The 114904-nt window shown below is 56.2% G+C and carries 103 protein-coding genes, 1 tRNA gene and 1 pseudogene (2 of these 105 running past the window's edge); 59 read left to right on the plus strand and 46 right to left on the minus strand.

Annotation, left to right across the window (positions count from 1 at the left end; genetic code table 11):
* On the minus strand, positions 1-483 hold the 5' portion of the coding sequence (ytfE, locus tag C1N69_RS02195; protein WP_155030593.1) for an iron-sulfur cluster repair protein YtfE. 180 nt of this gene lie to the left of the window's left edge; the window shows 483 of its 663 coding nt (coding positions 1-483); its start codon is at positions 481-483; its stop codon lies beyond the left edge, outside the window.
* Positions 484-727: 244 nt separating this feature from the next.
* Here ytfE and C1N69_RS02200 point away from each other — a divergent pair, with 244 nt between their 5' ends.
* On the plus strand, positions 728-2377 hold the full coding sequence (locus C1N69_RS02200) for a methyl-accepting chemotaxis protein (protein WP_155030594.1): 1650 nt from the start codon (positions 728-730) through the stop codon (positions 2375-2377).
* Positions 2378-2416: 39 nt separating this feature from the next.
* Here the strand turns inward: C1N69_RS02200 and C1N69_RS02205 are convergent, their stop codons facing one another.
* The 3 genes from C1N69_RS02205 to C1N69_RS02215 form a co-directional block, all read right to left on the minus strand.
* On the minus strand, positions 2417-3382 hold the full coding sequence (locus C1N69_RS02205) for a DMT family transporter (protein ID WP_155030595.1): 966 nt from the start codon (positions 3380-3382) through the stop codon (positions 2417-2419).
* A 75-nt stretch (positions 3383-3457) separates the two neighbouring features.
* Complete coding sequence (locus C1N69_RS02210) at positions 3458-4282, minus strand: AraC family transcriptional regulator (RefSeq protein ID WP_155030596.1); 825 nt, start codon at positions 4280-4282, stop codon at positions 3458-3460.
* An 81-nt stretch (positions 4283-4363) separates the two neighbouring features.
* Positions 4364-5212, minus strand: a complete 849-nt coding sequence (locus C1N69_RS02215) for an SDR family oxidoreductase (RefSeq protein ID WP_155030597.1) — start codon at positions 5210-5212, stop codon at positions 4364-4366.
* Positions 5213-5296: 84 nt separating this feature from the next.
* Here C1N69_RS02215 and C1N69_RS02220 point away from each other — a divergent pair, with 84 nt between their 5' ends.
* On the plus strand, positions 5297-5683 hold the full coding sequence (locus C1N69_RS02220; protein ID WP_025758293.1) for a winged helix-turn-helix transcriptional regulator: 387 nt from the start codon (positions 5297-5299) through the stop codon (positions 5681-5683).
* A gap of 68 nt (positions 5684-5751) precedes the next feature.
* Here the strand turns inward: C1N69_RS02220 and C1N69_RS02225 are convergent, their stop codons facing one another.
* The gene (locus tag C1N69_RS02225) at positions 5752-7695 is read right to left on the minus strand and encodes a bifunctional 2',3'-cyclic-nucleotide 2'-phosphodiesterase/3'-nucleotidase (RefSeq protein WP_155030598.1); all 1944 of its coding nucleotides are present in this window, start codon (positions 7693-7695) and stop codon (positions 5752-5754) included.
* Positions 7696-7885: 190 nt separating this feature from the next.
* Here C1N69_RS02225 and cysQ point away from each other — a divergent pair, with 190 nt between their 5' ends.
* Positions 7886-8626 (plus strand): 3'(2'),5'-bisphosphate nucleotidase CysQ, encoded by a 741-nt coding sequence (gene cysQ / locus C1N69_RS02230; RefSeq protein WP_025758296.1) that lies wholly within the window; start codon positions 7886-7888, stop codon positions 8624-8626.
* Here the strand turns inward: cysQ and C1N69_RS02235 are convergent.
* Positions 8620-9177 carry a YtfJ family protein gene (locus C1N69_RS02235; protein WP_155030599.1) on the minus strand — a complete coding sequence of 186 codons (558 nt, stop codon included), beginning with the start codon at positions 9175-9177 and terminating at the stop codon, positions 8620-8622. The genes cysQ and C1N69_RS02235 overlap by 7 nt on opposite strands.
* 324 nt (positions 9178-9501) lie before the next feature.
* Between C1N69_RS02235 and C1N69_RS02240 the strand changes: the two genes are divergently transcribed.
* Positions 9502-9708, plus strand: a complete 207-nt coding sequence (locus C1N69_RS02240; RefSeq protein ID WP_008501430.1) for a DUF1107 domain-containing protein — start codon at positions 9502-9504, stop codon at positions 9706-9708.
* Positions 9709-9779: 71 nt separating this feature from the next.
* Here the strand turns inward: C1N69_RS02240 and paeA are convergent, their stop codons facing one another.
* Complete coding sequence (gene paeA / locus C1N69_RS02245) at positions 9780-11117, minus strand: polyamine export protein PaeA (RefSeq protein WP_025758299.1); 1338 nt, start codon at positions 11115-11117, stop codon at positions 9780-9782.
* A 747-nt stretch (positions 11118-11864) separates the two neighbouring features.
* On the opposite strand from paeA, the gene C1N69_RS02250 reads away from it, so the two are divergent.
* From C1N69_RS02250 to C1N69_RS22875, 3 genes are read left to right on the plus strand one after another with little or no spacing between them, the layout of a single operon-like run.
* A complete protein-coding gene (locus C1N69_RS02250; RefSeq protein ID WP_155030600.1) occupies positions 11865-12575 on the plus strand; it encodes a hypothetical protein in 711 nt (236 codons plus the stop codon).
* 10 nt (positions 12576-12585) lie between these two features.
* Positions 12586-13989, plus strand: a complete 1404-nt coding sequence (locus tag C1N69_RS02255; protein ID WP_155030601.1) for a PAAR domain-containing protein — start codon at positions 12586-12588, stop codon at positions 13987-13989.
* Positions 13986-14378 carry a hypothetical protein gene (locus C1N69_RS22875; protein WP_238380446.1) on the plus strand — a complete coding sequence of 131 codons (393 nt, stop codon included), beginning with the start codon at positions 13986-13988 and terminating at the stop codon, positions 14376-14378. The genes C1N69_RS02255 and C1N69_RS22875 overlap by 4 nt, the downstream gene beginning before the upstream one ends.
* 466 nt (positions 14379-14844) lie before the next feature.
* Here the strand turns inward: C1N69_RS22875 and C1N69_RS02270 are convergent, their stop codons facing one another.
* The 5 genes from C1N69_RS02270 to C1N69_RS02290 all read right to left on the minus strand — a co-directional run bounded on the left by C1N69_RS02270 (position 14845) and on the right by C1N69_RS02290 (position 20922).
* A complete protein-coding gene (locus C1N69_RS02270) occupies positions 14845-16392 on the minus strand; it encodes an MFS transporter (RefSeq protein ID WP_155030602.1) in 1548 nt (515 codons plus the stop codon).
* 78 nt (positions 16393-16470) lie between these two features.
* A complete protein-coding gene (locus C1N69_RS02275) occupies positions 16471-17493 on the minus strand; it encodes a Gfo/Idh/MocA family protein (protein WP_047957614.1) in 1023 nt (340 codons plus the stop codon).
* Positions 17494-17505: 12 nt separating this feature from the next.
* Entirely contained in the window at positions 17506-18573 is a 1068-nt protein-coding gene (locus tag C1N69_RS02280) for a Gfo/Idh/MocA family protein (RefSeq protein WP_155030603.1), read from the minus strand.
* Between the two features lie 2 nt (positions 18574-18575).
* Entirely contained in the window at positions 18576-19754 is a 1179-nt protein-coding gene (locus tag C1N69_RS02285; protein WP_155030604.1) for a Gfo/Idh/MocA family protein, read from the minus strand.
* 16 nt (positions 19755-19770) lie between these two features.
* On the minus strand, positions 19771-20922 hold the full coding sequence (locus C1N69_RS02290; RefSeq protein ID WP_155030605.1) for a Gfo/Idh/MocA family protein: 1152 nt from the start codon (positions 20920-20922) through the stop codon (positions 19771-19773).
* Positions 20923-21114: 192 nt separating this feature from the next.
* On the opposite strand from C1N69_RS02290, the gene C1N69_RS02295 reads away from it, so the two are divergent.
* The gene (locus C1N69_RS02295) at positions 21115-22173 is read left to right on the plus strand and encodes a LacI family DNA-binding transcriptional regulator (protein ID WP_155030606.1); all 1059 of its coding nucleotides are present in this window, start codon (positions 21115-21117) and stop codon (positions 22171-22173) included.
* On the opposite strand, the gene msrA is transcribed toward C1N69_RS02295, so the two are convergent.
* Positions 22174-22815, minus strand: coding sequence for a peptide-methionine (S)-S-oxide reductase MsrA (msrA, locus tag C1N69_RS02300; RefSeq protein ID WP_025759060.1), 642 nt, complete (start codon positions 22813-22815; stop codon positions 22174-22176).
* 224 nt (positions 22816-23039) lie between these two features.
* On the opposite strand from msrA, the gene tamA reads away from it, so the two are divergent.
* From tamA to C1N69_RS02315, 3 genes are read left to right on the plus strand one after another with little or no spacing between them, the layout of a single operon-like run.
* On the plus strand, positions 23040-24773 hold the full coding sequence (gene tamA / locus C1N69_RS02305) for an autotransporter assembly complex protein TamA (protein WP_155030607.1): 1734 nt from the start codon (positions 23040-23042) through the stop codon (positions 24771-24773).
* On the plus strand, positions 24770-28546 hold the full coding sequence (gene tamB / locus C1N69_RS02310) for an autotransporter assembly complex protein TamB (protein ID WP_155030608.1): 3777 nt from the start codon (positions 24770-24772) through the stop codon (positions 28544-28546). Before tamA ends, tamB begins: the two co-directional genes overlap by 4 nt.
* Positions 28547-28548: 2 nt before the next feature.
* Positions 28549-28893, plus strand: a complete 345-nt coding sequence (locus C1N69_RS02315; RefSeq protein ID WP_025759063.1) for a gamma-glutamylcyclotransferase family protein — start codon at positions 28549-28551, stop codon at positions 28891-28893.
* A 468-nt stretch (positions 28894-29361) separates the two neighbouring features.
* On the opposite strand, the gene ppa is transcribed toward C1N69_RS02315, so the two are convergent.
* The gene (gene ppa / locus C1N69_RS02325; RefSeq protein WP_008501423.1) at positions 29362-29892 is read right to left on the minus strand and encodes an inorganic diphosphatase; all 531 of its coding nucleotides are present in this window, start codon (positions 29890-29892) and stop codon (positions 29362-29364) included.
* A 309-nt stretch (positions 29893-30201) separates the two neighbouring features.
* Between ppa and ytfQ the strand changes: the two genes are divergently transcribed.
* The 5 genes from ytfQ (at position 30202) to C1N69_RS02350 (ending at position 36483) form a co-directional block, all read left to right on the plus strand.
* Positions 30202-31158 carry a galactofuranose ABC transporter substrate-binding protein YtfQ gene (gene ytfQ / locus C1N69_RS02330; RefSeq protein ID WP_014882271.1) on the plus strand — a complete coding sequence of 319 codons (957 nt, stop codon included), beginning with the start codon at positions 30202-30204 and terminating at the stop codon, positions 31156-31158.
* Between the two features lie 133 nt (positions 31159-31291).
* Positions 31292-32794 (plus strand): galactofuranose ABC transporter, ATP-binding protein YtfR, encoded by a 1503-nt coding sequence (gene ytfR, locus C1N69_RS02335; RefSeq protein WP_045284441.1) that lies wholly within the window; start codon positions 31292-31294, stop codon positions 32792-32794.
* A 10-nt stretch (positions 32795-32804) separates the two neighbouring features.
* Positions 32805-33830 (plus strand): galactofuranose ABC transporter, ATP-binding protein YtfT, encoded by a 1026-nt coding sequence (gene ytfT / locus C1N69_RS02340; protein WP_167514955.1) that lies wholly within the window; start codon positions 32805-32807, stop codon positions 33828-33830.
* A complete protein-coding gene (gene yjfF, locus C1N69_RS02345; protein ID WP_021240694.1) occupies positions 33817-34818 on the plus strand; it encodes a galactofuranose ABC transporter, permease protein YjfF in 1002 nt (333 codons plus the stop codon). Before ytfT ends, yjfF begins: the two co-directional genes overlap by 14 nt.
* A 93-nt stretch (positions 34819-34911) precedes the next feature.
* Complete coding sequence (locus C1N69_RS02350) at positions 34912-36483, plus strand: methyl-accepting chemotaxis protein (RefSeq protein ID WP_045284442.1); 1572 nt, start codon at positions 34912-34914, stop codon at positions 36481-36483.
* On the opposite strand, the gene C1N69_RS02355 is transcribed toward C1N69_RS02350, so the two are convergent.
* Together C1N69_RS02355 and fbp are read right to left on the minus strand one after the other, a co-directional pair.
* Entirely contained in the window at positions 36455-36811 is a 357-nt protein-coding gene (locus tag C1N69_RS02355; RefSeq protein WP_059385672.1) for a helix-turn-helix domain-containing protein, read from the minus strand. The genes C1N69_RS02350 and C1N69_RS02355 overlap by 29 nt on opposite strands.
* A gap of 150 nt (positions 36812-36961) precedes the next feature.
* Positions 36962-37960 (minus strand): class 1 fructose-bisphosphatase, encoded by a 999-nt coding sequence (gene fbp, locus C1N69_RS02360; protein WP_025759072.1) that lies wholly within the window; start codon positions 37958-37960, stop codon positions 36962-36964.
* Between the two features lie 197 nt (positions 37961-38157).
* On the opposite strand from fbp, the gene mpl reads away from it, so the two are divergent.
* Complete coding sequence (gene mpl, locus C1N69_RS02365; protein ID WP_045284444.1) at positions 38158-39537, plus strand: UDP-N-acetylmuramate:L-alanyl-gamma-D-glutamyl-meso-diaminopimelate ligase; 1380 nt, start codon at positions 38158-38160, stop codon at positions 39535-39537.
* A 101-nt stretch (positions 39538-39638) separates the two neighbouring features.
* Here the strand turns inward: mpl and yjgA are convergent, their stop codons facing one another.
* Complete coding sequence (gene yjgA, locus C1N69_RS02370; protein ID WP_008501414.1) at positions 39639-40190, minus strand: ribosome biogenesis factor YjgA; 552 nt, start codon at positions 40188-40190, stop codon at positions 39639-39641.
* 95 nt (positions 40191-40285) lie between these two features.
* Here yjgA and pmbA point away from each other — a divergent pair, with 95 nt between their 5' ends.
* Both pmbA and cybC read left to right on the plus strand, forming a co-directional pair.
* Complete coding sequence (pmbA, locus tag C1N69_RS02375; RefSeq protein WP_032672597.1) at positions 40286-41638, plus strand: metalloprotease PmbA; 1353 nt, start codon at positions 40286-40288, stop codon at positions 41636-41638.
* A gap of 37 nt (positions 41639-41675) precedes the next feature.
* Entirely contained in the window at positions 41676-42062 is a 387-nt protein-coding gene (cybC, locus tag C1N69_RS02380; RefSeq protein WP_104556456.1) for a cytochrome b562, read from the plus strand.
* Positions 42063-42132: 70 nt separating this feature from the next.
* Here cybC and C1N69_RS02385 read toward each other — a convergent pair whose 3' ends face one another.
* Positions 42133-42288: a Hok/Gef family protein gene (locus C1N69_RS02385; RefSeq protein WP_094917717.1), complete on the minus strand. Its 156-nt coding sequence runs from the start codon at positions 42286-42288 to the stop codon at positions 42133-42135.
* Between the two features lie 417 nt (positions 42289-42705).
* On the opposite strand from C1N69_RS02385, the gene C1N69_RS02390 reads away from it, so the two are divergent.
* From C1N69_RS02390 to C1N69_RS02445, 12 genes are all read left to right on the plus strand, one after another.
* Positions 42706-43044, plus strand: coding sequence for a glycine dehydrogenase (locus tag C1N69_RS02390; RefSeq protein WP_025759077.1), 339 nt, complete (start codon positions 42706-42708; stop codon positions 43042-43044).
* A 10-nt stretch (positions 43045-43054) separates the two neighbouring features.
* Positions 43055-43417: an SFCGS family glycine-rich protein gene (locus tag C1N69_RS02395; protein WP_006810339.1), complete on the plus strand. Its 363-nt coding sequence runs from the start codon at positions 43055-43057 to the stop codon at positions 43415-43417.
* Positions 43418-43419: 2 nt separating this feature from the next.
* Positions 43420-43719, plus strand: coding sequence for a DUF4312 family protein (locus C1N69_RS02400; RefSeq protein ID WP_006810338.1), 300 nt, complete (start codon positions 43420-43422; stop codon positions 43717-43719).
* A 22-nt stretch (positions 43720-43741) separates the two neighbouring features.
* Entirely contained in the window at positions 43742-44518 is a 777-nt protein-coding gene (locus C1N69_RS02405; RefSeq protein ID WP_025759080.1) for a DUF4311 domain-containing protein, read from the plus strand.
* Positions 44519-44530: 12 nt separating this feature from the next.
* Positions 44531-45172, plus strand: coding sequence for a DUF4310 family protein (locus C1N69_RS02410; RefSeq protein ID WP_008501407.1), 642 nt, complete (start codon positions 44531-44533; stop codon positions 45170-45172).
* A gap of 42 nt (positions 45173-45214) precedes the next feature.
* Positions 45215-46348, plus strand: a complete 1134-nt coding sequence (locus tag C1N69_RS02415) for an amidohydrolase/deacetylase family metallohydrolase (protein ID WP_155030609.1) — start codon at positions 45215-45217, stop codon at positions 46346-46348.
* A complete protein-coding gene (locus tag C1N69_RS02420; protein WP_095450375.1) occupies positions 46332-47450 on the plus strand; it encodes a DgaE family pyridoxal phosphate-dependent ammonia lyase in 1119 nt (372 codons plus the stop codon). The genes C1N69_RS02415 and C1N69_RS02420 overlap by 17 nt, the downstream gene beginning before the upstream one ends.
* Entirely contained in the window at positions 47447-48187 is a 741-nt protein-coding gene (gene dagF / locus C1N69_RS02425) for a 2-dehydro-3-deoxy-phosphogluconate aldolase (protein ID WP_155030610.1), read from the plus strand. The genes C1N69_RS02420 and dagF overlap by 4 nt, the downstream gene beginning before the upstream one ends.
* 20 nt (positions 48188-48207) lie before the next feature.
* A complete protein-coding gene (locus C1N69_RS02430; RefSeq protein WP_155030611.1) occupies positions 48208-49344 on the plus strand; it encodes a lactonase family protein in 1137 nt (378 codons plus the stop codon).
* A 19-nt stretch (positions 49345-49363) separates the two neighbouring features.
* Positions 49364-51274, plus strand: coding sequence for a BglG family transcription antiterminator (locus C1N69_RS02435; protein WP_155030612.1), 1911 nt, complete (start codon positions 49364-49366; stop codon positions 51272-51274).
* Between the two features lie 77 nt (positions 51275-51351).
* Positions 51352-51594, plus strand: coding sequence for a type II toxin-antitoxin system RelB/DinJ family antitoxin (locus C1N69_RS02440; RefSeq protein WP_025759087.1), 243 nt, complete (start codon positions 51352-51354; stop codon positions 51592-51594).
* Positions 51584-51868 (plus strand): type II toxin-antitoxin system RelE family toxin, encoded by a 285-nt coding sequence (locus tag C1N69_RS02445; RefSeq protein ID WP_025759089.1) that lies wholly within the window; start codon positions 51584-51586, stop codon positions 51866-51868. The genes C1N69_RS02440 and C1N69_RS02445 overlap by 11 nt, the downstream gene beginning before the upstream one ends.
* A 3-nt stretch (positions 51869-51871) precedes the next feature.
* Here the strand turns inward: C1N69_RS02445 and nrdG are convergent, their stop codons facing one another.
* From nrdG to treR, 5 genes are all read right to left on the minus strand, one after another.
* Complete coding sequence (gene nrdG / locus C1N69_RS02450; RefSeq protein WP_155030613.1) at positions 51872-52336, minus strand: anaerobic ribonucleoside-triphosphate reductase-activating protein; 465 nt, start codon at positions 52334-52336, stop codon at positions 51872-51874.
* Between the two features lie 141 nt (positions 52337-52477).
* A complete protein-coding gene (gene nrdD / locus C1N69_RS02455; protein WP_025759092.1) occupies positions 52478-54616 on the minus strand; it encodes an anaerobic ribonucleoside-triphosphate reductase in 2139 nt (712 codons plus the stop codon).
* A gap of 376 nt (positions 54617-54992) precedes the next feature.
* On the minus strand, positions 54993-56636 hold the full coding sequence (treC, locus tag C1N69_RS02460; protein WP_025759094.1) for an alpha,alpha-phosphotrehalase: 1644 nt from the start codon (positions 56634-56636) through the stop codon (positions 54993-54995).
* Between the two features lie 51 nt (positions 56637-56687).
* Positions 56688-58106: a PTS trehalose transporter subunit IIBC gene (gene treB / locus C1N69_RS02465; RefSeq protein WP_025759096.1), complete on the minus strand. Its 1419-nt coding sequence runs from the start codon at positions 58104-58106 to the stop codon at positions 56688-56690.
* Between the two features lie 127 nt (positions 58107-58233).
* On the minus strand, positions 58234-59181 hold the full coding sequence (gene treR / locus C1N69_RS02470) for a trehalose operon repressor TreR (RefSeq protein ID WP_025759097.1): 948 nt from the start codon (positions 59179-59181) through the stop codon (positions 58234-58236).
* A gap of 391 nt (positions 59182-59572) precedes the next feature.
* On the opposite strand from treR, the gene mgtA reads away from it, so the two are divergent.
* Entirely contained in the window at positions 59573-62281 is a 2709-nt protein-coding gene (gene mgtA / locus C1N69_RS02475; protein ID WP_155030614.1) for a magnesium-translocating P-type ATPase, read from the plus strand.
* A 199-nt stretch (positions 62282-62480) separates the two neighbouring features.
* Complete coding sequence (locus C1N69_RS02480) at positions 62481-64865, plus strand: beta-N-acetylhexosaminidase (RefSeq protein ID WP_155030615.1); 2385 nt, start codon at positions 62481-62483, stop codon at positions 64863-64865.
* 52 nt (positions 64866-64917) lie between these two features.
* Here C1N69_RS02480 and ridA read toward each other — a convergent pair whose 3' ends face one another.
* The 4 genes from ridA to C1N69_RS02500 all read right to left on the minus strand — a co-directional run bounded on the left by ridA (position 64918) and on the right by C1N69_RS02500 (position 66923).
* Positions 64918-65304 carry a 2-iminobutanoate/2-iminopropanoate deaminase gene (gene ridA / locus C1N69_RS02485; protein ID WP_008501391.1) on the minus strand — a complete coding sequence of 129 codons (387 nt, stop codon included), beginning with the start codon at positions 65302-65304 and terminating at the stop codon, positions 64918-64920.
* Between the two features lie 73 nt (positions 65305-65377).
* A complete protein-coding gene (pyrI, locus tag C1N69_RS02490; RefSeq protein WP_025759901.1) occupies positions 65378-65839 on the minus strand; it encodes an aspartate carbamoyltransferase regulatory subunit in 462 nt (153 codons plus the stop codon).
* 12 nt (positions 65840-65851) lie between these two features.
* A complete protein-coding gene (pyrB, locus tag C1N69_RS02495) occupies positions 65852-66784 on the minus strand; it encodes an aspartate carbamoyltransferase (protein WP_025759900.1) in 933 nt (310 codons plus the stop codon).
* A 34-nt stretch (positions 66785-66818) separates the two neighbouring features.
* On the minus strand, positions 66819-66923 hold the full coding sequence (locus C1N69_RS02500) for a pyrBI operon leader peptide (protein ID WP_022646880.1): 105 nt from the start codon (positions 66921-66923) through the stop codon (positions 66819-66821).
* Between C1N69_RS02500 and C1N69_RS23120 the strand changes: the two are divergent.
* Positions 66903-67020 (plus strand): annotated as a pseudogene (locus tag C1N69_RS23120) (hypothetical protein). The gene C1N69_RS02500 and the pseudogene C1N69_RS23120 sit on opposite strands and share 21 nt — an antisense overlap.
* A gap of 3 nt (positions 67021-67023) precedes the next feature.
* Here C1N69_RS23120 and C1N69_RS02505 read toward each other — a convergent pair.
* The 5 genes from C1N69_RS02505 to arcA form a co-directional block, all read right to left on the minus strand.
* Positions 67024-67503: an arginine repressor gene (locus C1N69_RS02505; protein WP_025759899.1), complete on the minus strand. Its 480-nt coding sequence runs from the start codon at positions 67501-67503 to the stop codon at positions 67024-67026.
* A gap of 75 nt (positions 67504-67578) precedes the next feature.
* Positions 67579-68982 (minus strand): YfcC family protein, encoded by a 1404-nt coding sequence (locus C1N69_RS02510; RefSeq protein ID WP_155030616.1) that lies wholly within the window; start codon positions 68980-68982, stop codon positions 67579-67581.
* A 47-nt stretch (positions 68983-69029) separates the two neighbouring features.
* Positions 69030-70034, minus strand: a complete 1005-nt coding sequence (gene argF / locus C1N69_RS02515; RefSeq protein ID WP_095441804.1) for an ornithine carbamoyltransferase — start codon at positions 70032-70034, stop codon at positions 69030-69032.
* A 26-nt stretch (positions 70035-70060) separates the two neighbouring features.
* The gene (arcC, locus tag C1N69_RS02520; protein ID WP_155030617.1) at positions 70061-70972 is read right to left on the minus strand and encodes a carbamate kinase; all 912 of its coding nucleotides are present in this window, start codon (positions 70970-70972) and stop codon (positions 70061-70063) included.
* 9 nt (positions 70973-70981) lie between these two features.
* Positions 70982-72202: an arginine deiminase gene (gene arcA, locus C1N69_RS02525; RefSeq protein ID WP_155030618.1), complete on the minus strand. Its 1221-nt coding sequence runs from the start codon at positions 72200-72202 to the stop codon at positions 70982-70984.
* 735 nt (positions 72203-72937) lie between these two features.
* On the opposite strand from arcA, the gene yagE reads away from it, so the two are divergent.
* The 4 genes from yagE (at position 72938) to C1N69_RS02545 (ending at position 79058) form a co-directional block, all read left to right on the plus strand.
* A complete protein-coding gene (yagE, locus tag C1N69_RS02530) occupies positions 72938-73846 on the plus strand; it encodes a 2-keto-3-deoxygluconate aldolase (RefSeq protein WP_155030619.1) in 909 nt (302 codons plus the stop codon).
* A 14-nt stretch (positions 73847-73860) separates the two neighbouring features.
* Positions 73861-75828, plus strand: coding sequence for a xylonate dehydratase YagF (gene yagF / locus C1N69_RS02535; protein WP_155030620.1), 1968 nt, complete (start codon positions 73861-73863; stop codon positions 75826-75828).
* A gap of 225 nt (positions 75829-76053) precedes the next feature.
* Complete coding sequence (locus C1N69_RS02540) at positions 76054-77436, plus strand: MFS transporter (protein ID WP_155030621.1); 1383 nt, start codon at positions 76054-76056, stop codon at positions 77434-77436.
* An 11-nt stretch (positions 77437-77447) separates the two neighbouring features.
* The gene (locus C1N69_RS02545; protein ID WP_155030622.1) at positions 77448-79058 is read left to right on the plus strand and encodes a glycoside hydrolase family 43 protein; all 1611 of its coding nucleotides are present in this window, start codon (positions 77448-77450) and stop codon (positions 79056-79058) included.
* 4 nt (positions 79059-79062) lie between these two features.
* On the opposite strand, the gene xynR is transcribed toward C1N69_RS02545, so the two are convergent.
* The 3 genes from xynR to argL form a co-directional block, all read right to left on the minus strand.
* The gene (gene xynR / locus C1N69_RS02550) at positions 79063-79821 is read right to left on the minus strand and encodes a DNA-binding transcriptional repressor XynR (RefSeq protein WP_155030623.1); all 759 of its coding nucleotides are present in this window, start codon (positions 79819-79821) and stop codon (positions 79063-79065) included.
* A 191-nt stretch (positions 79822-80012) separates the two neighbouring features.
* The gene (gene argF, locus C1N69_RS02555; protein ID WP_155030624.1) at positions 80013-81017 is read right to left on the minus strand and encodes an ornithine carbamoyltransferase; all 1005 of its coding nucleotides are present in this window, start codon (positions 81015-81017) and stop codon (positions 80013-80015) included.
* Positions 80987-81082, minus strand: coding sequence for a putative translational regulatory protein ArgL (gene argL / locus C1N69_RS22835; protein ID WP_213014347.1), 96 nt, complete (start codon positions 81080-81082; stop codon positions 80987-80989). The genes argF (C1N69_RS02555) and argL overlap by 31 nt, the downstream gene beginning before the upstream one ends.
* Before the next feature lie 99 nt (positions 81083-81181).
* Here argL and rraB point away from each other — a divergent pair, with 99 nt between their 5' ends.
* The 6 genes from rraB (at position 81182) to C1N69_RS02585 (ending at position 85625) form a co-directional block, all read left to right on the plus strand.
* A complete protein-coding gene (gene rraB / locus C1N69_RS02560) occupies positions 81182-81607 on the plus strand; it encodes a ribonuclease E inhibitor RraB (RefSeq protein WP_025759886.1) in 426 nt (141 codons plus the stop codon).
* Between the two features lie 46 nt (positions 81608-81653).
* A complete protein-coding gene (gene miaE / locus C1N69_RS02565) occupies positions 81654-82412 on the plus strand; it encodes a tRNA isopentenyl-2-thiomethyl-A-37 hydroxylase MiaE (RefSeq protein ID WP_155030625.1) in 759 nt (252 codons plus the stop codon).
* Between the two features lie 30 nt (positions 82413-82442).
* A complete protein-coding gene (locus C1N69_RS02570; RefSeq protein WP_155030626.1) occupies positions 82443-83174 on the plus strand; it encodes a topoisomerase II in 732 nt (243 codons plus the stop codon).
* A 105-nt stretch (positions 83175-83279) separates the two neighbouring features.
* A tRNA-Leu gene (locus tag C1N69_RS02575) sits at positions 83280-83364 on the plus strand.
* A gap of 120 nt (positions 83365-83484) precedes the next feature.
* Positions 83485-85173 (plus strand): ATP-binding protein, encoded by a 1689-nt coding sequence (locus C1N69_RS02580; RefSeq protein WP_155030627.1) that lies wholly within the window; start codon positions 83485-83487, stop codon positions 85171-85173.
* A gap of 2 nt (positions 85174-85175) precedes the next feature.
* A complete protein-coding gene (locus C1N69_RS02585) occupies positions 85176-85625 on the plus strand; it encodes a hypothetical protein (protein WP_155030628.1) in 450 nt (149 codons plus the stop codon).
* A 33-nt stretch (positions 85626-85658) separates the two neighbouring features.
* Here the strand turns inward: C1N69_RS02585 and dndE are convergent, their stop codons facing one another.
* Genes dndE through dndC form a run of 3 tightly spaced genes read right to left on the minus strand, consistent with a single transcriptional unit; the run spans position 85659 to position 89648 of the window.
* A complete protein-coding gene (gene dndE / locus C1N69_RS02590) occupies positions 85659-86015 on the minus strand; it encodes a DNA sulfur modification protein DndE (RefSeq protein ID WP_155030629.1) in 357 nt (118 codons plus the stop codon).
* On the minus strand, positions 86015-87991 hold the full coding sequence (dndD, locus tag C1N69_RS02595) for a DNA sulfur modification protein DndD (RefSeq protein WP_155030630.1): 1977 nt from the start codon (positions 87989-87991) through the stop codon (positions 86015-86017). The genes dndE and dndD overlap by 1 nt, the downstream gene beginning before the upstream one ends.
* Position 87992: 1 nt before the next feature.
* On the minus strand, positions 87993-89648 hold the full coding sequence (dndC, locus tag C1N69_RS02600) for a DNA phosphorothioation system sulfurtransferase DndC (protein ID WP_155030631.1): 1656 nt from the start codon (positions 89646-89648) through the stop codon (positions 87993-87995).
* 388 nt (positions 89649-90036) lie between these two features.
* Between dndC and dndA the strand changes: the two genes are divergently transcribed.
* The 5 genes from dndA (at position 90037) to C1N69_RS02625 (ending at position 93835) form a co-directional block, all read left to right on the plus strand.
* A complete protein-coding gene (gene dndA, locus C1N69_RS02605) occupies positions 90037-91161 on the plus strand; it encodes a cysteine desulfurase DndA (protein ID WP_155030632.1) in 1125 nt (374 codons plus the stop codon).
* Positions 91161-91970, plus strand: a complete 810-nt coding sequence (locus C1N69_RS02610; RefSeq protein ID WP_155030633.1) for a restriction endonuclease — start codon at positions 91161-91163, stop codon at positions 91968-91970. The genes dndA and C1N69_RS02610 overlap by 1 nt, the downstream gene beginning before the upstream one ends.
* A gap of 468 nt (positions 91971-92438) precedes the next feature.
* The gene (locus C1N69_RS02615) at positions 92439-92906 is read left to right on the plus strand and encodes a SymE family type I addiction module toxin (RefSeq protein WP_155030634.1); all 468 of its coding nucleotides are present in this window, start codon (positions 92439-92441) and stop codon (positions 92904-92906) included.
* Between the two features lie 160 nt (positions 92907-93066).
* The gene (locus C1N69_RS02620) at positions 93067-93597 is read left to right on the plus strand and encodes a DUF2778 domain-containing protein (RefSeq protein ID WP_155030635.1); all 531 of its coding nucleotides are present in this window, start codon (positions 93067-93069) and stop codon (positions 93595-93597) included.
* Positions 93572-93835 (plus strand): hypothetical protein, encoded by a 264-nt coding sequence (locus tag C1N69_RS02625; protein ID WP_032649983.1) that lies wholly within the window; start codon positions 93572-93574, stop codon positions 93833-93835. The genes C1N69_RS02620 and C1N69_RS02625 overlap by 26 nt, the downstream gene beginning before the upstream one ends.
* 86 nt (positions 93836-93921) lie before the next feature.
* Here C1N69_RS02625 and trpS read toward each other — a convergent pair whose 3' ends face one another.
* On the minus strand, positions 93922-94923 hold the full coding sequence (trpS, locus tag C1N69_RS02630) for a tryptophan--tRNA ligase (protein ID WP_155030636.1): 1002 nt from the start codon (positions 94921-94923) through the stop codon (positions 93922-93924).
* A 199-nt stretch (positions 94924-95122) separates the two neighbouring features.
* Between trpS and fosA the strand changes: the two genes are divergently transcribed.
* Positions 95123-95548 carry a FosA/FosA2 family fosfomycin resistance glutathione transferase gene (gene fosA, locus C1N69_RS02635; RefSeq protein WP_155030637.1) on the plus strand — a complete coding sequence of 142 codons (426 nt, stop codon included), beginning with the start codon at positions 95123-95125 and terminating at the stop codon, positions 95546-95548.
* On the opposite strand, the gene C1N69_RS02640 is transcribed toward fosA, so the two are convergent.
* Complete coding sequence (locus C1N69_RS02640) at positions 95534-96541, minus strand: LacI family DNA-binding transcriptional regulator (RefSeq protein ID WP_155030638.1); 1008 nt, start codon at positions 96539-96541, stop codon at positions 95534-95536. The genes fosA and C1N69_RS02640 overlap by 15 nt on opposite strands.
* A gap of 185 nt (positions 96542-96726) precedes the next feature.
* Here C1N69_RS02640 and C1N69_RS02645 point away from each other — a divergent pair, with 185 nt between their 5' ends.
* Positions 96727-97815: a cellulase family glycosylhydrolase gene (locus C1N69_RS02645; RefSeq protein ID WP_155030639.1), complete on the plus strand. Its 1089-nt coding sequence runs from the start codon at positions 96727-96729 to the stop codon at positions 97813-97815.
* 50 nt (positions 97816-97865) lie between these two features.
* The gene (locus C1N69_RS02650; RefSeq protein WP_155030640.1) at positions 97866-99287 is read left to right on the plus strand and encodes an MFS transporter; all 1422 of its coding nucleotides are present in this window, start codon (positions 97866-97868) and stop codon (positions 99285-99287) included.
* Here the strand turns inward: C1N69_RS02650 and C1N69_RS02655 are convergent.
* From C1N69_RS02655 to C1N69_RS02670, 4 genes are read right to left on the minus strand one after another with little or no spacing between them, the layout of a single operon-like run.
* Entirely contained in the window at positions 99250-100071 is an 822-nt protein-coding gene (locus C1N69_RS02655) for an alpha/beta fold hydrolase (protein ID WP_155030641.1), read from the minus strand. The two genes, C1N69_RS02650 and C1N69_RS02655, sit on opposite strands and share 38 nt — an antisense overlap.
* Positions 100072-100101: 30 nt before the next feature.
* On the minus strand, positions 100102-101721 hold the full coding sequence (locus C1N69_RS02660) for an MFS transporter (RefSeq protein ID WP_155030642.1): 1620 nt from the start codon (positions 101719-101721) through the stop codon (positions 100102-100104).
* Positions 101718-102125 (minus strand): DoxX family protein, encoded by a 408-nt coding sequence (locus C1N69_RS02665; protein ID WP_155030643.1) that lies wholly within the window; start codon positions 102123-102125, stop codon positions 101718-101720. Before C1N69_RS02665 ends, C1N69_RS02660 begins: the two co-directional genes overlap by 4 nt.
* Positions 102125-103996, minus strand: coding sequence for an amidohydrolase (locus C1N69_RS02670; RefSeq protein ID WP_155030644.1), 1872 nt, complete (start codon positions 103994-103996; stop codon positions 102125-102127). Before C1N69_RS02670 ends, C1N69_RS02665 begins: the two co-directional genes overlap by 1 nt.
* Before the next feature lie 217 nt (positions 103997-104213).
* Between C1N69_RS02670 and C1N69_RS02675 the strand changes: the two genes are divergently transcribed.
* The 5 genes from C1N69_RS02675 to C1N69_RS02695 all read left to right on the plus strand — a co-directional run bounded on the left by C1N69_RS02675 (position 104214) and on the right by C1N69_RS02695 (position 111436).
* Positions 104214-104900, plus strand: coding sequence for a hydrolase (locus C1N69_RS02675; protein ID WP_023331928.1), 687 nt, complete (start codon positions 104214-104216; stop codon positions 104898-104900).
* Between the two features lie 61 nt (positions 104901-104961).
* Positions 104962-105183: a DUF1427 family protein gene (locus C1N69_RS02680; RefSeq protein ID WP_047957674.1), complete on the plus strand. Its 222-nt coding sequence runs from the start codon at positions 104962-104964 to the stop codon at positions 105181-105183.
* Complete coding sequence (locus tag C1N69_RS02685; protein WP_010427264.1) at positions 105180-105440, plus strand: XapX domain-containing protein; 261 nt, start codon at positions 105180-105182, stop codon at positions 105438-105440. Before C1N69_RS02680 ends, C1N69_RS02685 begins: the two co-directional genes overlap by 4 nt.
* Positions 105441-105463: 23 nt before the next feature.
* Positions 105464-105844, plus strand: coding sequence for a response regulator transcription factor (locus C1N69_RS02690; protein WP_047957675.1), 381 nt, complete (start codon positions 105464-105466; stop codon positions 105842-105844).
* 9 nt (positions 105845-105853) lie between these two features.
* Positions 105854-111436, plus strand: a complete 5583-nt coding sequence (locus C1N69_RS02695; RefSeq protein WP_155030645.1) for a trifunctional serine/threonine-protein kinase/ATP-binding protein/sensor histidine kinase — start codon at positions 105854-105856, stop codon at positions 111434-111436.
* A gap of 3 nt (positions 111437-111439) precedes the next feature.
* Here the strand turns inward: C1N69_RS02695 and C1N69_RS02700 are convergent, their stop codons facing one another.
* Positions 111440-112057 (minus strand): response regulator transcription factor, encoded by a 618-nt coding sequence (locus C1N69_RS02700; RefSeq protein ID WP_095441773.1) that lies wholly within the window; start codon positions 112055-112057, stop codon positions 111440-111442.
* Between the two features lie 284 nt (positions 112058-112341).
* Between C1N69_RS02700 and C1N69_RS02705 the strand changes: the two genes are divergently transcribed.
* Positions 112342-112944, plus strand: a complete 603-nt coding sequence (locus tag C1N69_RS02705) for an ATP-dependent Clp protease proteolytic subunit (protein ID WP_008501342.1) — start codon at positions 112342-112344, stop codon at positions 112942-112944.
* A gap of 135 nt (positions 112945-113079) precedes the next feature.
* The gene (locus C1N69_RS02710; protein WP_155030646.1) at positions 113080-114201 is read left to right on the plus strand and encodes a ribosomal protein uL16 3-hydroxylase; all 1122 of its coding nucleotides are present in this window, start codon (positions 113080-113082) and stop codon (positions 114199-114201) included.
* 100 nt (positions 114202-114301) lie between these two features.
* Here the strand turns inward: C1N69_RS02710 and C1N69_RS02715 are convergent, their stop codons facing one another.
* Positions 114302-114904, minus strand: the end of a protein-coding gene (locus C1N69_RS02715; RefSeq protein WP_155030647.1) for an aminotransferase-like domain-containing protein. It continues 816 nt past the right edge of the window; the window shows 603 of its 1419 coding nt (coding positions 817-1419); its start codon lies off the right edge, out of view; it ends in the stop codon at positions 114302-114304.

The following is a 114904-nucleotide window of genomic DNA, read 5'->3' on the forward strand; positions in this document are numbered from 1 at the left end:
ATCATGTTCGCTTTCCATTACGCTGATGGGCCCCATCGCCTGACTGCCCATTCCCTGTTTTATCATCGGGAAGAGGATCTGCTCCTCTTTCATCATGTGGCTGGAGAGCTCTTCGTGCAGCAGGGTCAGGTATTTCGCCAGGCCGCGGGGTACGGAAAGTTTGTCGGCATGAACGCGTTCCACTTTGGTCGCCTGCAGGATCAGTTCCGGCAGTTGTTCGCGATGACGGTCATGGTAACGTTTGATGATATGGTCAATGATTTCCGCAAGCGGGGCGGCTCGCCAGTCCTTGTCGACAGGCTGCTCGGCCAGACGTGCCAGCTCTGCTTCAATCACCTCAACGTCCAGCGCCTTGCGCGAAGCCGCACGTGCCAGGGTTTGCTTACCGCCGCAGCAGTAATCCATATCGTATTTACGGAACAGCGCAGAAGCGCGAGGAATGGAGAGCGCCAGCTCGCCAAGGGGTTGGTCGCGAAAGGCCATAGCAGTTACCTCGTCATCAATAATATAAATTGCATGTTAAATGCATCTTTATGGTGATGCTATAACCCTTAGGAGGGAAGGGTATAAATGCGATGCAGATCACAAAAAAATAGCTCTTTTAACTCCCTGAATGGGCTCGGGAAAATCCTTTAGAAACTTTTTAAAAGTGGAGAAACAGTAAACAACCCGCCGCCCCTGCCGATAGATCCACGTCAGACAAACCTGCATATAACAAAGGCAACGCATGTTTAAACGTATAAAAGTCATTACCCTTCTCATTTCGGTGCTGCTTGTGCTCGGCATCATGCAAGTGATTTCTGCCGGTATCTTTATCAACGCGCTGAATAACGATAAAGACAACTTCACCGTGTCGCAGCTTTCCAGCAAAAATGTGGCGGAGTTTACCGACGCGTGGATCAGCCTGAACCAGGCGCGCGTCACCCTGAACCGCGGGATGCTGCGCCTGCAAAGCAGCATGGCCTCGCAGATTAACGGCGGGCAGTTAAATGAGCTGGTGAACACGGCGAAAAACCTGCTGGCGGAAGCGCAGGTCCATTACGATAAATATTATGCCTTGCCGAATACCCCGGGGCTGGATGAAAACCTGGCGAACCGGCTTGAAGAGCAGTACCGCATATACTCCGCGACGCTGACGCAAATGAACGTTCTGCTGAGCCAGGGCAATCTGGAAGATATGTTTAAGCAGAATGCGGAGCAAAAACAAAACGCGATGCAGACGGTTTATCGTGAATGGCGTGAAGCGCAGGCTGCGCTGACAGATAAAGGCATTCAGGATAATGAAAGTGATTACAAGCGCATCCTGTGGATCCTCTCTGCGGTGATGTTGCTGGTGATTGTGGTGATTATTTCCAGCTGGGTAGCCATGCGCCGCGTGCTGCTGCTGCCGCTGGAAGAGGTCATCAACCATATCCGTGCCATTGCGGCAGGGGATTTGACCCAGCCGATTCAGGCAGACGGTAACAATGAAATGGCGATTCTGGCGCGCAACGTGCAGGAGATGCAAACCTCACTGGCGAACACCGTGGGCGTGGTGCGAGAAGGGGCCGATACCATTTACACTGGTGCCGGTGAAATTTCTGCCGGCAGTAACGATCTCTCTTCCCGTACCGAACAGCAGGCTGCTTCCCTGGAAGAGACGGCAGCCAGCATGGAACAGCTGACGGCAACCGTGAAGCAGAACGCCGATAACGCGCGTCAGGCTTCCCGTCTGGCGCTGGATGCCTCTTCAACAGCGAAGAAGGGCGGAAACGTGGTCGAAGGCGTTGTGCGTACGATGGAAGAGATCGCCACCAGCTCCAGCAAAATCGCGCAAATTACCAACGTGATCGACGGTATTGCCTTCCAGACTAATATCCTGGCGCTGAACGCGGCGGTGGAAGCGGCACGCGCAGGTGAGCAGGGGCGTGGCTTTGCGGTGGTGGCCGGTGAAGTGCGTACCCTGGCCCAGCGCAGCGCCCAGGCGGCGAAAGAGATCAAAGCGCTGATCGATGATTCCGGCGAGCGCGTAAACGCCGGCTCGCAGCTGGTTAACGAAGCCGGAGCCACGATGGCTGAGATCGTTAATGCGGTCACCCGCGTGACCGACATCATGGGCGAAATTGCCTCGGCTTCTGACGAGCAGAGCCGCGGTATCGACCAGGTGGGCCAGGCGGTAGCCGAGATGGACCGCGTGACCCAGCAGAACGCCTCGCTGGTGGAAGAGTCTGCAGCCGCGGCCGCCGCGCTGGAAGACCAGGCTGCTCGTCTGAACGACGCGGTGGCGGTGTTTAAAATCATCCGCAACCAGGCGGTCAAAACGGCACCGGTAAAAACCTATGTGCCTAAAGCGCAGCCCGTCGCGGCTACGTCTGAAGCGAACTGGGAAACGTTTTAATATCATGCCGGGTAAGGCGTAGCCGCCACCCGGCAAAAATCACATCTCCGACGCCGGAACGACCCTCGGTTTTTCCGGCTTCGCTCTCACCGCCATCACCACCCCCACTACCAGCAACGCGATCCCGCAGGCCGTTAACAGCGGCGGTACGCTCTGGCGCATCAGGAAGGTATACAGCAACCCGGCCAGGGTTTCGAAGACAATCAGCGGCCCTAAGATCACCGTCGGCAGCTTCTGGCTGGCAATGTTCCAGCACAGCGCGCCCACCCAGGAGCAGAGCACGGCAATGGCGATCATCAGCCCGACAAAGACCCACGGTCGCGGTCCGAAGGGCTGGGTGAAGTCCGGCTGTTGATGGCTTAACCAGATACACGCCCCAACATATCCTACCAGTGAGACCGGCAGCGTCACCAGCGCCTGCGCTGTTGCCCACATCATTGGATGTTTATCCGGGTTCTCCCGCAGCCAGCGCGCATTGCGCAGGGCATACCAGGCCCAGCATGCGACAGAAATAAACGCCAGGCCGATCCCCGAGCCGTAACGCCAGAGGCTGAAGTCCACCCGCCCATGACGCAGTTCGGCAATATTGACGCATACCAGACCCACGGCGGTGCAGATCAGCGCTGGCGCCATTTTTGACCACGCCAGTTTGCCATCTCGCTGGCTGTAAAGCAGGTTCGCAAAGACGGGGATGACGACCGGCAGCGTGCCGATAATCATGGTCGACACCGGCGCGCCGGTACGCTGAATGGCGCTGGCGAGGCACACGTAATAGATAAGATTACCCATCATGGTCAGCGCCAGCGCGGTGCCCCAGTCCTGACGGCTAAGCTGACGCAAGCGTGCGCGTCCCAGCCACGCCAGGGGGAGGGCAATCAGCCCCAGCGCCAGATAACGTCCTGTCGACTGCAGCAGTGCCGGGTATTCGGGCACGATCAGCGGACCGACAAAAATCAGCCCCCACATCATCCCGGCCAGCAGGGCATACAACACACCACTAATCATTTTTCCATCCACATTGATTCACGTTGCGATCAGTGTAGGCGGGGCAAAGGGGGGCGTATTGTATGAGATTGCGCATTAGCGCCGGGCGACCTGCTTCTGATAGCGCACGGGGGTAATGCCGTAGCGGCGGGTAAACGCGCGGGTTAAATGCGACTGGTCGGTCAGCCCGGTTGCGGCGGCGACTTCTGCTGCGGGCATGCCGTGCGTGAGGAACGCCTTGGCGCGCCACAGGCGGATGGCCATCAGCATCTGATGCGGCGTCACATGAAAATGGGCTTTGAACTGGCGCTGGAAATGGTACGGGCTCAGCGAGACGACGCTGGCCAGCTCGTCCAGCGTCAGGGCGTGCATATAGTTATCGTGCAGATACTCACGCACCCGTTCGAACCGATGTGCCCCTTCGTGAATAACCGGCGCGTGGTGGGCTAACGGCTGGAAGGTCTCAATCAGATCCAGCAGCATCCCTTTTTGCGCCAGCGGGTCGTCCGTGTGCCACAAACCATAAATGAGTCTGCCGATTTGCTGCGAGCGCAGCGGGTCATAACGGGTCACATCGCTAAACCACCAGTGCCGGAGGCCGGTAACCTCTTCCAGCAGATCGGGTTCGATGTACACCATCCGGTAGCGCCAGCCGTCTTCGGTGGCGGATTCACCGGTATGGATCTCGTCCGGGTTCATGGTCACAACGGATTTTTCAGGGGCGAGATGCTGGGTGCCGCGATAGCGAAAACGCTCGGCACCGGTTTCAATGGTGCCGATTCCGAAGGCTTCATGGGTATGAGGCTCAAAGGCATAGCGGGAAATATGCGCGTGATAGAGTTCGATGCCCGGCACCTGCGCCAGATGGCGAAAGCGCGCGTGGTCTCTCTCATCAATGAACTGTTCCGGTACGCCTTGCACGGGGAGCCTCCTCATGGGTCATCTCTCCATTATCAAAGATGACCCGAAGGGATGCCACAAAAAATAACCAGTTCTTAACAATTACAGGATGGCTTTGACGCTCTCCGCCAGCGGCGTGGTCGGGCGGCCGATCAGTTTGCTCAGGGTGCGGCTGTCGTCGTACAGGCCGCCTTTCGACGCGCCCACATCGGAGTCCGCCAGCATATCCGCCAGCCCTGCCGGCAGACCAACCCCCTTCAGCGCGGCGGCAAAATCCGCCTCACTGAGGTTCTGATAGGTGACCGGCTTCCCGCTCTGTTTGCTGAGCTCAGCCGCCAGTTCGCTCAGCGTCCAGCCGTGGTCGCCCGCCAGTTCGTAGACCTTGCCCACATGGCCCTCTTCAGCAATCACTTTGGCCGCCGCTGCGGCATAGTCTGCACGGGTGGCAGAGGCAATCTTGCCGTCACCGGCTGCACCAATAAAGACGCCATGTTCCAGTGCAGGCGGCGCGCTTGCCAGATAGTTTTCGGTATACCAGCCGTTGCGCAGCAGGGCATAAGGAATGCCGGACGCCGCCAGCGCGTTTTCCGTGGCAACGTGCTCAACGTGCAGACCCAGCGGAGAGGTGTCCGCATGCAGCAGGCTGGTGTAGGCGATAAATTTCACGCCAGCGGCTTTGGCGGCGTTAATCACGTTCTGGTGCTGTGTCGCGCGCTGGCCGACTTCGCTGGACGAGATCAGCAGCAGTTTATCCACGCCATTCAGCGCAGCGGTGAAGGCGGCTTCGTCGGTGTAGTCAGCCTGACGCACCACAATCCCCTGCTGGCTCAAGGCTTGCGCTTTCGCCGGGTTACGTACGATGGCTACAATCTGGCCGGCCGGGACGGTTTTTAGCAGCTGTTCGATAACAAGATGGCCAAGCTGGCCGGTAGCGCCGGTAATCGCGATCATGATGAATCTCCTTCGTGTTTGTCTGGTGTTGTGGCACACTAGCACCATAGCTAACTTTTAGTAAGTACGTACAAAAAGGTAAGTATGAAAACAACGATCCCGACGCTTAGCGAACAAATGCGCGATGGCAATCTCTTCGCGGAACAGTGTCCTTCGCGGGAGGTACTCAAACACGTGACCAGCCGCTGGGGGGTACTGATTCTGCTGGCCCTGCGTGAGGGAACGCACCGCTTTAGCGATCTGCGCCGTAAAATGGGCGGCGTAAGTGAAAAGATGCTGTCCCAGTCACTCCAGGCGCTGGAGATGGACGGGTTTGTCGATCGCGTGTCGTATCCGGTTGTGCCGCCGCACGTAGAGTATAGCCTGACGCCGCTTGGCGTAGAGGTGAGCGAGAAAGTCGCCGCGCTGGCGGACTGGATCGAGGTGAATACGCCGAAGGTGATGGCGAATCGGGACGAGCGGGCGGCGTAAAAGGCGGGAATGGGCGGCCTGATGCCCTCACCCTAACCCTCTCCCACAGGGAGAGGGAAGTTTTTCTTTTACTTGCTCAGGTCAAGCTGATAAATGGCGAACCCAATATCATCTGTCGCCACCTGTTTCATCGGATACTGCGCTTTATCCTTAATAAACGCGGCTGCCTTATCGGACGGTGAGGTTTCAACGCGGATGTCCAGCGGCGTCGCGCTGTGGATCGGCGCCAGACGCCAGTTGTTATCCACCGCCGGGTGAATTTCTCCACGCTTTTTCGACTCCGCGCCGATCCAGGCGGCCAGCACCGCGCGGTTTTCGTCCGGCGAGGCAAAGGCGATGTGGCTATCCCCCGTACCGGCAAACTTGCCGCCGTAGGCGCGATAGTTATTGGTCACCACCAGGAAGGTGGCTTTGGGATCAATCGCTTTGCCGTTGAAGGTCAGGTTTTTGATGCGCTCTGCCTGCGGGTTAATCGCCTGACACTCGCCGTCATATTTTGCCGGCTGGGTCACGTCAATCTGGTAGTTCACGCCGTCGATCACGTCAAAGTTGTAGGTGCGGAAACCGTCCCAGTTAATCAGCGACTGCGGCTTACTGCTGTGCGGATCAATCTGGTTAAACTGCCCGGCGGAGCACTCCAGCCACTCTTTTACCTCCTGACCGGTCGCTTTTACCACCACCAGGGTGTTCGGGTAGAGATAGAGATCGGCGGCGTTACGGAAGGTCAACTGGCCCTTTTCAACCTCCACATAGCTTGCCGGATCGTTCTTACGCCCGCCCACTTTGAACGGTGCCGCGGCGGAGAGGAGCGGCAGTTTTGCCAGATCCGGATCGCCCTGAATAAAGTGTTCGGCATAGGCTTTCTGAGCCATGTTGACCACCTGGACGGTCGGGTCATCCTGCACCAGCGCCAGGAAGCTGTACATATTGTCTGCGGATTTGCCGATCGGTTTGCTGACGAATTCACGGGTGGCGTCGTGATCGTGCTTCAGCACGTCGACCAGCTTTTTATCTTCCGCCGCCAGTGACTTTTTCGCTGCCGCGTCGTAAATCGGGCGCGCTTCAGCTTTTGAGTGCGTGACCTTCCAGCTGCCGCCGTCGTTATTCAGCACCAGATCCACCACGCCGAGATGGTCGCCCCACATGCCTGGCATCACCGATGGCACGCCGTTGAGCGTCCCTTTCTCGATGTCCGCTCCTTTAATGCTGGCAAAATCGTTGCCCGGGAAGACCGCGTGAGCGTGACCGAAGAGGATCGCGTCGACGCCCGGAACTTCACTCAGGTAGTACACGGAGTTTTCTGCCATGGCCTGGTACGGATCGGCCGAGAGGCCGGAATGGGCGACCACGACAACCAAATCCGCCCCTTTCTCGCGCATCTCCGGCACGTATTTACGCGCGGTCTCGGTAATGTCGTTAACGGTGACTTTGCCGCTGAGGTTTGCCTTATCCCACGTCATGATTTGCGGCGGCACAAAACCGATGTAGCCGATTTTCAGCGTCTGCTTGTTACCGTCCTGGTCGACCACCTCTGTCTCTTTAATCAGGTAAGGGGTAAAGAGCGGCTTTTGGGTCTTAACGTCAATGATATTGGCGTTAACGTACGGGAATTTGGCCCCTGCCAGCGCATCATGCAGGTATTTCAGGCCGTAGTTGAATTCGTGGTTGCCGAGGTTGCCGACGGTGTAGTCCAGCGTGTTCATCGCTTTATACACAGGGTGGATCTCGCCTTTTTTCAGTCCCTTCGCCGCCATGTAATCGCCGAGCGGGCTGCCCTGAATGAGATCGCCGTTGTCGACCAGCACGCTGTTTTTCACTTCACCGCGCGCGGCGTTGATCAAACTTGCCGTACGTACCAGACCGAATTTTTCCGTCGGGGTATCTTTGTAGTAATCGAAGTCCATCATGTTGCTGTGCAGGTCGGTTGTTTCCAGAATACGCAGATCAACCGTCGCCGCCTGCACGCTCGCTGCAATCAGCGTCGCCAGGAGCGTTGCGCTAAACTTAATCATCAGAGGAGTCCTTTTTTCGATCCAGGCCACAAAAGAGTATGTATCTATAACGTGTTGCTTACAGAAATGTGAATCCTGACAGAAAAAAGTAACCTGAAACCGGAATTGCTTCACAGATAGCGGAATTGTTCACATTACGATATAACTAAAACAAAGAGTTAACCTCACTGCGTTAACAAAGAGGTGGAAAATGCTAGATAAGATTTGTCAGCTCGCACGGGATGCGGGGGAAGCCATCATGCAGGTGTATGACGGTAGTAAACCCATGGAGGTTGTCAGCAAAGCAGATGACTCTCCGGTCACGGCAGCGGATATCGCGGCGCATAAGGTGATCCTGCAGGGTTTACAGGCCTTAACGCCGGACATCCCTGTGCTCTCTGAAGAAGCGCCGCAAAGCTGGGAAGAGCGCCAGCACTGGCAGCGTTACTGGCTGGTAGACCCACTGGACGGGACGAAAGAGTTCATCAAGCGCAACGGTGAGTTCACCGTAAACATTGCCCTAATTGAGAAAGGCAAAGCGGTGCTGGGCGTGGTCTACGCGCCGGTGTTGAAAGTGATGTACAGCGCCGCAGACGGGAAGGCCTGGAAGGAAGAGTGCGGCGTACGTAAGCAGATCCAGGTGCGCGATGCGCGTCCACCGCTGGTGGTGATTAGCCGCTCGCACAGCGACAGCGAGCTGCAGGAGTATCTGCAACAGCTGGGTGAACACCAGACCACCTCGATTGGCTCATCGCTGAAATTCTGCCTGGTGGCGGAGGGGCATGCGCAGCTGTACCCACGCTTTGGGCCAACCAACATCTGGGATACCGCGGCCGGGCATGCCGTGGCCGCGGCTGCCGGGGCGCATGTTCATGACTGGCAGGGCAAACCGCTGGACTATACCCCACGCGAATCGTTCCTCAACCCCGGCTTCCGCGTCTCTATTTATTGAGCCAGCAGCTTATGCAGCAGGCCGACAACCTGCTGCACCTCTTCCTGAGTCAATGCCCCGTCTTTTACCCACTCTACGCGGCCCTCTTTATCCAGCACGATAATCGCAGAGCTCTCTTCCTCAAGCTGCCATGCCTTACGCGTCACGCCGTTGCTGTCGACGATAAACTGCGACCACGGGTAGAGCTTTTTATTGCTCTCAAGGCTTGAGCGCACAAACATCCCGGAGCCTGGAATGGCGTCATCGGTATTCACAATGGTGGTGGTCTGGTAGCGGTCATGAGGGAATTTTGCGGCTTTGATCGCTTCCACGAGGTTGGCATTTTTCTCTTTTGCAGATGTACGACCGGCAATATGTTGTACAACTCTCACTTTGCCCGCGAGCTGCGCGCTATTCCAGGGTTTATAGCTAAACTTATCATTGTCGAGAATCAATTCTCCCCGGTCAGCAATGCCGACTGGCGGTACACGTTGTCCTTTTTCAATGTTGTGAGCGCAAGCCCACAGAGGCAGCAGCAGGCAAGCTGCTGCAAGGATAGTACGTAGGGTCATGGCGTTTCCTTATTGTTTGCAGGTGATCCGACCACTTGGTCATGCGCTTTTAATGATAAGTGCGATCAATGTGGTTTTCCCGCAATCGCGATGCCAGTTTGCGGGTCAACGCACATATCCACGAAAAAACGACGGCTTATACTGCCCTCAGTGGCGGTTTGCAAAGATTATTCTGAATAATTGTAATCAAACGGTAAATAAACTTATGCACACTGGGTAACAACGTAGTTCTGGTCTATAGTCATTGGGCATTAAAATTTGCGCTCAGGACAGTCGGGCCGATTGTGGCACCGCAAGAGCGTATGATTCGCAGGAGATACAAGAATGAAAATTTTCCAACGCTACAACCCGCTTCAGGTGGCGAAGTACGTGAAGATCCTGTTCCGTGGACGGTTGTATATCAAGGATGTTGGCGCTTTTGAGTTTGATAAGGGCAAGATCCTTGTCCCAAAAGTGAAGGACAAACAGCACCTGTCTGTGATGTCCGAAGTCAACCGTCAGGTTATGCGTCTGCAAACTGAGATGGCTTAACCAACGTGCTATGCAGTAGTTAAACAAACGGCTCCCGATGGGAGCCGTTGATGTTTGTGGGGGCAGGAACCTTACGCCGACACCTTCTCTTCCGCATCTGGCAACTTCGGTACCAGCACGGTCGGTTTGTTATCGATACGCGTCACCAGCAACTGGTCGATGCGGTAGTTATCAATATCCACCACCTCAAACTTGTAGCCGGAGAACTTCACCGAGTCGGTACGTTTTGGGATTTTACGCAGCATAAACATCATAAAGCCGCCGATGGTCTCGTAATTTCCGGACTGCGGGAACTCGTCGATATCCAGCACGCGCATCACGTCTTCAATCGGTGTGCCGCCATCAATCAGCCATGAGTTATCGTCACGCTGAACAATCTGCTCTTCCAGCCCCTGACCAACCAGGTCGCCCATCAGGGTGGTCATGACGTCATTGAGGGTAATGATACCCACCACCAGAGCGTATTCGTTCATGATCACCGCGAAGTCTTCCCCGGCGGTTTTAAAGCTTTCCAGCGCTTCTGAAAGCGTCAGGGTGTCCGGCACAATCAGGGTATTGCGGATCTGCACGCCGCTGTTGAGCGCCAGGCTCTGGTTCGCCAGCACGCGGTTCAGCAGATCTTTCGAGTCGACGTAACCGATGATGTGGTCGATATCTTCATTACAGACCAGGAACTTAGAGTGCGGATGCTGCGCCACTTTGTTCTTCAGGCTCTGCTCATCTTCATGTAAATCGAACCAGATAATGCTTTCACGGCCCGTCATGGAAGAGGGAACGGTACGGGATTCCAGTTCGAATACGTTCTCAATCAGCTCGTGTTCCTGCTTACGCAGCACCCCGGCCAGCGCACCGGCTTCCACGACCGCATAAATGTCGTCAGAGGTGATGTCGTCTTTACGCACCATCGGCAGTTTAAAGATGCGGAAAATCACGTTCGCCAGGCCGTTGAAGAACCACACCAGCGGACGAAACACGTACAGACAGAAGCGCATCGGGTTGATGATACGCAAAGCTACAGCTTCTGGCGCAATCATACCGATGCGTTTCGGGGTCAGGTCAGCGAAGAGGATGAACAGCCCGGTCACCAGCGAGAAGGAGAGAATAAAGCTCAGCTGCTCGGCCAGTTCGGCGGACATGTACTGCACAAAGAGGCTATAAAATGCCGGGGAAAACGCCGCATCGCCCACGATACCGCCCAGGATGGCGACCGCGTTCAGGCCAATTTGCACCACGGTGAAGAACGTACCGGGGTTCTCCTGCATTTTGAGAATGCGGGAGGCGTTGATATTGCCTTCGTCAGCAAGCAGCTTCAGTTTGATTTTACGGGACGCGGCAAGCGAGATCTCCGATATCGAGAAAAATGCACTGACGGCAATAAGACAAAGTATTACTAAAATACTGTTTAACATAGTTTATCCGGCTTCTCGCCAGATCCTCAGAAGGGGAGTTGATACCATTTGTGTGGAAACACATTGAACGTCAGCTCGTAGCGTTGAGCCGATTATTTCAGCGGGTAGTATAGCGTAAAGAGATGTAAATCTGCCAGAGGTCACATTTTGGCGCTTGAGTACCGCTTGATGTTGTGTTTGGAAAGTTATGATAACTATTCTCATTTAAAAAGAGTTTTCATGCAATCTTTACCGGATCTTTATCCAATCTTTATACAGCGAAATGTTCGTTTCTTAGACAGAACCGCTTACTCTGAATGCTCTTTTATGTGGCAACGTCGATTAACTGGGAAACTTCTCGGATCAGTCTACGGACTCATGACAAAACTGTTGCTCAGTATCGCACCATAAAGCTCAATTAGGTCTTTATAAGTCTCTTCCAGCTAATGGCGAATACGAAAAATGTTCCTAAAGGCCAGGGATGGGTAAGCAATAGATCGTTAATGTCGATCACTAAGATCAACCGCGTGAAATCAGGGTTGCATGTGCCAGCCAGCGTATAGGTTGCTCGATCAATCTCAATAACTGTTTGTACTGGCACAAGGTAGCGAAAGCAATCGTTTTTAATGGCAATTAGATGATATGTAAATACATTCTGTTTTATGTATTTGTGGCAAAAGCATGAGGTTAATAGTTCAATCTCTGTACAAAACCGTAATGTTCATGTGAGAATTAGAGTCTAAAAAAACAACACGAGAACAGGACGTTATGACCAAAAAGATTCATTTTTATGCACCTGGTACAAACGATTACATCAGCCCAACTTTACTTTTCTCAGTTGCCCGGATGACGGTAAATGATGACGGGATTCAGTGGTTAGAGACTCAGTGGGTTGGCGGTGGCAATTTTCAGGGGATGGCTCTTTACACTTCGATTCTTGATGCGGCAATTGCTGCTGAAGTACTGAATCAGGCAGAAACCCTGTCGGAATGGAAGGTTTACCCATTCTCTGATCTGAACATTACAGAAATGATGATTAACACGAAAGCCCATAAATCACATTACGACATGATGCTTGTGTTTGGGTTCTCAATCGACGATTTCAGAAACCTTATACTGCAATCTGATCTATACCGAACTCTGCAATTCCCTGAATCATTCCCAATCGGTGACGGCTTAGATCCCATCACAAACAAGGTAATCCTGAAATTCGATGAATCTCTGTTCGAGGGGATGAATGGTTACTGGCATGAAGAGTTTACCAGCTACTGTGAATCAATGGAGATCCTGAACTCTCAACCTCTCAACTTCATAAAAGAACATGCCCAGAATGCTGTATCAACGGCACTTGTCACCGCAACACCGATGATCAGCCCGGCAACGCAATACTGTGTATCCACCTATTCCATCGAAAAGCAAATGTGGATCGTATCTTCTCTGGCAGTGAATGGTTCTAAACCTGCTAGCAAACTTCATTAAGGATGATTCTATGGCTACTGGTCATTTTCTGAGGATTGGCGACAAAACAACGTGCGGCGGTAGTATTCTTTCAGGTTCCCCAAATCACAGCTTTGAAGGGATTGCGACCGCGAGAAATGGCGATTCTGTCTCTTGTGGTAAAGATGGCAAGGTATACCATATCGCAGGTGGTATCCCCACTTACTCGATTCATGGAGTTGCCGCAGCAGGTACTTTGCATAGCCGCAGTACATGCCCCTGTAACGCAAGTTTCATTTCGTCATTCCCAAATGCTTCCTATTGGGTCGAGGAGAAGAAAGCTGTTAAGGCTGTCCCTGTAGTTACTGCCGCCCCTTTAGCTGCTCCTGTACCAACAAAAGCGCAAGAACCCGTACAGCACGCCCAGACAGCTAAAAAACCACATAAGGAAGAAACTAAACGTGAACCAGTAGATGCTGGCTTCTGTGTGCTTCCTTACGGTGCTGAAACTGGTGCTTATGAGCGATACTTATTCGAAGGTAGTTCACCAGCAGGAACAAAGGAGCTTTACCGTTCACTAAATGGGGAAGGTAAGGAATATAAAGCAGGTTCTATTATGCTTCTTGTTGATCCTGAAAAGCAGGATGATGAACAGATAGCACATATGCAGTCTGCTAAACAGCGTATTGATACAGCATTAGAACCGCTTACACATCAAGAAGCTAACTTCTTACACAATCACTATGGCACAATTGCTAACTTTAGTAATATAGCTGATAAAGGCATAGGCCTTGCTGCCGATCCTGTCGGAAAGTACTTCGAGAATATAGAAAAGATCCTGAAAGAAATTCAGGAGACATATAAGAATACATACATGACAAGAGGGGCTTTGATTGGTGAACAGTTCTATGTAAGACGTGCACAATTGTTTAAAGAACTTGAAAGAGAATTAAAAGTAGGCTTCCTAAACAAGGCTATGAAATTTGGCGAGTACACCAAAATAAAAAATGCTCTTGGCTTGTCAACAAGTTCAATTACTCATAAATGGAATGAGACAGGAATAAGTGATATTGAAGGTTATGCTACGCATATAGAACGAGCAGCAAAATATGTAGCAGCTATGCGATATGTTGGCTATGTAGGGATCGGCTTTAGTGCCCTGCATTCAATCAATGAAATAAATGAGGCTTGTTCTGTTGGTCGTGAAGACGAATGTACTAAAAAGAAATATACTGAAATAGGGAGTTTTGCCGGTAGCACTGGTGGCGGTATTCTTGCAGGCGGTATGGCTGTTCCACTTTGTATAGCCATTGGCGTTGGTACTGCTGGTACAGGTGGGTTAGTTTGTGCTGTTATCGCTGGAGGGACTTTAGGTTATGTTGGTGGGGAAGCTGGCGGCTGGGGGGGAGAAAAGGTAGGAAACACCCTTTATAATGTTATAGAAGGTTCAAAATGAATTCATTGGATCTGATCATAATATGTTTGGCTGCAATATTTGTAGCTTCACTGATATTTTATCTTATCTATGGGAAGTTTACAGAACTCAAATTCGATCTTATTGCAGCTAAGTTTAAACAGCAATTTGGATATACACCATTCTCCATGACTGTTGGTAAAGGTGGTGGCGTTTTCTTCTGGGGATATAAAGAATCTTATCTTATGAGTGCTCTTATATTTCCTAAATTTCCAGCGACAAAAAAGACACTGACAGAAGAAGAAATTTTATTCTTTAAAAATCTAAAAACCAGTGAAATATCTTGGTTTTATATCAAGTATATTGCATTGGTTATCGGATTGTTAAGTTTCATCTGTCTGTTGATTGTGCTTAAACTAAAACCAGATTAATGTACTGTCAGATAGAGCCTAGCCCTTTGTAGTATAACTGATAACTGGCTGATTTATCATGTAAAAACATACGTTTTTTAGTTTTCTGAGAACAGCCGCGAAAGCGGCTTTTCTTGTATGTGAATACGAAATCCGCTTAGGTACTGGCCTTAAGAACACAAAATAATCAAATCCCTGGCATCCCGATTTTTGACAGAAAATCTAAAGGGATCGTTTACTGAGGTATAAGTACAGTCAGTTTTTTCCGCCTGATTTAAAATCTCGTTCGCCTAATCAGGTTCAACCTCGTCGACAAAATGCCGTGTACTCAGATCTCAGTGCCGAACTTTTCATTAACTCGGTATCGCCTAAAATCTGAACGATTGAAAATCTCTTTTGGGTAGAGCGTAAAGAGATGTAAATCTGCCAGAGGTCACATTTTTGGCATAAAACAGACCGGACAGCGGGCGCTGTCCGGTACATCGCGTTATTTCACGGTAGACAGGCGGACATTGCCCACCGCCCGGCGTGTCGCATCGCCGCCCCAGACCTGATCATACTCATAGCCGGTGAGCTGTTTGATCACCACGCGCGTCCTGGCGTCGCAGTCGCGGTAATCTCCGCCGAGCTTACGGCGCGCAATCTCTTTGAGGAGCAGCTTATGCGTCTCGCGGGTGAGCTTAAACTTGTAGGTGGTGAAGAAGCTGACCGCTAGCAGGGCTGACGTCGCGAAAATCATCAGACCAATAATCGCCCCCAGCGCGCTTTCAGGCTGCGCGCCGCTGCCTTTCACAAAACCGGCCTCCTGCAGCACCAGGCCAATAATCATGATGGCCATCGCCACGGTGCTTTTGCGGGTCAGGACCATGACGCCGGCAAAAATGCCTTCGCGGCGCTGCTGCGTCACTATCTCGTCGATATCCGGAATGAAGCTGTAGATGTTCCACGGAATGTAATAGAGGCCTGAGCGGGCGGCACCGAGCAGGATAAAGACCGCCGAGAACAGCAGCGTCGGCACCTGGGTTTTGGTCAGGTAGATCGCAAACAGGAAAGCCAGCACCAGGAAAATGCAGCTGTAGGAGAGGCGCAACGCGGCGGAAGGGGTGATATTCAGCCTGTTCAGCAACAACATAAATCCATACGTGCCGGGTACCGAGGCGAATGCCGCAATGCTCAGCCAGCCCGACACCGCCGCCGCATCCTGGCTCAGGCAATAAACGACATAATAGGTAAAGACCGACCCGAACACGTCCATCGCCGTAAAGGAAAAGATATAAATAATAATGTGCAGGCGAAACGCGCGGATCCGGAAAGAGGAAAAGAGATCCAGCACCAGATATTTCAGGTGATTGAGTATCCCGCTGCTGCGATGATTCTCCACTTTAAACGTGGATTCCTGTTGCACATCTTTCGCTTCCCAGGTGATGTACCAGGTAATAAATACCGCGATGCAGAACACACAGGAGAAGATCAGCCCGGTGAGGGTATAGGTAAATGGATTATCTTTTCCTGTGAACTGCATAATCACGCCGGGAACGGAAACCGCAAGAAAACCACCCAGCTGGGAGCAGATCATCCGCACGCCGGAGAGGCGGCTACGCTCCTCATACCGGTTTGTCATCTCTGCCGCCAGGGTTTCCCAGGGCACCAGCACCATCGCCGACAGCAGCTCAATCGAAAGATATGTGCCCAGGTAATACCAGTAACCCATATCCGTTAACCACAGCAGAGCATATAAAAACATTAACGGTGAACTGAGTAATAAAAAGAAGCGGCGACGACCAAATTTACGCCCGAGCCAGGTGTCGCCGAAATTATCGGTGATATACCCCATAATCGGACTTAATAACGCATCGATAACGCGGGCAATCGCGAATATAGACCCCGCTTCAATCACCGAGAGGCCGCAATAGGTGGTGTAAAAAAATAACAGCCAGGTGCCGATAATGGCGAAAGCGCCGCCGCCAAAAAGATCGGTTATGCCGTAGCCGAGCGCCACGCCATAACCCACTCTACGTTCAGTTGGTTTGACCATAATAATATCCAGTGTAGGGTAGCTATAAACCCATATTTGGGTCGTTTTTTTATTTACTGCTGGAATACAAATTACGTTCTAGTTGTTGATATCTATCCATTGCCTTAATTGAGATGAGCGGTAAATAGCCTCCACAAGGGTGAGTGATTTTCCGGCCTCACGGATGTCGGTGTAGTCCGCATAGCCCGGGTGGGTAATCGCATGATAAAAACGGCGGATCGCCTGCTGATGCCCGAGCCCCCAGTAACTTTTGACCGAGCCATCCGGGGAGTCGTCGCTCGCGAGGGTAACACGCTCCCCCGACGTCACGCGCCAGAGCGTGTTGTCGTTCAGCAGCAGCGAGCCCCGCTCACAGTGGATCTCCATCAGGAGCGGGGAATCGGTGGTATTGCAGTTGCTGGCGTAAAACAGGCCGCGCGCGCCGTTGGCAAAGTGCAGGGTGGCCATCGCGCTGTCTTCGCCTTCGGTTACCGCCGCCAGCTCACCGCTATCCACCACGCCTTTCACACGCGTTACCCCGCCGGCGAACCACTGCATCAGGTCGAGGGTATGAATGGCCTGGTTGATCAGCAGGCTGCCACCTTCCGTTGCCAGCCGCCCGCGCCAGGGACTTTCGGTGTAATACGTTCCCGAGCGTGACCACGTCAGCACCGCTTTGATGCTGAGCATTTTCCCCAGTTCGCTATCGTCCAGCGCCTGGCGAATGCGCAGGCTGGTGGGGTTGTAGCGGTTCTGATAACACACGCCGAGCAGACCCGATGCCTGTTCAGCGGCGCGGGTGATATCCACCAGTTCGCTGCGGTTCATGCCTACCGGTTTTTCGCAGAACACATGCTTCCCGGCGGCGAGCGCCGCCAGGATCATGGGCTTATGCTCGACATGCGGCGTGCAGATATGCACCACGTCGATGGCGTCATCCAGCAGCATTTCCCGGTAATCCTGATAAAAGCGGCACTGATAGCCCATTGCCAGCTTCAGCCCTTTCACGCTTTCGGTATCGACCAGCGCGCGCAGCGCGACCCCGGGGATCTGGCGCAATGCATTGATATGGCAAATGTGGATCGCCCCGGCACCGATCACCGCCGTGTTCAGGATCGTCATCGTCGCCTCCCGTTATTCCGTCGCGTTGGCCAGCATCTGTGCCTTCACGCAAAGCTCCGCTGCCTTGAAGGCGTGGGCCTGGGTCATGGCGTTTTCAGTACGATGCAAACAGTCGAGGATCAGTTCGCCAAAGAAAGGGAAGCCGACCTGGCCGGCGACCGGATAGCGGAACTCTCCCTCTTTATTGACGAGGTACACCACGTCCTGCTCGCCGCGGGTGAGATCGACATATTTGCGGATCTCGATATACCCGTCGGTGCCGAGCAGCGTCAGGCGGCCATCGCCCCACGTAGAAAGCCCGTCAGGGGTAAACCAGTCGCAGCGGAAATAGCCGCTGGCGCCGTTTTCCCCTTTCAACATGGCATCACCAAAATCTTCGAAGTCGGGATACTGTGGGTGTTTGACGTTGCGGACCTGGCTTGCCACCACGGAGGCGTCGCGGTTGCCGGTGTAAAAAAGGAACTGTTCAATCTGATGGCTGCCGATATCGCACAGAATCCCGCCGAAATAACGACGATCGTAGAACCAGTCCGGGCGCACGGTGCCTTCCCGGTGCGGGCCTGTCCCCAGCGTTTGTACGACACGGCCAATGGCCCCTTGCTGCACCAGCTGTCCGGCAAAGACCGCGCTCTCCACATGCAGGCGTTCGCTGTAATACACCGCGTATTTGCGGCCCGTTTTTTCCACCATGGCTTTGGCGTCTTCCAGTTGCTCAAGGGTGGTGAGCGGCGCTTTATCCGTGAAGTAGTCCTTGCCGGCGGCCATCGTTTTCAGCCCCAGCGCGCAGCGCTCGGAGGGAATGGCGGCGCCCGCAACCAGGCGCACCTCATCGTCGGCGAGGATCTGCTCCAGTGACGCGGCAACGCGTGCCTGCGGATACTGCTGGATGAATTTATCCACTTTTGCCGGGTCAGGATCGTACACCCACTTCAGCGTGGCCCCGGCTTCAATCAGCCCGTTACTCATGCCGTAGATATGGCCGTGGTCGAGCGCGGCGGCGGCAAAGACAAATTCGCCTTCCTTCACCACCGGCTGTGGCTTACCGACCGGCGCGTAGTTCATTCCGTCATTTTTGTTCATGGTTAGAGTCCTCGATCCAGATCTTTGCCCAGAGGGATGGCGCCGACCTCACTGAAGTTGGCGACGCTTGCGGATTTTTCATAAAAACGGGGGGCGAGGCTGTTCGTCCCTCCGGTGCGGTAAAACGGGTCGTCGCGCTGAATCGGCAGCGAGACCACGCTGCGGGTAATGGCGGATTTATAAATCGCGGTAATCAGCTCCAGGGAGCGTTTGCCCTGCAGACCATCGACTAACGGCGCCGTGCCGTGCCCGATGGCGTCAAGCAGATCGTTAATCTGCCCGGTGTGCAGCGTCCAGTCGAGCTTCGGCGTCTCCTGAAACACGACGTCGAGCTGCGCTTCTCGCTGCTGGTCGTGGGTTTCCTGCGGGAAACCGTTGTCCGCACTGACGCTGGCAAAGGCCTGCCATGGCGCGGAGATGCGCGCCTTTTCACCCTGGATAATGATTTTCTGATCTTCCCCGTGGTGCACGACGGAGGCGGTCAGCTGGGTGAGCGCGCCGCTGGGGTATTTAAATATCGCGGCGCTGAGGTCCTCCACTTCGGCATTGTCGTGCGCCACGTTGGTCATCATCGCCACCACCTCGGACGGGAAGCCAAGCATCCACTGAATGGCGTCGATGTGGTGAACCGCGTGGTTAAGGGTGCAGCCGCCCCCCTCTTTTTCCCAGGTACCGCGCCACCAAAGGTCGTAGTAGCAGTGTCCGCGCCACCAGAACGAATCCACCTGGGCATGACAGATCTTGCCGGCAAGACCGGAATCCAGCGCCGCTTTCAGACGCCAGAAGGCGTCGGTAAAGCGATTCTGGGCAATGATGGAGAGGATTTTGCCACTGGCCTTTTGTGCGGCGATCATCGCGTCGCACTCCTCCAGCGAGGCGGCCATCGGTTTTTCGCACAGCACATGGCAACCGGCATTGAGGGCATCAATGCTGATCTCTGCATGGACGTAGGGCGGGGTGCAGACATCCACGATGTCGATCTCCGGCTCTGACGCCAGCATCTGCTGGTGGCTTTCATACACGCGGGCGTCCGTCAGGCCGTAGCGCGTTTTTTTCTCGTGGGCTTTTTCCGGGTAGATATCCACCAGCGCGACGATCCGACAGCGCTGGCCAAACTGCAAATAGCCCTGAATATGGTTATGCGAGATATTCCCTGTTCCCACGATAGCGACATTTAACATCGTTTCTTCTCCGGAGTTACCAGGTGCCGGAAGCATCCAGCGTGACGCTGGCTGTCTCTTTAGCCACTGAGGTGCTGATACGTTGCTGCAGCAGGCGCAGATACTGTTTCTCGTTGAGCGGCAGGTCGACCCAGTCGTCGGTCCAGGTGGAGAGGTGCATGGCGTTGGAGAGCGTCAGCCCGCGGATCCCTTCCAGGCCCGGTGCAATAAGCGGCTCGCCGCGCAGGATGGCGGCACAGAAATTGGCGGTAATGACATGGTGTTCGCTGCACTCCGGGGCGACGGGAAGAGTGACCTCCCAGCATTCGGGTTCGCCAAAGCCGTTTTGCCAGCGGGCGTTGAAGGCGGTTTCGGATTCACGCAGTCGCCAGTAGCGCAGCTTGCCTTCTTCGACGACTACCTTGCCGCGATCGCCTGTGATTTCCAGCCGGTTGGTCCCCGGCGTTTCCGCGACGGTGGTAATAAACACGCCGGTCGCGCCGTTGGCATACTCGGCATAAGCGGTGACCTCATCTTCCACTTCAATATCGCGATGTTTGCCGAACTGGCAAAACGCGCGCAGACGAACAGGCATGCCGACCAGCCACTGCCAGAGATCGAGCTGATGTGGGTCCTGATTGAGCAGTACGCCGCCGCCTTCGCCTTTCCATGTGGCGCGCCAGCCGCCGGAATTGTAGTAGCTCTGCGAGCGATACCAGTTGGTGATGATCCAGTTCGACCGGTGGATCTCACCCAGCTCGCCGCTGTCGATCAGATCCTTCACCTTCTGGTAGAGCGGGTTCGGGCGCTGGTTGTACATGATGCCAAACACCACATCGCACTCCTGAGCGCAGGCGTTCATCTCCTGAACCTGGGCGGTATACACGCCCGCCGGTTTTTCACACAAGGTATGGATGCCGTGGCGCATCGCCAGCATCGACAGGCGAGGATGGTCATAATGGGGCGTCGCGACAATCACCGCGTCGATAAGCCCGCTCTGGAGCATCTCCTGCGCGTCGCTGAAGAGAGGGATGGAGCCGACCAGCTGACGAATGGCCGGGTGCTTTTCCGGCGCATTATCGCAAACCGCCGTCAGGCAGGCGTCACTGACCGTACCCGCCAGTAAATAACGCGCGTGGACCGTACCGATATTACCTATTCCAATAATGCCAAAACGTACCTTCTCCATGTCACACCTTAATTTCAGTTGAAATGAGTGATGACCGGAAAATAGGAAAGGGGAGCCACAGCGACAATGTGTTTTTGTGAGAATACTCGCAAGGTGATTAAGTAATCTCCAGGCTTTCTGAAATTTGGTTTTAAAATCAACGTGCTGTTTCTGCAAATATTTGCAAAAACTGATTGAGAGCGAGGTCACACTATGCCGGGCAGGTTAAAAATGGAGGAGATCGCGTCCCTGACGGGCTATTCCGTTAGCACGGTTTCGCGGGTATTAAGCGGCAAGTCTTATACCAGCGATAAAGCCAGGGACGCGATCGTTCGCACCGCGCGAGAATTAGGTGTTCTGGAGTCAATGGCGAGCGGCCGGCTGTTAATTAACGGCATCGCGGTTTTTGCACCGGAAAGAACGTTTCAGGGACGCGGTGATATTTTTTATCTGGAAGTGACCAAAGGCATTGCCGAAGCCTGCTCGCGACACAATGTGTGGGTCAGCTGTTGTGCATTAGAAGAGCAACACGCGGATGTGAAATTATTTATGGAAAAGGCCAGCCATAAAAATATCAATGCGATAATTATCATCGGCACGGATGATGCCACCATATTTAAACTGGCCAGCACGCTCAATAAACCCTGCGTTTTAATCAACTCTGTTGACCGGGAGCGGGTCCTGGATTCCGTGTCACCCGACCATCGGGCGATCGGCTTTACCGCCATGCAATATCTCTTTGAGCAGGGGCACCGCCGCGTGCTTACGCTCACCTGTCTGCGACGGGATACGCTGTATGCGCGTCTGGACGGCATTAAAGAGGCATACCGCCATTTTCACGTTGCCTTTGATCCCCAGCGCGATTTGTTAGTTACGGAATGGTTTACGGCAGGCGAGGCCGAGCAGGCGCTCGATGCGTGGCTGTTAAGCCATGACCGATCCCAGTGGCCGGAGGTCATTTTCCCCAACAGTACCAGCATGACCGAAGGGGTGGTCAGGGCGTTAACGCGCCACGGGCTGCGTATCCCGGAAGATATTTCGCTCATTACCACCGATTTTGCCTGGAATCTGGCGCACCGTCTGGAAAGGCCGGTCACGGGCGTCACGGTGCCCTGCCGGGAATTGGGGATTGAGGCTGTGCACCTGCTGCAGACGCGGCTGAACCGACCGCAGGCGCCGGTCTTTAACCTGCTGCTGCAGGGCAAAGTGATGGATTACGGTTCGGTCAGCAATGCTACGCGCCACGCGGCTCGCGTGGCGCTGGATCAGTAATCAGGCCAGCTGTGGCGGCAGGCAGACGCCGATGCCCCCGATACCGCAGTAGCCATAGGGGTTTTTATGCAGATACTGCTGGTGATCGTCCTCGGCATAGTAAAACGGTTTTGCCGTCGCGATTTCCGTGGTCACCTCGCGCGTATCGCCCGCTTCACGCATGGCCTGCTGGAAGCGTTCAAGGCTGGCGCGCGCCGCGGCGTCCTGCTCCGGGGTGAGCGGATAAATGGCCGAGCGGTACTGGGTGCCGTGGTCATTGCCCTGACGCATGCCCTGCGCCGGGTCGTGGTTTTCCCAGAAGACCTGCAGGAGCTGCTCGTAGCTAATCACCGCGGGGTCATACACCACGCGCACCGCTTCCGCATGGCCGGTTTCGCCGGAGCAGACTTCGCGGTAGGTTGGGTTTGGCGTGTAACCGCCCGTATAGCCGGCTGCCGTACTGTAAACGCCAGGCAGTTGCCAGAAGAGGCGTTCAACGCCCCAGAAGCAGCCCATGGCAAACAGGGCGATTTCCATACCTTCAGGAACATTGGTCATGGAATGGCCATTGACGGCGTGTAAGGTCGCCACAGGCATAGGGGTGTTGCGTCCCGGTAATGCATCAGCTTGTGAAACCAGATGCTTTTTGTCGAATAAACTCACGATGGGGCCTCCCGGGGTGCGATGTTTCGGTTAAGGTTGTCACGAAGCGTTTAATTGAACACAATAAATGCGCTGAATGAGTCTAGATTTAATCATAAGAAATATTTGGGTGTTATACCCATTTTCAACCCGTGATGTGGGTTTTTGGCCAACAGGCCGTATTTTGCCGCGGAGCGGCACTTCATTTGCTTCCAGGGTGGAAACAGGGATATTCAGGAGAGAACGTGACAAAAATCCGCCAGTTATGTTTGGTCAGTATGTTGCTGACAAGCGGGATTGCCAGCGCGGCGAATGTCCGTTTGCAGGTTGAGGGGTTATCCGGGGCGCTACAAAAAAACGTGCGTGCGCAGTTATCGACCATCCAGAGTGATGAGGTGACGCCGGACCGGCGTTTTCGCGCGCGCGTGGATGATGCCATCCGTGAAGGGCTGAAAGCGCTGGGGTATTACGAGCCCACCATTGATTTTGACCTCCGTCCGCCGCCAAAGAAGGGGCGGCAGGTGCTTATTGCCCGCGTTTCGCCGGGTGAGCCCGTATTGATTGGCGGCACCAACGTTATCCTGCGCGGCGGGGCGCGTACCGACCGGGACTATCTGGATCTGCTCAGCACGCGGCCGAAAATCGGCACCGTGCTCAACCACGGTGACTACGACCATTTCAAAAAAGAGCTGACGAGCGTGTCCCTGCGTAAGGGCTACTTTGACAGCCAGTTCAACAAAAGCCAGCTCGGTATTGCGCTGGCGCGACGTCAGGCCTTCTGGGATATCGACTACGACAGCGGGGAACGTTATCGCTTTGGCGATGTGACGTTCGAAGGTTCGCAAATTCGTGAAGAGTACCTGCAAAACCTCGTGCCTTTCAAAAAAGGGGATTACTACCAGTCGAGCGATCTGGGAGAGCTGAACCGACGCCTCTCTGCCACCGGCTGGTTTAACTCCGTGATTGTCGCGCCGGAATTTGATAAGTCTCGCAAAACCAAGGTGTTGCCGCTGCATGGCGTTGTCTCGCCGCGCACCGAGAACACCATTGAAACCGGTGTGGGCTATTCGACGGACGTCGGCCCGCGCGTGAAGGCCACCTGGAAAAAGCCGTGGATGAACTCCTGGGGCCACAGCCTGACCACCAGCGCCAGTATCTCTGCCCCGGAACAGCAGCTCGATTTCAGCTACAAAATGCCGTTGCTGAAAAACCCGCTCGAGCAGTACTACCTGGTTCAGGGGGGCTTTAAGCGAACCGACCTGAACGATACCGAGTCAGATTCCACCACGCTTGCCGTGTCACGTTACTGGGATCTCTCCAGCGGCTGGCAGCGCGCCATTAACCTGCGCTGGAGTCTGGACCACTTTACTCAGGCCAACGTCACCAACACCACCATGCTGCTTTATCCTGGGGTGATGATCAGCCGTACCCGCTCGCGCGGCGGCCTGATGCCCACCTGGGGCGATTCCCAGCGCTACTCTATCGATTACTCCAACACCATGTGGGGTTCCGATGTGGATTTCTCGGTAATTCAGGCGCAAAACGTCTGGATCCGCACGCTGTATGATAAACACCGCTTTGTGATGCGCGGTAACCTCGGCTGGATCGAAACCGGCGACTTCGAGAAAGTCCCGCCGGACCTGCGCTTCTTCGCCGGGGGTGACCGCAGTATCCGCGGCTACAAATACAAGTCTATCGCGCCAAAAGATGATGACGGCAAGCTGATCGGTGCTTCCAGGCTGGCCACCGGCTCGCTGGAGTATCAATACAACGTCAGCGGAAAATGGTGGGGGGCGATGTTCGTCGACGGCGGCGAAGCGGTGAGCGATATTCGCCGCAGCGATTTTAAAACCGGCGCGGGCGTAGGCGTGCGCTGGCAGTCACCCGTCGGGCCCATCAAGCTCGATTTCGCCGTTCCGGTGGGCGACAAAGAAGAACACGGATTACAGTTTTACATCGGTCTGGGGCCTGAATTATGAGTTTATGGAAGAAGATAAGCCTCGGGGTACTGATTTTTATCGTGCTGCTGCTCGGTACGGTGGCATTTCTGGTGGGCACGACGAGCGGGCTGCATCTGCTGTTTAACGCCGCGAACCGCTGGGTGCCCGGGCTGGAAATTGGCCAGGTGACGGGCGGCTGGCGCGACCTGCGTCTGAAAAACATCCGCTATGAACAGCCGGGCGTGGCGGTGAACGCCGGTGAATTCCACCTCGCAGTGAAGCTGGGCTGTCTGCGCGACAGCAAGCTCTGCGTCAACGATCTGTCGCTAAAAGATGTCAACGTGGCGATAGATACGAAAAAAATGCCGAAGTCTGCGCCGGTGGAAGAAGAGGAGAGCGGTCCGCTGAATCTCTCCACGCCGTACCCGATTGCGCTTTATCGGGTGGCGCTGGATAACGTCAATATCAAAATCGACGACACCACCGTGTCGGTGATGGATTTCACCTCCGGCCTGCGCTGGCAGGAGAAAAACCTGACCCTGACGCCCACCTCCCTGCAGGGTTTACTGATCGCGCTGCCGAAAGTGGCAGACGTGGCGCAGGAAGAGATCGTCGAGCCGAAGATCCAGAACCCGCAGCCGGAAGAGAAGCCGCTGGGCGAAACGCTGAAAGATCTGTTCTCTAAGCCAGTCCTGCCGGAGATGACCGACGTTCATCTGCCGCTGAACCTCAACATTGAAGAGTTCAAAGGCGAGCAGCTGCGTCTGACCGGCGATACCGACCTGACGGTCTTTAACATGCTGCTGAAGGTCAGCAGCATTGACGGCAACATGAAACTCGACGCGCTGGATATCGACACCAACCAGGGCTCGGTGAACGCGTCAGGGAATGCCCTACTGCGCGACAACTGGCCGGTGGATATCACGCTGAACAGCTCGCTCAATATCGATCCGCTGAAAGGCGAAAAGGTGAAGGTCAAAGTGGGCGGGGCGCTGCGCGACAAGCTGGACGTCGGCGTGAATCTCTCCGGCCCGGTGGACATGGTTCTGCGTGCGCAAACCCAGCTGGCGGAAGCCGGGCTGCCGCTGAATCTTGAGGTCGTCAGCAAGCAGCTTTCCTGGCCGTTCACCGGCGAAAAGCAGTTCCAGGCCGATGACCTGAAGCTGAAGCTGAGCGGCAAGATGACCGATTATACGTTGTCGTTCCGTACCGCGGTGAAGGGGCAGGGTGTGCCGCCTGCAAACATCACGCTGGATGCGAAGGGCAACGAACAGCAGGTCAATCTCGATAAGCTGACCGTCGCGGCGCTGGAAGGCAAAACCGAGCTGACCGCGCTGCTCGACTGGCAGCAGGCGATCAGCTGGCGCGGTGAGCTGAAGCTGACGGGCATTAACACCGCCAAAGAGGTGCCGGACTGGCCGTCGAAACTGGATGGTCTGATTAAAACCCGCGGCAGCCTGTACGGTGGGACGTGGCAGATGGACGTGCCGGAGATTAAGCTCACCGGTAACGTGAAGCAGAACAAGGTTAACGTTGAGGGCTCGGTCAAAGGCAACAGTTATCTGCAGTGGATTATCCCGGGTCTGCACGTGGCGCTGGGTCGCAACACGGCGGATATCAAAGGCGAGTTGGGGGTGAAAGATCTCAATCTGGATGCCACCATCGACGCGCCGAATCTGGATAACGCGCTGCCGGGCCTTGGCGGTACGGCAAAAGGGCTAGTGAAAGTGCGCGGCACGGTCGACGCGCCGCAGCTGCTGGCGGATATCACCGCCAGTAACCTGCGCTGGCAGGAACTGAGCGTCGCCCGCGTCCGCGTGGAAGGGGATGTGAAATCCACCGATCAGATCGGCGGTAACCTGAACCTGCGCGTGGAGCGCATTTCTCAGCCGGACGTCAACATTAACCTTGTCACCCTGGACGCCAAAGGGAACGAGAAGCAGCACGACCTCCAGCTGCGGGTGCAGGGCGAGCCGGTCTCCGGTCAGCTTCACCTGACCGGCAGCTTCGACCGCAAGGAAGAGCGCTGGAAAGGGACGCTGGACAACACCCGCTTCAACACCCCGGTAGGGCCGCTGGCGCTGTCGCGCGCCATCGCGCTGGACTACCGCAACGCCGAGCAGAAGATCAGCATCGGGCCACACTGCTGGACCAACCCGAATGCGGAACTGTGCGTACCGCAGACCATCGATGCGGGGGCGGAAGGTCGCGCACAGATCAACCTCAATCGCTTCGATCTGGCGATGCTGAAACCGTTTATGCCGGATACCACCCAGGCGAGCGGCGTCTTCAGCGGGAAAGCCGATGTCGCCTGGGACACCACCAAAGAGGGGCTGCCACAGGGCAGCGTCACGCTTTCCGGACGTAACGTGAAGGTGACGCAGGAGGTCAACGATGCGCCGCTGCCGGTGGCTTTCGACACCCTGAACCTGAGCGCGGACCTGCATAACAACCGTGCGGAGCTGGGGTGGCTGATTCGTCTTACCAACAACGGTCAGTTTGACGGGAAAATTGAAATCACCGACCCACAGGGACGGCGCAATCTGGGCGGCAACGTCACTATTCGCAACTTCAACCTGGCGATGGTGAACCCGATTTTCGCCCGCGGGGAAAAAGCAGAAGGGATGCTCAATGCCAACCTGCGTCTGGCCGGCAACGCCCAAAGCCCGCAGCTGTTCGGCCAGATGCGGCTCAGCGGGGTGGATATCGACGGTAACTTTATGCCGTTTGACATGCAGCCCAGCCAGCTCGCGATGAACTTCAACGGCATGAGCTCGACGCTGAGCGGCTCGGTGTTAACCCAGCAGGGGCAAATCAACCTCAGCGGCGACGCGGACTGGAGCCAGCTCGATAACTGGCGGGCCCGTATTGCGGCGAAAGGCAGCAAGGTGCGCATCACCGTACCGCCTATGGTGCGACTGGACGTCTCGCCTGATGTGGTCTTTGAAGCCACGCCAAGCCTCTTCACGCTTGACGGACGCGTCGACGTGCCGTGGGCACGCATCGTGGTCCACGACGTGCCGGAAAGCGCGGTCGGCGTCTCAAGTGATGAAGTGATGCTTGATGACAATCTGAAACCTGTCGAACAGAAGAGCGCGGGCATACCCATCAACAGTAACCTTATCGTGCACGTGGGGAATAACGTGCGGCTGGATGCGTTTGGGCTGAAGGCGCGACTGACGGGCGACCTGAAAGTGGCGCAGGATAAACAAGGGCTTGGCCTGAACGGACAAATCAATATTCCTGAAGGACGTTTCCATGCCTATGGCCAGGATCTGATTGTCCGCAAAGGTGAGCTGCTGTTCTCCGGTCCACCGGATCAGCCTCTGCTTAACATCGAAGCGATTCGTAACCCGGAAGCAACGGAAAACGACGTTATTGCAGGCGTGCGCGTTACGGGTTCCGCTGACGAACCGAAGGCGGAGATCTTCTCTGACCCGGCGATGTCGCAGCAGGAAGCTCTCTCATACCTGCTGCGTGGACAAGGTCTGGACAGCGGTCAGAGCGACAGTGCGGCGATGACCTCGATGTTAGTGGGCCTGGGGGTTGCACAAAGTGGGCAGGTTGTGGGTAAAATCGGTGAGACGTTCGGCGTAAGCAATCTGGCGCTGGACACCCAGGGCGTGGGTGACTCCTCGCAGGTGGTTGTCAGCGGCTATGTACTGCCGGGTCTGCAGGTAAAATATGGTGTGGGGATCTTTGACTCACTGGCAACACTCACGCTACGCTATCGCCTGATGCCTAAGCTATATCTGGAAGCAGTGTCCGGCGTAGACCAGGCACTTGATCTGCTCTATCAGTTTGAGTTTTAGCAATGCGAATATTTGTCTACGGCAGTTTAAGAACCAGGCAAGGCAACAGTCACTGGATGACCAATGCCCAGCTACTGGGGAATTACAATATCGAGAACTACCAGTTGTACAGCCTGGGCCACTATCCAGGCGCGGTTCCCGGGGAGGGAACGGTACAGGGTGAGGTTTATCGTATTGATAACGCGACACTTGCCGAACTTGATGCCTTGCGCACCAGGGGCGGTGAATACGCGCGCCAGTTGATCCAGACGCCGTACGGAAGCGCGTGGATGTACGTCTACCAGCGTCCGGTCGAAGGGTTAACGCGGATTGTAAGCGGTAACTGGTTAGACAGAGACCAGTACTGAAAAACGACAACGCCACCGTGAGGTGGCGTTGTTTTTTTTTTACTCTTTCAATTCTCTTCTGTATCCCGGCGCCGGGTTAAAAACAGAGGAACGAACAGCATGATGTAGGGGGCAATGAGCCATAACAAACACAAAGCGCGTGAACGGCCATAGTAGTTTATGCACCGTGTATTACTTGAAATGACGGGCAGGAAAAACAGTAAAAACAGCAGAATCGCATAATCGCTTCGATAAGGGATCCATAAGTAAAACAAAAACCAGGCAAGCTGGAATGTCATGATGCAGAGATACTGCCATTTGCTGTCTTTGCCGTAACAGTCAAACGCCTTTATGTAGCCCATTTTTATGCTTTGAAGAAAGAAACTTAGCATGTATAGCGCTCACGATCGCGACGGTCAGGAGTGTTCTTGTTATTCAATGGCAAAAAAAAGCCCCGACCAGCGGGGCTTTATCGGCAGGCCGTAAGAATTACTTCTTCGCCGCGCGTTCGAAAGAGGCGATGATTTCTGCTTTCGCCGCTTCTGCGTTGTCCCAGCCGTCAACTTTAACCCACTTGCCTTTTTCGAGGTCTTTGTAGTGCTCGAAGAAGTGAGTGATCTGCGCTTTCAGCAGCTCTGGCAGGTCGTTCACATCTTTGATGTGATCGTACTCTTTGCTCAGTTTGGTGTGTGGTACCGCAACCAGCTTCGCATCTTCACCGGATTCGTCGGTCATTTTCAGCACGCCCACTGGACGGCAGCGAATGACGGCGCCTGGCTGCAGCGGATATGGCGTTGGGACCAGCACGTCAACCGGGTCACCGTCCAGAGACAGGGTGTGGTTGATGTAACCGTAGTTGCACGGATAGAACATCGCGGTAGACATGAAACGGTCTACGAACAGGGCGCCGCTCTCTTTGTCCACTTCGTATTTGATAGGATCTGCGTTAGCCGGGATTTCGATAACTACGTAGATGTCTTCTGGCAGTTCTTTACCCGCAGGGACGTTGAGTAAGCTCATGTCGGTGTCCTTTAAAATGGATGGTAAACAAGTGGCAGGTATTATAGCCAACTCGCACTGAATGTCTCTGCCTGTTTTCGCCTTCTCTCCCTCTCCTTCTCACTTTTCAGACCGATTCCATGACAGAAAAATCCATAAACTCAGCCGCATTTTTCATGGTGAAATGAAAGCGATTACAAACTTGTGATTAACGTTTTATTCACTTTTCTGAAGTGTGATGTAACGCAATTCGTTACATATTTCATTGGCTATAGTCATTTCGCAGAACATCTTTTAACCAACAATAACTCACCCTACGAGGACGCTCATATGTGGAAGCGCTTACTTCTTGTCACAGCAGTTTCGGCAGCCATGTCGTCTATGGCGATGGCCGCACCCTTAACCGTAGGATTTTCGCAGGTCGGCTCTGAATCGGGCTGGCGTGCAGCAGAAACCAACGTGGCGAAAAGCGAGGCCCAGAAACGCGGCATTACGCTGAAAATCGCCGATGGTCAGCAAAAGCAGGAGAACCAGATTAAAGCCGTGCGTTCATTCATCGCTCAGGGCGTGGATGCCATCTTCATTGCGCCTGTGGTGGCAACCGGCTGGGAACCTGTCCTGAAAGAAGCGAAAGACGCTGAAATTCCGGTCTTCCTGCTCGATCGTTCCATCGATGTAAAAGACAAATCTCTCTATATGACCACCGTGACCGCCAACAACGTGCTTGAAGGGCAATTAATTGGCGACTGGCTGGTGAAGCAGGTGGATGGCAAGCCGTGTAACGTCGTGGAGCTGCAGGGCACGGTCGGCGCGAGCGTGGCCATTGACCGTAAGAAAGGCTTTGCTGAGGCGATTGCCAAAGCGCCAAACATCAAGATTATCCGTTCCCAGTCCGGCGACTTTACCCGCAGTAAAGGGAAAGAGGTCATGGAGAGCTTCATTAAGGCCGAAAACAACGGCAAGAACATCTGCATGGTTTATGCCCATAACGATGACATGGTGATCGGGGCGATTCAGGCCATTAAAGAAGCGGGCCTGAAGCCGGGCAAAGATATCCTCACCGGTTCGATCGACGGCGTGCCGGACATCTATAAAGCGATGATCGACGGTGAAGCCAACGCCAGCGTGGAACTCACGCCAAACATGGCCGGCCCGGCATTCGATGCGCTGGAGAAATTCAAGAAGGACGGCACGATGCCTGAGAAGGTGACGGTCACCAAATCCACGCTCTACCTGCCGGACACGGCGAAAGAAGAGTTAGAGAAGAAGAAAAATATGGGCTACTAAGCTCTTGCCCCCTCACCCTAGCCCTCTCCCCGGAGGGGAGAGGGAAAAGGGCGGGTTGGGCAGAAAATTAAAGACGGGCACGACATAGTCCCCTCTCCCCTCCGGGGAGAGGGTCAGGGTGAGGGGGAAAACCATGACCACTGAACAACACCAGGCAATCCTCCGCACAGAGGGCTTGAGTAAATTTTTTCCCGGCGTAAAAGCGCTGGATAACGTTGATTTCAGCCTGCGGCGCGGTGAAATCATGGCGCTGCTGGGGGAAAACGGGGCGGGAAAATCAACGCTGATTAAAGCCCTGACCGGCGTTTACCACGCCGATCGCGGCACCATCTGGCTGGAAGGTCACGCCATTTCACCGAAAAACACCGCTCATGCCCAACAGCTGGGGATCGGGACGGTGTACCAGGAGGTGAACCTGCTGCCGAATATGTCGGTGGCGGACAACCTGTTTATTGGCCGGGAGCCACGACGCTTTGGCCTGCTGCGCCGCAAAGAGATGGAGGCGCGTGCCACGAAGCTGATGGAATCATACGGCTTCTCCCTCGACGTTCGCGAGCCGCTAAACCGTTTTTCCGTGGCGATGCAGCAGATAGTCGCCATCTGTCGCGCCATCGATCTCTCCGCAAAAGTGCTGATCCTTGATGAACCCACCGCCAGCCTTGACACCCAGGAAGTGGAGATGCTCTTTACCCTGATGCGCCAGCTGCGCGATCAGGGGGTCAGCCTGATCTTCGTCACCCACTTCCTCGATCAGGTGTACGAGGTGAGCGATCGCATTACGGTACTGCGTAACGGTAGCTTTGTCGGCTGCCGTGAAACCCGCGAGCTGCCGCAGATCGAACTGGTCAAAATGATGCTGGGGCGTGAACTTGAAACCAACGCCCTTCAGCGTGCAGGCCGCACGCTGCTGAGCGAAAAACCGGTCGCCGCCTTCAGCGATTATGGCAAAAAAGGGGTGATCTCGCCGTTTAACCTGGAAGTCCGCCCGGGCGAAATTGTCGGCCTGGCGGGCTTGCTGGGCTCCGGACGCACCGAAACCGCCGAAGTGATCTTCGGGATCAAACCTGCGGACAGCGGCACTGCGCTGATCAAGGGTAAACCGCAAACCCTGCGATCGCCGCATCAGGCCTCCTGTCTTGGCGTCGGTTTCTGCCCGGAAGACCGGAAAACGGATGGCATCATTGCCGCGGCCTCGGTGCGTGAAAATATCATTCTGGCCCTGCAGGCGCAGCGCGGCTGGCTGCGGCCAATCCCCCGCAAAGAGCAGAATGCGATTGCGGAGCGCTTTATCCGCCAGCTCGGCATCCGCACCCCGAGCGCGGAACAGCCCATTGAGTTTCTCTCCGGCGGCAACCAGCAAAAAGTATTGCTGTCACGCTGGCTGCTGACCAAACCGCAGTTCCTGATCCTCGATGAACCGACCCGCGGCATTGACGTGGGGGCGCACGCCGAAATTATCCGCCTTATTGAAACGTTGTGTGCGGACGGCCTGGCGCTGCTGGTCATTTCGTCTGAGCTGGAAGAGCTGGTGGGCTATGCCGATCGCGTGATTATCATGCGCGATCGCAAACAGGTGGCAGAGATCCCGCTGGATAAGCTGTCCGTTCCGGCGATCATGAATGCCATTGCGGCATAAGGAGTGAATCGTGATGTCCCGTTCGCTTTCGCAAACTGGCGCAACAAAGCGCCGCTTCAACTGGCCAACCGGCACGCCACAAATCGCGGCGCTGCTGGTGGTACTGCTGGTTGATAGCCTTGTCGCACCGCATTTCTTCCAGATTATTGTTCAGGATGGTCGCCTGTTTGGCAGCCCGATAGACATCCTGAACCGGGCTGCGCCCGTGGCGCTGCTGGCCATCGGGATGACGCTGGTCATTGCCACCGGCGGGATCGATCTCTCCGTCGGCGCGGTGATGGCCATCGCCGGGGCCACGGCAGCCTCGATGACCGTGGCCGGGCACAGCCTGCCGGTCGTCCTGTTGGCGGCATTAGGCACCGGCGTGCTGGCAGGATTATGGAACGGCATTCTGGTGGCGGTGCTGAAAATTCAGCCCTTTGTCGCCACGCTCATTTTGATGGTCGCCGGGCGCGGTGTGGCTCAGCTCATTACTTCCGGGCAGATTGTCACCTTCAACTCGCCGAACCTGGCGTGGCTCGGCAGCGGCAAGCTGCTGTTCTTCCCCACGCCGGTGATCATTGCTCTGGTCACGCTGGTGGTGTTCTGGCTCTTCACCCGTAAAACGGCGCTGGGGATGTTCATTGAAGCCGTCGGGATCAATATTCGCGCGGCACGCAACGCCGGGGTCAATACGCGGCTGATGGTGATGCTGACCTACGTGCTTAGCGGTGTGTGCGCCGCCATCGCCGGGGTCATCGTCGCGGCAGATATTCGTGGAGCCGATGCCAACAACGCCGGACTCTGGCTGGAGTTGGATGCGATCCTGGCAGTGGTGATCGGCGGCGGATCGCTGATGGGCGGGCGCTTTAACCTGCTGCTCTCGGTGATTGGCGCGCTGATCATTCAGGGGATGAACACCGGGATCCTGCTTTCCGGTTTCCAGCCGGAACTCAACCAGGTGGTAAAAGCGGTGGTCGTGCTCTGCGTGCTGATCGTCCAGTCACCGCGCTTTGTCAGCATCATTAAGGGGATCCGTGGCCATGATAAAACGTAATTTACCGTTAATGATCACCCTGGGCGTGTTTGTGCTGGGGTATCTCTACTGCCTGACCCAGTTCCCGGGGTTTGCCTCGACGCGTGTGATTTGCAACATCCTGACCGATAACGCCTTTTTAGGGATTATCGCCGTCGGCATGACGTTTGTGATCCTCTCCGGTGGGATCGATCTCTCCGTCGGCTCGGTGATCGCCTTCACCGGCGTGTTCCTCGCGAAGGCGATCGGTTTCTGGGGGATCTCTCCTCTGGTGGCCTTCCCGCTGGTGCTGGTGATGGGCTGCGCGTTTGGTGCCTTTATGGGGCTGTTGATCGACGCGTTAAAGATCCCGGCCTTTATCATTACCCTCGCGGGCATGTTCTTCCTGCGCGGGGTGAGCTATCTGGTGTCGGAAGAGTCAATTCCGATTAACCATCCGGTGTACGACACGCTCTCCAGCCTGGCGTGGAAAATCCCCGGCGGCGGTCGTCTGAGCGCGATGGGGCTTCTGATGCTGGGCGTGGTGGTCATTGGCATCTTCCTTGCCCACCGTACCCGGTTTGGCAACCAGGTTTACGCCATTGGCGGCAACGCCACCTCGGCAAACCTGATGGGGATCTCCACCCGCAGCACCACCATTCGCATCTATATGCTCTCGACCGGGCTGGCGACGCTGGCGGGTATAGTCTTCTCGGTTTATACCCAGGCGGGCTACGCGCTGGCAGGGGTGGGCGTCGAGCTGGATGCCATTGCCTCGGTGGTCATCGGCGGCACGCTGCTCAGCGGTGGAGTGGGAACGGTGCTGGGAACGCTGTTCGGCGTGGCCATCCAGGGGCTGATCCAGACCTATATCAACTTTGACGGTACGCTCAGCTCCTGGTGGACGAAGATCGCCATCGGCATATTGCTGTTTATCTTTATTGCCCTGCAGCGCGGTCTGACGGTGCTCTGGGAGAACCGCCAAAGCTCACCTGTTACCCGCGTAAACACGTCGGTAACAGAGCGATAACATGCTGAATTTGCTTAAAGTCTAAACATTTTCCGGTAGCGGCCGATACTCTTTTTTTATGCCCAGAAATATCTCGCTACCGGAAATAATATCATGCTTAAAACGCTATCGATTCGTACCGGCTTGCTCTCTTTACTGGCCGTTATGACCCTTCTGCTGCTGATTGTCAGCGGCATTGGCATTTATGCCCTCACACAGAGTTCTTCTTCACTGCAGCGTATCAACCACCTTCAGGGTGAGCAGATGGTGCAGCTTAATTCTGGCTATACGCTGATCCTGCGTGCGCGCAATGAAGCGGGCCAGGCCGTCCGGATGATGGAAATCGGTATGCTGGACGATGCCTCCAGAGCGGTAAAAAATATCAATCAGGAAGTCGCCCTGGCCCAGAAAACGCTGAAAGGCGTGATCGACGGCGGCGTGGCTGACGAGCAGGGACAACAGCTTCTCAATAACGTGGCGACCACGCTGGCGGCGTATAACCAGCAGGGGATCAACCCGATGCTGAAAGCCCTGAATGACCAGAGCGCTGACAATTACTACGATCTGCTGGAAAACGCCCTGATCCCGGTGGCGAAGCAGTTTGATAACGCTATGCAGGCGTTTCAGAAATGGAGTGAAGCGCGAGGCCAGGCAGAAGTCAGTGCCGTGCAGGCGAGTAAAACCCGCGTACTGATCCTGATTATCGTCGCAGCGCTGCTGACGGCAGGCATTATCGTGCTGGCCTGGCTGGTGTTGCGCCATATGCTGCTCAAGCCGCTCTCGGCGTCAATCGCTCAGCTGGAGAACGTGGCGGCGGGTGATTTAACCCATACGCTAAATGCGCCCGCGAGCCAGGAATTTAACCGTCTCAATGCCGCCATAGAGGAGATGCGTCAGTCGCTGATGAACTCGGTGCTACGGGTACGTGATGCCAGCGCGCAAATTGACACCGGCAGCCGCGAACTGACGGCGGGGAACCGGGATTTGGCCGAGCGCACTGAATCCACCGCCACGTCGCTGGAACAGACGGCCGCCAGCATGGAAGAGATCACCGCCACGGTGAAACTCAACGCCGATAACGCCGAGCAGGCGCACCAGCTGGCGAAATCGGTGTCTGATACTGCGGATCATGGCAGCGAAATGGTCTGCTATGTGATTGAGAAAATGCGGGATATCTCCGGCAGCTCGGCGCGTATCGCCGACATTCTGAGCGTGATTGACGGCATTGCCTTCCAGACCAATATTCTGGCGCTTAACGCCTCCGTGGAAGCGGCGCGCGCGGGCGAGCAGGGGCGCGGGTTTGCCGTCGTCGCGGGCGAAGTGCGAAACCTTGCCAGCCGTAGCGCCGACGCGGCGAAAGAGATCCGCTCACTTATCAGTGATTCGCAGACCCACGTTAACGAGGGCAGCGAGCTGGCTCAGCAGGCAGGCGAGACAATGGATGAGATCGCAACCGAAGTGCTGCGCATGACGAAACTGATGCGCGAAATTGCCACCGCGTCCCAGGAGCAGAGCCGCGGCATTGAGCAGGTGAATATTGCGGTGAATCAGATGGACGAAACCGCGCAGCAGAATGCGGCGCTGGTGCAGCAATCCTCCGCCGCGACCCGCTCCCTTGAGGAGCAGTCGCGTCAGCTGATGGACGCCATGTCCTCATTCAAAGTGACGACTCAGAACGCGGCATAATATTGCCCAGCCCCGGTACGTTTTGTGTCGGGGTTTTATTTCTCGCAGAATTGACTGCAGCGATATTATCGTGAATATCGCCCATTAATATTTCCAGCGAACTGGTTAGGGCTAATGCTTTTTCCGTCGGCTCGAGATATAAACCTTTGCGGAAAAATAGCGGCTCATCAAACAGTTGATTAAAACGTTTCAGTGCCAGACTCACCGCGGGGCGGGACATGTCGAGACGCACCGCCGCCTTTGCCATGCTGCCGCAGCGGACGATCTCAATAAAAACAGGGATAAGATTTAAATCAATACCGGTATTAGCACGAGAATAATTTTTCATTGCGATTCTGCTCCACGAAATATCTGTCAAACTGTTATGGAAATAATGCAGGAGCAGTGCTCAGGATTAAAGCATGTTTTTTATAAACACTTATACGGTAAAATATATAAATGAGCAGGGGAGCCAGACGGGCTCCCCTGAAGAAAGGTATTACGCGTCCGGATACTCACGGATAAAACGTTCAACGTCTTCAACCATGTGGTTGTTGCCGACGAAGAATGAACGACGCTGGTGCAGGCTTTCCGGCACGATATCCAGAATACGCTCTTTACCGTCGCTCGCCTTGCCGCCCGCCTGTTCGGCCAGGAACGCCATCGGGTTGCATTCATACAGCAGGCGCAGTTTCCCGTCCGGGTGGCTTGCGGTGCTTGGATAGAGGTAGATACCGCCTTTCAGCAGGTTACGGTGGAAGTCCGCAACCAGAGAGCCAATATAGCGGGATGTGTACGGGCGCTGCGTCGCTTTATCTTCTTCCTGGCAGAATTTGATGTACTTCTTCACACCGTTCGGGAACTTGATGTAGTTTCCTTCGTTGATGGAGTAGGTACTGCCCTTTTCCGGGAAGCGCATACGTTCCTGACACAGGCAGAAGACGCCCAGGGAAGGATCGTACGTAAAGGCGTGAACCCCGCACCCGGTGGTATACACCAGCATGGTGGAGGATCCATACACGACGTAACCGGCAGCAACCTGCTTATTGCCCGGCTGCAGGAAATCTTCTTCGGTCACCGGCGTGCCAACAGGCGTGACGCGGCGGTAGATGGAGAAAATGGTACCGACAGAAACGTTAACATCGATGTTGGAGGAGCCGTCGAGCGGATCCATCAGAACAACGTATTTCGCGTGTTCACACCCTTCGAAAACAACAATTTCATCTTCTTCTTCGGAGGCGATACCCGCAACGATGTCGCGCGCGCGCAGTGCAGCTTTCAGTTTTTCATTTGCGAACAGATCGAGTTTCTGCTGAACCTCGCCCTGAACGTTCTCGGCACCGCTGGCACCCAGGATATCGACCAGACCGGCCTTGTTGATATCACGGTGGATGATCTTAGCGCCCAGCTTTATTGCCGACAGCAAAGCAGTGAGTTCACCGGTAGCATGAGAGAACTCGTGCTGCTTTTCGACAATAAATTCACCTAACGTTTTCATAACACTTTCCCTGCATCTTTGTGAGTAAAGCGATTGTATGTTCACTAAAACGACTAAAGCCCAACAATCTTAACAAAGATTCAAATAGTAGCGCAGAGGTGAATCGCGCCAGCAGGATACGGATTTTCCTGAAATGCGTTTCACAGCCGCTAACATGTGAGTAAAATGTGCGCCACATTGAAGAAGGATAGTGACGTATGCGCATTCATATATTGGGGATTTGTGGCACTTTCATGGGCGGACTGGCAATGCTGGCGCGCTCGCTGGGCCATGAAGTGACAGGTTCGGACGCCAATGTGTATCCGCCAATGAGCACGCTTCTGGAGAAACAGGGCATCGCGTTGATTCAGGGCTACGATGCCAGCCAGCTGGATCCCGAGCCGGATCTGGTCATCATTGGCAACGCGATGACCCGCGGCAATCCGTGCGTTGAGGCGGTACTGGAACGCAATATTCCGTTCATGTCCGGCCCGCAGTGGCTGCATGATTTCGTGCTGCGTGACCGCTGGGTGGTTGCCGTTGCCGGGACCCACGGCAAAACCACCACCGCCGGGATGGCGACGTGGATCCTTGAAGCCTGTGGCTATAAACCGGGCTTCGTGATTGGCGGCGTACCGGGTAATTTCGACGTCTCTGCGCGCCTGGGTGACAGCCCGTTCTTTGTTATCGAAGCCGACGAGTATGACTGCGCCTTCTTCGACAAACGTTCCAAATTCGTCCATTACTGCCCGCGGACGCTGATCCTCAATAATCTTGAGTTCGACCATGCGGATATCTTTGACGATCTGAAAGCCATTCAGAAGCAGTTCCACCATCTGGTGCGCATCGTGCCGGGCCAGGGCCGCATCATCCTGCCGGAAAACGACATCAACCTGAAACAGACCCTGGCAATGGGCTGCTGGAGCGAGCAGGAGCTGGTGGGCGAGCAGGGCCACTGGCAGGCGAAGAAACTCAACGCGGATGCCTCGGAGTGGGAAGTGCTGCTCGACGGTGAAAAAGTGGGTGAGGTGAAGTGGGGCCTGGTGGGTGAACACAACATGCACAACGGCCTGATGGCGATCGCGGCCGCACGCCATGTGGGCGTTCAGCCTGCGGATGCGGCGAACGCACTGGGCTCGTTTATCAATGCCCGTCGCCGTCTGGAGCTGCGCGGTGAAGCCCACGGCGTCACGGTGTATGACGATTTCGCACACCATCCAACGGCGATTCTGGCGACGCTTGCGGCCCTGCGCGGCAAAGTCGGCGGTACCGCGCGCATTCTGGCGGTGCTGGAACCGCGTTCGAACACCATGAAGATGGGGATCTGCAAAGACGATCTCGCGCCCTCTTTAGGGCGTGCCGATGAGGTCTTCCTGCTGCAGCCGCAGCATATTCCGTGGCAGGTGGCGGAAGTGGCCGATGCCTGCATCCAGCCGGCGCACTGGAGCGCGGATGTGGATACGCTGGCGGAGATGGTGGTGAAAGCGGCCCAGCCGGGCGACCATATTCTGGTGATGAGTAACGGCGGTTTTGGTGGGATCCATCAGAAGCTGCTGGACGGTCTGGCGAAAAAAGCGGAAGTGGCCGCCGACGTGTAAAAAAAAGCCCGGTGGCGCTTGCGCTTACCGGGCCTGGATTTTGCACGACCTTGTTGGCCGGATAAGGCGTTTACGCCGCCATCCGGCGCAAAACGCATGGATTACTCTTCGTTCTCAGACAGCTCACGCAGATACTGGAAAATCAGGCGCGCAGACTTCGGCGGCTTATTCCCTTCTTTCTCTTTCTTCGCGTTACGGATCAATGAACGCAGCTGCTGGCGGTCGGCATCCGGCCACAGGTTCAGGACTTCCGGTACGGCGTCATCACCCTGTTCAATCAGACGATCGCGGATCTGCTCCAGCTTATGGAACAGCGCAACCTGCTGGTTATGGCGGTTTTTCAGCTTGTCCAGCGCCTGGCGGATCGGATCAACGTCGCGCTGACGCAGCATTTTACCGATAAGCTGAAGCTGGCGACGACGGCCTTCTTTTTTGATTTTCTGTGCCAGTTCAATGGCATCACGCAGATCCTGGTCGAGCGGGATCTTGTCCAGCGCGTTTTTACCCAGTTCCACCATTTCTGCGCCAAGCTGTTTTAACTCTTCGGCGTCGCGTTTAATTTCACTTTTACTGACCCAGATGATCTCATCATCTTCGTCTTCGATGTCATCACCGGGAACGTCGTCGAGCCAGTCTTCGGGCTGCTTAGTCATGTCAGGCTCCTTAAAAAAAGAGGCTAATGTTACCAGTTAAGACGCGCACTGAAAAACGGTTCTCTGTTAGACTTCAGTTAACTCTCTCTTACAGTATGGCATTTGCGATGAAAGTAACCTCACAAGTTGAAGCGCAGCGTAAGATTCTGGAAGAAGCCGTCTCCACCGCGCTGACGCTCGCTTCAGGTAAATCAGATGGCGCCGAAGTGGCGGTCAGCAAAACCACCGGTATTAGCGTGAGTACCCGCTATGGCGAAGTGGAAAATGTAGAATTCAACAGCGATGGCGCGCTTGGGATCACGGTGTATCACCAGAATCGCAAAGGCAGTGCCTCCTCGACCGACCTCAGCCCGGATGCCATTGCCCGTACGGTGCAGGCGGCGCTGGATATCGCCCGTTATACCTCGCCAGACCCTTACGCTGGCGTGGCGGATAAAGAGCTGCTGGCCTTTGATGCCCCGGATCTCGACCTTTTCCACCCGGCGGACGTCACCCCGGACGAAGCCATTGAACTGGCAGCCCGCGCTGAGCAGGCTTCCCTGCAGGCCGATAAACGTATTACCAATACCGAAGGCGGCAGCTTCAACAGCCATTACGGCATCAAAGTGTTCGGCAACAGCCACGGCATGCTGCAGGGCTACTGCTCCACCCGTCATTCGCTCTCCAGCTGCGTGATCGCCGAAGAGAACGGCGACATGGAGCGCGACTACGCCTACACCATTGGCCGCGCGCTGGGGGATTTACAATCTCCGGAGTGGGTCGGTAAAGAGTGCGCCGAACGCACGCTGTCGCGCCTGTCACCGCGTAAACTCTCCACCATGAAGGCCCCGGTCATTTTTGCCAATGAAGTGGCGACCGGACTGTTTGGTCATCTGGTGGGCGCTATCGCGGGCGGCTCCGTGTACCGTAAATCGACCTTCCTGCTCGACTCGCTGGGCAAGCAGATCCTGCCGGACTGGCTGACCATCGAAGAGCATCCGCACCTGCTGAAAGGACTCGCCTCCACACCGTTCGACAGCGAAGGGGTGCGTACCGAACGTCGTGATATCGTCAAAGACGGCGTGCTGACCCAGTGGCTGCTGACCAACTACTCCGCGCGCAAGCTGGGGCTGAAAAGCACCGGGCACGCAGGCGGTATCCATAACTGGCGCATCGCCGGACAGGGCCTGAGCTTCGAGCAGATGCTGAAAGAGATGGGCACCGGGCTGGTCGTCACAGAGCTGATGGGCCAGGGCGTGAGCGGCATCACCGGGGATTACTCTCGTGGTGCGGCGGGCTTCTGGGTTGAAAATGGAGAAATCCAGTATCCGGTGAGCGAAATTACCATTGCCGGCAACCTGAAGGACATGTGGCGCAACATCGTTACGGTCGGTAACGATATTGAAACACGTAGCAATATACAGTGTGGTTCAGTTCTTCTGCCCGAAATGAAAATTGCGGGTCAATAAAGATAGCGTTTTGTTAATAATAAAAAGGAAGTGAGCAATGCGTAAACATCTGTTAGCGATCGTCGCGGCTTCAACGCTGGTTCTTGGCTCTTCTGCGTTTGCTGCCGATCTTGAAGACGACATGGGCATCCTCGGGCAAAACCTGAAGGTGGTGCAGAAAGCGGACAATGCGGCGGAAATGAAAGACGCGCTGACCAAAATGCGTGAAGCGGCGCTGGATGCCCAGAAAGCAACACCGCCTAAGCTTGAAAACAAAGCGGCAGACAGTGCCGAGATGAAAGACTACCGTCACGGCTTTGACGTGCTGGTAGGGCAAATCGACGGTGCGCTGAAACTCGCCAACGAAGGCAAAGTGAAAGAAGCCCAGGCGGCGGCCGAGCAGTTTGTGACGACGCGCAACACGTATCATAAAAAGTACCGTTAATTGGGTGCCTGAGCTGTACGTCCTTTCCCTGTATGTGGAGGCGCACTGCGCGCCTCCACAAATTTGCTCCCTACTTGCCGGAGCGACAATCCATCCGCGCTATCACTTCAAGCGAGCCGTTTCGAAAACGGATCTCGCACAGTGTTTTCCTCGTCACCAGCGTTAAGATGATTATTGTCAAAGCAACAATCATCAAAACCCGGATAATTGGGGATTGGCGTTTCATGGATGCCTCCTTGCTTTAAAGCGGGCGAGGTAGCGAACTCCACGGTCGTGACGTGTTGTTTCGAGCCCCCGCCCTGATTTTTTATCAGGCGGGGCTTTCCACTTTCCGTCCCTTGCCTGAGACGGTCAGTCTCAAGCACCCGTCGCCACTCTAGCGAATCCCCATAAGAAAACCTTATCTACATCACATTTCTACGAGCCGACTCGTAATCTTTTCCACTTCGCTGACCTGTTCCTTGCCGCGTAATAGCGTGATATTCATCACGTAAATACAGCGGTTTATCCAGATTCAGCGCATTTATGTGGCACAGATCACTGCTGCGGCCCGCCTTTCCACTTCGAAGTGGAAAACAACTCGCTACAAACCCTTTCCCCCCGCCGTTAGTTTACTTACAGAGCCATTAACGGGGTAAGACCAGTGAGTAACGGAGCGGTAATGAACGACGTTGGGGAACAGGCAGTGCAAACAGAGCAGCTTGCGAACACGATGCTGCAGCAGGTTTATGCCCTGCTGGCCCGGCACAACATCATCCCCAATGCGGTACAGGAGCAGATGCTCACCTCCCACGTTCGTGCGATGGCGCACCGGTCCGTGACCGGCGAGCCGCTGCCGGAGGTTGAAGCGGAGCTGTTCGACGAAATTTCACCGGATTCAATGCGGCTGGCACGTGAAGTGGTGGCGCAGTTTGGCAACCTTCCTGATGAAGAGGCCTGGCTGCTCTCCGTTCACTTTGAAGTCGCGAAAGACAACCTTTAAGGAGCAACACATGGAACAGATTACAGTCGTGATTGGCGATCGCCTGGGTAAAGGTCAGAAAGTGGCCGCTGGTGTGGAAAAAGCGGGTGGACGCGCGGTGGTTGTGCCGGGCATGGCCGCGGATATGAAGCTGGGCGACGTGATGAAAGCGGAAAACGCCACCTTCGGTATCTCCTTCTGCGGTAGCGGCGGCGCGGGCGCCATCACCGCCCAGACCAAATATGGCTACAAAGCCAAATACGGTATGCGTTCCGTGGATGAAGGTGTGACTGCCATCAACGAAGGCTGCAACGTGCTGGGCTTTGGCTTTATGGATAAAGAAGAGCTGGGCGAGCGTCTGGTGCAGGCGTGGCAGAAAAAATACGGCGCATAAGCATGAAAGAACAGTTCACAACCACGGTGAGAGTGAAGGGGAAAGGCGACGCCAAAGCGCGCGCCTTTGCCGACGCGCTCAACCACGTTCAGGCCGCGGTGATGAAAGCCTCACCGCATATCTTACTGCGTATTGAGCCACAGGATGTGCAGGTCGTTCAGGCGCAAGAAGCGGTGCGAAAAGAAGCCTTTCTGTTCTTCTTTCTGCGCCGGGAAAGACGCACCTACAGCGTGGAGCTGGATGTGACCGTCAACGTGACCGCCATCAATCTTGACCAGGTGGATTTCGTCACGCAACGCTGATTATTCATAAAAGGGCAGACTGATGTTCTTAATTATATTAATAAAATCGCTCATCATCGGCGGCCTGGTAGGCGTCGGTGTCGGGGCCGGGGCTGCACGCATGTTTCATGCGCCTACCACACAGGGGATGGGCGCGTTTCGTACGTTAGGGGAGCTGAACTCCTGCGAAGGGGATCCGGCGTCTCACTTCTCCTTTGGGTTAGGTTTCTTCTTTAACGCCTGGGCCTCTTCCGTGGCCGCAGGGGCTTTCACACAGGACGTTGACCACCGCATCATCCCGAACTGGGGTGCGGCTGCACTGATGATCAAAAACCGTAACGTCGGCGAAACGCTGCACGACCCGCGCAAAATGGCGATTGCCTGCGGCGTGATCGGCATGGTCGTCGTGACCTTCCTGAACCTGACCGCCTCCTCGGTCCCTGCCGCACTGCAGGTCACCGCCGTGAAGGTGCTGGTGCCGGCGGCGAACCTGCTGGTCAACACCGTGATGCCGGTGATTTTCTGGCTGGCGGCCATCGATGCGGGTAAAAAATCGGGCTTCTGGGCCACCATCTTCGGCGGCGCAGCGCAGCTGATTATGGGCAACGCCGTACCGGGCCTGGTACTGGGGATCCTGATCGGTAAAGGCGTGGAAGAGAGCGGCTGGAACCACGTCACCAAAGTGATGATGGCGGCTATCGTCCTGCTCTTCGTGCTGAGCGGCTTCTTCCGCGGCTTCGACATGAAGATGATCGAATCCTTCCATCTGACCGTGCCGAACTGGCTCGACATGATCCACAACTCGCTCAGCGGTAAATAACAGGAGCCTGCAATGGAACAGAATAAAGGTTTTTGGTATGCCGACTGGTCGTTCCCGATCTTCGTTGGCCTGCTCTCCTCCGGCGTGTTCGCCGGGACGCACATGTATTACCTCTATGGCATCGGCGCGTTTAACGAAGTGGCCTTCGTGGCGATGCTGAAAGCGGGGATTGATACCGGCGTCTACGGCGCGGTGGCGGCGTTTGGCGCCAGCTTCCTGTTCGCCCGTATTATCGAAGGATCGCTGGTCGGTATTCTCGACATCGGCGGCGCCATCCAGACCGGCGTGGGGCTGGGGGTTCCGGCACTGCTGCTGGGGGCGGGCATCATGTTCCCGGTGACCAACTTTATTGCCGCGCTGATCACCGGCCTGGTGATTGGTCTGGCGATTGGCTACGTCATTATCCTGGCGCGTAAGTTCACCATCAACCAGAGCAACTCCACTTACGGCGCAGACGTCATGATGGGCGCAGGTAACGCTTCTGGCCGCTTCCTGGGGCCGTTGATTATCCTCAGCGCCATGACCGCCTCCATCCCGATTGGCGTGGGCTCCCTGCTGGGCGCGCTGCTGTTCTACATCTGGCAGAAGCCAATTACCGGTGGCGCCATTCTGGGAGCAATGATTTTAGGCTGGCTGTTCCCGGTCGCCCTTTAATACCTGCGGGCGCGCTGGCGCCCGCCTTATCAGGAGAACCCCATGTTTGATTTACTCCTGCGCCGCGCGCGCCTTGCCGACGATACCCTGACCGATATCGCCATTCAGGACGGTTCGATCGCGGCGCTGGGCGAGATTGATGCTCCCGCACATAAGACGGTTGAGCTGAACGGTGACGTGTTCGTCAGCGCAGGCTGGATCGACTCGCACGTTCACTGCTACCCGAACTCCCCGATTTACCACGACGAACCGGACAGCGTCGGGATTGCCACCGGCGTCACCAGCGTGGTGGATGCGGGCAGTACCGGGGCAGACGACGTGGACGATTTCTATGAAATTACCCGCAAAGCCACCACCGAGGTGTTCGCGCTGCTGAACATCTCCCGCGTAGGGCTGATTGCCCAGAATGAGCTGGCCAATATGGCCAATATTGACGCCGAGGCGGTGAAGCAGGCGGTAAAACGCCACCCTGATTTTATCGTCGGCCTGAAAGCGCGCATGAGCAGCAGCGTGGTCGGTGACAACGGTATTACGCCGCTTGCGCGCGCGAAAGCCATCCAGAAAGAGAACAGCGACCTGCCGCTGATGGTGCACATCGGCAATAACCCGCCAAACCTCGACGAAATCGCCGAATTGCTGAGCTCGGGCGACATCATCACCCACTGCTATAACGGCAAACCCAACCGCATTCTGACGCCTTCCGGCGAGCTGCGTGCGTCCATTACGTCTGCGCTGAAGCGCGGCGTACGGCTGGACGTTGGCCACGGTACGGCGAGCTTCAGCTTTGAGGTGGCAAAACGCGCCATCGCGATGGGCATTCTGCCCCACACCATCAGCTCGGATATCTACTGCCACAATCGCATCAATGGCCCGGTCGGGTCGCTGGCGAGCGTGATGTCTAAATTCCTCGCCATCGGCATGTCATTGCCGCAGGTGATTAACTGCGTGACCGCGAACGCGGCTGATGGCCTTCGACTGGCGCGCAAAGGGCGCATTCAGCCCGGCCTTGACGCCGACCTGACGCTGTTCACCGTTAAACGTCAGCCGACGGTGCTGACGGATGCCGAAAACGACAGCCTGCAGGCTGAACACATTCTGGTGCCGCTTGCCGCGATCCGCGCGGGCAAGGGCTACATGACCGAACAAGGGAGCACGGAACATGCCTTCAATTTATGAGAAATACAACTTAAAGCAGGTCATCAACACCTCCGGCCGCATGACGGCGCTGGGCGTCTCCACGCCGCGCCCGGAAGTGGTTCAGGCGGCGATGGACGGCATGAATCACTATTTCGAGATGAAGGATCTGGTTAACAAAACCGGGGAATACATCGCGAAGCTGCTGGACGTTGAAGGGGCGACGGTGGTCTCCTGCGCCTCGGCGGGCATTGCCCAGTCGGTGGCGGCGGTGCTGGTGAAAGACAGTGACTGGCTGCTGGAAAACCTGCACGTGACGCCCGTTGAGAACAACGAGATCGTCCTGCCGAAAGGGCACAACGTTAACTTCGGCGCGCCGGTGGGCACCATGGTGGCGCTGGGCGGCGGCAGGGTGGTGGAAGCGGGCTATGCCAACGAATGTTCCGCCGATCAGCTGGCGGCGGCAATCACCCCACGCACCGCGGCGATCCTGTACATCAAATCGCACCACTGCGTGCAGAAAAGCATGCTCAGCGTTGAGCAGGCAGCGGTGGTGGCGCGTAAACACGATCTTCCGCTGATCGTCGACGCGGCAGCGGAAGAAGATCTGCATACCTACTACCGATCCGGGGCCGATCTGGTGATCTACAGCGGCGCGAAGGCGATTGAAGGGCCTACCAGCGGGCTGGTGATCGGCAAGACCCGCTACGTCGAGTGGGTGAAGCGCCAGACGGCGGGCATTGGCCGCGCGATGAAGGTCGGCAAAGAGGGGATCCTCGGCCTGACCTGCGCCATCGAACACTACCTGACGGCGACCAAAGAGAGCGGTGCGGAAATGGTGGCGAAGATGACGCCGTTTATCGACGCACTCAATACCCTGAACGGCGTCACGGCGCGCGTGGTCTGGGACAGTGCGGGTCGTGATATCGCGCGCACCGAGATTAAGTTCGACGAAGCCATTACCGGCATCGGCACCGGCGAGCTGGTGAATGCCCTGAAGCAGGGCGAATACGCCATTTACTTCCGTGGCTACAAGGCCAACGAAGGGATCATCGAAGCGGACGTGCGCAGCGTGAATGCTGACCAGTTGAACATTGTGTACCGTCGCATTAGTGAAGTGTTAGGACAGGAGAATAAGGCATGAAACTGACCCCCAATTTTTACCGTGACCGCGTCTGTCTGAACGTGCTGGCAGGTTCGAAGGCTAACGCCAGCGCCATTTACGAGGCGGCGGAAGGTCATGTGCTGGTGGGCGTGCTCTCCAAAAATTATCCGGACGTAGCCAGCGCGGTCGCTGATATGCGTGAGTACGCGGTGCTGATTGACAACGCGCTCTCGGTAGGACTTGGCGCAGGCGACCCGAACCAGTCGGCGATGGTGAGCGAAATCGCCCGCCAGGTGCAACCGCAGCACGTCAATCAGGTCTTTACCGGCGTCGCCACCAGCCGCGCGCTGCTGGGACAGAACGACTCCGTAGTCAACGGTCTGGTCTCACCGACCGGCACTGTCGGCATGGTGAAAATCTCCACCGGCCCGCTGAGCAGCGCAGCTATGGACGGCATTGTGCCGGTGGAAACCGCGATTGCCCTGCTGAAAGATTTTGGCGGCAGCTCAATCAAATACTTCCCGATGGGCGGCCTCAAGTGCCGTGACGAATATCAGGCTGTAGCAGTAGCCTGCGCCCGTCACGACTTCTGGCTGGAGCCGACCGGGGGAATCGATCTGGAGAATTTTGAGGAGATCCTGCAGATCGCCCTGGACGCAGGCGTGAGCAAAATCATCCCGCATATCTACAGCTCGATTATCGACAAAGCCAGCGGCGATACGCGTCCGGAAGATGTGCGTACGTTGCTTGAAATGACGAAGAAACTCGTTAAGTAATACCTTCAACAGGAGCCACCATGCACACCCGTAACCTGCTTGTCGCTTCACTCTCTTTACTTGCCAGCGCCGCTGTCGCCCAGACGCAGTACGCCTGGGTGGGTACCTATAACCCTAACGGGGAAGGGCTGTACCGCTTTACCGTTGACCCGCCAACCGGCGCGCTCGGCAATAAAACGCTGGTGAGCAAACTGCCGAACGCCGCGCAGCTGACCGTCTCGCCCGACGGCAAAACGCTCTATCTGGCAAGCGAAGTGGAGCAGGGCGTGGTGCAGGCGCTGCGCATCGGCGATAAGGGTGAGCTGAGCGAGCTCAATCAGGTGGCGTCCGGCGGGGCCGGGCCGGTTTATCTTTCGCTGACGCCAAATGGCCAGCATCTGCTGGTGGCCAACTACGTCAGCGGGTCGATTGCCGTTCTGCCGGTTAAGGCAGACGGCAGCCTGGGGGATGCCACGGACACCCATCAGGATCAGGGCGAACCGGGCGCGGCAAAACCGGAAGCGGCCGCTGAAGGCAGCTTTGCCATCAGCGATCACAACGGACCTCATGCGCACATGATCGCCGCCGATCCCAGCGGGAAATACGTGTTTTCCACCGATCTGGGGTTAGATCGCATCTACCAGTACCGCCTGGACGAGCGAACCGGCAAGCTGACGCCAAACGATCCGCCGTTTATTCGCGCCTCCTCAAAAGGGGCCGGACCGCGCCATTTCGTCTTCACGCCGAAGGGGGACGCCCTGTGGCTGATTAATGAAGAGGCGTCGACGCTCACCCACTATGCCGTGCAGGCCAACGGCACGTTGAAAGAGGGCAAAACGGTGTCTGCCCTGCCGGAAGGGTACAAAGGCACCAGTTTTGCGGCGGGGCTGGCGTTAAGCGCCGATGGTAAACAGCTGTATGTGGCTAACCGTTTGCATAACAGCATCGGGCACTTTACCGTAACAGCGGAGGGCACGCTGACGCATCAGGATGATGTCTGGACGCGAGGCGATTACCCGCGCACCCTGACGCTCGATAAACAGGGCCGCTGGCTGTACGTTATGAACCAGCGTAGCGACAACATTACCCGTTTCCGCGTCGGTCAGGACGGCAGGCTAAGCGTTGAGCCAGACTATACCCCGGTCGGCAGCCCATCCCAGATGGTCATTTCACCTTAAGCCGTAAGAGGACAACGACGTGCGATTCCCGAACCAACGTTTAGCGCAACTTTTCGATCTGTTGCAAAACGAGACGCTGCCACAGGACGAGCTGGCGCAGCGGCTGTCGGTCTCCACGCGAACCGTCCGTGCGGATATCACCGCCCTCAACGCGCTGCTGGCAGGCCACGGCGCGCAGTTCATTCTGAGCCGGGGCAACGGCTACCAGCTCAAAATTGAGGATGCCGAGCGCTATCAGCAGCTGCAGGCCTCCCACCCGCGCGCGCTGCGCATTCCGCGGACCGGGCCGGAGCGCGTGCATTATCTGGTGGTGCGTTTTCTGACCTCGGCATTCTCCCTCAAGCTTGAGGATCTGGCGGACGAGTGGTTCGTCAGCCGCGCCACGCTGCAGAGCGACATGGCCGAGGTGCGCGAGTGGTTCCACCGCTATAACCTGACGCTGGAAACCCGTCCTCGCCACGGGATGAAGCTGTTTGGCAGCGAGATGGCGATCCGCGCGTGCCTGACCGATCTGCTCTGGGAGCTGGCCCAGCAGGACAGCCTGAATCCACTGGTGACGGAGGTTGCGCTGAATGCGGGCGTGGCGGAGCAGATGGTACCGGTGCTGCACGACGCACTGACGCATCATCACATCCGCCTGACCGACGAAGGCGAGCTGTTCCTGCGCCTGTACTGCGCGGTGTCGGTGCGCCGCATCAGCGAAGGTTACCCGCTACCGGAATTCCATGCCGAAGACGTGGAAGAGAACGTGCGAGAGGCGGCGAAAGATATCGCCGTGACCCTCCAGCAGCTGGCGGGCAAAGCGCTTTCACCTTCGGAGGAGAGCTGGCTGTGCGTTCACATCGCCGCGCGGCAGATCCCGGAGATTGCGCCCAGCGCCATAAATGCCGACGACGACGAAGCGCTGGTTAACTATATCCTGCGCTACATTAACACCCACTATAACTACAACCTGCTCAGCGACGAACAGCTGCATGCGGATCTGCTCACGCACATCAAAACCATGATCACCCGCGTGCGGTATCAAATCATGATCCCGAATCCGCTGCTGGATAACATCAAGCAGCACTACCCGATGGCGTGGGATATGACCCTGGCGGCGGTGTCGAGCTGGGGCAAATATACGCCGTATGTGATCAGCGAAAACGAGATTGGCTTCCTGGTGCTGCACATCGGCGTCGGGCTGGAGCGCCACTACAACATCGGCTACCAGCGCCAGCCGCGCGTGCTGCTGGTGTGTGACGCCGGTAACGCCATGGTGCGCATGATTGAGGCGGTGCTGCAGCGCAAATACCCGCAAATTGAGATGACGCGCACCCTAACCCTGCGCGAGTACGAACTGACCGAATCCATCAGCGAAGATTTTGTTATTTCCACCGTCCGCGTCAGCGAAAAGTCGAAACCGGTGGTGATGATCGCCCCGTTCCCGACGGATTACCAGCTGGAGCAGATCGGCAAGCTGGTGCTGGTGGACCGCACCCGCCCGTGGATGCTGGATAAATACTTTGACGCAGCCCATTTCCGCATTATTAACACGCCTGTTGACCAGCAGACCCTGTTCCGGGAGCTGTGCGAACAGCTTGAAGAAGAGGGCTTTGTGGGGGAAGCCTTTCTGGAGTCGGTCGTTGAGCGTGAGGCCATCGTCAGCACCATGCTCGGGGACGGCATCGCGCTGCCGCACTCCCTCGGCCTGCTGGCGCAGAAAACGGTGGTCTATACCGTCCTCGCCCCGCAGGGCATTCAGTGGGGCGACGAAACCGCGCACGTCATCTTTCTGCTCGCCATCAGCAAAAGCGAGTACGAAGAGGCGATGGCGATTTACGATATCTTCGTCACTTTCCTGCGCGAACGGGCGATGTCGCGGCTCTGTGGCTGCAGGGATTTTGCCGGGTTTAAGGCGGTGGCGATGGAGAGTTTGAGTCGGTTTTGAGAGGCGTTATCCAGAATTCGATGTAATGCGAATGTAATGCTAAAATGCATTACATATTCCGTTCTACTGGAGGCATAATGGCCACGCTTAACGTCCGTCTGGATGACAAACTCAAAAACGAGGCTTACGCCGTGCTGGAAAAACTCAACATCACCCCAACGGAAGCCGTGCGGTTACTGTTTCAATACGTTGCTGAAACGGGGCGCATGCCCGTGAAAACGGTCACGATTAGCGACAGTGAAGATGCGCTGATACAGACGGTCCGGGAGCGACTGGCTAATCCGCAAAAGGGCGTTAAGGTTAGTCTGGATGACTTATGAACTGGTATTTGACCCGAGGGCGTTAAAGGAGTGGCATAAGCTGGGTGATACGGTGAAAGCGCAGTTTAAGAAAAAACTTGCCGAGGTGCTGGCGAAACCCAGGAACGAATCAGCTCGTTTACACGGCCTGCCTGATTGTTACAAAATAAAACTTAAAGCGTCCGGCTATCGCCTGGTCTATCAGGTTCAGGACGAAGTAGTGAAAGTCGTTGTTATTGCCATTGGGAAAAGAGAACATTCGGCCGTTTATCATGACGCAAACAAACGGCTTTAGCGTTTACCGCAGATAATGCACGACCTGGTTACTGCTGCCTCGCCAGATAAGCGACGGGTCTTTTAAATCCTGCATAAACTTGCCGTCGACCAGCACGTTAATCAGGTCCACGACCTCCCTCTGAGCCGCATTCAGTTCATCCAGCTTATAGCCCGTCCAGACCCAGATGTCTTTTTCCGCGCACTCGCGGCGAATGCGTTTCACCAGCTTCAGAATATCCGGCACGTTTTGCGGATGCAGCGGATCGCCGCCGGAGAGCGAAATCCCCTGGCGTTTGATGCGCGTGTCGTTCAGGTCGTTGATGATCCTGTCTGCCATCTCAGCGGTAAACGGTATGCCGGAATTGAGGCGCCAGGTGCTTTTGTTATAGCAGCCGGGGCACTCGTGCACGCAGCCGGAAACGAACAGGGTGCAGCGGGTGCCGGGGCCGTTAACGATGTCGACGGGGTAGTACTGGTGATAGTTCATAACGTTAACCTGATGCCCTCACCCCGGCCCTCTCCCACAGGGAGAGGGAGAAAACCGGCGTCAGGCTTAGCAATGTGCTCGATCGGTTCCCTCTCCCTTGAGGGAGAGGGGTAGGGTGAGGGGGAGAACCTGGCGAAGAACTCAACCGATCTGCCCATTCCCCAGATGCTTCACGCGGCGCTTCACCTCTTCCTGCTTACCGGCGTTAAATGGACGCGCGTCCGGGCTGCCGAGGTAGCCGCACACGCGGCGGGTCACGGAGACGCGAGCCGCATCGTGATTACCACATTTCGGGCAGGTAAAGCCTTTGCTCGTACATTCAAACTCACCGGTAAAACCGCACTCGTAGCACTCGTCTATCGGCGTGTTGGTCCCGTAATACGGCACGTGCTGGTAGCTATAATCCCACACGTCTTCCAGCGCCTTCAGGTTGTGCTGAATGTTCGGATACTCGCCGTAGCAAATGAAGCCGCCGCTGGCGATAGGTGGATACGCCGCTTCGAAGTCGATCTTGTCGTACGGGTTCACCTTTTTCTCCACGTCGAGGTGGAAGCTGTTGGTGTAGTACCCTTTGTCGGTCACGCCTTCGACAATGCCAAACTCGGCGGTGTCCAGACGGCAGAAGCGGTCGCACAGGTTTTCGCTCGGCGTGCTGTAGAGGCTGAAGCCGTAGCCGGTCTCCTCTTTCCACTGGTCCACCGCGTCGCGCAGACGCTGGACGATAGCGATGCCTTTCTCACGCAGCGCGGCGCTGTCGTACATATGCGTATCGCCAAACAGCGCGTTGATGGTCTCGTGGATGCCGATATAGCCCAGCGAAATTGACGCGCGACCGTTTTTGAAGATCTCAGACACGTCATCGTCCGCTTTCAGACGCACGCCGCAGGCCCCTTCCATATAGAGAATAGGGGCGACACGGGCTTTGACCCCTTCGAGACGCGCAATGCGGGTCATCAGCGCTTTACGCGCCAGCTGCAGACGCTCGTCCAGCAGCGTCCAGAAGGCGTCTTCGTTACCTTTCGCTTCCAGCGCGATGCGCGGCAGGTTCAGACTGATAACGCCCAGGTTGTTGCGCCCGTCGTGGATCTGCTCACCGTTTTCGTCTTCGTACACGCCGAGGAAGCTGCGGCAGCCCATCGGCGTTTTAAATGAACCGGTGACCTTCACCACCTGGTCGTAGTTCAGAATGTCCGGGTACATACGCTTGCTCGCGCACTCCAGCGCCAGCTGTTTGATGTCGTAGTTCGGATCGCCAGATTTGTGGTTCAGGCCGTCGCGGATGGCGAACACCAGTTTCGGGAACACGGCGGTTTTGCGGTTTTTACCGAGCCCGGAGATACGGTTGCGCAGGATGGACTGCTGGATAAGACGCGATTCCCAACTGGTGCCCAGACCAAAACCGAAGGTCACAAACGGCGTCTGGCCGTTGGCGGTGTGCAGGGTATTCACTTCATACTCGAGAGACTGGAACGCGTCATAGCACTCTTTCTCGGTACGGGAGTGCGCGTAGCCGTCGGCGTCCGGGATTTGCCACTCTTCGGCCGTTTTACGGTGTTTATTGAAGCTTGCCGTCACGAACGGGGCCAGCACTTCGTCGATACGATTAATGGTGGTCCCACCGTAAATATGGCTCGCGACCTGCGCGATGATCTGGGCGGTAACAGCCGTCGCCGTGGAGATCGACTTCGGCGGCTCAATCTCGGCATTACCCATTTTAAAGCCGTGGGTCAGCATGCCTTTCAGGTCGATCAGCATGCAGTTGAACATCGGGAAGAAGGGCGAGTAGTCGAGATCGTGGTAGTGGATCTCACCGCGCTCGTGCGCCGACACCACGTCGCGCGGCAGCAGATGCTGACGGGCATAGTGTTTCGCCACGATACCGGCCAGCAGATCGCGCTGGGTAGGGATAACCTTGCTGTCTTTGTTGGCGTTTTCATTGAGCAGGGCGGAGTTGGTCTGCTCCACCAGGCCACGGATCTCCTGGTTCAGGCGGCCGCGCTTCTCACGCTGTACGTCACGATCGTGGCGGTACTCAATGTAAGCACGCGCCAGCTGTTTGTAGGGCCCCGCCATCAGCTGGTTCTCAACCGCGGTCTGGATCTCGTTAATATCGACCTGGCTGCGTTCATTCATCTGGCGGCTAACGACGTCTGCGACGGTGGCGCAGTAATCTGCGTCATCGACTCCCGCTGCTTTAGCTGCACGCAGAATGGCTTCCTGAATGCGCTCTGATTTAAACGGCACTTTACAGCCATCACGTTTCATCACATGCGGTGTCATGATCACTCCATTTTTTAAAAACAGGTTATCCACAGAGGCGGAGAAGTATTCACCGGACAGATCCTGAGACCGGCCAGTCACTTCCCTCGTTTCTGACCCTTGTTATCCACAATTCCGGAGAGCGGAGTCGCCGTCTTGTTGTTGGAATAGTAGACGATTAATACAAGATGTTGGGTCGGCGTGCATTTTAAGTGCTACATATAGTGATTTGCATCAAACATGTTTGCGATTTATTTGATTCAGAACAAAGTAAAAAGACGAGAGTACAAACGGCGGGCGCTGTAGCGATTGTAAATGCGGAAAGGAAAAATCTGATTAATTATTCAACAAAAACAGTAAAGTACACCGGGCGCAACGGATGCGCCCGGTGAAGGTATTACGCCTGTAGCCACCAGACGGCCTCAAACGGACGCAGCGTCGTTTTCTGCGGCGACGGGTAGTTGCTTATCACCGTTTGCCACGCGCCGCTCAGGAGGTCAGTCGTCCATTCATGAGGTTTATCGCTCAGGTTCGCCACTACCATCAGCGTCTGCCCCTGCCACTGGCGGCGATAGCACCACAGGGATGGGTGCTCCGGCAGCAGATCCTCATAATCCCCCCACGTCAGCACCGGCAGGGTTTTGCGCAGGCTGATGAGAGACTGGTAGGTGTAAAACACCGAGTCCGGGTCATCCAGCGCCGCGCGGACGTTGACGGTTTCGTAGTTATCGCAGACGCCAATCCACGGCTCGCCCTCGCTAAACCCCGCGTTGTGCGAGGCATCCCACTGCATCGGCGTGCGGCCGTTGTCGCGGGACTTACTCGCCAGGATCGCCAGTAATTCGTCCGGATCGCGACCGTTGGCCCGCAGTTCGGCGAACATATTCAGACTTTCCACGTCGCGATAATCGGTGATGCGGCTGAAATGCGGGTTGGTCATACCGAGCTCTTCACCCTGGTAGATATACGGGGTGCCCTGCATGCCGTGCAGCACCATGCCGAGCATCTTCGCGGCGTGAACGCGGTATTCTCCTTCGTCACCGAAGCGCGACACAATGCGCGGCTGGTCGTGGTTACACCAGAACAGCGCATTCCAGGCTTTGTTGTGCATGCCCTGCTGCCAGTGACGGAAGAGGGTTTTCAGCGCGACGAAGTCCGGCTTCGCCTTCGTCCATTTTTCGCCGCCGGGATAATCGACCTTGAGGTGGTGGAAGTTAAAGGTCATCGACAGCTCGCGGCCATCGAGAGAAGCATACTGCTGGCAGTTCTCCAGCGAGGTCGAGGACATCTCGCCCACCGTCATCAAATTACGTGGGGTGAAGACGTCGCGGCTCATCTCCTGCAGATACTCGTGGATGCGCGGCCCGTCTGTATAGAAACGGCGGCCGTCACCGGTTTCGTCATTCGGGAAATCCTGATCTTTCGAAATCAGGTTAATGACGTCGAGACGCAGGCCATCCACGCCCCTGTCGGCCCAGAACTCGCACACTTTTTTCAGCTCGGCGCGCACGTCCGGGTTCTCCCAGTTGAGATCTGCCTGCTCAGGGGCGAACAGGTGCAGGTAATACTGCTCGCTCTCGGCGTGCCAGCGCCAGGCGTTGCCGCCGAACTTGGAGCGCCAGTTGTTAGGAAGCTGCTCCGGCGTGCCGTCGCGCCAGATGTAAAACTGGCGGTACGGACTGGCTTTGTTCAGCGATTCCCGGAACCAGGCGTGCTGCGTGGAGGTGTGGTTAAACACCATATCCAGCACGATGCGAATGCCGCGCGCGTGCGCACCGGCAACCAGCGCGTCAAAATCATCCAGCGTGCCGTAGGCCGGGTCGATGGCCGTGTAATTCGCCACGTCGTAGCCGTTATCCACCTGCGGGGAGATATAGAACGGCGTCAGCCAGATGGCATCGATGCCGAGGGTTTTCAGGTAGTCCAGCCGCTGCGTCACGCCGCGTAAATCACCGGTGCCGCTGCCGGTGGTGTCCTGAAAACTCTTTGGGTAGATCTGATAGATGACGCCGTTCTGCCACCAGTGAGGAAGGGTATTCATAATGCGTTCCTGCAAATGCGAAGGGGCGCAACTGCGCCCCGAAAGATAATGTTAAACAATCTGCAGCGCGCCCTGACGGAACTTACGCTGATAAACCACGGTGGTGAGCGCCATGGGGACGATGATCGCAATGGCCATCGCCAGAGCAAACACCTGCCAGTAAGCGGGCTGGATAGAGAGGATGCCCGGCAGACCCCCGACGCCGATCCCGTTCGCCATCACGCCGTTCAGACCACACACCAGGCCTGCCAGACCGGAACCGATCATCGCGCAGAGCATCGGGAAGCGGTATTTCAGGTTGATGCCGTACATGGCCGGTTCGGTGACGCCGAGGTAAGCGGAGATGGCGGCCGGAACGGAGATCTCACGCTCGTTATGCTTACGGCTGACAAGGATAATGCCCGTGACCGCCGATGCCTGCGCGATGTTAGACAGGGCGATGATCGGCCAGACCGGCGTTCCGCCAAGGCTCTGGATCATCTGCATATCAATGGCCAGCGTGGTCTGGTGTACGCCGGTGATCACCAGCGGGGCGTACAGGAAGCCAAACAGCGCGGCACCAATCGGCGCAAAGCTGCCGGTCATCAGATGACGGACCGCGAAGGCCACGCCGTCGCCAATCATGCGGCCAAACGGACCGATAAAGGCGTGCGCCAGGAACACGGCCAGAATCAGCGAGCAGACCGGCACCACCACCAGATAGAGATAATCCGGCACGATGCGCTTCAGACGCGTTTCAATAAAGCCCAGTGCCAGACCAGCCAGCAGGGCCGGAATGACCTGAGCCTGATAGCCCACTTTGGCGATGGTAAACAGGCCAAAGTTCCACACTTCCGGGACCTGCTGACCAAGTAAGTAAGCGTTCATTAACTGCGGAGAGACCAGCGTGACGCCCAGCACGATACCCAGAATCGGGGTACCGCCCATCTTGCGCACCGCGGACCAGCAAATTCCCACCGGCAGATAGAAGAAGATCGCTTCGCCAATCAGCCACAGGAAGTCGTATACGGTTTTCAGCGCCGGATAGATCTGCGCCAGGGTTTTGCCGTCGCTCATCGGCACATCACCGATAACGTTACGGAAACCTAAAATTAAGCCCCCGCTGATCAGCGCCGGCAGCAGCGGGAAGAAGATCTCCGCGAAGTGGGAGATCAGCTGCTCGTGCCATTTCATATTCTGACGTGCGGCTTTCTTGGCCTGCTCTTTATCGGCGGAGGAGTGCCCCGTCGTCGCCAGCAGAGCCTGATAGTAATCGCCCACTTCGGTACCGATAACCACCTGGAACTGCCCGGCGTTGGTAAAGCAGCCTTTCACCATCGAGAGCTCTTCAATGGCTTTCGGGTTGGCTTTAGCCGGGTCGTTCAGCACGAAGCGCAGGCGGGTAATGCAATGGCTGACGGTGGCGATATTTTCGCGGCCGCCGACCAGGACGATCAACTGATCAATATCTGCTTGTTTGACTTTACTCATCATGAAACCTCATGACAGATGGGAGGGGTGTAATGACCTGAGCGCAAGCCTACTCCTTCAGCGTGACGGCGAAAATGGGAACGTTCCCGAAATCGGGCGAAGATCACAATAAACCGATTTATGTGGGTTATGAAAGGTGGGCGGGAATAACAATCTGACGCGGCTCAGCGCGTCCGTTGATCTGCTCGATCAGCTGTGCGGCAGCCTGCCTGCCGGACTCGGCGTAACCCGGATCGACGGTGATAATTTCCGGGTGTAAAAACTTCATCAGCGGTGTGCTGCCCACGCTCGCCACCTGCAGGTTATCGATGCGTTGTTCCTGTAAATACTTGCTCGCACCCAGCGCCAGGGTATCCGTGGCGCACACCAGCGCGGTGGTTTGCGGCGTCAGGACGCTGGCGACCTGCTCGTAGCCTTGCTTCATGCCGAGCCCCGGCAGGGAGGCCACGGCGGAGAGATTGTGTTTTTTGCAAAAGGCCAGGTAGGCTTCATGACGACGCTTGCCGGTGGTGACGTCCGCATGGGGAACGCCGAGGTAGCTGATGTGGCGATGGCCTTTGTCATACAGGCGCTGCATCAGGGTAATAATCGCCCCTTCGTCGTCATAGCAGACAGACGCAAAACCGTGGGCATCGCGCGCCAGCAGCACCAGCGACGGCTGCCAGGGTTTCAGCATCTCCTCTTTGATGCCGGTAAAGCCAAACAGCACCACGCCGTCAATGTTGCGCCGCTGAAGCATACCCAGGTGCTCTTCAACCAGCTGCACAGAGAACTGGCTCTCCATCATGATCGGGTCATAGCCCTGCTCATAGAAGGCGGGCAGCATAGTCTGCACGGCGAGGTTTTCAGAGAGCGAATCCAGACGCGAGACAATGATCGCCACCACTTTGTCACTCTGTCCGCGCATGGCGCGCGCGGAGCGGGAAGGGGAAAAGCCGTGCTGGTTCATGACCGCCTCAACGCGTTCGCGGGTGCGTTCGCTGACCCCACTTTCGTTGTTCAGCACGCGCGACACGGTGGATTTTCCCACGCCGCTTAAACGCGCGATGTCTTTAATCGTAAGGCGGTTCTGCATGCTGTATTCCCTGTAACAACGATAACGGTGTCAAATGAGCCTAATGCTATAGCGCCAATTCGCTATGGGCAAAGTCTGGTTTACGTTCGGTTTATTTGAGGGGGGGTATAATACCGCCCGAAGCGTCGCTTAGGGTACGGTTAAATCCTTATACTGCGCGGCGTACCCCTTATTTTTACTTACCGGAGGCTTTATGGATCCCGATCCCACACCTCTCCTGAACGGGAGAAGACGTTCTTTCCGGTAAGCCAGCCTGATGCTGACTCACCGGTGATGTGAGGCAGCAGCGTCATACACGTTCCTGCTTGAAAAATTGAGTGCCGCTCAGGTACGGCTTTGCCACGCCTGAAGGAAAAGCTGCGTCCGCGCTTGCGGATGCGGAGGAATGACTATGTTTAAAAATATCACCCGGCAGCTGCAGGCCCTGCTGAGCCGCCACCTGCCACACCGTCTTGTTCAGCGCGACCCGCTGCCCACGGCCAAAAACATGGCGGGCGCCGCGATCCCCGCGTCCCTGACCGAACGCTGCCTGAACGTGGCGGCGATGGATGAAAACGAAGTCTGGCGCGCGTTTGGTGGGCATCCGGAAGGGCTGAACGCGGCAGAAGTGGAAAAAATCCGCGCCGTGCACGGTGATAATCAGATCCCGGCGCAAAAGCCGTCTCCGTGGTGGGTGCATCTGTGGCTCTGCTACCGCAACCCGTTTAATTTACTGCTGACGGTACTTGGCGCGATCTCTTACGCCACTGAAGATCTGTTTGCCGCAGGCGTGATCGCCCTGATGGTGGGGATCTCCACGCTGCTGAACTTTATACAGGAAGCCCGCTCCACCAAAGCGGCGGACGCCCTGAAGGCGATGGTCAGCAACACCGCAACCGTCTCGCGCGTGATCAACGATCTCGGTGAAAACGCCTGGGTTGAACTGCCCATTGACCAGCTGGTGCCGGGCGATCTGGTGAAGCTGGCCGCGGGGGATATGATCCCGGCGGATTTACGTATCATTCAGGCACGGGATCTGTTCGTGGCGCAGGCCTCCCTGACCGGGGAGTCCCTGCCCGTTGAAAAGGTGGCGCGCAGCCGCGACCCGCAGCAGATGAACCCGCTTGAGTGCGACACCCTGTGCTTTATGGGCACCACGGTGGTCAGCGGTACGGCGCAGGCGATCGTCACCGCCACCGGAGGCAACACCTGGTTTGGTCAGCTTGCCGGGCGCGTCAGCGAGCAGGAGAGCGAACCGAATGCTTTCCAGAAAGGAATTGGCCGCGTCAGCATGCTGCTGATCCGCTTTATGATGGTGATGACGCCGATCGTGCTGCTGATCAACGGCTACACCAAAGGCGACTGGTGGGAAGCGGCGCTGTTTGCGCTCTCCGTGGCCGTCGGCTTAACCCCGGAAATGCTGCCGATGATCGTCACCTCCACGCTGGCGCGCGGGGCGGTGAAGCTCTCTAAACAGAAAGTGATCGTCAAACACCTCGACGCCATTCAGAACTTTGGCGCGATGGACATTCTCTGCACCGATAAAACCGGCACCCTGACGCAGGACAAAATCGTGCTGGAGAACCACACCGATATTTCCGGCAAAACCAGCGAGCGCGTGCTGCACAGCGCCTGGCTGAATAGCCACTACCAGACCGGGCTGAAAAACCTGCTCGACGTGGCGGTGCTGGAAGGGGTGGACGAGGAGGCTGCCCGCACGCTCTCCGGGCGCTGGCAGAAGGTGGATGAGATCCCGTTCGATTTCGAGCGCCGCCGGATGTCGGTGGTGGTGAGCGAGCAGGCAGATGTCCATCAGCTGATCTGCAAAGGGGCGCTGCAGGAGATCCTGAACGTGTCGACGCAGGTGCGCTATAACGGCGACATCGTGCCGCTGGATGACACCATGCTGCGCCGCATCAGGCGCGTCACCGATAACCTGAACCGACAGGGGCTGCGGGTGGTGGCGGTGGCGAGCAAATTCCTGCCCGCGCGCGAGGGGGACTATCAGCGAATCGACGAATCCGATCTGATCCTCGAGGGTTACATCGCCTTCCTCGATCCGCCGAAAGAGACCACCGCCCCGGCGCTGAAAGCGCTGAAGGCGAGCGGTATCACCGTGAAAATCCTCACCGGCGACAGCGAGCTGGTGGCGGCCAAAGTGTGCCATGAAGTGGGGCTGGACGCGGGTGATGTGGTGGTGGGGAGCGACATTGAACCGCTCTCCGATGACGAGCTGGCTCAGCTTGCCCGGCGCACCACGCTGTTTGCCCGTCTGACACCGATGCACAAAGAGCGCATTGTTACCCTGCTGCGCCGCGAAGGGCACGTGGTGGGCTTTATGGGTGACGGCATCAACGACGCGCCCGCGCTGCGTGCGGCGGATATTGGTATCTCCGTTGACGGGGCGGTGGATATCGCCCGCGAAGCGGCGGATATCATCCTGCTGGAAAAGAGCCTGATGGTGCTGGAAGAGGGCGTCATTGAAGGCCGTCGCACCTTCGCCAACATGCTCAAGTACATCAAGATGACCGCCAGCTCCAACTTCGGTAACGTATTCAGCGTGCTGGTGGCGAGCGCCTTTCTGCCGTTCCTGCCGATGCTGCCGCTGCATCTGCTGATCCAGAACCTGATGTACGATGTCTCTCAGGTGGCGATCCCGTTTGATAACGTCGACGACGAGCAGATCCAGAAACCGCAGCGCTGGAACCCGGCGGATCTGGGTCGCTTTATGCTGTTCTTTGGCCCCATCAGCTCCGTCTTTGACATCCTGACCTTCTGCCTGATGTGGTTTGTGTTCCACGCCAACACCCCGGAACATCAGACCCTGTTCCAGTCCGGCTGGTTCGTGGTGGGACTGCTGTCGCAGACGCTGATTGTGCATATGATCCGCACCCGCCGCATTCCGTTCCTCCAGAGCCATGCCGCGTGGCCGCTGATTGTGATGACGGGGATTGTGATGGCGCTGGGTATCGCACTGCCGTTCTCACCGCTGGCAGGTTACCTGCAGCTGCAGGCGTTGCCGCTGAGTTATTTCCCGTGGCTGGTGGCGATCCTCGCCGGTTATATGGTGCTGACGCAGATGGTGAAAGGGTTCTATGCGCGTCGGTATGGGTGGCAGTAACGGCAAGCCCGGTGGCGCTGCGCTTACCGGGCCTACGATCAGAACGTAGGCCGGGTAAGGCGAAGCCGCCACCCGGCACTAGCTTTCCTCCCAAATTCAACAACCTGTGATCTCCGTCGGCGCATTCGCTTGACGACAAATTGAGCGCATGTTAACAGAATGTTTTGCCTTTATTTGGCCCGTCAGATAAGGAACATTCATGTTACGGTACAGCCTCTTAACCGCCGGTCTGTTGCTCGGCGCGTCGGCGTTTGCCGCCCCGGCAGGCGATCTCCCGTTGATGCCCTGGCCTGCGAAGGTCGAACGCCCAACCACCCAGGGCGCACTGGTGCTGAGCAACAACGTTTCCGTAAGCGTCAGCGGGGACGATCTCGGTGATGCGGTGAACCGTCTGCGTCAGCGTATCGCCCTGCAAACCGGCTGGACGCTGCAGCCGCAGGCTGATAAGCCGGAAAAACCGACCATCCGCATTGCTATTGCCAAAAAAGTGAAGCCGCAGCCGCTGCCGGACAGCGACGAAAGCTATAAGCTCACGGTGGATGCCAACGGGGTGGATATCTCCGCCAACACCCGCTTCGGCGCGCTGCGCGCCATGGAAACCCTGCTCCAGCTGATACAAAACGGCGCGGAAAACACCTCCCTGCCGTGGGTGTCGATTGAGGATTCCCCGCGCTTCCCGTGGCGCGGGCTGCTGCTGGACTCGGCGCGCCACTTTATCCCGCTGCCGGATATCAAGCGCCAGATTGACGGCATGGCCGCGGCCAAGCTAAACGTGCTGCACTGGCATCTCACCGACGATCAGGGCTGGCGCTTCAGCTCGACGCGCTATCCCAAACTGACCCGGCTTGCCAGCGATGGCCTGTACTACACTCCGGAAGAGATGCGTGAGGTCGTGCGTTACGCTACCGAGCGCGGCATCCGCGTGGTGCCGGAAATCGACATGCCGGGCCACGCCTCGGCCATCGCCGTGGCCTACCCGGAGCTGATGAGCGCGCCGGGGCCGTATCAGATGGAGCGCCACTGGGGCGTGCTCAAACCGGTGCTGGACCCGACCAAAGACGCCACGTACACCTTTGCTGAGGCGATGGTCAGCGAACTGGCGGCGATCTTCCCCGATCCGTATCTGCATATCGGCGGTGACGAGGTGGACGACAGCCAGTGGAAAGCGAACCCGGCCATTCAGCAGTTTATGCGCGATAAGAAGCTTGCTGACAGCCACGCGTTGCAGGCTTACTTCAACCGCAGGCTGGAAACGATCCTTGAAAAGCATCACCGGCAGATGGTCGGCTGGGACGAGATCTACCATCCCGATCTGCCGAAAAGCATTCTGATCCAGTCCTGGCAGGGGCAGGATGCGCTGGGGCAGGTGGCGCAGAACGGCTATAAAGGGATCCTCTCTACGGGCTTCTATCTCGATCAGCCGCAGTCCACCGCCTACCACTACCGCAACGAGATCGTCCCGCAGGGCTTAAACGGCGTGGATGTCATAGCAGACACCGACAGCGCCCAGAGCTGGGCCTTCTCTATGCCGCGCCTGAAGGGGAAGCCGGTGGAGGGAAGCTTCACGCTGGTGAAAGGGGAATCAGGCTGGCGCGGGTTTATTGATTTTGCCGGCAAATCCCGCCGCGCGGTACAGGACATTGCCTGGCGCGATGACAACCAGGTGACCTTTACCGTCGACACCTGGATGGGGGAAACCCGTCCGGTGGTATCGGTGGATAACGATAAGCTCACCGGCTACTTCCTGGTGGGGAACGTCCGCTATCCGATTAGCGGCACGCGTCTGGACGAGGTCCCTGAAGGGACGCCGCCGGTGGTGCCGGACGCCGCGCATCAGGTTAACCTGCTCGGCGGTGAAGCCGCGCTGTGGGCGGAAAACGTGGTGGCGCCGGTGCTCGATATCCGCCTGTGGCCGCGTACGTTTGCGGTCGCGGAGCGTCTGTGGTCCGCGCAGGATGTCAACGACGTCGACAACATGTACACCCGCCTGCAGGCGATGGACAGCTGGTCGACGGTGTCGGTCGGGCTACAACAGCACACCCAGCAGCAGGTGCAGTTCACGCGCCTCGCCGGTAATGCCGACACCCTGCCGCTGCAAATCCTCGCCCAGGCCGTTGAACCCGCGCAGTACTACACCCGCCAGCACCTGAAGTTCCAGGCCGGAAACTACCATCAGTTTGAACCGCTCAACCGCTTCGCGGATGCGCTGAACGCCGAGAGCGCCACCGTGCGGCAGATGAACAAATGGGCCGATCGACTGGTGAGCGATGCGGAAGACACGGAAAGCGCCGAGGCGCTGCGTCATGTGTTCAACCGCTGGCAGAGCAACACCAGCGATGCGCTGGCGTTAAGCGAAAACAGCTATCAGCTGAAGGCGATCAAACCGGTGATTCAGGAGGTCGACAAGCTTGCGTCGATTGGCCTGCGGCTCACCGACCTGGTGGCGCGGCAGGGCACGCTGGACGATAAAGAAATAGCCTCGATTCAGGGCGAGCTGGATAACGCGGCGAAGGTGCAGGACGAGGTGGTGATTGCGGCGGTCTATCCGCTGGAGACGCTGCTTCGCGCCACGCGGAATCAGTAGCGGGCCATAAAAAAAGGCAGCCTGGGCTGCCTTTTTTCATCGCCAAAGCGAATTAGCGACGTACCGCAATCGCTTCGATTTCAATCTTCACGTCTTTTGGCAGACGGGCCACTTCCACGCAGGAGCGCGCCGGGAAGGTGGCGTTGTGCTCGGTGAAGAAGGCTTCGTAAGTGGCGTTAACGGTCGCGAAATCGTTCAGATCTTTCACGAAAACGGTGGTTTTCACAATATCGCCCACTTTCAGGCCTGCAGATTCCACGATAGCCTGCACGTTTTCCAGCGACTGACGCGCCTGTGCCGCTACGTCTTCCGGCACCGCGCCGGTTTTCGGGTTCACCGGGATCTGACCTGAAGTGATGATCATGCTGCCCAGATCAACGCCCTGAACGTAGGGGCCGATAGCCGCGGGTGCATTTTCCGTCGCGAGTACTTTGCTCATGTTTTCTCCAGAATGACAGCGTTAAGAATGTTCCCGGCCATTATAACAGCCGGGATTTCATTACCAACCTCAATTAGTTGGCCAGCACCACATAATGAGAAAACTCTTTTTCGCAGTATTTGCATTTGAGCGCGATGTCATCGGCGCGTTTTTTCACTGCAAAGCTGGAGGACACCGGCTCAGCGTGGCTGATGCAGTTGCTGTTCGGGCAGACCAGCACGCTCTCAATGCGTTCCGGCAGGCTCGGACGGGATTTGCCGACCACTTCATACTCGTCGATGCGGTTGACGGTGGCCTCCGGCGCGTACAGCGACAGCTGGTTGACCTGCTCGTCGGTCAGGAAGGTATTCTCAATCTTGATCAGATCTTTGCGGCCCATCTCGCCCGACGGCAGGTTCAGGCCGATGGTGATGCGCTGGTCGGTTTCGGTCAGTTTGAACAGCGTCAGCAGCTTAAAGCCCACCTGCGCAGGGATGTGGTCAATCACGGTGCCACGCTTGATGGCTTCAACCTGGAGTTTGTTATCGTGTGTCATGGTCGTCTCCCCTTACAGAGCTAATTCGCGATTCAGAACCAGTGCCAGTAACGCCTGGCGGGCGAAGATGCCGTTCCCGGCCTGCTGGAAGTACCAGGCGTGCGGCGTTTTATCCACATCTGTGGTGATCTCATCGATGCGCGGCAGCGGGTGCAGGACCTTCATGTTGTCGCGCGCCCCCTCAAGGTCGCTGGCGCGCAGCACAAACTGCGCCTTCACGTTGGCATATTCGGACGGGTCCAGACGCTCTTTCTGCACGCGGGTCATGTACAGAATATCCACGTGGCTCATCACCTCTTCGATGCTCGCATGCAGGCTCCACTGAATGCCTTTTTCGTCCAGCATATCGAGGATGTACTGCGGCATGGCCAGCGCGTCCGGGGCGATGAAGAAGAAGCGGTTACCGTTAAATTTCGCCAGCGCCTGGGTCAGGGAGTGGACAGTACGGCCATATTTCAGGTCGCCGACCATGGCGATGTTCAGGTTCTCAAGCGTGCCCTGAGTTTCCTGAATGGTGAACAGATCCAGCAGGGTCTGCGTCGGGTGCTGGTTGGCACCGTCACCGGCGTTCAGTACCGGAATGCCGCCGGAAAACTCGGTTGCCAGGCGCGCCGCGCCCTCCTGCGGGTGACGCATCACGATCGCGTCCACATAGGTGCTGATCACTGAAATGGTATCCGCCAGAGTTTCGCCTTTCTTACCCAGCGACGTGTTGCTGCTGTCCGAGAAGCCCACCACGCTCGCGCCCAGGCGGTGCATCGAGGTTTCAAAGGAGAGGCGGGTGCGGGTGGAGGCTTCAAAGAAGCAGCTTGCAATCACCTTGTGCTTCAGCAGCTCCGGTTGCGGATTAGCCTTCAGTTTTGCCGCGGTTTCCAGAACCAGTTCCAGCTCTTCGCGGCTGAGGTCGTTTATGGAAATGATGTGTTTTTGATAAAGCGGATTCATGTTTATCTCCTGACGCCGGGCAAAAAAAAGCCCCTCAAATGAGGGGCTCTGGGAATAGATTGAGCAACGGGAAGAAAAACGGCAGGCCAGCGTCTGATTTCAGACGCGGTAAGACGTTGTGTCGTACACGCTTGACCATGCTTCCTCCCGGCAAATTGTCGGGCATTATACGCAGCTCGCTTTGCGGATCAAGCGATTTAATGCACGCTTTACTCAATGCAAACGGTTCTTTGTGAATATTAATTCGTTCTGAGTAAATAATTAATTTGCTTATGCACCAGCGCGGTGCGCTTCACCACCCGGGGGGCGACCCAGACGATACTGCTGCCGGCCACCACGCCTAAAATCTCCGGAAGCTGGTGATAATCCAGAATGCGCGCCACCGCGCGGCCATATCCGGCCACGGTGTGCACAAGGATAAATTCGCTATTATGCTCGACGCTCACCACCATTTCCGAAACGGTGCGTGCGGCGTCGGGAGCAGGGCGCAGTTGAGGATTCAACGAATAAATCTTTAGCCCTTTAGCATTTCGAATTTTTATGACTCCGAGCAACTTCAGCAGACGCGAAACGGTCGACTGGCTGATGCTGTCAAACCCTCTCTCCTGCAGGTCGCGGCGGATCTCTTCCTGGGAGATATAGCTCTTTTCTGCAATCAGGCGCTGACAGACCGTCAACTGGAGTTGTTCTTTTGGAGAGTAATCACCATATTCCGTCATAACTATTTCCCATGTAAGTGGCTGAAACAAAACGCCCGGTGGCGCTACGCTTACCGGGCCTACAACGTCAACACATCACAACACCGCCCCCAGGCTTAACGCCACCATAATCACCACCGTCAGGATCGCCAGCAGCGGCGCCACCCATTTCAGATAACGCACGTAAGGCACCCGGGCGATAGCCAGACCACCCATCACCACGGCTGAGGTTGGCGTGATGAGGTTAACGATGCCGGAGGCAGACTGGTAAGCCGTCACCACCAGGTCGCGGTTGACGTTAGCGAAATCGGCCAGCGGTGCCATGATCGGCATCGTCAGAACGGCCAGGCCGGATGAAGAAGGCACAAGAAATGACAGCACGACCTCCAGCCAGTACATCACGTTGATAAACGCCACCGTGGATAACCCGCTGACCAGCCCTTCCGCGCTGTGCAAAATGGTGTGGGTAATCATGCCCTTATCCATGATGACTACGATACCGCGCGCAATGCCGATAATCAGCGCGACGCCCAGCAAATCTCGTGCGCCGTTGATAAACGTCGAGGTCAGCTCCTCTTCGCTCATGCGGGCGATAAGCCCCACGATGATGGCGCTGGCGAGAAACACCGCCGAGATCTCCGCCATCCACCAGCCCAGCACCGCCACGCCGTAAATCATCACCGCGAAGGCGAGGGCAAAAATCACGAGGATGATTTTGCGCACCGGGGTAAATTCCAGAGACTGCTCCCCTTTGTTGCCGAGGAAATGGGCGCGGTTCTCCTCCTGCTTGTCGGCGACGATCGACAGCGACGGGTCCTGACGCACCTTACGGGCGTAACGCATCACCCACGCCACGCAGATGACCCAGCCAATCACCAGCAGCGCGATGCGCAACATGATGCCGTTGGTGAAGGGGATCCCGGCGGCGTTGGCAGCGATCACCGTGGCAAACGGGTTAATGGTGGAGCCGAGCGTGCCGATCCCCGCGCCGAGCAGCACGGTGGAAGCGGCGACAACCGGGTCGAACCGGGCGGCCAGCATTACCGGCACCAAGAGGGTATAGAAGGGCAGCGACTCCTCGGCCATGCCGTAAATCGTGCCGCCTGCGGCAAACAGCGCCATCAGGATCGGGATCATCCACTCTTCGCGTCCGCGCAGCCGGGTGGTGACGCGCTCGATCCCGGCGTCAATCGCCCCGGTTTTGGTGACGATCCCGAGAAATCCCCCGATGATCAGAATAAACAGCGCCACGTCGATCGCCCCGGCCTGGCCGGAAACCGGATCGTATAGCCCGGCGATGGGCGCCATCAGGACGGAAACGAGACCCTGCGGATGCGCCGCCACGTGCGCGTAGGTGCCGGCAACCGGCACTTCTTTGCCTAATGCCTCGTTCATTGCCATCTGGTACTGACCGGCCGGGATGATCCAGCTCAGCGCGGCGACGACGGCAATCAGAAAGAAGAGAATGGTGTAAGCGGAGGGAAACTTGAACTTGCCCATGATGTTCTCCTTAAACCCGGCGCACCCCGCGGCGCGCCGGGCGGTGATTAGTCGCCGAGTGTCGCCACCATGACCGCTTTAATGGTGTGCATGCGGTTCTCAGCTTCGTCGAAGACGATGGAGTTCGGTGATTCAAAGACCTCTTCCGTCACCTCCAGCCCCTTCAGGCCGTAGGCCATCTCGATTTCACGGCCCACTTTGGTGTGCTCGTTGTGGAACGCCGGCAGGCAGTGCATAAACTTGACGTTCGGGTTGCCGGTGGCTTTCATGACGTGCGCGTTGATTTGATACGGCTTCATCAGGCTGACGCGCTCGGCCCAGGCCTCCTTCGGCTCGCCCATGGAGACCCACACGTCGGTGTAGAGGAAATCCGCTCCCTTCACGCCCTCTTCCACGTCGTCGGTGAGGGTGATGCGCGCGCCCGTCTCTTTAGCGATGGCGCGGCACTGCTCAACCAGACCCGCTTCCGGCCAGAAGGATTTCGGCGCGACGAGGCGGATATCCATCCCCATTTTGGCCGCGCCGACCATCAGCGAGTTGCCCATGTTGTTTCGCGCGTCGCCGAGATAGGCAAAGCTCAGCTCCGGCAGGGTTTTACCCGGCGCGTGCTCCAGCATGGTCATCAGGTCGGCGAGGATTTGCGTTGGGTGGAATTCGTCGGTCAGGCCGTTCCACACCGGCACGCCCGCGTACTCGCCCAGCTCCTCGACGATGGCCTGCCCATAGCCGCGGTATTCGATGCCGTCATACATGCGGCCTAATACGCGGGCGGTGTCTTTCATCGACTCTTTATGGCCGATCTGCGAGCCGCTTGGGCCGAGGTAGGTGACCTGCGCGCCCTGGTCGAACGCGCCCACTTCAAAGGCGCAGCGGGTGCGGGTGGAGGTTTTTTCAAAGATCAGGGCGATGTTTTTCCCGATCAGAGTTTGCTTCTCGCGCCCGGCTTTTTTGGCGGCCTTCAGCTCAATGGCGAGGTCGATCAGGTACTGGATCTCTGCCGGGGTGTAGTCCAGCAGTTTGAGGAAGTTGCGGTTTTTCAGGTTGATGGTCATGGGTTAATCCCTTTTAAAATGTGTGCTCAGTTACGAATCAACGTGCCTTTCTCGCCCGCCAGGATCTCCGCGCCGTCGACCAGCGCGCCAATGCCGGCAATCCCGTTGCAGGCTTCAACGAACTCGCGACAGGCGGCCACCTTTGGCCCCATCGATCCGGCGTCGAACTGCATGCCTCTGAGCAGTTCCGGCGTCACCTGCGCCAGCGGGCGTTGGGTCGGTTTGCCCCAGTCGAGGTACACCGCGTCGGCATCGGTGAGGATCAGCAGGGCATCGGCCTCGATCTGGCGCGCCAGCAGGGCGGCGGAGAGGTCTTTGTCGATCACTGCCTCAATCCCGCGATAGCCGTTAGCGTTTTCCACCACCGGCACGCCGCCGCCGCCGTTGCAGATCACCAGGTGGTCGCGCTGGATAAGCGCCGAGATGGCGTCGCGCTCAACGATGCGCTTCGGCTGCGGAGAGGGCACCACGCGGCGGAAATAGCCGCCGTCGGCCCTGAACACCCAGCCTTTCTCCGCGGCCAGCGTTTTTGCCTGCGCTTCGCTGTAGACCGGGCCGATGTACTTGGTCGGGTTGCTGAAGGCCGGGTCGGCGGCGTCCACCTCCACCTGAGTGAGCAGGACGCTCACCTCGCGCTGGGGCAGGCTGTTTTTCAGCGCCTGCTGGAGCATGTAGCCGATCATCCCCTGGCTTTCCGCGCCGAGAACGTCCAGTGGATAAGGGGCAACTTTGTCGTAGGCGCTGTTCTGCAGCGCCAGCAGCCCGACCTGCGGCCCGTTGCCGTGCACCAGCACCACGCGCCACTGTGCCGTCAGCCCGGCGATGGTACGGGCGGCAAGCTCAATGTTCTGACGCTGGATGTCGGCCTCTAACGGTTCGCCGCGCCTGAGCAGGGCGTTGCCGCCCAGGGCCACAACCAGAGTGGGTTTTCGTTCCATGATGGCTCCTTAAATTCCGTCGCGTTCCAGCGGGCAGCTCATGCAGCGCGCGCCGCCGCGCCCGCGTCCCAGCTCGTCGCCCGGGATGGGCAGCACGGTGATACCGGCCTTGTCGTACTTCTCGTTGGTCCAGACGTTGCGCTCGTAGCCGATCACCACGCCCGGGCGAATGGTCAGCACGTTATTGGCGTCGTTCCACTGCTCGCGTTCGGCCTCAAAGGCGTCGCCGCCGGTGGTGATCAGACGCACCTGGTTAATACCGAGGGCTTTTTCAATGGCTTGCAGCAGGTCGGTTTCCTGGGTGCGCAGCAGGCCGCCGCGGCCGTCAGGGGTGAGCGTCCAGCACTGGGCGTCTTTGCGCACCACTTCCGGGTAGACGGAGAAGGTGTCGACGTCGATGTGGGTCATCACTGTGTCGAGGTGCATGCAGGAGCGGTGTTTTGGCAGCTCAACGGCGATCACGCGCTCGGCCTGGCGGTGTTTGAACAGGCTGTTGGCGAGGAACTCCACCCCCTGCGGGGTGGTGCGTTCGGACATGCCGATCAACACCGCGCCGCGGCCAATCACTAATACGTCACCGCCTTCTAAGGTGGCGTGGTCGTAATTAATATTTTCATCACCGAAATACTTAATAAATTCACCGTCGGCGAATGCCGGGTGCCAGCGATATATTGCCCGCAGGTTATTGGTTTCGCGCTGACGAGCCGGTTTGGCCATCGGGTTAATGGACACGCCGTTATAAATCCAGCACGAAGTATCACGGGTAAATAAATGGTTTGGCAGCGGCTTCATAATAAAATCATTCGCCGTGTGGGTATCGACGACCATATTTTTGATGGCCGCCGGAATTTCGCCGTAGGTTAATCCGCCGCTTAATCTGCGCGCCAGTTCGCGGTGCGGCATATCCGCCAGCCAGCCGCGGACGTCGCCGGCAAAGGTGGGCCCAAGGCGATAGTCGGAGATTTGCGTCTCCAGCAGCCAGGCTTTCGCCTCTGCGATATCAAGGGTTTGCGTCAGAAGGTCGGTCAACAGCAGGACTTCCACACCCTGCTCGCGCAGCGTGTTTGCGAAAATGTCATGCTCTTCACCCGCCCGTTCAACCGAGAGCACGTCATCGAAAAGCAGCTCCTGACAATTCGACGGCGTTAACCGTTTCAGACTTAAATTTGGGCGGTGCAGCATAACGCTACGCAATTGACCAATTTCAGAACCGACATAATGCTTTTCCATAATTATTCCTTTAACTGTTTTTCAGAATAAAAAGGGCATGCGCCATATTTGCTTAATTACATGGCGGCTAAGCTCAATTGATTTCGTGGTCAATAGTAGGCGCTTAAATAAACCGTATTGTGATGTTGCTCACGTGAAATTAGCGATCGGAGGATTTGTTTTCATTTGCATGATTCGCATCAGATAATGATTAATTTGATATTGTTGGCGGGTGAATAGCTAAGCAGGATCCGTTGGCATTATTTGGGTTTGTTATTATTTTGTAGAATTTAATGCTTTGACATAATTTGTTATATGATTGATTTTAAATGATTTAATTATCTCAGTGGAATGACTATGCATAATTATCAATTAACTATTTTTGACTTAAGAAAAATCAATAAATAATTATGGGATTTATTAGCAAATTATTAAAATGATAAAGTGTGAAGCTGCCGCGAGTTTTATGATGAAAGCAGTACGATCAGCAACTTAGCGCCGCGGTGTCATTACGCCGCGCTGAGGTTATGCATAACTACTGCATAAATGCCTGCGAGGGATTAACAGCAAATTAACACCGCGCCCGATAAACATGCGCTGGGGCACATCCCCTCGCATAATGTGATCCAGCTTAAATTTCCCGCACTCCCTCAACCCTTCCCATTTACCTGCGCTTTTTCTGCGTCATAGTATGATCGTTAAATTAATGAACGCTGTTCTATAATGTAGAACAAAATGATTCAGCAAGGAGATCTCATGCCGCAGTCCGCGTTGTTCACGGGGATCATTCCCCCCGTCTCCACCATATTTACCGCCGATGGCCAGCTCGATAAGCCGGGCACCGCCGCACTGATTGACGATCTGATCACCGCAGGCGTTGACGGCCTGTTCTTCCTCGGCAGCGGCGGCGAATTCTCCCAGCTCAGCGCCGAAGAGCGTAAAACCGTTGCCCGCTTCGCTATTGATCATGTCGATCGTCGTGTGCCGGTGCTGATCGGCACCGGCGGCACCAACGCCCGGGAAACCATTGAACTGAGCCAGCACGCCCAGCAGGCGGGTGCGGACGGCATCGTGGTGATCAACCCCTACTACTGGAAAGTGTCGGAAGCGAACCTGATTCGATACTTCGAACAGGTGGCCGACAGCGTGACGCTGCCGGTGATGCTCTATAACTTCCCGGCGCTGACCGGGCAGGATCTGACCCCGGCGCTGGTGAAAACCCTGGCCGACTCGCGCAGCAATATTATCGGCATCAAAGACACCATCGACTCTGTCGCCCATCTGCGCAGCATGATCCACACCGTCAAAGCGGCGCATCCGCACTTCACCGTGCTGTGCGGTTACGACGATCATCTCTTTAATACCCTGCTGCTCGGCGGCGACGGGGCGATCTCGGCGAGCGGCAACTTTGCCCCGCAGGTGTCGGTGAATCTGCTGAAAGCCTGGCGGGATAAAGACGTGGCGAAGGCGGCTGAGTATCATCAGACCTTACTGCAAATTCCGCAGATGTATCAGCTGGATACGCCGTTTGTGAACGTGATTAAAGAGGCGATCGTGCTCTGCGGCCGCCCGATTTCCACGCACGTGCTGCCGCCCGCGTCACCGCTGGACGAGCCGCGTAAGGCGCAGCTGAAAACCCTGCTGCAACAGCTCAAGCTCTGCTGAGTCGGACGATAACCATGACCATCGAGAAAATTTTCACCCCGCAGGATGATGCGTTTTATGCGGTGATCACCCATGCGGCGGGGCCGCAGGGCGCGCTGCCGCTGACCCCGCAGATGCTGATGGAATCCCCCAGCGGCAACCTGTTCGGCATGACGCAGAACGCCGGGATGGGCTGGGATGCCAACAAGCTGACCGGTAAAGAGGTGTTGATTATCGGCACCCAGGGCGGCATCCGCGCCGGTGACGGACGGCCGGTCGCGCTGGGCTACCACACCGGGCACTGGGAGATCGGCATGCAGATGCAGGCGGCGGCGAAGGAGATCACCCGCAACGGCGGGATCCCGTTTGCGGCCTTTGTCAGCGATCCGTGCGACGGTCGCTCGCAGGGCACGCACGGCATGTTCGACTCCCTGCCGTACCGCAACGACGCGGCGATCGTGTTTCGCCGCCTGATCCGCTCCCTGCCGACGCGCCGGGCGGTGATTGGCGTCGCAACCTGCGACAAAGGGCTGCCTGCCACCATGATTGCGCTGGCCTCGATGCACGACCTGCCGACCATTCTGGTGCCGGGCGGGGCGACGCTGCCGCCGACCGTGGGGGAAGACGCGGGCAAGGTGCAGACCATCGGCGCGCGCTTCGCCAACCATGAACTCTCGTTGCAGGAGGCTGCCGAGCTGGGCTGTCGCGCCTGCGCGTCGCCGGGTGGCGGCTGCCAGTTCCTCGGCACGGCGGGCACCTCGCAGGTGGTCGCGGAAGCGCTGGGTCTGGCGCTGCCGCACTCCGCGCTGGCACCGTCCGGACAGGCAGTGTGGCTGGAGATCGCCCGCCAGTCGGCGCGGGCGGTGAGCGAGCTGGATAACCGCGGCATCACCACGCGGGATATCCTCACCGATAAAGCCATCGAAAACGCGATGGTGATCCACGCGGCGTTCGGCGGCTCGACCAATTTACTGCTGCACATTCCGGCCATCGCCCACGCGGCGGGCTGCACTATTCCGGATGTTGAACACTGGACGCGCATCAACCGTAAGGTGCCGCGCCTGGTGAGCGTGCTGCCCAACGGCCCGGACTACCATCCGACCGTGCGGGCGTTCCTCGCCGGCGGCGTGCCGGAGGTGATGCTCCACCTGCGCGATCTCGGGCTGCTGCACCTGGACGCCATGACCGTGACCGGCCAGACGGTGGGCGAGAACCTCGACTGGTGGCAGGCGTCCGAACGCCGGGCGCGCTTCCGCCAGTGCCTGCGCGTGCAGGACGGCGTGGATCCGGATGACGTGATCCTGCCGCCGGAGAAGGCAAAAGCGAAAGGGTTGACCTCGACGGTCTGCTTCCCGACGGGCAACATCGCGCCGGAGGGTTCGGTGATCAAGGCCACGGCTATTGATCCGTCGGTGGTGGGTGACGATGGCGTTTACCGCCACACCGGCAGGGCGCGGGTGTTTGTCTCGGAAGCGCAGGCGATTAAGGCCATCAAGCGGGAAGAGATTAAGCAGGGCGATATCATGGTGGTGATCGGCGGCGGGCCGTCCGGCACCGGCATGGAGGAGACCTACCAGCTTACCTCCGCGCTGAAGCATATCTCGTGGGGCAAAACGGTGTCGTTAATCACCGATGCGCGCTTCTCGGGGGTATCGACAGGCGCCTGCTTCGGCCACGTGTCGCCGGAGGCGCTGGCGGGCGGGCCGATTGGCAAGCTGCGCGACAACGACATCATCGAGATTGCGGTCGACCGCCTGACCCTGACGGGCAGCGTCAACTTTATCGGCACCGCCGACCACCCGCTGACGCCGGAGGAGGGGGCCCGAGAGCTGGCGCTGCGGCAGACGCACCCGGACCTGCACGCCCACGACTTTTTGCCGGACGATACCCGGCTGTGGGCGGCACTGCAGTCGGTAAGCGGCGGCACCTGGAAAGGCTGTATTTATGACACTGATAAAATTATCGAGGTAATTAACGCCGGTAAAAAAGCGCTCGGCATTTAATTATTTTTTAGATGAAACCGTCTGCGGAAAATATTCCGCGGACGGTTTTCACTTGTCTGTAATTTCATAATTTAAACAATAAGTTGCGATATATCGTTGGCGTCACAAAAGCAAAATAACGTAATTCGGAAATAAGATATGACCATTGCTGGTTAATTGAACAGCTCATTACACTCCATTAACACGATGTTGTAATTCAGCACACTACATAAGGGTGTAATTCTGATGACGCAATTAACCATGAAAGACAAAATTGGCTACGGGCTGGGTGACACCGCCTGTGGCTTCGTCTGGCAGGCCACCATGTTCCTGCTGGCCTATTTCTACACCGACGTCTTCGGCCTGTCGGCGGGCATTATGGGCACGCTGTTTTTAATCTCCCGCGTGCTGGATGCCGTTACCGACCCGCTAATGGGGCTGCTGGTGGACCGCACCCGCACGCGGCACGGTCAGTTCCGCCCGTTCCTGCTGTGGGGCGCCATCCCGTTCGGCATTGTTTGCGTGCTGACCTTCTACACGCCGGACTTTTCCGCGCAGGGCAAAATCATCTATGCCTGCGTGACCTATATTCTGCTGACCCTGGTCTATACCTTCGTTAACGTGCCGTACTGCGCCATGCCGGGCGTCATCACCGCCGACCCGAAAGAGCGCCACGCCCTGCAGTCGTGGCGCTTTTTCCTCGCGGCGGCGGGCTCGCTTGCCATCAGCGGCATCGCGCTGCCGCTGGTGAGCATCATCGGCAAAGGGGACGAGCAGGTGGGCTATTTTGGCGCCATGTGCGTGCTGGGCCTGACCGGCGTGGTGCTGCTCTACATCTGCTTCTTCACCACCAAAGAGCGCTACACCTTTGAGGTGCAGCCGGGCTCGTCGGTAGCAAAAGATCTCAAACTGCTGCTCGGCAACGGCCAGTGGCGCATCATGTGCGCGTTCAAGATGATGGCGACCTGCTCCAACGTGGTGCGCGGCGGGGCGACGCTCTACTTCGTGAAATACGTGATGGATCACCCGGAGATGGCGACCCAGTTTTTACTCTACGGCAGCCTCGCCACCATGTTCGGCTCGCTCTGCTCCTCCCGCCTGCTGGGCCGCTTCGACCGTGTCACCGCCTTTAAGTGGATCATCGTCGCTTACTCGCTGATCAGCCTGCTGATTTTTGTCACCCCGGCGGAGCATATCGCGCTGATTTTCGCCCTCAACATTCTGTTCCTGTTCGTCTTTAACACCACCACGCCGCTGCAGTGGCTGATGGCCTCTGACGTGGTGGATTACGAGGAGAGCCGCAGCGGGCGCCGCCTCGACGGGCTGGTGTTCTCCACCTACCTGTTCAGCCTGAAGATTGGCCTGGCGATTGGCGGGGCGGTGGTGGGCTGGATCCTGGCGTACGTCAACTACTCCGCCAGCAGCAGCGTGCAGCCGGTCGAGGTGCTCACCACCATCAAAATTCTGTTCTGCGTGGTGCCGGTGGTGCTCTACGCGGGCATGTTCATCATGCTGTCGTTCTACAAGCTCACCGATGCCCGCGTGGAGGCCATCAGCCAGCAGTTGATCAAGCACCGCGCGGCGCAGGGCGAGGCCGTTCCCGACGCCGCGACAGCCGCATCCCATTAACCGGAGGCACTATGCAAATCACTAATCCCATTCTGACCGGCTTTAACCCGGACCCGTCCCTCTGCCGCCAGGGCGAGGACTACTACATCGCCACCTCGACCTTCGAATGGTTCCCCGGCGTGCGCATCTATCACTCCCGAGACCTGAAAAACTGGTCGCTGGTCAGCACCCCGCTGGACCGCGTGTCGATGCTGGACATGAAGGGCAACCCGGACTCCGGCGGCATCTGGGCGCCGTGCCTGAGCTACGCCGACGGTAAATTCTGGCTGCTCTATACCGACGTGAAGATTGTCGACTCGCCGTGGAAAAACGGCCGCAACTACCTCGTCACCGCGCCGTCCATCGAGGGGCCGTGGAGCGAGCCGATCCCGATGGGCAACGGCGGGTTTGACCCGTCCCTGTTCCACGACGACGATGGCCGCAAGTACTACCTCTACCGCCCGTGGGGGCCGCGCCACCACAGCAACCCGCACAACACCATCGTGCTGCAGGAATTCGATCCGCAGACCGGCACCCTCTCGCCCGAGCGCAAAACGCTGTTTACCGGCACGCCGCTCTGCTACACCGAGGGCGCGCACCTGTATCGCCATGCGGGATGGTACTACCTGATGGTGGCCGAGGGCGGTACCAGCTACGAGCACGCCGTGGTGGTGCTGCGTTCAAAAACCATAGACGGGCCTTACGAGCTGCACCCGGACGTGACGATGATGACCAGCTGGCACCTGCCGGAGAATCCGCTGCAGAAGAGCGGCCACGGCTCGCTGCTGCAGACCCATACCGGAGAATGGTACATGGCCTACCTCACCAGCCGCCCGCTGCGCCTGCCCGGTGTGCCGCTGCTGGCCTCCGGCGGGCGCGGCTACTGCCCGCTGGGGCGCGAGACCGGCATCGCCCGCATTGCGTGGCGCGACGGCTGGCCGTATGTGGAAGGCGGCAAGCACGCGCAACTGACCGTGAAAGGCCCGCAGGTGGCCGAGCAGCCCGCTGCCGTTCAGGGTAGCTGGCGGGAGGATTTCGACGCCAGTTCGCTCGACCCGGAACTGCAGACCCTGCGCATTCCGTTCGACGACACCCTCGGCTCGCTCACCGCGCGCCCGGGCTTCTTACGGCTCTACGGCAACGACTCGCTCAACTCGACCTTCACCCAGTCAACAGTGGCGCGTCGCTGGCAGCACTTTACCTTCCGGGCCGAGACGCGGATGCAGTTCTCGCCGGTCCACTTCCAGCAGAGCGCGGGGCTGACCTGCTACTACAACAGCAAAAACTGGAGCTACTGCTTTGTGGACTACGAGGAGGGGCAGGGGAGAACCATCAAAGTTATCCAGCTCGACCACAACGTGCCGTCGTGGCCGCTGCACGAGCAGCCCATTCCGGTGCCGGAGCATGCGGAGAGCGTCTGGCTGCGGGTGGACGTGGATACGCTGGTCTACCGCTACAGCTACTCGTTTGACGACGAGACGTGGCACACCGTGCCGGTCACCTATGAGGCGTGGAAGCTATCGGACGACTACATCGGCGGGCGCGGCTTCTTCACCGGCGCGTTTGTGGGGCTGCACTGCGAGGACATCAGCGGCGACGGCTGTCACGCGGACTTCGACTACTTCACCTACGAGCCGGCCTAACGGCTCAGGCCGGGTAGCCCAGCGCGCGTGAGAGCTGTAGCCCGGCCTGCTGAAGCTGCTCGCGGAAACTCGCCAGCCCGGCGTCGTCCACGCGGGAGGTCAGCGTCGACAGGCTCAGGGCGGCAATCACGCGGGACTCATGGTTCCACACCGGCACCGCCACGCAGCGAACGCCCTGCTCGTTCTCTTCGCTATCCAGGGCGTAGCCCTGTTCGCGGGTCTGCGCCAGGGCGCTTATTAGGGCTTCGCGAGAGGCGAGGGTGGCGGGAGTAAAGGTGGTGTACTGATAGCCCTCCAGCAGGGCGTTAAGCTCGGCCTCGCCCAGCCAGGCAATCAGCACCTTGCCGATGGCGGTGGCGTGAACCGGCAGGCGGCGGCCAATGCGCGAATAGGCGATGGCGGCCAGCTTGCCTTCAATCTTCTCGATATAGACCCCTTCACGCCCGTCCAGGATCCCCAGATGGGTGGTCTGCCCGGTCCGCTGTGACAGCTCTGTCAGCCAGCCTTTCGCCTTCTGACGAATATCGATGGAGCCCACGACGAAATGACCGCGCTCGACCAGCTTCATACCGAGGCGATATTTGCCGTTCTCCGGGTTCTGATCGATATAGCCGTGAAGCTGAAGGGTTTTCAGTAGCGAGTGGAGGGTACTCTTGCTCAGCCCCATCAGTTTGCTGATGTCGGTGATCTTAAGCTCGGTGGCCTGCTCGTTGAACAGGTCGAGGATCTGCAACGCACGTTCAACAGACTGAATAATCGGCATAATGCTGGCATGTCCACGCTGGAATTAAGGCGAAAACGTACCTTTTTCGGGGTGAAAAATCAATGAAATGGCGCTGGCCTGATCCGCCCGGCGGCGCTACGCTTGCACGGGCCTAGGGGTCGTGTAGGCCGGGTAAGCGCAGCGCCACCCGGCAAGAAGAGCGCACCGAATCAATAAACTGGGAGAGAGGATCACTCCCCAAGCGTCGCCACCATCACCGCTTTAATCGTATGCATCCGGTTTTCCGCCTGGTCGAACACAATGCTCGCCGCCGACTCAAACACCTCGTCCGTTACTTCCATCCCGCCGTGCAGATCGAACTCCTTCGCCATCTGCTTGCCGAGCGTGGTCTGGTCGTCATGGAACGCCGGCAGACAGTGCAGGAACTTCACGTCCGGGTTGCCGGTGAGCGCCATCATCTGCGCGTTCACCTGATACCCACGCAGCAGCGCAATCCGCTCCGCCCACTTCTCTTTGGCTTCGCCCATCGACACCCACACGTCGGTATAGATAAAGTCCGCGCCCTTCACGCCCGCCGCCACGTCTTCCGTCAGGGTGATCTTCCCGCCGTGCTTCTCCGCCAGCGCGCTGCACTCCGCCACCAGGCTCTCTTCTGGCCAGCAGGCTTTTGGAGCCACCAGGCGCAGATCCAGCCCGGTCAGCGCCGCCGCTTCCAGCATCGAGTTGCCCATGTTGTTGCGCGCGTCGCCTGCGTAGACCAGCGTCATCTCGTTAAACGCCTTGCCCGGCAGGTGCTCCTGCATGGTCAGCAGGTCCGCCAGCAGCTGGGTCGGGTGGAACTCATTGGTCAGCCCGTTCCACACCGGCACGCCCGCGTACTGCGCCAGCGTCTCGACCACTTCCTGACCGTGACCGCGATACTGAATGCCGTCGTACATCCGCCCGAGCACGCGCGCGGTGTCCTTAATTGACTCTTTATGCCCAATCTGGCTGCCGCTCGGCCCTAAATAGGTAACGCGCGCGCCCTGGTCAAATGCGGCAACTTCGAAAGAGCATCGTGTGCGGGTTGAGTCTTTTTCGAAGATGAGCGCGATGTTTTTACCGGTAAGCTTTTGTACTTCCTTGCCATTTTTTTTATCGGCTTTGAGCTGTGCGGCAAGAGTCAGCAGAGAGTTGAGCTGTGCAGGGGTAAAGTCGAGCAATTTCAGAAAGTGTTTCTTGTACAGATCAGACATTTTATCCTCACATGGCGAACGCCACTTATTGAATTAAAATTCACTTTATATGTGTAATTATTCATTTGCAACCCCGTTTCACAAATCTTTCCAACAAAGGTGGAGGCAAACCCGTCCGTGTGTGAAAATAGAAGTATCTGCCGCACTTTAAAGAGGATTGAGCCATGGCAAACCCGGAACACCTGGAAGAGCAACGCGAAGAGACGCGTCTGATTATTGAAGAGCTGCTGGAAGACGGTAGCGATCCGGACGCGCTGTACACCATCGAGCACCATTTCTCTGCGGATGATTTCGACGCGCTGGAAAAAATGGCGGTAGAAGCCTTCAAGCTGGGTTACGAAGTGACCGAGCCGGAAGAGCTGGAAGTGGAAGAGGGCGACACCGTCATCTGCTGCGACATCCTGAGCGAAGGCGCGCTGAAGGCGGAGCTAATTGATGCGCAGGTCGAACAGCTGATGAACCTGGCCGAGAAGTTTGACGTGGAGTACGACGGCTGGGGAACCTACTTCGAAGATCCGAACGGTGAAGACGGCGAAGAAGGCGACGACGAAGATTACATCGACGAAGACGACGACGGCGTGCGTCACTAAGCGTTTCAGGCGGTGGCCCGCGCCACCGCTTTTTCAAGGCAGAACCATGGATTACCTGCAGATACTCGCCCCCGTACTCAACTTCCTCCAGTGCCCGACCCCGCAAGCATGGATTGATAAAGCCCGCGACCCGGCGAACCTGCCGCTGCTGCTCACCGACCACATGGTGTGCGAGCTCAAGGCCGCCCAGACCGCGCTGCTGCTGGTGCGTAAATACGTCGCCGACGAAAGCGGTGCCGACGCGCTGCTCGACTGGCTCAAACCCTACGAACAGTTCACCTTCCGCGACGGCCCGGAGCCGGACTTCATCGCCCTGCACAGGCAGATTGGCAAAAGCGTGATGCCCAAAACCGACGACCCGTGGGGCCAGGCGCTTATCGGCAGCATGGTGCTACTGATTAAAGAGGAGCTGCACCACTTCTGGCAGGTGCGCGAGGCGATGCTGGCCCGCGACATTCCGTACGTCAAAATCACCGCCAGCCGTTACGCCAAAGGGATGCTGAAGGAGGTGCGCACCCACGAGCCGCTGACGCTGATCGACAAGCTTATCTGCGGTGCCTACATCGAAGCCCGCTCCTGCGAACGCTTCGCCGCGCTGGCCCCGTTCCTCGACGACGACCTGCAGAAGTTCTATCTCTCGCTGCTGCGCTCGGAAGCGCGCCACTATCAGGACTACCTGACGCTGGCTCAGCAGGTGAGCGACGACGATATCTCACCGCGGATAAAGCTTTTTGGCGAAATTGAAGCCACACTTATCTCGACACCGGACAACGAGTTTCGCTTCCACAGCGGCGTGCCGGTGTAAACCGGCATAGCGAAAGGATAAGGATGCGAGATGAATAAAACGTGGACCCGTATTGTGATTGTCGTCGTCGCGGCCGCCGCCGTGGCGTTCTGGGTGTACTTCGACAAACAGCGTATGCAGCGCACCCCTGAACAGCAGCTTGATACCACCCTCAACACGATGCCCGCCTGGCAGGTGATAAAAGAGCAGGAACCAGCGTTCCAGAAACGCATCCGCGAGCAGATCCTCACCATGCAGAAAGCGGGCGAGTCTGAACAGCACATCATCGACGTCATCCAGCCGCAGATTTTGACCCTGCAAATGTCGCGCCTGCAGCACGCCCCGGACGCCAACGTGGTGGATTATATGAAGGCCAACATGGAGCAGACCGCCGCCATCCAGAAGGTGAGCGACGACGCCTGTTTCCGCTTCCTCTACCCGGCGGTGAAAGGGGGCGTTAACCCGATGCGGGTGCTGGATAAAGAGATGATGGCCCGGCGCATGCAGGCCGACGCCGACATGATGCGCGCGGCCTACGGCAAAAACAGCCACACCGTGACCCCCGCCGAACGCGAGGCGGCTGTCGAGGATGTCCGACCGATTATGAAGGCGCTTGCCGATAAGTACGGCGAGGACATCCAGCTGCTGCAGACGCCGGAGAAGGCGGCGGGCAAAGAGAAGCTCTCCTGCGATATGGTGCAGGAGATGTGGGCGAAGGTGCTGGCGCTGCCGGAGCAGAAGGCGGCGAGGGTGATTCGGCTGGCGGTGTCGGAGCTGGACTGACGGTAGCGCTGGTTTTTTGGGCACTTAGCGCGGGTTTAGCGCGTCGTCGCTTGCATGGCGGCGCGCGACAGGTATAATCCACAACGTTTCCGCATCCCCTTCAGTGCCGAAGTGGCGAAATCGGTAGACGCAGTTGATTCAAAATCAACCGTAGAAATACGTGCCGGTTCGAGTCCGGCCTTCGGCACCAAAATATATCAAATCCTCATGTAGTTCTATCCATTGTTTTTTTAGGTGTTTAGTGGTATAGGTTATTAGCTTAATTAGTAAGATAACTCTTTTAATTAGTTTACCTACATCCGGAGAAAACATGGAATTCCTTGCTCGTAATCAAAATGCCGATAGAGTATGCGAAGGTATCTCTAAAATCGGCTACAAATTTCATGCAGCTATTGAAGATATCATTGACAACTCTGTCGCCGCAGGCGCAAAAAATATATCTGTACAATTTGTTTTAGAGGAAGGTGCTAATCTTTCTGAAAAAAGCAAGGTTCGATTATTGAGAATAAATGATGATGGAAAAGGCATGTCAAATGACATTGCTGCTAATTCATTAGATCTCGGTGCAGATTCAGCTTACGAAGAAAATAGCTTATCGAAATTTGGATTTGGTTTAAAAAGTGCCGGATTTTCGCTAGGAAGAACAGTTACAATATACTCTAAACAGGATGGGGTTTATACCGAAAAATATTTTCTAGATCGCGATGTGATCAAAGAAAAAAATACATATGGAGTATGTGTTCAGCATTTAGATGAGGAAGAGAAAGCCCTCATTAAGGCTGAGAGTGGCACAATAGTAGAAATAAGTAAAATAAGAGAGCCTCACGATTCAACCAATAGAATAATAAAAGAGTTACGCGAAAGACTCGGTGTGATTTATCATGACTTCATGCTTAATGAGGGACTGAGTATAACATTGGTTGTTAAGAATAAAGAAGAGTTAATCCAGCCTAAAGACATTCTTTTTTGGGGGCAGGCGCTTCCTGGCTATGATCCTGATAATTATGAGGCGAAAAAACCTTGCAAAGTAATAGATAAAGACATCGAAATATCACCGACGGTTGATACAAAAGTTAAAGTAAGGGCTGTGATCTTCCCGCAAGAAAGAATGTCTCAGTTTCAGGGGTTTTCTGATGATGAAAGAGCTGCAATAAAAAGTTATGATATTTCAAGGAAAAATAACGGCTTTTTCATTTTTAGAAATAATAGATTAATTCGTTGGGGCGATTTATTAGGTATAGCAGGAAGAGATGATATTGGTTTTCGAGCAAGAATCGATATATACACATGCCATGATGAAATATTACAAGTCGATGTATCAAAGCAAAATTTAGATCTTTCAGAGCATTTCCTTGATGCGTTACATATGAACTGTAGAGTACCTCTTTCCCAGGCAAGAGAAGCCTTTGATAAATGCAAAGACATTCTGGATGTGAATGGTGGAGAAGAAGGCCTCAAAACAAGTGAAACACTAGAAACTATTCCTGAAGAAGATCCCGATTTGGATTATGAGACAGTTGATAAGAAAGAACAAACTGAGCGGCGAACGAAAAATCAACAAAAAACTTCAAAAGAGGATATTGATAAAGAGGATTTGCCAGAAGATAATAAAAACGATGAAATTCCAGTGAGTGATGATGATGTATCTGTTCCTGCGGTTACTTATGTTGAACCTGTCTTCAAAAAAGTTAGATATTCAGATAAGATCAATAAATCTGTAATATTTTGCTCTGAAATCGATATTGAACACGGGGTCTATATAAGAATAAATAAAAACCATTTATTCTATAATTTAGTTTTAAAATCTTTACCTGAAGCTGATCCGACTAGAGTAGCAATAGAAAGCCTCCTTCATTCGTTAGCTGTAGGTGAGAAAAAAACAGAAGAAAACTTGCAATCTGTAAAATATGAAACTATTTTAGAGATATTTGATAAATATCACCGTGTTTCTTCTTATAATTTAGAGAACTGGGCTTCAAGAAACCAAGATTTATTTTAATAATGAACGTGATAAATCTTCTAAAAGGGCCAATTAATGGCCCTTATATATATTTTATTTTCGCAGGTAATTTTGTCTACATCGGTGAAACTCAACGACATCCGGTAATTCGTTGGGGTGCGCACCTCACTGCTGGAGGAACTTTATGGAAAAAACTTCAGGAAAACTCAAAATATATTAAACACAAAAATTGTATTAATGAAAATTTTACATTTATATCAGTTAATTGTAATTCGTTATTTCAAAAGTATATTGGGCCAAGTCGGATTGTTTTGCAGGCATTAGAACACAATTTACATTGTGTTCTAAAAAGTAATCCATCTTTGTTTGGCTGGGATAAAGTTATTTTATCTAATACTGATAAAACAGCACCTATGAAATTTAACAATTGGCAGTATATCGAAAAAGTTTCTATAGAAATAGTTGAGAAAGTCATAGAAGCTATTAATTAAAATTAGGTGGTGTATAACACCACCTAAATTATATTATAAAATGAAATCTTCGAGCTTATAAACTTTATTGACTAAATATGAAATGCCACGATGAAGGTGTAATTTAAGAAAATAGTAATAATCATCGTGATTATTGCCATAATCTTCAAATATTCGTTGTTTTAGCAAGCATAGATATATTTCTGAAAACTCACCTGCAAACGTTTTCCATGACATTTCTATATTGCTATCTGTTACAATATCCTCATGTGGAGGAATAGAACTTTCTGCTAAAGAAACACACAAAGCCCAGCGACACAATACATTCCAATTTTCTATTCCGGTTCTTTTTTTTAAAGTAATTAACTGTTGTTTTCCTTTTTCAGAAACCTTCACCATTTCAATACTCATCAGTTTGTGTCTCCGAAATAACCTTTCACAAATGAAGAACTAGTTTTATCTTCATTGTAAATAATATTATATTGTTGGGCAATATACTGTTTAAGATCATTATAATATTGTCCATAAATTTCTTCATCAGTCGAGAGAAGAATAACTTGAGATGATGCATTTGGAAAATAATTATGGATTAGGTTCTTACGATGTGCACCATCAAGCCGTCCCATTGGAGTATCGATGATTGTTGGCAGTTCTTTACCAGAACAGTCGGCCAGACCCCATAGTATTGCGATCGCAAATAATTGCCGTTCGCCAGCAGAAAGTCTTTCGGATGAGATGATTTTTCTATTCTCATTGAACATTGTTATTGAAAAATCAACGGGGCTGATTTTAATCTTATCAATGAGATTATTTTTACGCTTTAGTTGATCGAATTTTGCCTTGATTCTATTTTCCAGCTTTGATATGTTTTCAGAAATCATGTCCTTATTAAAAGATTCGAGAATTTCCTTTAGAGTTTCAACATGTTCAACTATTTGTGCTTGCCTTTTTTTCTCAAAGCTGACAGCATTATTTTTTAATAATAACGCCTCATATTTTTGCAGGGCATTGTTAATACGTGCATCGAGGTCTAAACGTCTCTCTGCAGTTGCTTTAATTTCTTTTTTTAATATTTCTGTTTTTTCTTTGTGTAAAGCACTTTTTTCTATTAAATGCTGAACGTCGTGTAGTTTTGGAATGGTTGCGAGCTTTTTTTGCAATAAAAGTAAACGATCTTGGATTTCTTGTTTTTTGTTAATCAGTTCTTCAAATGTCAATTTTTCACTTGAAATTTTATCCTCTAATCCAATGAAAATATTTTTATCACTATTTAAATATATGGTGTGATTAAATTTTTGTTTCTCTACAATTATTGCATTGTCTAGTTTTTTGGATATTTCAACAATGATGTTGTCGTCAATTGAAAAGTCAGAAATTGTATCAAGGAGAATTTTTTTGTTTTCCAAGATAATAGATTCTGCATTTTTGAATGACTTAAAGTCGTGTTCTTTATTTAATTGTAGTTCGGCCCTCTTGGAAAGAGCGCTTAATAAAGAAAGGGGCATAGAACCTGAAACTAATTTCTTCTGGTCATGTTCTATTTCAAATATTTTCTTTTCAAGCTCGCTCTTTTCATCTTCAAGTTTTTCTTTAATTTGTAGTTTATCAACACCATACGCCCTGAATTCAAGCTGAAGTGCATCATCCTGAGACGCAAGTATCTCCTGTTGTTGATAAAGTTCATCAAGATGTAGGTTAGTCTCTTCCTTGTCTTCTTCGAGTTTTTTAAGATCGTATTCAATACTTTTTAAAGTATCTATTTCAATTTCTTCAAGCAGCTTTTCTTGTTTTCTTCTTTTTATGATATTAAGATCTGTCGACAGTTTTGTCAGCATTTCTAAACCCAAAAGAGCTTCAATGCCGGTTTTTAATAGTTCAGCAGATCGTTTTGGATCTGCCAGATTCTCTATTTTTTCTCCATCAAAGAAGAATAATTCAGAAATAGATTGAGGAATGAATTCATTGACAAATTCATCCCAATTATCACTTAGCAAAGTATCAACTTCACCATTTAATTTAACAGTAATATTTTCTTTACAGTCTTTATGCTGTTCCTTTATCCATTTTCTTTCAATTTCATAATGATGTGAATTGATTGTGTCTTCACCATGGCGAAATTTTAGCGTAACGGAAGCTGTCTTATCAGATGCATAGCTATTAATCGTTTTTTCTAAAAAAATAGAGTAACTTAACTTTCCTCTATTCGAGCATTTAGCATGTTTTCCATAAAGAGCAAGCTGCAATGCATCTAAGAATGTTGTCTTACCTGCGCCATTCATTGCACCGATTAAAATCACTGGCTTTGTAGGATCATTACTATCAAGAGAAACAGTATGCAGGCCCTTATATATGCCATAATTATATAAAGTAACTTCTTCAAAAATCATTTTATATCTCTTGAATGTCAATTTGTTCTAAATGTAGATGAGCGTAGTTTTTTAGGGACATTTCTATTTTATCATTTTCCCATAGCAACTTGGCCTTATCCTCATCTGTAATATTTTGTGAAGCGAGTTTAAACTTGTTCTCAGTAATTTTCTTCTGAAGTGCAAAGTGTCTAGCCTGCATAATATCGCTAAATGCAATTTTATCGACTGAGTTTTCTAGTTGCTCAAATAGTTTTGAGCGACGTAATAGATTTTTATGCTTATCAGCGATCGTTAGTAAATCTCGTAACTGTTCAAATTTTAAACCATCAATGTCGTTATAATCGGCACATTTTTTCCTCAATTTTTCCATTACATCATGGTTTAATAGAGGATGCTTCTTAATCTTATGTCCCGGGTATGGTTTACCAATAATTGATTCGTAAATCACAGGAACATTATCTTCTATTTCATTTTTGACATTGACCCATATGTTTCTTATTGCCTCTAAATCTTCTATGGTCAATAGCTCAAGATTTTTCACTTCTTTTGGGCCCAGGGCTTGTACTTGTACTTGAGCTTGAAGTACTTTTCTTAACATATGTTCTCTGAAATATTGACGGTAAGGACCACGAACAAGATCCGCTCCATGTTCGTTAATATGTACCGTCAAAGAACCATTCATACGTCTGAAATCTCTGCGATCTTTATCAGCCATTATTTTACGGCTTTTAATTTCTTTATTAGAATCATTAATATCAATTTCATTACGTAATTGTAATAAAGGTAACATCCATTCTTTTTCATTATCATTATGAATCATGGCTGACATTGACTTATCTTCACCAACCATTGTGCATACATAACATCCAAAACGACTATCACCGCAGCTTGGTGTTGATTTATCAACGACTAATGGGCATTCACCATCTTCGGTAGCTCCTTGATACATCGTTAGAAGCTCTTGGTTTTTGAACCCCCAGGGATTACGAACCTGCATGAGGAATTGCCAAACATCATCATTGCTCCAGGTTGCAATAGGGGTGTACACCCAAACCCGATCTAACTCCTTATTGACCGTCAGGCCAGCAGCACGCCGTGTGTTATCAGCCCTATTTTCATAAATTTCCATAGTTGCTGCCCGCGTTGAACTTTCAGCTTTGCGAGTGCCCAAAACCAATATCGCTTCGCCGTTTTTTTGAACAACACTTTTTATGAAATTGTTTGACGGGCTAATTTTTAGCCTATCAGTACACCATCTAAATTTGTAACGTGGTGCAGGATAACCGCGGCCAATAAGATTAACCCAGAAACGGTCGTTAACTGCAGGTGTTAAACGATGTGCTTCCAGCGGTATGCCTTGTTCTTTTACTGCTGCTTGCATTTGCTGTAAAGAACGAGTAACCCATAAAGCAACGATAGGATTTTCAACTAGAGTATCCGTACTAATCACATGGACTTTTTTATGAGCTTTCTTCTCTGCTGCTAGTTCCTGAAGCGCCTGCCAGACAAGTTGTAAGATAGCGGTGGAGTCCTTGCCTCCGCTATAGCCGATCACCCAAGGGATGTCATCACTCAGGTAAAGTTCTTTAGTTTGCTGCACCAGCTTACCTACCGTCTCTCTAAATCCGTGAGAGTCAAAGGCTGAACGTGCTGGTTGATGGTCTTGTACTGTCATTTTCTACCTTTGGTTAATCGGATAGCCTTAGAAAGGCGTTGGGACATCTGATGTAAAATCAAACCGATCATTTTACTATGTAAGGAGTGTTTTGTCTCTCACTAGCAATGTATGAGGTCCAGAGGGAGTAACTCAAGAGGGGCGCTTGAACATTATGTGCGCCTAGCCGATTACAACAAGATGTATCAAGTTTAAGATGGCTAGCTTAGCTGTACTTCGTGGTGATTATCTTAAGGTTATGGCGCCCTACGTCAAGTACAAAACCGTAAAAAACACTGTTTACATGTACAGTATGCAAGATGGTTACGCACAAACAGTAACTTGCCGTGTTCTGGCCAGTATGTCAGCATACTTGTGGGCTTAAATAAATTTAGCGAATGGGAATTCTATGAGCGTGTATCTGGATTGCAATGCAACAACACCAGTATCTTCTTCTGTAGCACAAGTAGTTACGCATTTTATAAATGAAGAATTTGGTAACGCAGGTAGCCGTACACATGAGTTCGGACTGGTCGCAAAACAGGCGGTTGAAAAAGCTCGCAGCCAAGTTGCCTCATTAGCTAATGCAGATAAATCCGAGGTGGTTTTCACGAGTGGTGCTACCGAGAGCAATAATATTGCTATTCTTGGCCTACAAGCAGAAGCACGAAAGTCTGGTAAAAAGCACATAATTACTACTCGTATAGAGCATAAAGCTGTCCTTGAGCCTGTTGAATTTCTTGCATCAAATGGTTTTGAAGTAACTTACCTTGATATCGGTGAAAATGGAGTCTTAGATCCTGTCACACTCGAAAATTCATTGAGAGAAGACACTATCCTCGTCTCGATAATGCATATAAATAATGAGACAGGGTCAATCCAACCGATCAACGCTATATGTAATGTATTAGAAAATCATGATGCTTATTTTCACGTAGATGCTGCTCAAGGATATGGTAAGTACCCTGAGGATTTAGTTAATCCTCGTATAGATATGATTAGTATAAGCGGCCATAAGTTATACGCCCCAAAAGGCATCGGTGCACTTATAATCAAAAGAAGGGGGTTTTCAAAAATTCCGCTGGAACCTTTAATGTTTGGTGGTGGTCAGGAAAAAGGACTGCGCCCAGGCACTTTACCTGTTGCATTAATCGCCGGTTTAGGTCAGGCATGCTTAGATGCACAACAGAATTATTTAATTTGGCGTTCTAAATGCGAAAAGATTAAATGTTCTATGATAGAGCTTTTTGACTCTCTAGGCGGTGAGATTAATGGTTCAAATACTGCTAGCCATGTGTTGAACGTGTCTATTCCTCATGTTAATTCTGAGGCGGCCATGGTTGCCTTGAAAGGACTTATCTCAATTTCAAATGGTTCAGCCTGTACATCGCAAAATTACACAGCAAGCCATGTGCTTGCTTCGATGGGACTTGATGATGAGCGGATAGAAAATGCAATTCGTATTTCTTGGTGCTATATGACAGAAAACATTCCGTTTGATTTGATTTATGAGCGAATCAAAGGGTTGATGTGATGTCTAACACAATAATTGATGCTGCTATTAAAGCCTCTACGATAATTGGAAAAGCTGCATCGATAGATGAGTTATACGAAACTATTATAAATAATAGTTTATACGTATTTGGTGCAAAAGACCCAAAGTCTGTTTTGAGGATAACCCTAGATAGACACTGCATTAATAAAAGTCTGGGGGTTATGCATCAGAAAAGATACTATAAAAAAATTATAGATGGCTGTTATGAATTACTTGTTAATCTCTCTTCCACTGAAAAGAGTGTTATGGAAGAGAGTATGCAGAGCAAAGCTGATGACGTTGAGAGCTCAATGCGGGATGTTTATTTTTTAGCCTCTGAGCAAAGGGATAAAGTTAAAAGTGAGATTTTAGAATGCCTTGTTCAACTTCATCCGGACCGGTTTGAAGAGTTTTGCCGGATCTTTCTAACGAAATATGGCTTTCTTGAAATGGAATTGACGAGCAGAGGACGTGACGGTGGCATAGATGTCAAAGGAGCTCTGAAAGTTGGCTTATCCTATATGCGTGTCGCAGTTCAATGTAAAAAATACTCACCGTCAAATAAAGTTGGTAGACGCGCTATTTCTGAGTTCAGAGGGAATATTACTGGTGAATTTGAACAGGGCATTTTCATAACAACGAGTAGTTTCACCAAAGAAGCCGCTGAGCTATCTTTTAAGCCATCATGTGTACCAATAGTTTTAATCGATGGGCAGCAACTCACTGATTTCATGATTGAAAAAAGGATTGGCGTTGAAAGAGAACTTGTTGAATTATATAACTTTGAACAAGACCTTCTTTGGATTTAATACCTCGAGTTTGAGGGGGGGTAATTTTCAACTTGAGGCTGGCTATTAATTTGTGAGCCTAGTTGTTTAACTGGTGTTGTAATCTCTTTTCCATATTGTTATAGACATTATCATGTTTTTTTAGTGGCAGAACTGGTGAGTAAGTTTTACTCAATGCTTCTTGCTATTAACATAACTCGCTGGTTTTAAATTAATTACTCTCTATTTGATATTTTCTCTCTGTTAAATATCTCCTTACATAGATAGAGACTGTTTTTCTGAATATCTATTTTCTGAATCCCCCTCGCAAAATCCAAATTTACCCCACACCAAACTGCTGTATCTATATTCAGCCCTGTATAATGAGCACCAGAAATTACGCCGAACGGCAAAGGAAGTATCGAAGATTATTTAAAGAAGAATTCGCGATATGAAGGTGCTGCAACACCCCCATACCGCTAACCACCAACAACTTACAAGGAGTTGAAAATGGCTGCGACGAATTTTAAGCCAGAGTTTACTGTTTGCAAAACAGAATCAGACGCTTTCAACGGCATGATTGAAAACCGCGAGCTGGTACGCAAAAACAGCGCCCGCCGTCTTCACGGCAACCAGCCTAACGCGGCGCCTGTTCATCCCCGCGCGGAAACGCCTCAGGACAGTGCCGCCTGCTGCGAACTGTATGCACGCATAGACATGAAATACCTTCTGCTGGGCGGAGACTGGTTAACCCGTGCAGGTTTTATCAACGGTATGCCGGTGAAAATCCGCGCCATGAAAGACTGCATTGTGATTACGCCACAGCATACAAGAGAATTATGGGGATGCCTGGAAGGGATGAGTGTGGTGAATATAAATAAACAGAAAGTCGCGCAGTGGCTGAAGACGTTTCCGGGTGCGTTGAATGATACTGGAGATATACCTATGGTGAAGCGCGGAAATGGTCTGGCAAAATAAGAATAATATCTAAAAGCTCCCTTCATTAATCCTGTAAAAGGATAAGTTAATACGGACGTGAATACACATGTCCGTATTTTTTTTATGAATTATCTAACTCTGCTGGTGCACCCAATAAATCGGATGTAACATTCTCCGCAAAGCGACAGGGAGGATTGCTATGCAGATTTGTAGGATGGATTACAACGATGTCTCAGCCGATGGAAGAAGGCTGAAACTACACGTTTATGGCGTTGGGACGTTTCCCGTTTTTTCAGGGATAGAACCCGTAACCAATATTGCTGAGTGTGCCTTTATCAGGAATGCTGCATTACCAGTGGGTACGTACTGGATCGTTGATGCACCGGAAGGCAGTATTGCTAATCGGGTTGAGCGGTTTGTAAAAGACTTCAAGAACGGGACCGATCATTCTGAATGGTTCGGCTTGTTTAATGCATCGACCATGGCTGATAACGTATTTGTGAATGGGGTCGACAGAGGCTCATTTCGACTTCATCCATTGAGACCGAATGGTGAAGGAGAGTCGTGGGGATGCATAACGTTCTATAATATCCCTGATTTTCAACTGGTCAGACAATCTTTGCTTGCATGTAAGAAGATTCGTGTTCCTGGTGGTAAAGGGTTGATGGCATATGGACGTATTGATGTGACAGGAAGGGCTGATTATGCTTCATGCAAAGTTAAAAAATAATATCCTGATTGGTCTGGCATGCCTCATTGCTTCCTTCTTTATCGTCCTGTTTCCTCTGGGAGGCTTGCTCGATTACTTATCTCAAGTCAGCAATGAGTTTTTAAATCGTACCGGTCTGGGGTTTGCTGATGGTGAAGCAGACCCATCATTCCTGTGGGTGTTAGGGGGGATGATGGTCGTCGTTACCGTATTACTGATGAGCATCATCAGAAAGATATGCAACCTGAAGCAGGGATGAAATATTTCATAGCCGCTTTCTAAAACAATTAAGCGGCGTCATGCCAATCCCACGCTCCGCCGCCCAACCTCAATCAACTCACCTAATCAAAACACCGGCACCCCCAACCCAACCTTCACCTCCCGCAACGTCTCCTGCGTCACCCCCTGCGCCCGTTCGGTCCCGCGCTTCAGCATCGCCATCAGCTCCCCCTTGTCCTGCATATACATCGCCCTCCGCTCCCGCATCGGCGCAATCAGCTCCTGCAGGCACCCCTCCAGCTCGTTCTTACACGTCCGGTCACCCAGCCCGCCCGCCTGATAGTGCGCCTTCATCGCCGCCACTTTCTCCTTGTCCGGATGAAACGCGTCGAGGTAGGTAAACACCACGTTCCCCTCAATTTGCCCCGGGTCGCTCACCTTCAGGTGGTTCGGGTCGGTGTACATGGCGCTGACCGCACGATGAATGGTCTCTTCGCTGGCCGAAAGGTGCAGCGTGTTGCCCAGTGATTTCGACATCTTGGCGCTGCCGTCGATGCCGGGCAGGCGGCTGGTGTCGCTCAGCATCGCCTTACAGTGGCGCAGCACCGGGGCGGGCAGCAGGCTGTTCATCTTGTGCACAATCTCGTTGGTCTGCTCAATCATCGGCAGCTGGTCGTCGCCGACGGGCACGCACTCGGCCTTAAACGCGGTGATGTCCGCCGCCTGGCTGATGGGGTAGGCCATAAACCCGACCGGCAGCGAGCGGGCGAAGCCTTTCTGTGCAATCTCGTTTTTCACCGTCGGGTTACGCTCCACGCGGGCGACGGTGACGATGTTCATATACAGCATCGTCAGCTCGGCGAGGGCGGGCAGGGCGGACTGCAGGCAGATCGTGGTCAGGTTCGGGTCGATGCCGGCGGCGAGGTAGTCGGCCAGCACTTCGGGGATGTTGTCGCGGATCTTCTGCGGGTTGCTGCCGTTGTCGGTTAGCCCCTGCAGGTCGGCAATCAGCACAAACTGGTTGTGCGTCTGCTGCAGCGCCACGCGCTGGCGCAGCGATCCGACGAAGTGGCCGAGGTGCAGCGGGCCGGTTGGACGGTCGCCGGTGAGGATGGTTGGTATGTTCATAAAGACTCCTTAATGTGCAGTTGCCGAAAGGGGTCTTAGAAATGTGAAAGCCGCCTTTCGGCGGCTATCTGAAAATGGGAAAAACTACTCCGTGCCGCCTTTAAGAAGGCAGCCACCAGCGGTTTACGGTGAGCACGGCGTGGTTTATGTTCATCTCTTTACCGTACCACGTCCGGCGCGAAAAACAAAAGGGCACGTCATGCTGCAATCACTCAACCACCTGACCCTCGCGGTCAGCGACCTGCAAAAAAGCGTCACCTTCTGGCACGAGCTGCTGGGTCTGACCCTGCACGCCCGCTGGAATACCGGGGCCTATCTCACCTGCGGCGATCTGTGGGTCTGCCTGTCGTACGACGAGGCGCGCCAGTACGTGCCGCCGCAGGAGAGCGACTACACCCACTACGCGTTTACCGTGGCGGAAGCGGATTTTGAACCGTTCTCGCACAGGCTTGAGCAGGCGGGCGTCACCGTCTGGAAGCAGAACAAAAGCGAGGGGGCGTCGTTCTATTTTCTCGACCCGGACGGGCACAAGCTGGAGCTGCATGTGGGCAGCCTCGCCGCGCGGCTGGCGGCGTGCCGCGATAAGCCCTATGCGGGCATGGTGTTTACCTCAGACGGGGCTTGAGGCGCGTACCTTCAGCCTGCCCGCCAGCGTCACGTGCGTGGCGGCATCTTCCTGATTGCACAGGTACTCCACCGCCAGCCGTCCCAGCTCGCTGTAGGGCAACTGGATACTGGTCAGCGGCGGGGTGAGCTGCTCGGAGATCTTCTGGTCGTCGTAGCCCGCCAGCAGCATGTCCTCTGGGATGCGCACGCCGTTCACCGCCAGCGCCTGATAGCAGCCAATCGCCAGCCAGTCGCTGGCGCAGAAGATGGCGTCCGGGCGCTCGCCCAGCTCCAGCAGGGCAGTGGTGGCGGTAAAGGACTCGCTGAACTGCCAGTTGGTCTGGCGCACCAGATTATCGTCGCACGCGAGTCCGGCCTGCTGCAGCGCCGCCTGGTAGCCGGCCAGACGCTGGCGCGAGGCCTCCATCCAGCTCTCGCCGGTGATGTGAGCGATGCGTGTCGCCCCGCAGGCAATGAGGTGTTTAGTCACCTGGAAGGCGTTGGCGTAGTCGTCAGGGATAAACGACGGCAGCAGCGGCGAGCCGGGGTCGCGCTGGTTGAGCAGCACCAGCGGGATGCGGGTGCAGTCCTGGAATGCCGTCATGTCCACCAGCGTGGTGACCGGTGAGGCGAGGACAATCCCGATGCAGTTGCGCTTCTCCAGCTGGCGGATGATGTTCAGCGCCAGCTCGATGTCGTCGCCGTAGTCATACACGGTGAGCAACGTCTCGTTGCGCCACGCCGCTTCCCGCGCCTGGCTGATGGCGTCGATAAACGGGTCGAAGCTCTGCATGGAGCTGACCAGCAGGGCGATCTCTTCCTGGTTGCGCGGGGCGTGAACGGCGGGGAGGCGGTCGTAGCCGAGCTCGGTAGCCACATTAATCACCCGCTGGCGGGTATCGTCGCTGAGCTTGATGTTGCGGGACTGGTTAAGCACCAGCGATACCGTCGCCTGCGACACCCCTGCCGCCCGCGCAATATCGTTCATCGTCACTTTCGTTTTTCGCTTCATCCGTCCTCTCCCTTTCGCGAATTCGCATCATACCCTAACCGCACGCTTACGCGCCGTCGATCACGTTTCTCATTCATCGAAGCGTGAACTTTGTGAGGGGCGTCGCTTTTCTTATCGCCGTGATTTGCGCATTTATCCTGCGGCTAATATTTATTAGCTAAATATTATCAGTAAGAGGACGCGTAATGAAAGAGCAGTGGAGCAGGGAGCAGGCACAGGCGTGGTATCAGCAAAAAGGCTGGCTGTGCGGGTTTAACTATCTGCCGTCGACGGCGGTGAACTGGACCGATATCTGGCAGGAAGAGACCTTCGATGCCGCAACCATCGAGCGCGAGCTGGGCTGGGCGGCGGACGCGGGTTACAACACCCTGCGCATCAACCTGCCGTTTATCGTCTGGGAGCACGACCGCGACGGGCTGATGGCGCGCATTGACCGCTTTTTGACGATTGCCGACGGCCGCGGTTTCAGCACCATGCTGACCCTGATGGACGACTGCGGCTTCTCCGGCGACGAGCCCTACCTCGGCCCGCAAAAGCCGCCGGTGCCGGGCAAACACAACAGCCAGGCGGCGGCGAGCCCGGGGCGCGACAAAGTGTGCGATCCCGACTGCTGGTCGCAGATTGAGCGCTATATCCGCGACGTTGTTCGCCAGTTCCGCGACGATAAGCGCGTGCTCCTGTGGGATCTCTACAACGAGCCGGGCAACCGCGGTATTTTCGCGACCGGCACGCAGGAGGTGCAGTACGACGCGAAGCTGGAGACCTGCGCCCATAAGCTTATGAAGCTCGCATTCCAGTGGGTGCGTGAAGAAGATCCGACCCAGCCGCTCACCGTCTGCGCGTGGCGTCTGCCGCCGGAAGAGGAGGACGAGACGTTCTTCCAGCATCCGCTGGACCAGACCGCACTGGCGCTCTCGGATGTGGTCAGCTTCCACGCCTATACCCACACCGGGCGCATGACGGCGATTATCCAGCAACTGCAAAAGCTTGGTCGTCCGCTGTTCTGCACTGAATGGCTGGCGCGCCACGTGGGCAGCACGATGGAAGAGCAGCTTCCGCTGATGTACGCGGCGAAGGTCGCACCGTACCAGTGGGGTCTGGTGCGCGGCAAAACCCAGACGTGGCTGCCGTGGCCGGTGGTGATGAAGGAGTCCACGGACTACTGCCGCCTCTGGTTCCACGACGTGTTTGAGGAGAACGGCATTCCGTTTTCGCGCCGTGAAATCGCCCTGATGCAGCAGCTGCGCAAGATCGCCCCGCAGGCGCAGGACTAATAATATCGACCCGGCGGACCACCGCCGGGCAACCAGGCAGGCATATAACAATGGCAATGACAATGAAAATACCGTCTCGCGAGTTGTGGTCTTATTTTGGTTATGGTTTAGGTCAGTGTTTTAGCTTTGGTTTAGTGGGTTCATTTATTAACTATTTTTACACCGACGTGCTGGGGATCTCGGCGCTGGCGGCGAGCACCATCTTCCTGATTGCCCGCGCGTGGGACGCGGTTCACGATCCGCTTTTTGCCAGCATAATGGACACCATTAACAGCCGATTCGGCAAGTTTCGCCACTTTTTGCTGATTGCGCCGCTGCTGATCACCGGCGTCACGCTGCTGTCGTTTTATAAAATCGAAGCGGACATGACCACCAAAATCCTCTACGCCGGGGTGACGTATATTCTATGGGGGACGCTGTACGCCATCTCCGATATCCCGTTCTGGTCGATGTCGTCGGTGATGACCAACGACTCCGGGCAGCGTACCCGCGCGGTGACGGCGGCGATGCTCGGGGTGAACGCCGGGATTGCCTGCGCCAACATCTTCTTCCCGAAGCTGGCGGCGTTCTTCGCCCAGTACAGCAACGATAAAGGCTACTTTATGGCGGCGCTGGTGATGATGCTGGTGGGCCTGCCGCTGATGCTTAACGGCTTTATGCAGATCAAAGAGCGCGTGCCGCCGAGCCCGGAAAAGGTGACCATCCGCGACACCTTCCACAACCTGCGCCAGAACAAGCCGCTGTTTATCGTCCTGCTGTCGTTCTTCTTCTGCGTGTTCCACAACGTGGCGGGCGGGCTCTACATCTACTTCTTTATCAACAACCTGGGCGACGGCAGCCTGCAGATGGCGATTGGCGTGATGGGGATCGTGGCGGCGGTGCTGTGCCTGGTCGCGCCGATGCTGACGCGCCGGATGCAGAAGCGGAAGCTGTTTATGATCCTCTGCGGGCTGGACGTGGCGGTGCGCGTGGTGATGTGGTTTGTCGGCTATCAGCAGGTGACGATGCTGTTTATTCTCCTCGGCCTGAGCACGCTGTTCGTGATGATGACCAACATTCTTACCTCGTCGATGATTGCCGACACCATCGAGTACGCGGAGTACCACACCCACAAGCGCTGCGCGGCGATCACCTTCTCCGGGCAGACCTTTACCGGCAAGATGTCGGTGGCAGTGGGCGGTGGGCTCATCGGCGTGTTCCTGACGATGATCGGCTACGTGCCGCAGGCGCAACTCCAGAGTGCAGGCGTGCTGTCGGGGCTGTTCTTCGGGATCTGTTTGTTACCGGCGATTGGGTCGCTGATCCGCATGGGCTTTATGTCGCGCTTTACCTTTACCGAGGAGAAGCACGCGGAGATTTGTCGGCTGCTGGCGGAGCGGAACGCGTCTGTGAAAGCGCCGGGTGGCGGCTGCGCCTTACCCGGCCTGGAAAAAATTACAGGGACTTCACAAACGTCAGCAGATCTTCGTTGAGCTGGTCCTGGTGGGTCAGCGCGAAGCCGTGCGGCGCGTTGTCGTACACTTTCAGCGTGGCGTTTTTGATCATCTCTGCCGCCAGCTTGCCGGTGCTTTCAAACGGCACGATCTGGTCGTTGCTGCCGTGAATGACCAGCGTCGGCACGTCGATTTTGGCCATATCCGGGCGGAAATCGGTTTCGCCGAACGCGGTCACGCAGTCGATGGTGCCCTTCAGGGACGCTAGCAGGGCGATGTTCAGCGTCTGGGTCAGGGCACCGGCAGAGACGGTCTGCCCGGCGTTGATGCCGTAGAACGGGGTGGCAAAGTCGCTGATAAACTGGGCGCGATCTTTACGCAGCCCGTCGCGAATGCCGTCGAACACGCTCTGATCCACACCCTGCGGGAAGGTCGCAGATTTACCAAAGATTGGCGTCACCGCGCCCAGCAGCGCCAGACCGGCGACGCGCGCGCTGCCGTAGTTGTTGATGTAGCGGGTCACGTCGCCACCGCCCATGGAGAAGCCCACCAGCGTCACGTCCTGCAGGTCCAGGGTGGTGATCAGGTCGTTGATGTCGGACGCAAAGGTGTCGTAGTCGTAGCCGTTCCACGGCTGATCCGAGCGGCCAAAGCCGCGACGGTCAAAGGCGATGGCGCGGAAGCCGCGCTCGGCCAGGTAGTTCAGCTGGCTGTCCCACATGTCGCCATCCAGCGGCCAGCCGTGGCTGAAGAGAACCGGTTTACCCGCGCCGCAATCTTTGTAGTAAATCTGCGTGCCGTCTTTTGCCTTAAACGTTGCCATAGTGTGTTCCTGTACAGGTGATGGTTAGGGTTATACCGGCGCGACCAGATAGCGAATGGCCGGTGATGTTGTGCCCTGATGAAAAGCCAGAACGCGGCTCTGCAGCAGGAGGTCATTCATGGTGTGGCGCTCCTGCTGGCGCAGATGCTCAATCCACGAGCCCATCAGGAAGGTCTCGATAAACAGACCAGGGCGCTCAATATCTTCGTACACCGCCCAGCTCATCGCCCCGGCGCGGCGGCGCACCCGGCGCAGCTCGTGGACCGCCTCGAGGAAGGCCTTCGCGTTGTGCGGGTCAATGATGTACTCGTGCGAGACCAGCACCGGGCCGCGCTCGTTCGGCAGGTCGATCTCCACGCCGTCCAGCGGCTGGCCGCTCAGGTCGAGGTTTAAATCAGGATCTTTCTCCAGCTTCCAGCGGAACACGGTGGCGCTTGCCAGCACCATCCCCAGCGTGGCGATCACCAGCGAGGTTGGCGTGCCGAACTGCGACGCGATCTGCCCCCAGATGGCGCTGCCCGTGGTCATCGAGCCGAAGAACACCGTCAGGTAGACCGCCAGCGCCCGGGCCTTCACCCAGCGGGCGGCGCTGCGCTGCGCGCCGAGGTTGAGGGTGGAGAGCACCGCAATCCACGCGAAGCCGGTGAAGAACTCAAACAGATTAAGCAGCCAGACGTGGCGCACAAACGCCAGCGCCAGCATGGTGAGGGCAAAGGTCAGACTGGCGGCCACCATCAGCCGATCGGCGTTCAGCCGCTGGCGCAGGCGCGGCAGCAGAATGGCCCCGGCAATCGCCCCCAGGCCAATGCACGCCAGCATCACGCCGTATCCTGCCGGGCCTAAGCCCAGCTCGCGGCGCGCCACCAGCGGCAGCAGTGCCCAGCCTGCGCTGCCGAAAATGAAGAAGGCCACCGTGCGCACCAGCACGTTGCGAAGCACCGGCGCGGCGTGCACGTAGCGAATGCCCGAGCGCACCGCCGAGAAAAAGTGCTCCGGCGGCAGACGCTGAATGGACGGGGCCGGACGCCAGCGCCACAGCACCCACGCCACGCCAACCACAGACAGCGCGTTCAGGGCAAACACCATCCACGGCCCGGCGAGCGACAGCAGGAAGCCCCCGATCGCCGGGCCAATCGCCCGGCTGATGTTCACCCCGAGCGAGTTCAGCGCCACGGCGGCACCCAATTCGGGCTTGCTCACCAGATCGGGCACCACGGCCTGGAACGGCGGCGAGCTCATCGCCGCCCCCACGCTCAGCAGAAACGTCGCCACCAGCAGAACGGCGGGAGTCACGTGTCCGGTGAAGGAGAGCACCGTCAGCCCGGCGGCGGCAATGAACACCCACAATTGAGAGAAGAGCAGGTATTTACGTCGGTCAACGATGTCCGCCATCACCCCGGACGGCAGGGCGAAGAGGAACATCGGCAGGCTGCTGGCCGCCTGTACCAGCGCGATATCCAGTGGATCGGCGCTCAGGGTCAGCATGCTCCAGTTGATGCCGACGTCGCTCATCCATGAGCCGACGTTAGAGACCACCGTGGCGATCCACAGCATGCGGAACACCGGCTGGCTCAGCGGCTGCCAGGGCGAAACCGTCGGTGCGGGCGTCGTCTCGACGTGTGCGTCGCGAACGTCGTTAACCTGGGTCATGCCAACCTCTCCGCTGCCTTACGCTGCAGCCGCCACTGGCCCGGCCCGGTGAGGGCAAGGGTGGTGAAGATAATCAGCAGCAGCCAGCCAAACTGCCCTTCGGCAATCGACCAGTTCGGGTGGACCGCCAGCATCGCCACCAGCAGCACGGCGATAATCGGCAGGCACGCCAGACGGGTGTAAACACCCGCAATGATCAACAGCGGGCAAATCACCTCGGCGACAATCGCCGGGATCAGGCTGGCGTAAGGCCCGAAGCCAAACGGATCTTCAATGCGCGTCAGCTCTTCGCTGAAGTGCAGCACCTTCGGCAGGCCGTGCACGTAGAGCAGCAGCAGGCTGCCGGTCAGGCGCAGGAAGAACAGCCCCAGGTCGATCCGGGGCGGTATAGTGGTGTTTTTCATCAGAATGCAAAGCAGCTGCAGCCCAGCGCCCCCCAGAAAGCGTTATCGTCGGACACCGGCATCGCTGACGTGCGGGCGAAATCATGCTGGTGGCTGTGAACCCCGCACGGACCGCTGCAGTGGTGGACAGCGCTCATGCCAACGCGTGCGGCCTGCGGCGGCGCGCTGCGGTAGTGGCCCGGCACCTTGACCACCGGGGACCACTCGGGCAGAACCGGAATGGCCGGCGGCGCGAGCGGGCCAAAGCTGCCCGCGGCGTAGACGATATCGCCGTTGACCACCGTCAGGACGGACTCGATGCCCTTGATCTCCTCTTCCGGCACGCGGAAGTAGTCTTTGCTCAGCACCGCCAGGTCCGCGAGCTGGCCGACCTTGATCTGCCCCTTCAGGTTCTGCTCGCTGGAGAACCACGCGCTGCCCTGGGTCCAGAGCATCAGCGCGGTATCGCGATCCAGTCGGGCGCTGTGATCGTACATCTGCATCCCGCCGACGGTGCGGCCGGAGACCAGCCAGTAGAGCGCGGTCCACGGGTTGTAGCTCGCCACGCGGGTGGCGTCCGTTCCCAGGCCCACCGGCACGCCGGTCTCCAGCATTTTCGCCACCGGCGGCGTGTGGCGGGTGGCTTCGATGCCATAACGCTCGGCGAAGTATTCGCCCTGGAAGGCCATGCGGTGCTGCACGGCAATGCCGCCGCCGAGCGCTTTGATGCGGTCGATGTTGGCCTGGGTAACGGTTTCCGCATGGTCGAAGAACCAGTGCAGGCCGTTGAACGGAATGTCGCGGTTCACCTTCTCGAAGACGTCCAGCATGCGGCTGATGGATTCGTTATAGGTGGCGTGCAGGCGGAACGGCCAGCGGTGTTCCACCAGATGACGCACCACGCGCTCCAGCTCGTCCTCCATGCCCGGCGCGAGGTCCGGGCGCGGCTCGAGGAAGTCTTCAAAATCGGCAGCGGAGAAGACCAGCATCTCGCCCGCGCCGTTGTGGCGGAAGAAGTCGCTGCCCTGGCCCGGCGTGAGCATGTCGGTCCATTTTTCAAAGTCTTCCAGCTCGTGGCCCGGACGCTGGGTAAAGAGGTTGTAGGCGATGCGGATGGTCATCTGCTTTTTCTCGTGCAGCTCGGCGATCACCTCGTAATCTTCCGGGTAATTCTGGAAGCCGCCGCCCGCGTCGATGGCGCTGGTCAGCCCCAGGCGGTTCAGCTCGCGCATGAACTGGCGGGTGGAGTTGACCTGCTGCTCCAGCGGCAGCTTCGGCCCTTTGGCCAGCGTGGCGTAGAGGATCATGGCGTTCGGACGGGCAATCAGCATCCCGGTCGGGTTGCCGTTGGCGTCGCGCTGGATCTCGCCGCCCGGCGGGTTTGGCGTGTCTTTGGTGTAGCCGACCACCTTCAGCGCGGCACGGTTGAGCAGGGCGCGGTCGTACAGGTGCAGGATGAAGACCGGGGTGTCCGGCGCGGCGTCGTTAATTTCGTCGAGGGTCGGCATGCGGCGCTCGGCGAACTGGAACTCGGTCCAGCCGCCCACTACGCGCACCCACTGGGGCGACGGCGTGCGCAGGGCCTGCTCTTTCAGCATCCGCAGGGCATCGGCCAGGGAGGGCACGCCTTCCCAGCGCAGTTCGAGGTTGTAGTTCAGCCCGCCGCGGATCAGGTGCAGGTGCGAGTCGTTCAGGCCGGGGATGGCGGTGTGGCCTTTTAGGTCCACCACCTGAGTGCCGTCGCCGTGGTGTTGCATCACCCCGGCGACGGTACCCACTTCCAGAAATTTTCCGTCGCGCACGGCAACGGCTTCCGCGACAGGGTTCTCGCGATCGACGGTGTGAAACTGGCCGTTAACCAGAATGAGATCGGCTTTACCGAGGGTAACCATAACTGCTCCTGACTGAGAGGGGAATGGTCAGGATTATGGGAACCGGTTTCGGCAAAGATCCAGTTATACAATAGGATAGGTATACCAAAGTATAACTATACCTAAGGTTAACTATACGAAGAGATAATTACGCGCGGAGACGGAAAACCGCAGGATGGGGGCGACTTTATCGGCGTGGCACTCACGGCGATTTCACCCTTAACCACTGGAAAATGCTATGACCTCTTCAAAGCTCGAAGTATTAACCCCTGCGAACTGTCAGATTATTTTCATCGACCACCAGCCACAGATGGCGTTTGGCGTGCAGTCAATTGACCGCCAGGTGCTGAAAAACAACACCGTGGCGCTGGCGAAAGCGGCCAAAGTGTTCAACATCCCGACCATCATCACCACCGTTGAGACTGAAAGCTTCTCCGGTAACACCTATCCGGAGCTGCTGGACGTGTTCCCGGGCCAGGACATTCTGGAGCGTACCTCCATGAACTCCTGGGACGACCAGAAAGTGCGCGACGCGTTGAAGGCCAACGGCAAGAAGAAGGTGGTGGTTGCCGGTCTGTGGACCGAAGTGTGCAACAACAGCTTCGCCCTGTGCGCGATGCTGGAAGGTGACTACGAAATTTATATGGTGGCGGACGCGTCCGGCGGCACCTCCAAAGAGGCTCACGACTTCGCGATGCAGCGCATGATCCAGGCGGGCGTCATCCCGGTGACCTGGCAGCAGGTGATGCTGGAGTGGCAGCGCGACTGGGCGCGTAAAGAGACCTACACCGCGGTCATGGATATTGTGCGTGAGCACTCCGGCGCGTACGGCATGGGCGTGGATTACGCCTACACCATGGTGCACAAAGCGCCGTCTCGCCAGAAGAGCGAGCACCGCACCTTAGCGCCGGTCCCGGCCCGCTAAGCCCCGCTGGCGGGCTGGTCCCTCATCCGGCTCGCCGCTGCCTTTATCTCTGGAGTTCACAATGAGTACTGGGCTGATATCCCTTGCCGCAGGCGTGCTGATTGGCCTGATGTATGCCGTGCTGAAGGTGCGCTCCCCCGCGCCGCCCGCGCTGGCGCTGATTGGCCTGCTGGGGATGCTGGCGGGTGAACAGGCGACGCGCCATCTGTTATCCCGCGACGGCGCGCCGCCGCCTCAGGTGACCGTTGTGCAGGCGACATCGCAGACGGGAGCGTCCTCATGAAAGCGTGGATAATTTCGCTGGTGTGCGGCGTGGTAGCTGGGGTAATTTACGCCCTGCTCGACGTTCATTCCCCGGCGCCGCCGGTTGTTGCCCTGCTGGGCCTGTTTGGCATGCTGGTGGGCGAACAGCTTATCCCGGTGGGACGACGTTTACTGAGTCGCGAACCGCTTACCCTCGCCTGGTTTCGTCACGAATGCGTGCCGAAAATCAGCGGCACGGCGCCCCCTGCGCCCGCGAAGGACGATCGCGACGTTTAATGTTTTGTGAGAGGAAAGACAGCATGACGCTGCCGTGGCGCATTGCCATCATTGATGACGAACGTTCCGTCCGCAGCGGGTTGAGTAATCTCCTGGAGTCGGAAGGCTATTCGACCGATACGTTTGATTCGGCAGAGGTATTTCTCAGCCACCCTCTCGCCCTGTCCGGCGCGGCGCTGGTGATCACCGATATCAAACTGCGGGGTATGAGCGGCCTGGAGCTGTTCGACAAGCTGCGGCTGCTGGCCGTACCGCCGCCGCCCGTGCTCTTTATCTCCGGTCATGCTGATGAAAATATGCAGCGGTACGCCCTCAGTCTGGGCGCCGCTGCTTTTTTGCGTAAGCCCATTAACATCGATATTCTGCTGGATCATATTCAGCGGGAGCTGGCCCGCCGACAATAAGGATCGCGGATGAACGAACACGAGCAGCCTGCATTCTGGCCCGCCCAGGGGAATCTTCACCAGGGGCGGGTTTTTGTCCTTAAAGAGGATGTGATTTTTACCGTGCTGGCGCAGGAGGGGGGGATTTCATGGATGCATGCGCGACATCCTCATTCCGGCGGCTCGTTTATTATTGCCACCGCGGTGAGCGACGAAGAGGAAGAGCGGGCCACCCGGCTACTTAAAAACGAGTTTGCGCTGCGCGATATGCTGCAGGACAGCTGGGCCATTCGCGCTGTCGCGTCCACCCAGTACCGGGGGCGCTTCGCGCTGGTCTATGCCCCGTTTTCCTTTGAACTGCTGGCGCGACGCGCGGGCAGGGCGATCTCGGGGATCGCGCGCTTTATCGAGCTGGCGATCCAGATCTGCGTCCCCCTGCGCCAGATGCATCTGCAAAACCTGATCCACGGCGATATCAAGCCCGGCAGTATTTTTGTCCATCACGATGCCACCTGTCGTCTGGGCAGCTTCGGCCTCTCCTGCACGCTCTCCGATGCCCTCTCCGGGACCCGGCTTGCCGTATCTGGCGGTACGCCTGCCTGGATGTCGCCGGAGCACACCTCGCGAACCCAGCGTCCCGTTGATAACCGCAGCGATCTCTACAGCCTCGGCATGGTGCTGTATGAACTGCTGACCGGCCGCCTGCCGTTTGAGCTGGGGGAGGACGACCAGACCAACTGGGCGCATTACCACATTGCTTCAGAGCCGCTGGCGCCGGACGCGATACGCCCGGACGTGCCGGGGATGCTGTCGACCATCATCCTGAAGCTGCTGGAAAAGCACCCCGATAACCGCTACCAGACGGTCGACGGGCTGATTGCCGATCTCCGCCGCTGCCAGGCGACATTGACCTGTGAAGGCGACATCGTCGCCTTTCCGACCGGCCAGCAGGACCGCACCCCGGCAATCCATCTGGCGGATTCCCTGTTTGCGACCCATCCGCAGGCGAACGACATCATTGCCGCGTTTGAGCGGGTAGGGCAGAACCGGGTGCCGGAGCTGGTGACCATCGGCGGACCGTCGGGGATCGGCAAATCCTCGATCATCGCGACGGCGCTTAAAACGCTGCGGCAGCGTACGGTGCTGCTGGCGGTGGGCAAAGTCGATCAGTTTTCACCGTCGTTGCCCTACGGCGTATTAAGCTCTGCGTTCCGCTCCCTGACGCTGCACCTGCTGGGGCTGCCGGCAGACGAGGTGGCGAAGTGGAAAATCCGCCTCTCGCGCGCCCTTGAGGGGTATGAAGAGCTGGCCGTCAGCCTGGTGCCGGAGCTGGGCCTGCTGCTTGAGCGCAAGCCGCGCTTCTCGGCGGATACCTTTTCCATTGATGCCCGGGCGCGCTTCAGCCATATGGTGCTGGCGCTGGTGAAGACCTTTGCCTCGCAGGGCTGCCCGCTGGTGCTGGTGCTTGACGATCTCCAGTGGAGCGACGCCGCCAGCCTGCATACGCTGAAATATCTGCTGGCCAACGGCGGGGCTATCCCGTTGCTGGTGGTGGTGGCGCACCGCGATATCGGTTCGTTATCCGACCCCACAGTGCAACAGCCGCTGGCGAGCCTGCCGGAGGCGGCACAGCACGCGAGCGAGATTGTCCCGCAGGCGCTGTCTGTTAAAGCCGTGGCCCGCTGGCTGGCGACGGTGTTTCGCACCCGCAGCGCGGCGACGACCGACCTCGCCACGCTGATCCATGAGAAGACCGGCGGCAACCCGCTCTTCGTGCACGAGTTTTTCCGCCGCATCGTCGATGACGGGCTGGTGGTGCATAACAAATATCAGGACAAGTGGCATTACGATCTGCAGGCGATCCGCGCCCGGCATTACACCGAAAACGTGGTCACCCTGGTGCTGGAGCAGCTCGAAGAGTTGCCCGACGAGACGCGCCGCCTGCTGGGCAGCATTGCCTGTCTCGGCGGCACGGGCGAGATGGAGATGATGTGCCGCGTGGTTGGCCTGTCGATGGCGGAAATGCGCTATGCGCTGCATCCGGCGGTGATGGCCCAGCTCATCGTGCTGACGGAAAAAAAATATGCCTTCACCCACGACAGGGTGCAGGAGGCCGCCGTTGCGCTGCTGGATCGGCATGAGAAAAGCCACATTCACCTGACGACCGCCAGCCTGCTGGCCGACGCCGCGCGGCAGGCGGCGGGAAACGAGCTGCTGTTCCGCGCCGTTCACCACGTCACGGCCGCGCTGGACAGCATCCAGCCTGCCCCGCAGCGCCAGAGATTCCGTGAGCTGAGCCTGCTGGCCGCGCGACGGGCGAAGCGTTCGGGGGATTACCTTTCGGCGCTGAGCTATATCCAGACCGCCAGAGCGCTGGGCAACGCCGGGACGGTGTCAGACTTTATGCTCGATATCGAAGAGGCGGGCTGCGAGTTTGCGCTGGGGCACCTGGCGCGCACTCGCGAGCTGTGTGACGCGATCCTCGGTTGCCCCGGCGGGCTGACCGAAAAAGCGCTGGCGGCCAACCTGCTGGTGGAAGTCTACATTCGCCAGTCCGACAGCCGTTTGGCGCTGGAGGCGGCGCTCTGCTGGCTGGGGGTATTGGGCATCCAGATTGGCCGCTATCCGGAAGACGCCGACTGCGACGAGGCCTGGGAACGCTTCTGCAACCGTGCCAATGGTGCGCCACAACCTCTTTTTGCCCCGCTCTCACGCATGGAGAACCCGGAAACCGAAGCGGTGATGAACCTGCTCTACAGCGCCAGCATTTGCGCCAGCTTCATCTGCCCGCGCCTGCACTTTTTACTGCTCTGCCGCATGATGCACCTGACCCTCGATCACGGCATTACCGGCGCCTCCACCACGGCGATGGCCTGGTTTGGTTTGCTGATGGGTCACCGCTACGCCGAGTACCGCCTCGGGTTCCAGTACGGCACGCTGGCCCGCGAGCTGGTGAGCCGCCACGGCTACGATGCGTTTGAAGCCAAAACCCTGCTGCCGCTCGACCAGCTTAGCGTCTGGACCCAGCCTTTATCGTTTACCATCGAGTGCGCAAAAGCCTGTTTCAGCGCGGCGGTGACCCACGGCGATATGACGATGGCCTGCTTTGCGGCCTGCCACCAGGTGATTAACTTCCTCTCGCGGGGCGATCACCTGGACGGAGTGCTGACCAGCATCGATCGCGGCCTGGCGTTCGTGCGTAAAACCCACTTCCAGGACGTGGAAACCATTTTGATGGTTCAGCGCGGCTACGTTGAGTTTCTGCGCACGCCGGTCATCGGCACCTGGACCGCGTCGCAGGTATTGCCCGAGGCGCTGCTTCCCGCGTCGCCGGAGCAGGCCCCGGAGCAGACTTCCACCATGCTGTTCTGGTACTGGCTCTACCGCGGCATGGCACACTTTACCTGCGGGGAGTATGCCGACGCGCAGGCGGATCTCGAGACGGCGGGCTGGTATGCCTGGTCTGCGCCGGGACACATCCACCTGCTGGATTATCATTTCTACAGCGCTTTGGCGCTCTCCCGTCAGCTGACGCCGGAGACCTTCTCGGCGAACCATCGCCGCAGCATTCACGCCCATTACGACAAAATCGCCCTCTGGGCGCGCATTAATCCCGGCACGTTCGCGGATAAAGAGGCGCTGATCTATGCCGAAATTGTGCGTCTGGACGGGATGAACAGCATTGCCCTTGAGCAGTATGAGAAGGCGGTCCGGCTCTCCCGCGAGGGCGGGTTTAATCCGATCAACGCCCTGGCCCACGAGCTGGCAGGGCGCTTTGCGCTGGCCTGCGGCTACCCGACCGCCTCGGACGCGCACTTCCGCGGCTCGATTGCCGCCTGGGGCCGTGCCGGGGCGCAGGCCAAGGTGCGCCAGCTGGAGCAGGATTTCCCGCACCTGCTGGCCTCCGGACAGGCCAGCGCCTACGACACGGTGGCGTTCGCCCAGAATGAGACGATCCGCGATCTGCAGAGCGTGATCAAAGCCTCCCGCGCGCTGTCGGAGGAGATCAATCTTGAGCGCTTAATCGAAAACCTGATGACGATCCTGCTCGAACGCGCCGGGGCGCAGCGCGGGCTGCTGCTTCGCGTGAGCGATAGCCTGATTCCGGAGATCGAAGCCAGCGCCTGGACCAGTACCGAGGGCGTGCGGGTGCGGATCCTGAAAGACGTGCCGACGGCGACCGACCTGCCGCTGTCGGTGCTGGCGGCGGTGATCCGCACCGGGCAGGAGATCCGCACCGGTAAGCCGGAGGAGTTCCACCCCTTCAGCCAGGATCCCTATCTGGTGACCTCGGGAGCGGCCGTGATGTGCGTCCCGATGTTCAAACAGGCGCGGCTGGTGGGGGTGCTGTACCTGGAAAACCGCCTGATGCCGGAGGTTTTTACCGCCGAGCACTCGCGCGTGGTGAGCCTGCTGGGCGCGCAGGCCGCGGTCTCCCTGGAGACGGCGCGGCTGTACGCCGAGCTGCTGGCGGAGAACATTCAGCGTCGACGGGTCGAGAAAGAGCTGCGCGCCAGCCAGACCTCGCTGATGCTGGGTGAGCAGATCAGCCACACCGGCAGCTGGCGCTGGGAGCTGGAGCAGGACCTGATGTTTGTCTCGGACGAGTACGCCCGCATCCTCGGCCTGCCTGAACAGCAAAAGACGATCTCCATGGCGGAGTTTTTGACCTTCGTTCATGAGGACGATTACGCCCGCATCAGCGCCATCGTCACCCGGAGCGTGCGCGACGGGCTCTCCATGCGGGCGGAGTTTCGCGTGAAGCGTCCCGACGGCTCAACGCGCTACATCCTCGGGATTGGCGATCCGGTGGGCGTGGGCAGCGAGGTGAACGAGTATTACGGCATCATTACCGATATCACCAGCCAGCGCGCCGCGGAAGATGCCATGCGGGTGGCGCAGGCGGATCTGGCGCGGGTGTCCCGCGCCACCACCGTCGGGCAACTGACCTCCTCCATCGCCCACGAGATCAACCAGCCGCTGATGTCGATTGTTTCTAACGCCGGGGCGAGCCTGCGCTGGCTCAGCCGCGAACCGGCCCGGCTGGATAAAGTGCGCGAAGGGCTGGAGGAGATCGCCGCGGAAGGCGCGCGGGCGGGGGAGATCATTCGCAGCATTCAGTCCCTGACGCGCAAGCAGGATCCCACCTTTTCGCGTATCGATCTGCATGACCTGATCCACCATATCATCACGCTGTCGCGTAGCGAGCTGGAGCTGCGACAGATTAGCGTTGATTATCTGTTGCAGGCGCAGGAGAGCGTTATCACCGGCGATAGCGTGCAGATCCAGCAGGTGCTGCTTAACCTGGTGATGAATGCGGTAGAAGCGATGGCCGAGGTGACGGATCGTCCCTGCGTCATCACCCTCAGCACCAGCAACGCGGACGGGAAAGTTATCGTCGAGATCGCCGATACCGGCAGCGGCATTGAGCCCGAGCGGCTGGAGCAGATTTTTGACTCGTTCTACTCCACCAAAGCGCAGGGAATGGGGATGGGGCTGACCATCAGTGCCAGCATCATCGAGCGCCACTGTGGGAAGCTGAGCGCGCGCCGCCGGGAGCCGCACGGCACGGTGTTTGCCTTTGCGCTGCCGCTGGCCGAGCAGGAAGGGTAAACGTTACTCCGAAGGCTGGCTTTTGGTCAGGCGCTCAACGGCCCTGACCAGCTCTGCCACGGAGCGCACCTGCATTTTCTCCATCACGCGGCGGCGATGCACCTTCACCGTGATCTCGCTGACGCCCAGCTCGGCGGCAATCTGCTTGTTCAGCATGCCGCTAATCGCCAGCGTCAGCACTTCGTGTTCGCGCGGCGTGAGGGACATATGCCGCTGCTTCAGGGCGTAGTGCTCTTTATTGCGTACGGCGTTGTGTTCCGCCAGCCGGAGCGCGGATTCAATGGCGTCGATAAGCGCGCCTGATTCAACGGGCTTGGTGAGGAATTCGTAAGCGCCGCCCTTGATGGCGCGCACCGACATCGGGATGGTGCCGTGGCCGGTGAGGAATATAATCGGGATCTCGCGCCCGCTGTCCTTGAGCGCGTCAGCCACCTCAAAGCCCGAGATGGCGGGCAGTTGCATGTCGAGGATCACGCACGACGGCAGCTCCTCAAAGCGGTGTTGAAGAAACGTTTCTGCCGATGAAAAGCCGATGGCGTTTAAGTCTGCCGATTCCAGCAGCCCGATTACGGAGTGCCTGACTGCGTCATCGTCATCAACCACATACACAATGTGTTCCATTCACCGCCCCGGTGCTGATTTACATGTCGAGGATGCAAACAGTCCCGACGGCTACGTAAGAGACTGTTTATGCTGACTTTCATCTTAACACATTAAATATCATTATCATTTAACAATATGATAACCGTATGAAGTATAGCGAGCCGGGGCGGGAGTGGTGAAGGAACGAAACGCGTGCAACATGGGCAGTATGACTCAGCGCCCTCGTTATTTGTCGGTGAGGACTTTGATCGGTAAAACAGGCTACACTCTGGTTTTGAGCGCTAAATGCTGAGGACATAATAATGCACTACACACTGAAAGAGAGCGACAAGGATAAAGCGGAAGGGTCAAACGGCGCGGGCGCTCTGCAGCAAAAACTGCTGGAGTCCCGTTCGATTGTGATCTCCGGTGAGATTAACCAGGAGCTGGCGCAGAAAGTGATCACCCAGATGATCCTGCTGCAAAGCGTTAGCAACGATCCGATCAAGCTGTACATCAACAGCCAGGGCGGTCACGTGGAAGCGGGCGATACCATCCACGACTTTATCAAATTCATCCGCCCGGAAGTCCACGTTATCGGCACCGGCTGGGTGGCAAGCGCCGGGATCACCATCTTCCTGGCGGCGAAAAAAGAGCACCGCTACTCGCTGCCCAATACCCGCTTTATGATCCACCAGCCGCTGGGCGGCGTGCGCGGTCAGGCGACGGATATTGAGATCGAAGCGCGCGAAATCATCCGCATGCTGGACCGCGTGAATAAGCTGATCGCGGATGCTACCGGCCAGCCGCTGGAAAAAGTGAAAAAAGACACCGACCGCAACTTCTGGATGTCTCCGGCAGAAGCGCTGGACTACGGCATCGTGGGCAAACTGATTACCCATTATGACGAGCTGAAGCTGGATTAAGTTTTCGCGCCGTGTATGTGTCGGGTGGCGGCTACGCCTTACCCGACCTACACGCCCTCGTTTGACCCATGACAAGTTCCCCCTCTGCCTTCTTGCCTATAATCGCGCCTGTTTCCCCTCTCACTGGTGCTATCCATGGCGTATCAACTGAACCTGAACTGGCCGGAATTTCTTGAGAAATACTGGCAAAAACAACCCGTTGTGCTGAAAAATGCCTTCCCGAATTTTGTCGACCCGATTACCCCGGACGAGCTGGCAGGCCTGGCGATGGAGCCGGAGGTCGATAGCCGGCTGGTGAGCCATATCAACGGCAAGTGGCAGGCCAGCAATGGTCCGTTTGAGCACTTTGACGATCTGGGCGAAACGGGCTGGTCGCTGCTGGCGCAGGCGGTGAACCACTGGCATATGCCTGCGGCGGAACTGGTGCGTCCGTTCCGCGTCCTGCCGGACTGGCGTCTGGATGACCTGATGATCTCTTTCTCCGTCCCAGGCGGCGGCGTGGGCCCGCATATCGATCAGTACGATGTTTTCATTATTCAGGGGATGGGCAGCCGCCGCTGGCGCGTGGGTGACAAGCTGCCGATGCGCCAGTTCTGCCCGCATCCGGCGCTGCTGCATGTGGATCCGTTCGAGCCAATCATCGACGAAGATCTGGCCCCGGGCGATATCCTCTACATTCCGCCTGGATTCCCGCACGACGGCTTTACCCATGAGACCGCGCTGAATTACTCCGTCGGCTTCCGTGGGCCAAACGGCCGGGATCTGATCAGCAGCTTCGCCGATTATGCGCTGGAAAACGATCTGGGGGGCGAGCACTACAGCGATCCGGATCTCACCTGTCGCGAACACCCGGGCCGCGTGGAGCAGTACGAGCTCGATCGCATCCGTCAGATGATGATCGAGATGATCGGCAAGCCGGATGATTTCACAAAATGGTTTGGCAGCTTTGTCTCCACGCCGCGTCATGAGCTGGATATCGCCGCCGCCGAACCGCCGTATTCTGCAGAAGAGGTGCTGGACGCGCTGCAGGGCGGCGAAACGTTGTCTCGCCTGAGCGGCCTGCGCGTGCTGAACATCAACGGCAGCTTCTTCATCAACAGCGAGCAGCTGGAGACGGTAGACGCGAAGGCGGCGGATGCGCTGTGCCGCTACACCGAACTCGGCCAGGCTGAACTGGGGGATGCCCTGAACAACCCGGCGTTTGTTGCAGAGCTCACCGGGCTGATTAACCAGGGGTACTGGTACTTCGACGAGTAGTGCGGTCTGTCGCCCGGTGGCGCTGCGCTTACCGGGCCTACAACGGCGGTTTTCTCCCTCTCCCTGTGGGAGAGGGCCGGGGTGAGGGCATCAGGCCGCACTAGCCCTCCTCCATCGCAATCACAATCGCCTCGCCCATCTTCCTCAACGCCTCGCGATGCTTATCCGTTGGCGGCAGCGCCACGTTGATCCGCAGGCAGTTGCGGTACTTCCCGGAGGCGGAAAACAGCGACCCGGCCGCAGCCTGGATCTTCAGCCGACACAGCTGCTTGCTGACGCAGACCATATCCACGTTTTCCGGTAGCTCAACCCACAGCAGGAAGCTCCCCTGTGGGCGCGTGACGCAAATCTCTGCCGGGAAATACTGCCGCACCCAGCAGGTGTAGGTTTCCATATTCTGCTGATAAATCTGGCGCATACGACGCACATGGCGATGGTAATGACCGTCGCGGATAAACGCCGCCACCGCCATCTGCGTGCCCGGCACGTTAAACCCGCCCGCAGCGTATTTCATGTGCATCACCCGGTCGTAGTAGCGTCCCGGCACAATCCAGCCGACGCGCAGGCCCGGCGCCACGGTTTTGGTAAACGAGCTGCAGAGGAGTACGCGACCGTCGATATCCATCGAATGAATGGTGCGCGGGCGCGGGTACTCGGCGGCCAGCTCGCCATAAATATCGTCCTCAACAATCACGATATCGTG

This window comes from Enterobacter sichuanensis, assembly GCF_009036245.1.
GTDB classification, from domain to species: domain Bacteria; phylum Pseudomonadota; class Gammaproteobacteria; order Enterobacterales; family Enterobacteriaceae; genus Enterobacter; species Enterobacter sichuanensis.

Excerpts from the sequence above, each read along its gene's own strand:
- C1N69_RS02200 (WP_155030594.1), top strand. The coding sequence starts at position 728 with ATGTTTAAACGTATAAAAGTCATTACCCTTCTCATTTCGGTGCTGCTT.
- C1N69_RS02205 (WP_155030595.1), bottom strand. The coding sequence starts at position 3,382 with ATGATTAGTGGTGTGTTGTATGCCCTGCTGGCCGGGATGATGTGGGGG.
- C1N69_RS02215 (WP_155030597.1), bottom strand. The coding sequence starts at position 5,212 with ATGATCGCGATTACCGGCGCTACCGGCCAGCTTGGCCATCTTGTTATC.
- C1N69_RS02220 (WP_025758293.1), top strand. The coding sequence starts at position 5,297 with ATGAAAACAACGATCCCGACGCTTAGCGAACAAATGCGCGATGGCAAT.
- C1N69_RS02225 (WP_155030598.1), bottom strand. The coding sequence starts at position 7,695 with ATGATTAAGTTTAGCGCAACGCTCCTGGCGACGCTGATTGCAGCGAGC.
- cysQ (WP_025758296.1), top strand. The coding sequence starts at position 7,886 with ATGCTAGATAAGATTTGTCAGCTCGCACGGGATGCGGGGGAAGCCATC.
- C1N69_RS02235 (WP_155030599.1), bottom strand. The coding sequence starts at position 9,177 with ATGACCCTACGTACTATCCTTGCAGCAGCTTGCCTGCTGCTGCCTCTG.
- C1N69_RS02240 (WP_008501430.1), top strand. The coding sequence starts at position 9,502 with ATGAAAATTTTCCAACGCTACAACCCGCTTCAGGTGGCGAAGTACGTG.
- paeA (WP_025758299.1), bottom strand. The coding sequence starts at position 11,117 with ATGTTAAACAGTATTTTAGTAATACTTTGTCTTATTGCCGTCAGTGCA.
- C1N69_RS02250 (WP_155030600.1), top strand. The coding sequence starts at position 11,865 with ATGACCAAAAAGATTCATTTTTATGCACCTGGTACAAACGATTACATC.
- C1N69_RS02255 (WP_155030601.1), top strand. The coding sequence starts at position 12,586 with ATGGCTACTGGTCATTTTCTGAGGATTGGCGACAAAACAACGTGCGGC.
- C1N69_RS22875 (WP_238380446.1), top strand. The coding sequence starts at position 13,986 with ATGAATTCATTGGATCTGATCATAATATGTTTGGCTGCAATATTTGTA.
- C1N69_RS02270 (WP_155030602.1), bottom strand. The coding sequence starts at position 16,392 with ATGGTCAAACCAACTGAACGTAGAGTGGGTTATGGCGTGGCGCTCGGC.
- C1N69_RS02275 (WP_047957614.1), bottom strand. The coding sequence starts at position 17,493 with ATGACGATCCTGAACACGGCGGTGATCGGTGCCGGGGCGATCCACATT.
- C1N69_RS02280 (WP_155030603.1), bottom strand. The coding sequence starts at position 18,573 with ATGAACAAAAATGACGGAATGAACTACGCGCCGGTCGGTAAGCCACAG.
- C1N69_RS02285 (WP_155030604.1), bottom strand. The coding sequence starts at position 19,754 with ATGTTAAATGTCGCTATCGTGGGAACAGGGAATATCTCGCATAACCAT.
- C1N69_RS02290 (WP_155030605.1), bottom strand. The coding sequence starts at position 20,922 with ATGGAGAAGGTACGTTTTGGCATTATTGGAATAGGTAATATCGGTACG.
- C1N69_RS02295 (WP_155030606.1), top strand. The coding sequence starts at position 21,115 with ATGCCGGGCAGGTTAAAAATGGAGGAGATCGCGTCCCTGACGGGCTAT.
- tamB (WP_155030608.1), top strand. The coding sequence starts at position 24,770 with ATGAGTTTATGGAAGAAGATAAGCCTCGGGGTACTGATTTTTATCGTG.
- C1N69_RS02315 (WP_025759063.1), top strand. The coding sequence starts at position 28,549 with ATGCGAATATTTGTCTACGGCAGTTTAAGAACCAGGCAAGGCAACAGT.
- ppa (WP_008501423.1), bottom strand. The coding sequence starts at position 29,892 with ATGAGCTTACTCAACGTCCCTGCGGGTAAAGAACTGCCAGAAGACATC.
- ytfQ (WP_014882271.1), top strand. The coding sequence starts at position 30,202 with ATGTGGAAGCGCTTACTTCTTGTCACAGCAGTTTCGGCAGCCATGTCG.
- ytfR (WP_045284441.1), top strand. The coding sequence starts at position 31,292 with ATGACCACTGAACAACACCAGGCAATCCTCCGCACAGAGGGCTTGAGT.
- yjfF (WP_021240694.1), top strand. The coding sequence starts at position 33,817 with ATGATAAAACGTAATTTACCGTTAATGATCACCCTGGGCGTGTTTGTG.
- C1N69_RS02350 (WP_045284442.1), top strand. The coding sequence starts at position 34,912 with ATGCTTAAAACGCTATCGATTCGTACCGGCTTGCTCTCTTTACTGGCC.
- C1N69_RS02355 (WP_059385672.1), bottom strand. The coding sequence starts at position 36,811 with ATGAAAAATTATTCTCGTGCTAATACCGGTATTGATTTAAATCTTATC.
- fbp (WP_025759072.1), bottom strand. The coding sequence starts at position 37,960 with ATGAAAACGTTAGGTGAATTTATTGTCGAAAAGCAGCACGAGTTCTCT.
- mpl (WP_045284444.1), top strand. The coding sequence starts at position 38,158 with ATGCGCATTCATATATTGGGGATTTGTGGCACTTTCATGGGCGGACTG.
- yjgA (WP_008501414.1), bottom strand. The coding sequence starts at position 40,190 with ATGACTAAGCAGCCCGAAGACTGGCTCGACGACGTTCCCGGTGATGAC.
- pmbA (WP_032672597.1), top strand. The coding sequence starts at position 40,286 with ATGGCATTTGCGATGAAAGTAACCTCACAAGTTGAAGCGCAGCGTAAG.
- cybC (WP_104556456.1), top strand. The coding sequence starts at position 41,676 with ATGCGTAAACATCTGTTAGCGATCGTCGCGGCTTCAACGCTGGTTCTT.
- C1N69_RS02385 (WP_094917717.1), bottom strand. The coding sequence starts at position 42,288 with ATGAAACGCCAATCCCCAATTATCCGGGTTTTGATGATTGTTGCTTTG.
- C1N69_RS02395 (WP_006810339.1), top strand. The coding sequence starts at position 43,055 with ATGGAACAGATTACAGTCGTGATTGGCGATCGCCTGGGTAAAGGTCAG.
- C1N69_RS02400 (WP_006810338.1), top strand. The coding sequence starts at position 43,420 with ATGAAAGAACAGTTCACAACCACGGTGAGAGTGAAGGGGAAAGGCGAC.
- C1N69_RS02405 (WP_025759080.1), top strand. The coding sequence starts at position 43,742 with ATGTTCTTAATTATATTAATAAAATCGCTCATCATCGGCGGCCTGGTA.
- C1N69_RS02410 (WP_008501407.1), top strand. The coding sequence starts at position 44,531 with ATGGAACAGAATAAAGGTTTTTGGTATGCCGACTGGTCGTTCCCGATC.
- C1N69_RS02415 (WP_155030609.1), top strand. The coding sequence starts at position 45,215 with ATGTTTGATTTACTCCTGCGCCGCGCGCGCCTTGCCGACGATACCCTG.
- C1N69_RS02420 (WP_095450375.1), top strand. The coding sequence starts at position 46,332 with ATGCCTTCAATTTATGAGAAATACAACTTAAAGCAGGTCATCAACACC.
- dagF (WP_155030610.1), top strand. The coding sequence starts at position 47,447 with ATGAAACTGACCCCCAATTTTTACCGTGACCGCGTCTGTCTGAACGTG.
- C1N69_RS02430 (WP_155030611.1), top strand. The coding sequence starts at position 48,208 with ATGCACACCCGTAACCTGCTTGTCGCTTCACTCTCTTTACTTGCCAGC.
- C1N69_RS02440 (WP_025759087.1), top strand. The coding sequence starts at position 51,352 with ATGGCCACGCTTAACGTCCGTCTGGATGACAAACTCAAAAACGAGGCT.
- C1N69_RS02445 (WP_025759089.1), top strand. The coding sequence starts at position 51,584 with ATGACTTATGAACTGGTATTTGACCCGAGGGCGTTAAAGGAGTGGCAT.
- nrdG (WP_155030613.1), bottom strand. The coding sequence starts at position 52,336 with ATGAACTATCACCAGTACTACCCCGTCGACATCGTTAACGGCCCCGGC.
- nrdD (WP_025759092.1), bottom strand. The coding sequence starts at position 54,616 with ATGACACCGCATGTGATGAAACGTGATGGCTGTAAAGTGCCGTTTAAA.
- treC (WP_025759094.1), bottom strand. The coding sequence starts at position 56,636 with ATGAATACCCTTCCTCACTGGTGGCAGAACGGCGTCATCTATCAGATC.
- treB (WP_025759096.1), bottom strand. The coding sequence starts at position 58,106 with ATGAGTAAAGTCAAACAAGCAGATATTGATCAGTTGATCGTCCTGGTC.
- treR (WP_025759097.1), bottom strand. The coding sequence starts at position 59,181 with ATGCAGAACCGCCTTACGATTAAAGACATCGCGCGTTTAAGCGGCGTG.
- mgtA (WP_155030614.1), top strand. The coding sequence starts at position 59,573 with ATGTTTAAAAATATCACCCGGCAGCTGCAGGCCCTGCTGAGCCGCCAC.
- C1N69_RS02480 (WP_155030615.1), top strand. The coding sequence starts at position 62,481 with ATGTTACGGTACAGCCTCTTAACCGCCGGTCTGTTGCTCGGCGCGTCG.
- ridA (WP_008501391.1), bottom strand. The coding sequence starts at position 65,304 with ATGAGCAAAGTACTCGCGACGGAAAATGCACCCGCGGCTATCGGCCCC.
- pyrI (WP_025759901.1), bottom strand. The coding sequence starts at position 65,839 with ATGACACACGATAACAAACTCCAGGTTGAAGCCATCAAGCGTGGCACC.
- pyrB (WP_025759900.1), bottom strand. The coding sequence starts at position 66,784 with ATGAATCCGCTTTATCAAAAACACATCATTTCCATAAACGACCTCAGC.
- C1N69_RS02500 (WP_022646880.1), bottom strand. The coding sequence starts at position 66,923 with ATGGTCAAGCGTGTACGACACAACGTCTTACCGCGTCTGAAATCAGAC.
- C1N69_RS02505 (WP_025759899.1), bottom strand. The coding sequence starts at position 67,503 with ATGACGGAATATGGTGATTACTCTCCAAAAGAACAACTCCAGTTGACG.
- C1N69_RS02510 (WP_155030616.1), bottom strand. The coding sequence starts at position 68,982 with ATGGGCAAGTTCAAGTTTCCCTCCGCTTACACCATTCTCTTCTTTCTG.
- argF (WP_095441804.1), bottom strand. The coding sequence starts at position 70,034 with ATGACCATCAACCTGAAAAACCGCAACTTCCTCAAACTGCTGGACTAC.
- arcC (WP_155030617.1), bottom strand. The coding sequence starts at position 70,972 with ATGGAACGAAAACCCACTCTGGTTGTGGCCCTGGGCGGCAACGCCCTG.
- arcA (WP_155030618.1), bottom strand. The coding sequence starts at position 72,202 with ATGGAAAAGCATTATGTCGGTTCTGAAATTGGTCAATTGCGTAGCGTT.
- yagE (WP_155030619.1), top strand. The coding sequence starts at position 72,938 with ATGCCGCAGTCCGCGTTGTTCACGGGGATCATTCCCCCCGTCTCCACC.
- yagF (WP_155030620.1), top strand. The coding sequence starts at position 73,861 with ATGACCATCGAGAAAATTTTCACCCCGCAGGATGATGCGTTTTATGCG.
- C1N69_RS02540 (WP_155030621.1), top strand. The coding sequence starts at position 76,054 with ATGACGCAATTAACCATGAAAGACAAAATTGGCTACGGGCTGGGTGAC.
- C1N69_RS02545 (WP_155030622.1), top strand. The coding sequence starts at position 77,448 with ATGCAAATCACTAATCCCATTCTGACCGGCTTTAACCCGGACCCGTCC.
- xynR (WP_155030623.1), bottom strand. The coding sequence starts at position 79,821 with ATGCCGATTATTCAGTCTGTTGAACGTGCGTTGCAGATCCTCGACCTG.
- argF (WP_155030624.1), bottom strand. The coding sequence starts at position 81,017 with ATGTCTGATCTGTACAAGAAACACTTTCTGAAATTGCTCGACTTTACC.
- argL (WP_213014347.1), bottom strand. The coding sequence starts at position 81,082 with ATGAATAATTACACATATAAAGTGAATTTTAATTCAATAAGTGGCGTT.
- rraB (WP_025759886.1), top strand. The coding sequence starts at position 81,182 with ATGGCAAACCCGGAACACCTGGAAGAGCAACGCGAAGAGACGCGTCTG.
- miaE (WP_155030625.1), top strand. The coding sequence starts at position 81,654 with ATGGATTACCTGCAGATACTCGCCCCCGTACTCAACTTCCTCCAGTGC.
- C1N69_RS02570 (WP_155030626.1), top strand. The coding sequence starts at position 82,443 with ATGAATAAAACGTGGACCCGTATTGTGATTGTCGTCGTCGCGGCCGCC.
- C1N69_RS02580 (WP_155030627.1), top strand. The coding sequence starts at position 83,485 with ATGGAATTCCTTGCTCGTAATCAAAATGCCGATAGAGTATGCGAAGGT.
- C1N69_RS02585 (WP_155030628.1), top strand. The coding sequence starts at position 85,176 with ATGAACGTGATAAATCTTCTAAAAGGGCCAATTAATGGCCCTTATATA.
- dndE (WP_155030629.1), bottom strand. The coding sequence starts at position 86,015 with ATGAGTATTGAAATGGTGAAGGTTTCTGAAAAAGGAAAACAACAGTTA.
- dndD (WP_155030630.1), bottom strand. The coding sequence starts at position 87,991 with ATGATTTTTGAAGAAGTTACTTTATATAATTATGGCATATATAAGGGC.
- dndC (WP_155030631.1), bottom strand. The coding sequence starts at position 89,648 with ATGACAGTACAAGACCATCAACCAGCACGTTCAGCCTTTGACTCTCAC.
- dndA (WP_155030632.1), top strand. The coding sequence starts at position 90,037 with ATGAGCGTGTATCTGGATTGCAATGCAACAACACCAGTATCTTCTTCT.
- C1N69_RS02610 (WP_155030633.1), top strand. The coding sequence starts at position 91,161 with ATGTCTAACACAATAATTGATGCTGCTATTAAAGCCTCTACGATAATT.
- C1N69_RS02615 (WP_155030634.1), top strand. The coding sequence starts at position 92,439 with ATGGCTGCGACGAATTTTAAGCCAGAGTTTACTGTTTGCAAAACAGAA.
- C1N69_RS02620 (WP_155030635.1), top strand. The coding sequence starts at position 93,067 with ATGCAGATTTGTAGGATGGATTACAACGATGTCTCAGCCGATGGAAGA.
- C1N69_RS02625 (WP_032649983.1), top strand. The coding sequence starts at position 93,572 with ATGCTTCATGCAAAGTTAAAAAATAATATCCTGATTGGTCTGGCATGC.
- trpS (WP_155030636.1), bottom strand. The coding sequence starts at position 94,923 with ATGAACATACCAACCATCCTCACCGGCGACCGTCCAACCGGCCCGCTG.
- fosA (WP_155030637.1), top strand. The coding sequence starts at position 95,123 with ATGCTGCAATCACTCAACCACCTGACCCTCGCGGTCAGCGACCTGCAA.
- C1N69_RS02640 (WP_155030638.1), bottom strand. The coding sequence starts at position 96,541 with ATGAAGCGAAAAACGAAAGTGACGATGAACGATATTGCGCGGGCGGCA.
- C1N69_RS02645 (WP_155030639.1), top strand. The coding sequence starts at position 96,727 with ATGAAAGAGCAGTGGAGCAGGGAGCAGGCACAGGCGTGGTATCAGCAA.
- C1N69_RS02650 (WP_155030640.1), top strand. The coding sequence starts at position 97,866 with ATGGCAATGACAATGAAAATACCGTCTCGCGAGTTGTGGTCTTATTTT.
- C1N69_RS02655 (WP_155030641.1), bottom strand. The coding sequence starts at position 100,071 with ATGGCAACGTTTAAGGCAAAAGACGGCACGCAGATTTACTACAAAGAT.
- C1N69_RS02660 (WP_155030642.1), bottom strand. The coding sequence starts at position 101,721 with ATGACCCAGGTTAACGACGTTCGCGACGCACACGTCGAGACGACGCCC.
- C1N69_RS02665 (WP_155030643.1), bottom strand. The coding sequence starts at position 102,125 with ATGAAAAACACCACTATACCGCCCCGGATCGACCTGGGGCTGTTCTTC.
- C1N69_RS02670 (WP_155030644.1), bottom strand. The coding sequence starts at position 103,996 with ATGGTTACCCTCGGTAAAGCCGATCTCATTCTGGTTAACGGCCAGTTT.
- C1N69_RS02675 (WP_023331928.1), top strand. The coding sequence starts at position 104,214 with ATGACCTCTTCAAAGCTCGAAGTATTAACCCCTGCGAACTGTCAGATT.
- C1N69_RS02680 (WP_047957674.1), top strand. The coding sequence starts at position 104,962 with ATGAGTACTGGGCTGATATCCCTTGCCGCAGGCGTGCTGATTGGCCTG.
- C1N69_RS02685 (WP_010427264.1), top strand. The coding sequence starts at position 105,180 with ATGAAAGCGTGGATAATTTCGCTGGTGTGCGGCGTGGTAGCTGGGGTA.
- C1N69_RS02690 (WP_047957675.1), top strand. The coding sequence starts at position 105,464 with ATGACGCTGCCGTGGCGCATTGCCATCATTGATGACGAACGTTCCGTC.
- C1N69_RS02695 (WP_155030645.1), top strand. The coding sequence starts at position 105,854 with ATGAACGAACACGAGCAGCCTGCATTCTGGCCCGCCCAGGGGAATCTT.
- C1N69_RS02700 (WP_095441773.1), bottom strand. The coding sequence starts at position 112,057 with ATGGAACACATTGTGTATGTGGTTGATGACGATGACGCAGTCAGGCAC.
- C1N69_RS02705 (WP_008501342.1), top strand. The coding sequence starts at position 112,342 with ATGCACTACACACTGAAAGAGAGCGACAAGGATAAAGCGGAAGGGTCA.
- C1N69_RS02710 (WP_155030646.1), top strand. The coding sequence starts at position 113,080 with ATGGCGTATCAACTGAACCTGAACTGGCCGGAATTTCTTGAGAAATAC.